General features: G+C 61.9%; 108 protein-coding genes and 1 pseudogene (2 of these 109 only partly in view). 58 read left to right on the forward strand and 51 right to left on the reverse strand.

What is annotated here, in order from left to right:
• The 5 genes from ACP7E3_RS06750 to ACP7E3_RS06770 form a co-directional block, all read left to right on the forward strand.
• A protein-coding gene (locus ACP7E3_RS06750) for a 3-methyl-2-oxobutanoate dehydrogenase (2-methylpropanoyl-transferring) subunit alpha (RefSeq protein WP_169866024.1) crosses the window boundary here: on the forward strand, positions 1–121 show its 3' portion. Its footprint begins 1,115 nt before the window's first position; the window shows 121 of its 1,236 coding nt (coding positions 1,116–1,236); its start codon lies off the left edge, out of view; its stop codon occupies positions 119–121.
• Between the two features lies 1 nt (position 122).
• Entirely contained in the window at positions 123–1,181 is a 1,059-nt protein-coding gene (locus tag ACP7E3_RS06755) for an alpha-ketoacid dehydrogenase subunit beta (protein WP_017847500.1), read from the forward strand.
• Positions 1,182–2,450: a dihydrolipoamide acetyltransferase family protein gene (locus ACP7E3_RS06760; RefSeq protein WP_426122638.1), complete on the forward strand. Its 1,269-nt coding sequence runs from the start codon at positions 1,182–1,184 to the stop codon at positions 2,448–2,450. It abuts the gene before it with no gap.
• Positions 2,451–2,454: 4 nt separating this feature from the next.
• Positions 2,455–3,849 carry a dihydrolipoyl dehydrogenase gene (gene lpdA, locus ACP7E3_RS06765; RefSeq protein WP_426122640.1) on the forward strand — a complete coding sequence of 465 codons (1,395 nt, stop codon included), beginning with the start codon at positions 2,455–2,457 and terminating at the stop codon, positions 3,847–3,849.
• A 66-nt stretch (positions 3,850–3,915) separates the two neighbouring features.
• Complete coding sequence (locus ACP7E3_RS06770; protein WP_017847503.1) at positions 3,916–4,935, forward strand: branched-chain amino acid aminotransferase; 1,020 nt, start codon at positions 3,916–3,918, stop codon at positions 4,933–4,935.
• Positions 4,936–5,064: 129 nt separating this feature from the next.
• Here the strand turns inward: ACP7E3_RS06770 and ACP7E3_RS06775 are convergent, their stop codons facing one another.
• Positions 5,065–5,958 carry a GNAT family acetyltransferase gene (locus ACP7E3_RS06775; RefSeq protein WP_017847504.1) on the reverse strand — a complete coding sequence of 298 codons (894 nt, stop codon included), beginning with the start codon at positions 5,956–5,958 and terminating at the stop codon, positions 5,065–5,067.
• Between the two features lie 250 nt (positions 5,959–6,208).
• Here ACP7E3_RS06775 and ctlX point away from each other — a divergent pair, with 250 nt between their 5' ends.
• The 7 genes from ctlX to ACP7E3_RS06810 all read left to right on the forward strand — a co-directional run bounded on the left by ctlX (position 6,209) and on the right by ACP7E3_RS06810 (position 12,096).
• The gene (ctlX, locus tag ACP7E3_RS06780; RefSeq protein WP_426122643.1) at positions 6,209–7,135 is read left to right on the forward strand and encodes a citrulline utilization hydrolase CtlX; all 927 of its coding nucleotides are present in this window, start codon (positions 6,209–6,211) and stop codon (positions 7,133–7,135) included.
• Between the two features lie 16 nt (positions 7,136–7,151).
• Positions 7,152–8,198, forward strand: coding sequence for an ornithine cyclodeaminase (locus ACP7E3_RS06785; RefSeq protein ID WP_426122645.1), 1,047 nt, complete (start codon positions 7,152–7,154; stop codon positions 8,196–8,198).
• Between the two features lie 254 nt (positions 8,199–8,452).
• On the forward strand, positions 8,453–9,232 hold the full coding sequence (locus ACP7E3_RS06790; RefSeq protein ID WP_046382800.1) for an ABC transporter substrate-binding protein: 780 nt from the start codon (positions 8,453–8,455) through the stop codon (positions 9,230–9,232).
• Between the two features lie 106 nt (positions 9,233–9,338).
• Positions 9,339–10,040 (forward strand): ABC transporter permease, encoded by a 702-nt coding sequence (locus ACP7E3_RS06795; RefSeq protein WP_057005601.1) that lies wholly within the window; start codon positions 9,339–9,341, stop codon positions 10,038–10,040.
• Positions 10,037–10,750 carry an ABC transporter permease gene (locus ACP7E3_RS06800; protein ID WP_046382798.1) on the forward strand — a complete coding sequence of 238 codons (714 nt, stop codon included), beginning with the start codon at positions 10,037–10,039 and terminating at the stop codon, positions 10,748–10,750. Before ACP7E3_RS06795 ends, ACP7E3_RS06800 begins: the two co-directional genes overlap by 4 nt.
• A 3-nt stretch (positions 10,751–10,753) precedes the next feature.
• A complete protein-coding gene (locus ACP7E3_RS06805) occupies positions 10,754–11,593 on the forward strand; it encodes an ABC transporter ATP-binding protein (protein WP_426122648.1) in 840 nt (279 codons plus the stop codon).
• 5 nt (positions 11,594–11,598) lie between these two features.
• Positions 11,599–12,096, forward strand: a complete 498-nt coding sequence (locus ACP7E3_RS06810; RefSeq protein WP_029296543.1) for an Lrp/AsnC family transcriptional regulator — start codon at positions 11,599–11,601, stop codon at positions 12,094–12,096.
• Between the two features lie 999 nt (positions 12,097–13,095).
• Here the strand turns inward: ACP7E3_RS06810 and ACP7E3_RS06815 are convergent.
• On the reverse strand, positions 13,096–14,433 hold the full coding sequence (locus ACP7E3_RS06815; protein WP_017847508.1) for a lysine N(6)-hydroxylase/L-ornithine N(5)-oxygenase family protein: 1,338 nt from the start codon (positions 14,431–14,433) through the stop codon (positions 13,096–13,098).
• 119 nt (positions 14,434–14,552) lie between these two features.
• Entirely contained in the window at positions 14,553–15,035 is a 483-nt protein-coding gene (locus tag ACP7E3_RS06820) for a sigma-70 family RNA polymerase sigma factor (RefSeq protein ID WP_017847509.1), read from the reverse strand.
• Between the two features lie 255 nt (positions 15,036–15,290).
• Here ACP7E3_RS06820 and ACP7E3_RS06825 point away from each other — a divergent pair, with 255 nt between their 5' ends.
• The 13 genes from ACP7E3_RS06825 (at position 15,291) to ACP7E3_RS06885 (ending at position 30,998) form a co-directional block, all read left to right on the forward strand.
• Positions 15,291–16,466, forward strand: coding sequence for an efflux RND transporter periplasmic adaptor subunit (locus tag ACP7E3_RS06825; protein ID WP_057005604.1), 1,176 nt, complete (start codon positions 15,291–15,293; stop codon positions 16,464–16,466).
• Positions 16,463–18,442 (forward strand): MacB family efflux pump subunit, encoded by a 1,980-nt coding sequence (locus ACP7E3_RS06830; protein WP_057005605.1) that lies wholly within the window; start codon positions 16,463–16,465, stop codon positions 18,440–18,442. Before ACP7E3_RS06825 ends, ACP7E3_RS06830 begins: the two co-directional genes overlap by 4 nt.
• On the forward strand, positions 18,435–19,850 hold the full coding sequence (locus ACP7E3_RS06835) for an efflux transporter outer membrane subunit (RefSeq protein WP_426122652.1): 1,416 nt from the start codon (positions 18,435–18,437) through the stop codon (positions 19,848–19,850). Before ACP7E3_RS06830 ends, ACP7E3_RS06835 begins: the two co-directional genes overlap by 8 nt.
• A gap of 136 nt (positions 19,851–19,986) precedes the next feature.
• Positions 19,987–21,606: an alpha/beta fold hydrolase gene (locus tag ACP7E3_RS06840; RefSeq protein ID WP_108525015.1), complete on the forward strand. Its 1,620-nt coding sequence runs from the start codon at positions 19,987–19,989 to the stop codon at positions 21,604–21,606.
• 107 nt (positions 21,607–21,713) lie between these two features.
• Positions 21,714–22,481, forward strand: coding sequence for a FadR/GntR family transcriptional regulator (locus tag ACP7E3_RS06845; RefSeq protein WP_046382795.1), 768 nt, complete (start codon positions 21,714–21,716; stop codon positions 22,479–22,481).
• Positions 22,482–22,722: 241 nt separating this feature from the next.
• On the forward strand, positions 22,723–23,925 hold the full coding sequence (locus tag ACP7E3_RS06850) for an ABC transporter substrate-binding protein (protein WP_046382794.1): 1,203 nt from the start codon (positions 22,723–22,725) through the stop codon (positions 23,923–23,925).
• A 58-nt stretch (positions 23,926–23,983) separates the two neighbouring features.
• Positions 23,984–24,844, forward strand: coding sequence for a branched-chain amino acid ABC transporter permease (locus ACP7E3_RS06855; protein WP_046382793.1), 861 nt, complete (start codon positions 23,984–23,986; stop codon positions 24,842–24,844).
• Position 24,845: 1 nt separating this feature from the next.
• Entirely contained in the window at positions 24,846–25,856 is a 1,011-nt protein-coding gene (locus tag ACP7E3_RS06860) for a branched-chain amino acid ABC transporter permease (RefSeq protein ID WP_046382792.1), read from the forward strand.
• Positions 25,853–26,602 (forward strand): ABC transporter ATP-binding protein, encoded by a 750-nt coding sequence (locus ACP7E3_RS06865; protein WP_017847518.1) that lies wholly within the window; start codon positions 25,853–25,855, stop codon positions 26,600–26,602. Before ACP7E3_RS06860 ends, ACP7E3_RS06865 begins: the two co-directional genes overlap by 4 nt.
• Positions 26,602–27,297: an ABC transporter ATP-binding protein gene (locus ACP7E3_RS06870; RefSeq protein WP_017847519.1), complete on the forward strand. Its 696-nt coding sequence runs from the start codon at positions 26,602–26,604 to the stop codon at positions 27,295–27,297. Before ACP7E3_RS06865 ends, ACP7E3_RS06870 begins: the two co-directional genes overlap by 1 nt.
• A 13-nt stretch (positions 27,298–27,310) precedes the next feature.
• A complete protein-coding gene (locus ACP7E3_RS06875) occupies positions 27,311–28,579 on the forward strand; it encodes a Zn-dependent hydrolase (RefSeq protein ID WP_426122657.1) in 1,269 nt (422 codons plus the stop codon).
• Positions 28,576–29,982, forward strand: coding sequence for an amidase (locus ACP7E3_RS06880; RefSeq protein ID WP_288082027.1), 1,407 nt, complete (start codon positions 28,576–28,578; stop codon positions 29,980–29,982). Before ACP7E3_RS06875 ends, ACP7E3_RS06880 begins: the two co-directional genes overlap by 4 nt.
• Positions 29,983–30,134: 152 nt before the next feature.
• On the forward strand, positions 30,135–30,998 hold the full coding sequence (locus ACP7E3_RS06885) for a LysR family transcriptional regulator (protein WP_017847522.1): 864 nt from the start codon (positions 30,135–30,137) through the stop codon (positions 30,996–30,998).
• 176 nt (positions 30,999–31,174) lie between these two features.
• On the opposite strand, the gene ACP7E3_RS06890 is transcribed toward ACP7E3_RS06885, so the two are convergent.
• From ACP7E3_RS06890 to ACP7E3_RS06935, 10 genes are all read right to left on the reverse strand, one after another.
• Positions 31,175–32,686, reverse strand: coding sequence for a hypothetical protein (locus tag ACP7E3_RS06890; protein WP_426122660.1), 1,512 nt, complete (start codon positions 32,684–32,686; stop codon positions 31,175–31,177).
• 116 nt (positions 32,687–32,802) lie between these two features.
• Entirely contained in the window at positions 32,803–33,180 is a 378-nt protein-coding gene (locus tag ACP7E3_RS06895) for a hypothetical protein (RefSeq protein ID WP_108525011.1), read from the reverse strand.
• A gap of 247 nt (positions 33,181–33,427) precedes the next feature.
• Positions 33,428–33,790: a hypothetical protein gene (locus tag ACP7E3_RS06900; RefSeq protein ID WP_108525009.1), complete on the reverse strand. Its 363-nt coding sequence runs from the start codon at positions 33,788–33,790 to the stop codon at positions 33,428–33,430.
• A gap of 2 nt (positions 33,791–33,792) precedes the next feature.
• Positions 33,793–34,026, reverse strand: a complete 234-nt coding sequence (locus ACP7E3_RS06905; RefSeq protein ID WP_108525007.1) for a hypothetical protein — start codon at positions 34,024–34,026, stop codon at positions 33,793–33,795.
• A 32-nt stretch (positions 34,027–34,058) separates the two neighbouring features.
• Complete coding sequence (locus ACP7E3_RS06910; protein ID WP_108525005.1) at positions 34,059–34,415, reverse strand: hypothetical protein; 357 nt, start codon at positions 34,413–34,415, stop codon at positions 34,059–34,061.
• Positions 34,416–34,435: 20 nt separating this feature from the next.
• Positions 34,436–34,813 carry a hypothetical protein gene (locus ACP7E3_RS06915; RefSeq protein ID WP_104902814.1) on the reverse strand — a complete coding sequence of 126 codons (378 nt, stop codon included), beginning with the start codon at positions 34,811–34,813 and terminating at the stop codon, positions 34,436–34,438.
• Positions 34,814–34,815: 2 nt separating this feature from the next.
• Positions 34,816–35,811, reverse strand: a complete 996-nt coding sequence (locus ACP7E3_RS06920) for a hypothetical protein (protein ID WP_108525003.1) — start codon at positions 35,809–35,811, stop codon at positions 34,816–34,818.
• Between the two features lie 136 nt (positions 35,812–35,947).
• The gene (locus ACP7E3_RS06925) at positions 35,948–37,012 is read right to left on the reverse strand and encodes a lipocalin-like domain-containing protein (RefSeq protein ID WP_108525001.1); all 1,065 of its coding nucleotides are present in this window, start codon (positions 37,010–37,012) and stop codon (positions 35,948–35,950) included.
• On the reverse strand, positions 37,002–39,464 hold the full coding sequence (locus ACP7E3_RS06930) for an FtsX-like permease family protein (protein ID WP_426122665.1): 2,463 nt from the start codon (positions 39,462–39,464) through the stop codon (positions 37,002–37,004). Before ACP7E3_RS06930 ends, ACP7E3_RS06925 begins: the two co-directional genes overlap by 11 nt.
• A gap of 1 nt (position 39,465) precedes the next feature.
• Positions 39,466–40,134 (reverse strand): ABC transporter ATP-binding protein, encoded by a 669-nt coding sequence (locus tag ACP7E3_RS06935; protein ID WP_057005614.1) that lies wholly within the window; start codon positions 40,132–40,134, stop codon positions 39,466–39,468.
• 278 nt (positions 40,135–40,412) lie between these two features.
• Here ACP7E3_RS06935 and ACP7E3_RS06940 point away from each other — a divergent pair, with 278 nt between their 5' ends.
• The 3 genes from ACP7E3_RS06940 (at position 40,413) to ACP7E3_RS06950 (ending at position 44,462) form a co-directional block, all read left to right on the forward strand.
• Positions 40,413–41,093, forward strand: a complete 681-nt coding sequence (locus ACP7E3_RS06940; protein WP_057005615.1) for an Ais protein — start codon at positions 40,413–40,415, stop codon at positions 41,091–41,093.
• Positions 41,094–41,279: 186 nt separating this feature from the next.
• Complete coding sequence (arnT, locus tag ACP7E3_RS06945; protein ID WP_108524997.1) at positions 41,280–42,935, forward strand: lipid IV(A) 4-amino-4-deoxy-L-arabinosyltransferase; 1,656 nt, start codon at positions 41,280–41,282, stop codon at positions 42,933–42,935.
• A 9-nt stretch (positions 42,936–42,944) separates the two neighbouring features.
• Positions 42,945–44,462 (forward strand): ArnT family glycosyltransferase, encoded by a 1,518-nt coding sequence (locus ACP7E3_RS06950; protein ID WP_426122668.1) that lies wholly within the window; start codon positions 42,945–42,947, stop codon positions 44,460–44,462.
• A 92-nt stretch (positions 44,463–44,554) separates the two neighbouring features.
• On the opposite strand, the gene ACP7E3_RS06955 is transcribed toward ACP7E3_RS06950, so the two are convergent.
• The 9 genes from ACP7E3_RS06955 to ACP7E3_RS06995 all read right to left on the reverse strand — a co-directional run bounded on the left by ACP7E3_RS06955 (position 44,555) and on the right by ACP7E3_RS06995 (position 51,465).
• On the reverse strand, positions 44,555–45,061 hold the full coding sequence (locus ACP7E3_RS06955) for a hypothetical protein (RefSeq protein WP_079444284.1): 507 nt from the start codon (positions 45,059–45,061) through the stop codon (positions 44,555–44,557).
• Positions 45,058–45,576, reverse strand: coding sequence for a hypothetical protein (locus ACP7E3_RS06960; RefSeq protein WP_104902808.1), 519 nt, complete (start codon positions 45,574–45,576; stop codon positions 45,058–45,060). The genes ACP7E3_RS06955 and ACP7E3_RS06960 overlap by 4 nt, the downstream gene beginning before the upstream one ends.
• Positions 45,573–46,199: a hypothetical protein gene (locus ACP7E3_RS06965; RefSeq protein WP_227778682.1), complete on the reverse strand. Its 627-nt coding sequence runs from the start codon at positions 46,197–46,199 to the stop codon at positions 45,573–45,575. Before ACP7E3_RS06965 ends, ACP7E3_RS06960 begins: the two co-directional genes overlap by 4 nt.
• 200 nt (positions 46,200–46,399) lie before the next feature.
• Positions 46,400–47,332, reverse strand: a complete 933-nt coding sequence (locus tag ACP7E3_RS06970) for a pyridoxamine 5'-phosphate oxidase family protein (protein WP_426122672.1) — start codon at positions 47,330–47,332, stop codon at positions 46,400–46,402.
• 79 nt (positions 47,333–47,411) lie between these two features.
• Complete coding sequence (locus tag ACP7E3_RS06975; protein ID WP_017847546.1) at positions 47,412–48,296, reverse strand: LysR substrate-binding domain-containing protein; 885 nt, start codon at positions 48,294–48,296, stop codon at positions 47,412–47,414.
• Entirely contained in the window at positions 48,296–49,216 is a 921-nt protein-coding gene (locus ACP7E3_RS06980; protein ID WP_017847547.1) for a LysR family transcriptional regulator, read from the reverse strand. The genes ACP7E3_RS06975 and ACP7E3_RS06980 overlap by 1 nt, the downstream gene beginning before the upstream one ends.
• A gap of 18 nt (positions 49,217–49,234) precedes the next feature.
• Positions 49,235–49,867, reverse strand: coding sequence for a glutathione S-transferase family protein (locus tag ACP7E3_RS06985; RefSeq protein WP_046382771.1), 633 nt, complete (start codon positions 49,865–49,867; stop codon positions 49,235–49,237).
• Positions 49,868–49,999: 132 nt separating this feature from the next.
• Entirely contained in the window at positions 50,000–50,791 is a 792-nt protein-coding gene (locus ACP7E3_RS06990; protein WP_017847549.1) for an ABC transporter permease, read from the reverse strand.
• On the reverse strand, positions 50,788–51,465 hold the full coding sequence (locus tag ACP7E3_RS06995) for an ABC transporter ATP-binding protein (protein WP_256823474.1): 678 nt from the start codon (positions 51,463–51,465) through the stop codon (positions 50,788–50,790). Before ACP7E3_RS06995 ends, ACP7E3_RS06990 begins: the two co-directional genes overlap by 4 nt.
• Before the next feature lie 256 nt (positions 51,466–51,721).
• Here ACP7E3_RS06995 and ACP7E3_RS07000 point away from each other — a divergent pair, with 256 nt between their 5' ends.
• Positions 51,722–52,831 carry a DUF1835 domain-containing protein gene (locus tag ACP7E3_RS07000; protein ID WP_426122676.1) on the forward strand — a complete coding sequence of 370 codons (1,110 nt, stop codon included), beginning with the start codon at positions 51,722–51,724 and terminating at the stop codon, positions 52,829–52,831.
• Here ACP7E3_RS07000 and ACP7E3_RS07005 read toward each other — a convergent pair.
• A pseudogene (locus ACP7E3_RS07005) lies at positions 52,821–53,105 on the reverse strand (Hcp family type VI secretion system effector); the annotation flags it as partial. The gene ACP7E3_RS07000 and the pseudogene ACP7E3_RS07005 overlap by 11 nt on opposite strands.
• A 110-nt stretch (positions 53,106–53,215) precedes the next feature.
• On the opposite strand from ACP7E3_RS07005, the gene ACP7E3_RS07010 reads away from it, so the two are divergent.
• The 3 genes from ACP7E3_RS07010 to ACP7E3_RS07020 all read left to right on the forward strand — a co-directional run bounded on the left by ACP7E3_RS07010 (position 53,216) and on the right by ACP7E3_RS07020 (position 55,779).
• The gene (locus ACP7E3_RS07010; protein ID WP_227778686.1) at positions 53,216–53,575 is read left to right on the forward strand and encodes a hypothetical protein; all 360 of its coding nucleotides are present in this window, start codon (positions 53,216–53,218) and stop codon (positions 53,573–53,575) included.
• 147 nt (positions 53,576–53,722) lie between these two features.
• Positions 53,723–55,168 carry a PAAR domain-containing protein gene (locus ACP7E3_RS07015; protein ID WP_426122678.1) on the forward strand — a complete coding sequence of 482 codons (1,446 nt, stop codon included), beginning with the start codon at positions 53,723–53,725 and terminating at the stop codon, positions 55,166–55,168.
• Positions 55,165–55,779: a hypothetical protein gene (locus tag ACP7E3_RS07020; RefSeq protein WP_046486556.1), complete on the forward strand. Its 615-nt coding sequence runs from the start codon at positions 55,165–55,167 to the stop codon at positions 55,777–55,779. Before ACP7E3_RS07015 ends, ACP7E3_RS07020 begins: the two co-directional genes overlap by 4 nt.
• Positions 55,780–56,018: 239 nt before the next feature.
• Here the strand turns inward: ACP7E3_RS07020 and gspD are convergent, their stop codons facing one another.
• From gspD to ACP7E3_RS07110, 18 genes are all read right to left on the reverse strand, one after another.
• On the reverse strand, positions 56,019–58,142 hold the full coding sequence (gene gspD / locus ACP7E3_RS07025) for a type II secretion system secretin GspD (protein WP_426122724.1): 2,124 nt from the start codon (positions 58,140–58,142) through the stop codon (positions 56,019–56,021).
• A gap of 5 nt (positions 58,143–58,147) precedes the next feature.
• A complete protein-coding gene (locus ACP7E3_RS07030; RefSeq protein WP_261754820.1) occupies positions 58,148–58,666 on the reverse strand; it encodes a general secretion pathway protein GspN in 519 nt (172 codons plus the stop codon).
• The gene (gene gspM / locus ACP7E3_RS07035) at positions 58,663–59,262 is read right to left on the reverse strand and encodes a type II secretion system protein GspM (protein WP_017847564.1); all 600 of its coding nucleotides are present in this window, start codon (positions 59,260–59,262) and stop codon (positions 58,663–58,665) included. The genes ACP7E3_RS07030 and gspM overlap by 4 nt, the downstream gene beginning before the upstream one ends.
• Positions 59,237–60,235: a type II secretion system protein GspL gene (locus ACP7E3_RS07040; RefSeq protein WP_177029764.1), complete on the reverse strand. Its 999-nt coding sequence runs from the start codon at positions 60,233–60,235 to the stop codon at positions 59,237–59,239. Before ACP7E3_RS07040 ends, gspM begins: the two co-directional genes overlap by 26 nt.
• Positions 60,232–60,933, reverse strand: coding sequence for a hypothetical protein (locus ACP7E3_RS07045; RefSeq protein WP_057005695.1), 702 nt, complete (start codon positions 60,931–60,933; stop codon positions 60,232–60,234). The genes ACP7E3_RS07040 and ACP7E3_RS07045 overlap by 4 nt, the downstream gene beginning before the upstream one ends.
• Entirely contained in the window at positions 60,930–61,538 is a 609-nt protein-coding gene (locus ACP7E3_RS07050) for a prepilin-type N-terminal cleavage/methylation domain-containing protein (protein WP_079444300.1), read from the reverse strand. Before ACP7E3_RS07050 ends, ACP7E3_RS07045 begins: the two co-directional genes overlap by 4 nt.
• A complete protein-coding gene (locus ACP7E3_RS07055; RefSeq protein ID WP_288077786.1) occupies positions 61,535–61,867 on the reverse strand; it encodes a type II secretion system protein in 333 nt (110 codons plus the stop codon). Before ACP7E3_RS07055 ends, ACP7E3_RS07050 begins: the two co-directional genes overlap by 4 nt.
• The gene (locus tag ACP7E3_RS07060) at positions 61,864–62,289 is read right to left on the reverse strand and encodes a type II secretion system protein (RefSeq protein WP_372813214.1); all 426 of its coding nucleotides are present in this window, start codon (positions 62,287–62,289) and stop codon (positions 61,864–61,866) included. The genes ACP7E3_RS07055 and ACP7E3_RS07060 overlap by 4 nt, the downstream gene beginning before the upstream one ends.
• 7 nt (positions 62,290–62,296) lie before the next feature.
• Positions 62,297–62,707 carry a type II secretion system major pseudopilin GspG gene (gene gspG / locus ACP7E3_RS07065; protein WP_156422917.1) on the reverse strand — a complete coding sequence of 137 codons (411 nt, stop codon included), beginning with the start codon at positions 62,705–62,707 and terminating at the stop codon, positions 62,297–62,299.
• Positions 62,708–62,727: 20 nt separating this feature from the next.
• Positions 62,728–63,930: a type II secretion system inner membrane protein GspF gene (gspF, locus tag ACP7E3_RS07070; protein ID WP_108526249.1), complete on the reverse strand. Its 1,203-nt coding sequence runs from the start codon at positions 63,928–63,930 to the stop codon at positions 62,728–62,730.
• Positions 63,927–65,636 carry a type II secretion system ATPase GspE gene (gene gspE / locus ACP7E3_RS07075; RefSeq protein ID WP_169864966.1) on the reverse strand — a complete coding sequence of 570 codons (1,710 nt, stop codon included), beginning with the start codon at positions 65,634–65,636 and terminating at the stop codon, positions 63,927–63,929. The genes gspF and gspE overlap by 4 nt, the downstream gene beginning before the upstream one ends.
• A 387-nt stretch (positions 65,637–66,023) precedes the next feature.
• On the reverse strand, positions 66,024–68,414 hold the full coding sequence (locus ACP7E3_RS07080) for a TonB-dependent receptor (protein WP_108526251.1): 2,391 nt from the start codon (positions 68,412–68,414) through the stop codon (positions 66,024–66,026).
• Positions 68,415–68,590: 176 nt separating this feature from the next.
• A complete protein-coding gene (locus tag ACP7E3_RS07085) occupies positions 68,591–68,878 on the reverse strand; it encodes a cyd operon YbgE family protein (RefSeq protein WP_017847574.1) in 288 nt (95 codons plus the stop codon).
• Positions 68,875–68,997 carry a cytochrome bd-I oxidase subunit CydX gene (gene cydX, locus ACP7E3_RS07090; protein ID WP_017847575.1) on the reverse strand — a complete coding sequence of 41 codons (123 nt, stop codon included), beginning with the start codon at positions 68,995–68,997 and terminating at the stop codon, positions 68,875–68,877. The genes ACP7E3_RS07085 and cydX overlap by 4 nt, the downstream gene beginning before the upstream one ends.
• 22 nt (positions 68,998–69,019) lie before the next feature.
• Complete coding sequence (gene cydB / locus ACP7E3_RS07095) at positions 69,020–70,156, reverse strand: cytochrome d ubiquinol oxidase subunit II (protein WP_057005702.1); 1,137 nt, start codon at positions 70,154–70,156, stop codon at positions 69,020–69,022.
• Positions 70,149–71,720, reverse strand: coding sequence for a cytochrome ubiquinol oxidase subunit I (locus tag ACP7E3_RS07100; RefSeq protein WP_426122685.1), 1,572 nt, complete (start codon positions 71,718–71,720; stop codon positions 70,149–70,151). The genes cydB and ACP7E3_RS07100 overlap by 8 nt, the downstream gene beginning before the upstream one ends.
• Positions 71,717–71,893 carry a cytochrome oxidase putative small subunit CydP gene (gene cydP, locus ACP7E3_RS07105; protein WP_017847578.1) on the reverse strand — a complete coding sequence of 59 codons (177 nt, stop codon included), beginning with the start codon at positions 71,891–71,893 and terminating at the stop codon, positions 71,717–71,719. The genes ACP7E3_RS07100 and cydP overlap by 4 nt, the downstream gene beginning before the upstream one ends.
• 159 nt (positions 71,894–72,052) lie before the next feature.
• Positions 72,053–73,384 carry a sigma-54 interaction domain-containing protein gene (locus ACP7E3_RS07110; RefSeq protein WP_057005704.1) on the reverse strand — a complete coding sequence of 444 codons (1,332 nt, stop codon included), beginning with the start codon at positions 73,382–73,384 and terminating at the stop codon, positions 72,053–72,055.
• Between the two features lie 243 nt (positions 73,385–73,627).
• Between ACP7E3_RS07110 and ACP7E3_RS07115 the strand changes: the two genes are divergently transcribed.
• The 5 genes from ACP7E3_RS07115 to ACP7E3_RS07135 all read left to right on the forward strand — a co-directional run bounded on the left by ACP7E3_RS07115 (position 73,628) and on the right by ACP7E3_RS07135 (position 79,607).
• Positions 73,628–74,506, forward strand: a complete 879-nt coding sequence (locus ACP7E3_RS07115; protein WP_017847580.1) for an MBL fold metallo-hydrolase — start codon at positions 73,628–73,630, stop codon at positions 74,504–74,506.
• A gap of 55 nt (positions 74,507–74,561) precedes the next feature.
• Entirely contained in the window at positions 74,562–76,232 is a 1,671-nt protein-coding gene (locus tag ACP7E3_RS07120; RefSeq protein ID WP_017847581.1) for a bifunctional protein tyrosine phosphatase family protein/NAD(P)/FAD-dependent oxidoreductase, read from the forward strand.
• A gap of 28 nt (positions 76,233–76,260) precedes the next feature.
• Positions 76,261–77,067 carry a sulfite exporter TauE/SafE family protein gene (locus ACP7E3_RS07125; RefSeq protein WP_017847582.1) on the forward strand — a complete coding sequence of 269 codons (807 nt, stop codon included), beginning with the start codon at positions 76,261–76,263 and terminating at the stop codon, positions 77,065–77,067.
• Positions 77,068–77,515: 448 nt separating this feature from the next.
• On the forward strand, positions 77,516–77,698 hold the full coding sequence (locus ACP7E3_RS07130; RefSeq protein ID WP_017847583.1) for a hypothetical protein: 183 nt from the start codon (positions 77,516–77,518) through the stop codon (positions 77,696–77,698).
• 352 nt (positions 77,699–78,050) lie between these two features.
• Positions 78,051–79,607 (forward strand): methyl-accepting chemotaxis protein, encoded by a 1,557-nt coding sequence (locus ACP7E3_RS07135; RefSeq protein WP_057005708.1) that lies wholly within the window; start codon positions 78,051–78,053, stop codon positions 79,605–79,607.
• Positions 79,608–79,633: 26 nt separating this feature from the next.
• Here ACP7E3_RS07135 and ACP7E3_RS07140 read toward each other — a convergent pair whose 3' ends face one another.
• The 4 genes from ACP7E3_RS07140 to ACP7E3_RS07155 form a co-directional block, all read right to left on the reverse strand.
• Positions 79,634–81,007: an MFS transporter gene (locus ACP7E3_RS07140; RefSeq protein ID WP_057005709.1), complete on the reverse strand. Its 1,374-nt coding sequence runs from the start codon at positions 81,005–81,007 to the stop codon at positions 79,634–79,636.
• Between the two features lie 83 nt (positions 81,008–81,090).
• A complete protein-coding gene (locus ACP7E3_RS07145) occupies positions 81,091–81,423 on the reverse strand; it encodes an NIPSNAP family protein (RefSeq protein ID WP_128192415.1) in 333 nt (110 codons plus the stop codon).
• Positions 81,423–83,171, reverse strand: a complete 1,749-nt coding sequence (locus tag ACP7E3_RS07150; protein WP_079444310.1) for an FAD-dependent oxidoreductase — start codon at positions 83,169–83,171, stop codon at positions 81,423–81,425. The genes ACP7E3_RS07145 and ACP7E3_RS07150 overlap by 1 nt, the downstream gene beginning before the upstream one ends.
• A gap of 115 nt (positions 83,172–83,286) precedes the next feature.
• Positions 83,287–84,126, reverse strand: a complete 840-nt coding sequence (locus ACP7E3_RS07155) for an SDR family NAD(P)-dependent oxidoreductase (RefSeq protein WP_169864956.1) — start codon at positions 84,124–84,126, stop codon at positions 83,287–83,289.
• Between the two features lie 204 nt (positions 84,127–84,330).
• On the opposite strand from ACP7E3_RS07155, the gene ACP7E3_RS07160 reads away from it, so the two are divergent.
• The 16 genes from ACP7E3_RS07160 (at position 84,331) to ACP7E3_RS07235 (ending at position 101,781) form a co-directional block, all read left to right on the forward strand.
• The gene (locus ACP7E3_RS07160) at positions 84,331–85,224 is read left to right on the forward strand and encodes a helix-turn-helix domain-containing protein (protein WP_108526259.1); all 894 of its coding nucleotides are present in this window, start codon (positions 84,331–84,333) and stop codon (positions 85,222–85,224) included.
• Between the two features lie 114 nt (positions 85,225–85,338).
• On the forward strand, positions 85,339–86,331 hold the full coding sequence (locus ACP7E3_RS07165; protein WP_057005713.1) for a SphA family protein: 993 nt from the start codon (positions 85,339–85,341) through the stop codon (positions 86,329–86,331).
• Between the two features lie 15 nt (positions 86,332–86,346).
• Positions 86,347–87,528 carry an MFS transporter gene (locus ACP7E3_RS07170; RefSeq protein WP_057005714.1) on the forward strand — a complete coding sequence of 394 codons (1,182 nt, stop codon included), beginning with the start codon at positions 86,347–86,349 and terminating at the stop codon, positions 87,526–87,528.
• Positions 87,529–87,573: 45 nt separating this feature from the next.
• Positions 87,574–89,019: a carotenoid oxygenase family protein gene (locus tag ACP7E3_RS07175; protein ID WP_057005715.1), complete on the forward strand. Its 1,446-nt coding sequence runs from the start codon at positions 87,574–87,576 to the stop codon at positions 89,017–89,019.
• A 232-nt stretch (positions 89,020–89,251) separates the two neighbouring features.
• Complete coding sequence (locus ACP7E3_RS07180; protein ID WP_057005716.1) at positions 89,252–90,103, forward strand: fumarylacetoacetate hydrolase family protein; 852 nt, start codon at positions 89,252–89,254, stop codon at positions 90,101–90,103.
• Between the two features lie 3 nt (positions 90,104–90,106).
• Positions 90,107–90,919 carry an IclR family transcriptional regulator gene (locus ACP7E3_RS07185; RefSeq protein ID WP_057005717.1) on the forward strand — a complete coding sequence of 271 codons (813 nt, stop codon included), beginning with the start codon at positions 90,107–90,109 and terminating at the stop codon, positions 90,917–90,919.
• 30 nt (positions 90,920–90,949) lie between these two features.
• The gene (locus tag ACP7E3_RS07190) at positions 90,950–92,596 is read left to right on the forward strand and encodes a bifunctional 3-(3-hydroxy-phenyl)propionate/3-hydroxycinnamic acid hydroxylase (protein ID WP_057005718.1); all 1,647 of its coding nucleotides are present in this window, start codon (positions 90,950–90,952) and stop codon (positions 92,594–92,596) included.
• Positions 92,597–92,618: 22 nt separating this feature from the next.
• Positions 92,619–93,467 carry a VOC family protein gene (locus tag ACP7E3_RS07195; protein WP_057005719.1) on the forward strand — a complete coding sequence of 283 codons (849 nt, stop codon included), beginning with the start codon at positions 92,619–92,621 and terminating at the stop codon, positions 93,465–93,467.
• A 71-nt stretch (positions 93,468–93,538) separates the two neighbouring features.
• A complete protein-coding gene (locus tag ACP7E3_RS07200; protein WP_057005720.1) occupies positions 93,539–95,017 on the forward strand; it encodes an aldehyde dehydrogenase family protein in 1,479 nt (492 codons plus the stop codon).
• Positions 95,018–95,088: 71 nt separating this feature from the next.
• Positions 95,089–96,087, forward strand: a complete 999-nt coding sequence (locus ACP7E3_RS07205; protein ID WP_057005721.1) for a helix-turn-helix domain-containing protein — start codon at positions 95,089–95,091, stop codon at positions 96,085–96,087.
• 453 nt (positions 96,088–96,540) lie between these two features.
• Complete coding sequence (pstS, locus tag ACP7E3_RS07210; protein ID WP_057005722.1) at positions 96,541–97,572, forward strand: phosphate ABC transporter substrate-binding protein PstS; 1,032 nt, start codon at positions 96,541–96,543, stop codon at positions 97,570–97,572.
• Positions 97,573–97,646: 74 nt separating this feature from the next.
• Positions 97,647–98,612: a phosphate ABC transporter permease subunit PstC gene (gene pstC / locus ACP7E3_RS07215; protein WP_126588888.1), complete on the forward strand. Its 966-nt coding sequence runs from the start codon at positions 97,647–97,649 to the stop codon at positions 98,610–98,612.
• A complete protein-coding gene (pstA, locus tag ACP7E3_RS07220) occupies positions 98,612–99,505 on the forward strand; it encodes a phosphate ABC transporter permease PstA (RefSeq protein ID WP_026140105.1) in 894 nt (297 codons plus the stop codon). The genes pstC and pstA overlap by 1 nt, the downstream gene beginning before the upstream one ends.
• Positions 99,506–99,581: 76 nt before the next feature.
• Positions 99,582–100,343 carry a phosphate ABC transporter ATP-binding protein PstB gene (pstB, locus tag ACP7E3_RS07225; RefSeq protein ID WP_017847588.1) on the forward strand — a complete coding sequence of 254 codons (762 nt, stop codon included), beginning with the start codon at positions 99,582–99,584 and terminating at the stop codon, positions 100,341–100,343.
• Between the two features lie 104 nt (positions 100,344–100,447).
• Positions 100,448–101,149, forward strand: coding sequence for a hypothetical protein (locus tag ACP7E3_RS07230; protein WP_169881619.1), 702 nt, complete (start codon positions 100,448–100,450; stop codon positions 101,147–101,149).
• Positions 101,146–101,781 carry a hypothetical protein gene (locus ACP7E3_RS07235; protein WP_169881620.1) on the forward strand — a complete coding sequence of 212 codons (636 nt, stop codon included), beginning with the start codon at positions 101,146–101,148 and terminating at the stop codon, positions 101,779–101,781. Before ACP7E3_RS07230 ends, ACP7E3_RS07235 begins: the two co-directional genes overlap by 4 nt.
• 232 nt (positions 101,782–102,013) lie before the next feature.
• Here the strand turns inward: ACP7E3_RS07235 and ACP7E3_RS07240 are convergent, their stop codons facing one another.
• On the reverse strand, positions 102,014–102,913 hold the full coding sequence (locus tag ACP7E3_RS07240; RefSeq protein ID WP_046382743.1) for a LysR family transcriptional regulator: 900 nt from the start codon (positions 102,911–102,913) through the stop codon (positions 102,014–102,016).
• Between the two features lie 277 nt (positions 102,914–103,190).
• On the opposite strand from ACP7E3_RS07240, the gene ACP7E3_RS07245 reads away from it, so the two are divergent.
• Together ACP7E3_RS07245 and ACP7E3_RS07250 are read left to right on the forward strand one after the other, a co-directional pair.
• A complete protein-coding gene (locus ACP7E3_RS07245; protein WP_046382742.1) occupies positions 103,191–104,312 on the forward strand; it encodes an amidohydrolase family protein in 1,122 nt (373 codons plus the stop codon).
• Between the two features lie 406 nt (positions 104,313–104,718).
• The gene (locus ACP7E3_RS07250; RefSeq protein ID WP_017847593.1) at positions 104,719–104,988 is read left to right on the forward strand and encodes a DUF2790 domain-containing protein; all 270 of its coding nucleotides are present in this window, start codon (positions 104,719–104,721) and stop codon (positions 104,986–104,988) included.
• A 167-nt stretch (positions 104,989–105,155) separates the two neighbouring features.
• Here ACP7E3_RS07250 and ACP7E3_RS07255 read toward each other — a convergent pair whose 3' ends face one another.
• The 4 genes from ACP7E3_RS07255 to ACP7E3_RS07270 form a co-directional block, all read right to left on the reverse strand.
• Positions 105,156–106,298: an FAD binding domain-containing protein gene (locus tag ACP7E3_RS07255; protein WP_046382740.1), complete on the reverse strand. Its 1,143-nt coding sequence runs from the start codon at positions 106,296–106,298 to the stop codon at positions 105,156–105,158.
• Positions 106,299–106,350: 52 nt separating this feature from the next.
• Positions 106,351–107,463 carry an alkene reductase gene (locus ACP7E3_RS07260; RefSeq protein ID WP_426122697.1) on the reverse strand — a complete coding sequence of 371 codons (1,113 nt, stop codon included), beginning with the start codon at positions 107,461–107,463 and terminating at the stop codon, positions 106,351–106,353.
• A 37-nt stretch (positions 107,464–107,500) separates the two neighbouring features.
• Positions 107,501–108,145 (reverse strand): DsbA family oxidoreductase, encoded by a 645-nt coding sequence (locus ACP7E3_RS07265; RefSeq protein WP_057005726.1) that lies wholly within the window; start codon positions 108,143–108,145, stop codon positions 107,501–107,503.
• A 111-nt stretch (positions 108,146–108,256) separates the two neighbouring features.
• Entirely contained in the window at positions 108,257–109,174 is a 918-nt protein-coding gene (locus ACP7E3_RS07270; protein ID WP_426122699.1) for a LysR family transcriptional regulator, read from the reverse strand.
• 235 nt (positions 109,175–109,409) lie between these two features.
• Between ACP7E3_RS07270 and ACP7E3_RS07275 the strand changes: the two genes are divergently transcribed.
• From ACP7E3_RS07275 to ACP7E3_RS07285, 3 genes are read left to right on the forward strand one after another with little or no spacing between them, the layout of a single operon-like run.
• On the forward strand, positions 109,410–110,684 hold the full coding sequence (locus tag ACP7E3_RS07275; RefSeq protein ID WP_426122700.1) for a c-type cytochrome: 1,275 nt from the start codon (positions 109,410–109,412) through the stop codon (positions 110,682–110,684).
• The gene (locus ACP7E3_RS07280) at positions 110,681–111,145 is read left to right on the forward strand and encodes a (2Fe-2S)-binding protein (RefSeq protein WP_426122702.1); all 465 of its coding nucleotides are present in this window, start codon (positions 110,681–110,683) and stop codon (positions 111,143–111,145) included. Before ACP7E3_RS07275 ends, ACP7E3_RS07280 begins: the two co-directional genes overlap by 4 nt.
• A complete protein-coding gene (locus ACP7E3_RS07285) occupies positions 111,142–113,397 on the forward strand; it encodes a molybdopterin cofactor-binding domain-containing protein (protein WP_426122704.1) in 2,256 nt (751 codons plus the stop codon). Before ACP7E3_RS07280 ends, ACP7E3_RS07285 begins: the two co-directional genes overlap by 4 nt.
• Positions 113,398–113,545: 148 nt before the next feature.
• Here the strand turns inward: ACP7E3_RS07285 and ACP7E3_RS07290 are convergent, their stop codons facing one another.
• Positions 113,546–113,786: the 3' end of a cation acetate symporter gene (locus ACP7E3_RS07290; RefSeq protein ID WP_426122706.1), read on the reverse strand. The gene runs 1,415 nt beyond the window's last position; 241 of the gene's 1,656 nt are visible here — the last part of the coding sequence; its start codon lies off the right edge, out of view; it ends in the stop codon at positions 113,546–113,548.

Raw genomic sequence — 113,786 nt, forward strand, 5'->3', positions numbered from 1 at the left:
AGCCGAACAGTACGGCACCCTCGCCGGCGGCCAGATTCCAAGCGCCGCGACCATGTTCGAAGACGTCTACAAAGAGATGCCGGAGCACTTGAAGCGCCAGCGTCAAGAGTTGGGGGTCTGACATGAACGATCACAACAACAGCATCGAATTGGAAACCGCCATGACCACCACCACCATGACCATGATCCAGGCCCTGCGCTCGGCCATGGACGTGATGCTTGAGCGTGACGACAACGTGGTGGTGTTCGGCCAGGACGTCGGCTATTTCGGCGGCGTATTCCGTTGCACCGAAGGCTTGCAGAACAAGTACGGCAGTTCGCGGGTGTTTGACGCGCCGATCTCCGAAAGCGGCATCGTCGGCGTGGCGGTGGGCATGGGCGCCTACGGCCTGCGCCCGGTGGCGGAAATCCAGTTCGCCGACTACGTCTACCCAGCCAGCGACCAGATCATCTCCGAAGCGGCACGCCTGCGTTATCGCTCGGCCGGCCAGTTCACCGCGCCGTTGACCCTGCGCATGCCCTGCGGCGGCGGCATCTACGGCGGCCAGACCCACAGCCAGAGTATCGAAGCGGTGTTCACCCAGGTCTGCGGCCTGCGCACGGTGATGCCGTCCAACCCCTATGACGCCAAGGGCCTGTTGATCGCCTCGATCGAAAACGACGACCCGGTGATCTTCCTCGAACCCAAGCGCCTGTACAACGGCCCGTTCGACGGCCACCACGACCGCCCGGTAACGCCGTGGTCGAAACACCCGCAGGCGCAAGTGCCGGACGGTTACTACAGCGTGCCGCTGGACGTGGCCGCGATCGTGCGTCCGGGTTCGGCCGTCACCGTGCTGACCTACGGCACCACCGTGTACGTGTCGCAAGTCGCCGCCGAAGAAACCGGTATCGACGCCGAAGTTATCGACCTGCGCAGCCTGTGGCCGCTGGACCTGGAAACCATCGTCAACTCGGTGAAAAAGACCGGCCGTTGCGTGGTGGTGCATGAAGCCACCCGCACCTGCGGCTTTGGCGCCGAGCTGGTGGCGCTGGTGCAGGAACATTGCTTCCACCACCTGGAAGCGCCGATCGAACGCGTCACCGGTTGGGACACCCCCTACCCGCACGCGCAGGAATGGGCGTATTTCCCAGGGCCGTCCCGTGTGGGCGCGGCGTTGAAACGGGTCATGGAGGTCTGAATGGGCACGCACGTTATCAAGATGCCGGACATTGGCGAAGGCATCGCAGAAGTTGAACTCTCGGCCTGGCATGTGAAGGTCGGCGACCTGGTCGTCGAAGACCAGGTGCTGGCGGATGTGATGACCGACAAGGCGATGGTGGACATTCCCTCGCCGGTCCACGGCAAGGTACTTGCCCTCGGCGGCGAGCCGGGTGAAGTCATGGCCGTGGGCAGTGTGCTGATCAGCATCGAAGTGGAAGGCGCGGGCAATACCAAAGACGTGCCGATGACGGCCGAACCGGCCAAGGCGGCGCCTGCGCCGGTGGCGCAAAACAAGCCGGCCCCAGCGGTAGAAAACACACTGGCGCTCAAACCGTCCGTCGCGCCCCAGGCCCCCGTGGCCCGCGATGCCAACGAGCGTCCGCTGGCCTCCCCCGCCGTGCGCAAGCATGCGCTGGATGCAGGCATTCCCCTGCGCCTGGTGCAGGGGTCCGGTCCGGCGGGCCGGATTCTGCACGAAGATTTGGACGCTTACTTGCTCCAGAGTCCGGCGAAAAAAACTACGACTGCCAACCCCTACGCCGAACGCAACGACGAAGAACAGATCCCGGTGATCGGCATGCGCCGCAAAATCGCCCAGCGCATGCAGGACGCCACCCGGCGCGCCGCGCATTTCAGCTATGTGGAAGAGATCGACGTCACCGCCCTCGACGAACTGCGCGTACACCTCAATGAAAAACACGGTGCGACACGCGGCAAGCTGACGCTGCTGCCGTTCATCGTGCGCGCCATGGTCGTGGCGTTACGCGATTTCCCACAGATCAACGCACGTTACGACGACGAAGCCCAGGTCATCACCCGCCTCGGCGCGGTGCATGTGGGCGTCGCCACCCAGAGCGATGTGGGCCTGATGGTGCCGGTGGTGCGCCACGCCGAAGCACGCAGCCTGTGGGGCAATGCCGAGGAAATCGCGCGTTTGGCCAACGCCGCGCGTAATGGCAAGGCCAGCCGCGACGAACTGTCGGGGTCGACCATCACCCTGACCAGCCTCGGCGCCTTGGGCGGCATCGTCAGCACGCCGGTGCTGAACCTGCCGGAAGTGGCCATCGTCGGCGTCAACCGCATCGTCGAGCGGCCGATGGTGATCAAGGGCCAGATCGTGATCCGCAAGATGATGAACCTCTCCAGCTCGTTCGATCACCGCGTGGTCGACGGTATGGACGCGGCGCAATTCATCCAGGCCATTCGCGGCCTGCTCGAACAACCCGCCAGCCTGTTCCTGGAGTAAGGGCATGACTCAGACATTGCACACCACCCTGCTGATCATCGGCGGCGGCCCTGGCGGTTATGTGGCGGCGATCCGCGCCGGCCAGCTGGGCATCCCGACCATCCTCGTGGAAGGCCAGGCGCTGGGCGGCACCTGCCTGAATATCGGCTGCATCCCGTCCAAGGCCTTGATCCATGTGGCCGAACAGTTCCAGCAGACCGTACACCACAGCCAGGGCTCCCAACTGGGCATCGAAGTGGATGTGCCGACCCTGGACATCCGCAAAAGCGTGGCTTGGAAAGACGCCATCGTCGACCGCCTGACCAGCGGGGTTGCCGCGCTGCTGAAGAAACACAAGGTGCAGGTCATCCACGGGTGGGCCAAGGTGGTGGACGGCAAGACCGTCGACGTCGACGGCCAGCGTATCCAGTGCGAACACCTGCTGCTGGCCACCGGCTCGAAAAGCGTCAACCTGCCGATGCTGCCGATCGGCGGGCCGATCATCTCGTCCACCGAAGCCCTGGCGCCGACCCGCGTGCCCAAGCGCCTGATTGTGGTGGGTGGCGGTTATATCGGCCTGGAACTGGGGATTGCCTACCGCAAGCTGGGCGCCGAAGTCAGCGTGGTCGAAGCGCAGGAGCGTATCCTGCCGGCCTACGACGCCGAGCTGACCCAGCCGGTGGCCGACTCCCTCAAGCAATTGGGTGTGAAGCTGTACCTCAAGCACAGCGTCACCGGCTTTGAGCACAACCGCCTGCAAGTGCGCGACCCGAAGGGCGACACCGTGTCGCTGGAGACCGATCAGGTGCTGGTCGCCGTCGGTCGCACCCCCAACACCCGGGGCTGGAACCTCGAAGCGCTGGACCTGGAGATGCACGGCGCGGCGGTCAGGATCGACCACCGCTGCCAGACCAGCATGCGCAATGTGTGGGCCATCGGCGACCTCAGCGGCGAGCCGATGCTCGCGCACCGGGCCATGGCCCAGGGCGAAATGGTCGCCGAACTGATCAGCGGTCAACACCGCGAATTCAACCCGGCGGCGATCCCGGCCGTGTGCTTTACCGACCCGGAGTTGGTGGTGGTCGGCAAGTCGCCCGACGAGGCCAAGGCGGCGGGGCTGGACTGCATCGTGTCGAGCTTCCCGTTCGCGGCCAATGGCCGGGCCATGACCCTGGAGTCGAAAAGCGGCTTCGTGCGGGTGGTGGCGCGGCGTGACAATCATCTGATTGTCGGCTGGCAGGCGGTTGGCGTCGGCGTGTCCGAGCTGTCCACCGCCTTTGGGCTGAGCCTGGAAATGGGCGCGCGCCTGGAAGACGTGGCCGGCACCATCCACGCCCACCCGACCCTAGGCGAAGCCGTCCAGGAAGCCGCCCTACGAGCGCTGGGCCACCCCCTCCCACAAAAGCCCGCTCCCACATGAAGCAAGAATGCAGTATTGTTGCGCTCATTCAGAAAAAAACCGACTTGACCAGAGATAGAGGGTGTCATGGGTAACGAAAGCATCAATTGGGACAAGCTGGGTTTTGACTACATCAAGACCGACAAGCGGTTTATCCAGACCTGGAAAAACGGCGAGTGGCAAGCGGGCACCCTGACCGAAGACAACGTGCTGCACATCAGCGAGGGCTCCACCGCCCTGCACTACGGCCAACAGTGCTTTGAAGGCCTCAAGGCCTATCGCTGCAAGGACGGCTCGATCAACCTGTTCCGCCCGGACCAGAACGCCGCGCGCATGCAGCGCAGTTGCGGTCGCCTGTTGATGCCGCAAGTGCCGACCGAAGCCTTCATCGACGCCTGCAAGCAAGTGGTTCGTGCCAACGAGCGGTTCATCCCGCCGTATGGCAGCGGCGGCGCGCTGTACCTGCGCCCGTTCGTGATCGGCACCGGTGACAACATCGGCGTGCGTACCGCGCCGGAGTTCATCTTCTCGGTGTTCGCGATCCCGGTCGGCGCCTACTTCAAGGGCGGCCTGGTGCCGCACAACTTCCAGATCTCCGGCTACGACCGCGCCGCGCCACACGGTACCGGCGCCGCCAAGGTCGGTGGCAACTACGCCGCCAGCCTGCTGCCAGGTTCCGAAGCGAAAAAAGCCGGCTTCGCCGACAGCATCTACCTGGACCCAGCCACGCACTCGAAGATCGAGGAAGTCGGTTCGGCCAACTTCTTTGGGATCACCCGAGACAACAAGTTCATCACGCCGAAGTCGCCTTCGGTACTGCCAGGCATCACCCGCATGTCGCTGATCGAACTGGCCAAGACCCGCCTGGGCCTGGAAGTGGTCGAAGGCGAAGTGTTCATCGACCAACTGGATATCTTCCAGGAAGCCGGTGCCTGCGGGACGGCTGCCGTGATCTCGCCGATCGGCGGCATCGAGTACCAGGGCAAACTGCACGTGTTCTACAGCGAGACCGAAGTCGGCCCGATCACCCAGAAGCTCTATAAAGAGCTGACCGGCGTGCAATCCGGCGACGTCGAAGCGCCAGAAGGCTGGATCGTCAAGGTCTAACCCCGCCACACCGCAAAACCCTGTAGGAGGGGGCTTGCCCCCGATAGCGGAGTGTCAGTCACTGGAGGTATCGACTGACCCACCGTCATCGGGGGCAAGCCCCCTCCCACATTTGATCTGCGATCATTCTCAGGATTGAGTCGGAATATTTTCCACCATCTTCTTGCCCATGCTGATCCTCGGCTCCACCCCGTACCCCAACGCCTCGTAGAACCCCACCACCGTGTCATTGCCGCCGGTGATCTGCAGGTTGATCTTCATACACCCCAAGGCGCTCAAGGCCTGCTCCGCATGCCGCACCAGCGACGCACCCAGCCCTTGCCGGCGATAGTCGGCGCGCACCGCCACCGAATACAACCAACCACGATGCCCGTCGTACCCCGCCAGAACAGTACCGATCACGACGTTCTTATCCGTCGCCACAAAGAACAGCCCGTCATTGACCGCCAGCTTCTTATCGATCGCCAGGGTCGGCAGGTTGTGCGCGGTGTCATAACCAAAAGCGTCCTGCCACAACGTAACCACCTGCGCCCGGTGCAGACGGTCGCGGTAGACGCCGATAGGGTGACGCGACGACAGCGCTTTCTCCATCACCAACGTGCGCTCGTTGCCATGGTAGACGTCGCGCACGGTGTGAAAGCCCAGTTTGGTATAGAACGACTCGGCGCTCAGCGAAGACGGCACGTTCAACACCGTCACCCCGGCCTCACGGGCGCGCAATTCGATTTCGATCATCAGCAGCCGACCGATGCCCTGCCCTTGCAGCGCCGGGTTGACGAACACCGAGCGCACCACATTACCGTCAAGGGAAGCGGTGGCGACGATCACTTCGTCCTGAACCGCCACCAGCACCGACCGACGCCGGAGCAGTTCGAGCACCGCATCGGGTGTGAAGTTGCCCGCCACCCGGGCGATCACATCCGCCGGGTAATCCCGCGCATTACTGCTGTGCAAGGCGGCGAGGATGACCCGGCTGATCCCATCTGCATCGGCGGCCTGGGCAATACGAACGGCGATAGACATGCACTCTCCTTCCTGACTCGGATACCACAACCACCCCCATACTAATGTGGGAGCTGGCTTGCCTGCGATAGCGCTCCGTCAGCCAACCTATCCGCCACCGTTTGATCGCATTCCAGCCCGCACAGCCGATTCGGCTGCCACACCCCACTTTTCAGCTTTCCCGGCTGAGCGCCGCCTCGGTTTCAGCCGGGATTCCTCCGTCAACCCGCACAAAATAGCTCCACTGCTCAACCCATGGATTCGTGCCCCCATGCAAACCACCAACACCGTCTTGATGATTCGCCCGGCGCGCTTTGCCTTCAACCCGGACACCGCGATCAACAACCGTTTCCAACGCCAGCCCCTCGACCCGCTCGACGCACAGCACAAAGCGCTGGAAGAGTTCGACGGCTATGTCGACACCCTGCGCCGGCATGGCGTCGAAGTCCTGGTCGTGCAGGACACCCCGGCACCGCACACCCCCGACTCGATCTTCCCCAACAACTGGTGGAGCAGCCATGCCGACGGCAGCCTGGTGCTCTACCCGATGGAAGGCCAGAACCGCCGATTGGAGCGCAACAAGGGCGTGCTGCACGTCCTCGAACAGCGTTTTGCAATCAAGGACACCATTGACCTCAGCCATCTCGAAGAACAGAACATCTTCCTCGAAGGTACCGGCAGCATGGTGCTCGACCGCCAGCACCGGATCAGCTACGCCTGCCACTCCGGGCGCACCCACCACGACGCCCTGCGCCAGTTCGCCGAACGCCTCGACTACCAGCTCTGCGTGTTCCACGCCGTCGACCGCCACCACGCGCCGATCTACCACAGCAACGTGATGATGAGCGTTGGCCGCAACCTCTCGGTGGTGTGCCTGCAAGCCCTGCCGGACGCCGAAGAGCGCCAGGCCCTGGAGCATTCCCTGCGCGACACCGGCAAGGACATCCTCGCCCTCGATTTCGACCAGTTGGAAGCCTTCGCCGGCAACATGCTCGAAGTCCACGACCGCGACGGCCAGCCGCTGCTGGTGATGTCCGCCAGCGCCTGGAACGCCCTGCAACCCGCGCAGCGCCGGCATGTGGAACGCCACACGCGGCCGGTGGTGGTGAACATCGACAACATCGAACGCATCGGCGGCGGCAGTGCCCGCTGCATGCTCGCGGAGGTGCATCTGCCCGCCCGCGCCACCTTCCAATAACTACAGGAGCCACTCCATGACCCGCTATATCGACGTCAACGACCTCAGCTACCTGGTCTCGCAAAAAGGCCTGCAAACCTGCATCACCGAGATGGCCGAGTACATCCGCGCCGACTACCTGCGCTGGCAGGATTTCGAGAAGTGCGCGCGCCTGGCCAACCACTCGCCGGAGGGCGTGATCGAACTGATGCCGGTGTCCGACGCGTCGCTGTATGCCTTCAAATACGTCAACGGCCACCCGAAAAACACCCAGGCCGGCATGCTCACCGTGATGGCCTTCGGCGCCTTGGGTGACGTGGGCACCGGCCGGCCGCTGTTGCTGGCGGAAATGACCCTGACCACCGCGATTCGCACCGCCGCCACCTCGGCCCTGGTCGCACGCTACCTGGCCCGGGACAACAGCCGCAGCATGGCGCTGATCGGCAACGGTTCGCAAAGCGAATTCCAGGCCCTGGCCTTCCACACCCTGCTGGGCATCAATGAAATCCGCCTGTTCGACATCGACGCCAGGGCCACCGCCAAGCTGGCGGCCAACCTCAAGGCGTTCCCGGCAATCAAGGTGATCCTGGCCGCCAGCGTGGCCGAAGCGGTGAAAGGCGCGGACATCGTCACCACCGTCACCGCCGACAAGGCCTACGCGACCATCCTCACCGACGAGATGATCGAACCCGGCATGCACCTCAACGCCGTGGGCGGCGATTGCCCGGGCAAGACCGAACTCGATCGACGCATCGTCGAGCGTGCGCGGGTGATCGTCGAATACGAACCGCAGAGCCGCATCGAAGGTGAAATCCAGCACATGCCGGCCGATTCGCCGGTCACCGAACTGTGGCAAGTGATCAACGGCCAGGCGCCCGGCCGCGAGAATGCGCGCCAGGTCACCCTGTTCGACTCGGTGGGTTTTGCCATCGAAGACTATTCGGCGCTGCGCTACGTGCTGGACATGGCCAAGGCGCTGGACGTCGGCAGCGAACTGGAACTGGTGCCCGACCTGGCCGACCCGAAAGACCTGTTCGCACGCCTGGCCCAACCTCCGCGCGTACAGCACAAAAAGCGCGCCTGAAACCGCTCTGGCCTGCCGCTTTGCGCCGAGGGCAGGCCAGAACCGCGACGATCAAAAGCCGATTCAGCGGGTGCCGCAGCCGATTCCGCTGCATTGCCTGTTTTAACAGCGCAATTCGCGCTTTGAGCACGGGGTAAACGACACAAAAAACGCACCACCTTGAAGCATTCTGAGCGCGACCGAAGAGTCAGCAAATGAATGCGCGCTGCTCCTTTGACTGCCCTGACATCAATTACAAAATATAGGGACTCCACATGACGCCACTCCGCTCATTGTTCGCTGCGTTGCTATTGCCGCTGTGCGCCAGCGCCGCCCACGCCCAAGACTGGAAAGAAATCCGCTTCGGCGTATTCCCCGAATACCCACCCTTCGAGTCCGTCGCCGCCGATGGCAGCCTGCAAGGCTTCGATATCGAGCTGGGCAACGCGATCTGCGCCAAGCTCGAAGTCAAATGCACCTGGGTGCATAACGAATTCGACGGCATGATCCCCGCCCTGCGCGCGCGCAAGTTCGACGCGATCATGTCCTCCATGGCCGTGACCCCGGCGCGGGAAAAACAGATCGACTTCACCGACCGCCTGTTCCTCAGCCCCACCTCGGTGATCACCCGCAAGAACGCCGACTTCGGCGACACGCCGGAATCCCTCAAGGGTAAACAGGTCGGCGTGCTGCAGGGCTCGTTGCAGGAAGCCTACGCCCGCGCGCACCTGGCCAAGCTCGGCGCCCAGATCAAGGCGTACCAGTCCCAGGACCAGAACTACGCCGACCTGCAAAACGGCCGCCTCGACGCCACCCTGACCGACAAACTCGAAGCCCAGCTCAACTTCCTGTCCAAGCCCGAAGGCGCCGACTTCAAGACCGGCCCGGCCTTCAAGGACCCGACGCTGCCCCTGGACATCGCCATGGGCCTGCGCAAGAACGACCAGGAACTGCGCGCGCTGATCAACAAGGGCATCGCCGCCGTCCAGGCCGATGGCACCTACGCCCAGATCCAGAAGAAATACTTCGGCGATCAAGACATCTACAACGAGTAAGCCAACACCGCCCCTGTGAGAGAAGACTTGTGTGGGAGGGGGCAATCCCCCTCCCCCAAAAGCCCGCTCCCCCAGGGGTCTGTCTGCGCCCTTTAGAGATCTCCCCATGAACGAATTCCTCAACCTGCAGGGCTACGGCCCGATGCTCGCCCAGGGCGCCTGGATGACGGTCAAGCTGGCGTTCCTCGCACTGGCCCTGAGCCTTGGCCTGGGCCTGATCGCCGCTGGCGCCAAACTCTCCAGCGTCAAACTGCTGCGGGTGCCGGCCACGCTCTACACCACGCTGATTCGCAGCGTGCCGGACCTGGTGCTGATCCTGCTGATTTTCTACAGCCTGCAACTGTGGCTGAACGACCTGACCGAAGCCTTCGGCTGGAACTACTTTGAAATCGACCCGTTTACCGCCGGGGTGGTCACCCTGGGGTTTATCTACGGCGCCTATTTCACCGAAAACTTTCGCGGCGCGATCCTCAGCGTGCCGGCCGGTCAACTGGAAGCCGCGACCGCCTATGGCCTGAGCCGCTGGCAGCGCTTTCGCCTGGTGCTGTTCCCGCAGTTGATGCGCTTCGCCCTGCCGGGGCTGGGCAATAACTGGCTGGTGTTGCTCAAGTCCACGGCGCTGGTGTCGATCATCGGCCTGTCCGACCTGGTCAAAGCCGCACAGAACGCCGGCAAGACCACCAACGAGCCGCTGTACTTCCTGATCCTCGCGGGCCTGGTGTACCTGGTGATCACCACCCTCTCCAACCGCATCTTCAAGCGCCTCGAACGGCGCTACAACCTCGGCATCAAGGGGATGGCGCGATGATCGAACTGTTCCAGCAATACGGCCTGGCCTACCTGTACAGCGACGGCGCGGGTGTGTCCGGGGTGGCGATGACCCTGTGGTTGTTCATCATCTCGGTGCTGTTCGGGTTTTTCCTGTCGATCCCCCTGGCGATCGCCCGCGTCTCGGAACACGCCTGGCTGCGCTGGCCGGTGGAGGTGTACACCTACCTGTTTCGCGGCACGCCGCTGTATATCCAACTGTTGATTTGCTACACCGGGCTGTACAGCCTGGAGGTGGTGCAGGACAACGCCCTGCTCAACCAGTTCTTTCGCAACGCGTTGAACTGCACGCTGCTGGCGTTCGTCCTCAACACCTGTGCCTACACCGTGGAAATCTTCGCCGGGGCGATCCGCAACATTCCCCATGGCGAAATCGAAGCGGCACGCGCCTATGGCCTGCACGGCTGGCGACTGAATCTGTTTGTGGTGGTGCCCGCCGCGCTGCGCCGTGCGTTGCCGGCCTACAGCAATGAAATGATCCTGATGCTGCACGCCACGTCGCTGGCGTTTACCGCCACCGTCGCCGACATCCTCAAGGTGGCCCGCGATGCGAATGCCGAGACGTTCCTGACGTTCCAGGCCTTCGGTATCGCCGCGCTGCTCTACATGCTGCTGTCCTTTGCACTGGTGGGCCTGTTTCGACTGGCCGAACGTCGCTGGATGCGTTTTCTTGTTCCTACCCGAGGCTAACCCATGAATCAGTCCGCGCAGGCCCTGGCCACTTATCCCGTCGATACACCCGCAGCCCCTATCGCCAAGGCGGCGACGGCGGCGGTCAAACTGCAAGTCGAAGGCATCCACAAACGCTACGGCGAACATGAAGTGCTCAAGGGCGTTTCCCTCAACGCACGCAACGGCGATGTGATCAGCCTGATCGGCGCCAGCGGCTCGGGCAAAAGCACGATGCTGCGCTGCATCAACTTTCTCGAACAGCCGGACGCCGGGGTCATCACCCTGGACGGCATCAGCATCGAAATGCGCCAGGGCCGCGCCGGCACCCGCGCACCGCACCAGGCGCAACTGCAGAACCTGCGCACACGCCTGGCCATGGTGTTCCAGCATTTCAACCTGTGGAGCCACATGACCGTACTGGAAAACATCACCATGGCCCCGCGCCGGGTGTTGGGCGTGAGTGCGGCCGAGGCGGAACGACGTGCGCGGCTGTACCTGGACAAGGTCGGCTTGCCGGGCCGGGTGGCGGATCAATACCCGGCGTTTCTGTCCGGCGGCCAGCAGCAGCGCGTCGCCATCGCCCGCGCCTTGGCGATGGAACCGGAAATCATTCTGTTCGACGAACCGACCTCCGCCTTGGACCCTGAGCTTGTAGGAGAAGTCCTCAAAGTCATACAGACGTTGGCTGAGGAAGGTCGTACCATGTTGATGGTCACCCACGAAATGGGCTTTGCCCGCAAGGTGTCCAGCCAAGTGCTGTTTTTGCACCAGGGCCGCGTCGAAGAACAAGGCGGTGCCGAAATTCTCGACCATCCCAACAGCGAACGCTTGCAGCAATTTCTTTCCAACCGCTTGAAGTGAAACCCATGGATACCAAGGCCAACGGACCCCATTCCTCCCCTGCGCTGGATCGCATCGATGAGGCGATCATCGACGTGCTGCGGCATCAGGGGCGTATCACCTACGAGAAGCTCTCGTCGCTGGTGCATCTGACCCCCAGGCCCTGCCTGGAACGGGTGCGCAAGCTCGAACGGCGCGGGGTGATCCGCGGGTACGGGGCGATCATCGACGTGCAGATGGTCTCACCGGGGCTGTCGCTGCTGGTGCTGGTGGCCTTGTCCAACCAGAGCGGGCGCTCGGCGCAAAAGGCCTTCGAAGCCTGCGTCAAAGCCTGCCCGCAGGTGTTCGAATGCCAGTTGATCAGCGGGCCGTTCGACTACAGCCTGCGCATGCGTTGCCGGGATATGGAACATTACCGAGTGCTGACGGAGACCTGGTTGAACAACGATGAATTGCACATCGACAAATTGGTGGCCCACCCCGAACTCGCGGTAGTCAAAAACACCGCCACCGAACTGGCCTGATCCCCAGACACCGAAGATCAAATGTGGGAGGGGGCTTGCCCCCGATGGCAATTTGTCAGCTACAAATTAGTTGACTGATACACCGCCATCGGGGGCAAGCCCCTCCCACATTTGGATCTCCGTGGATCAGATAGGGCTCATTCTGCTCTTGGGTTCGGCCTTATAGCCGACCACATCCGGGAAGCCGAACGCGGTCGAGATTGTGGGAGGAGGCTTGCCCCCTCCCACATTTGGATCTCCGTGGATCAGATAAAGCTCATTCTGCTCTTGGCCGCGGCCTTATAGCCGACCACATCCTGGAAGCCGAACGCGGTCAAGAGTGTGGGAGGGGGCTTGCCCCCGATTGCAATCTGTCAGCTACAAATTAGTTGACTGACACACCGCCATCGGGGGCAAGCCCCCTCCCACATTTGGATCTCCGTGGATCAGGTAGGGCTCATTCTGCTCTTGGGCGCGGCCTTATAGCCGACCACATCCTGGAAGCCGAACGCGGTCAAAAGTGTGGGAGGGGGCTTGCCCCCGATTGCAATCTGTCAGCTACAAATTAGTTGACTGATACACCGCCATCGCGGGCAAGCCCCCTCCCACATTTGGATCTCCGTGGATCAGATAGGGCTCATTCTGCTCTTGGCCGCGGCCTTATAGCCGACCACATCCTGGAAGCCGAATGCGGTCAAGAGTGTGGGAGGGGGCTTGCCCCCGATTGCAATCTGTCAGCTACAAATTAGTTGACTGATACACCGCCATCGGGGGCAAGCCCCCTCCCACATTTGGATCTCCGTGGATCAGATAGGGCTCATTCTGCTCTTGGCCGCGGCCTTATAGCCGACCACATCCTGGAAGCCGAACGCGGTCAAAAGTGTGGGAGGGGGCTTGCCCCCGATTGCAATCTGCCAGCTACCAATTAGTTGACTGATACACCGCCATCGGGGGCAAGCACCCTCCCACATTTTCTACCCCGGTACGGCAGATGCCTCCAAAAGTCGCTACAAGCGTTCATCAGCTCGCCGTAGCAAGCAGCAAATCCTGCACCGAACGCCCCTGCCCACGGTGGCGATCATGCGCGTACAACGATGCGGCAATCTCATCCGCCCGGATCGGCAGCACCGACAGCAAGGTATCGCTCAACCCATGGCTGGCCTGGCTGAAACCCTGGATGTAGATGCCGGCCTTGCACCGCTCATCCGTCACGATGCGGTAATCACGGCTGACTTCGAAATCGCTCATATAGGCCTGCAGCGGCGCCAGCAACTCGCGGTGCATCTGGCGCTCGTAGCCGGTGGCCAGGATCACCGCGTCGTAATGGCTGACGCTGGTTTCGCCACTGGCGTTATTGCGCAGGGTCAACTCGATGCCCAACGGACCGGCGCTGACGTTCTCGACCACGGTCATGGTGCGGAAGGCCTGGCGCGCGGTGCCGGAGACTTTCTGGCGATAGAAGATGCCATAGATGCGCTCGATCAACTCCAGGTCGACCACCGAATAGTTGGTGTTCTGGTACTCGGCGATCAGCCGCTCACGCTCGGCGCCGACCTGCTGGAACACCAGGTCGGTAAAGGCCGGCGAAAACACTTCGTTGACGAACGGGCTGTCATCCGCCGGTTTCAGCGCCGAGCCGCGGAGGATCATATCGACTTGTACCGCCGGGAAGCCGTCGTTCAAATCGATGAACGCTTCGGCCGCGCTCTGGCCGCCGCCGATCACCGCGATACGCATCGCCTTGCCCTGCACGCAAGGTTGCTGGGCCATGCGCGCCAGGTACTGGGAATGGTGGAACACGCGGGGGTCATCCCTGAACGCCTTGAACACGTCGGGCACGCGCGGCGTGCCGCCGGCGCTGACCACCACCGAACGGGTGGTGCGGACATGCTGTTCACCCAACGCATCGCGGGAAATCACGCGCAGTGCTTCAACCTGCTGCTGATGCAGGATCGGTTCGATGGCCAGCACTTCCTCGCCGTAGCGGCTCTGGGCCTGGAACTGCCCGGCGACCCAGCGCAGGTAGTCGTTGAACTCCATGCGGCACGGATAGAACGTGCCGAGGTTGATGAAATCGACCAGACGGTTGTGGGCTTTCAGGTAGTTGACGAAGGAATACGGGCTGGTGGGGTTGCGCAGGGTCACCAAGTCCTTGAGGAACGAAATCTGCAGTTCGCTCTGGGTCACCAGGGTATTGCCGTGCCAACGGTAGTCGGCCTGCTTGTCGAGAAACAGCACGTCGAGTTTGCCCTGGGCCTTTTCGCGCTCCTGCAGGGCGATGGCCAGCGCCAGGTTCGAAGGGCCGAAACCGATACCGATCAAGTCGTGAACCGCGGGCGAAGCAATTGCCTGTGTCATTCCAGTGTCCTCTGGATAAGCCCCTTGGCGGTGGGGCGGGAATACCTTCACGACCTGCACAACAGGTCATGTGTTGATAGGAAACGAGGACAATGAATTAAAATTTAACCACTTGACGCTCAGGGTGCGTCCCACTCGCGCATCCGCACCCGGCAGTGCTTCATCGCATTGACAATGTGTTTTTCCACCAGGCTGCGGGAAATCCCCAGGCGCTCGGCAATCTGCGCGTGGGACAGGCCGTCGAGCTTGCGCAGCAGGAAGCTGTCGCGGCAGACCGCCGGCAACTCGGCCAAGGCGCGTTCGAGCATCTGCAGGCGCTGAGTGTGATCGTGGGTGGCGTGGGGCGAAGCGTTGGCGAAGCGCTCTTCGGCGTCCAGCACCTCCAGCGGCTCGACCTGACGCAAGGCGTTGCGTCGATGGCCGTCGATCACCAGGTTCAGCGCGGTACGGTACAAAAAGGCGCGGGGCTGGTCGATGGGGGTGTCACTGGCGCGTTCCAGCACCCGCACATAAGCGTCATGCACCACATCTTCGGCCACCTGGCGGTTGCCCAGCTTGGCGTTGAGGAAACACACCAGCTCGCGATAGTAGTTTTCCAACATGACTCCCGACCACCTGACGGCGGTATTAGGTCCTTGAATGCTTAAAAAGACAGCCCATGAGTGATGGCAGTTTGGGTAAGTGCAATTTATAGTAATTCTCATCTACTTTTAAAGAAGACTTGCTTCAGCGGGCAATTTTTTTACTCGCCAGCACTGTAACTACTTGTGAAACAGCCTAAATCTTCGGGCCATGCTCTCGTTTAACTGTCAGCCCCCCGCAACTGCGGTCCGAACTTTCCTGGCTGGAACCAACCCATGAAACGCCCTCGACCTGCCCGACACGCCCTGCTGGTTGTGGCGTGCCTGATCCCTGTTATCGGCATCGCCGCCTGGCAATTGCAGCCGCCGGGGCGCGACAGCCTGGTCACCGTTACCGTGACCCGCGGCAACATTGAAAACAGCGTCACCGCCCTGGGCACCCTGCAACCGCGACGCTATGTGGATGTGGGCGCCCAGGCGTCCGGGCAGATCCGCAAGATCCATGTCGAAGCCGGCGATCAGGTGCAGGAAGGCCAGTTGCTGGTAGAGATCGACCCCTCGACGCAAAAAGCCAAGCTCGACGCCAGCCGCTACGCCATCGAAAACCTCAAGGCCCAATTGCAGGAGCAGAAAGCCCAGCACGCACTGGCGCGCCAGAAGTACCAGCGCCAGCAGCGCCTGGCCGCCGGCAACGCGACCCGCGAAGAGGACGTGCAAACCGCCAAGTCCGAACTGAGCGCCACCCAGGCGCGGGTCGACATGTTCCAGGCGCAGATTCTCCAGGCCCAGGCCAGCCTGCGCAGGGACGAGGCGGAATTGGGCTATACGCGCATCTATGCGCCGATGACCGGCACCGTGGTGGCGGTGGACGCACGGGTCGGCCAGACCCTCAATGCCCAGCAGCAAACGCCGCTGATCCTGCGCATCGCCAAGTTGTCACCGATGACCGTGTGGGCCGAGGTCTCGGAAGCCGATATCGGCCACGTCAAACCCGGTATGACCGCCTATTTCACCACCCTCAGCGGCGGCAACCGCCGCTGGACCAGCAGCGTGCGGCAGATCCTGCCGATCCCGCCCAAGCCGCTGAACGAAACCCAGGGCAGCGGCAGCCCCAGCAGTTCGAACAAGAGCGGCAGCGGCCGCGTGGTGCTGTACACCGTGCTGCTGGACGTGGACAACAGCGACAACGCCTTGATGGCCGAAATGACCACCCAAGTGTTTTTCGTCGCCGGCCAGGTCAAGGATGCGCTCACCGCGCCGGTCGCCGCCCTGCAAGACAGCACCAGCGCCGACCGGCAGACCGCCCGCGTGGTCGCGGAAAACGGCCGCATCGAAGAGCGCGTCGTGCGTCTGGGCATCAGCGACCGCCTGCGCGTCGAAGTGTTGGAAGGCCTCAGCGAAGGCGATCACCTGCTGATCGGGCCGGGCGACGGCAGCGGGGGGTTGAATTGAGCACGCCCCTGATCGAACTCAAGCACATCCGCAAATCCTACGGCGGCGGCGACAGCCCGCAGGTCGACGTATTGCGCGGCGTCGACCTGTCGATCCATGCCGGGGAATTCGTCGCCATCGTCGGCGCCTCGGGTTCCGGCAAATCCACACTGATGAACATCCTCGGCTGCCTCGACCGCCCCACCGCCGGCGACTACCTGTTCGCCGGCGAAAACGTCGCGCACCTGGACAGCGACGCACTGGCTTGGCTGCGCCGCGAAGCCTTCGGCTTTGTGTTCCAGGGCTACCACTTGATCCCGTCGGCGTCGGCCCAGGAAAACGTCGAAATGCCGGCGATCTACGCCGGCATCAGCGCCGCCGAACGCCACGCCCGCGCCAGGGCCCTGCTCACGCGCCTGGGCCTGGCCGACCGCACCGGCAACCGTCCGCATCAACTGTCCGGCGGCCAGCAGCAACGGGTCTCCATCGCCCGCGCGCTGATGAACGGCGGGCATATCATCCTCGCCGACGAGCCCACCGGCGCCCTCGACAGCCACAGCGGCGCCGAGGTAATGCGCCTGCTCGACGAACTGGCCAGCCAGGGCCACGTGGTGATCCTGATCACCCACGACCGCGACGTGGCGGCGCGGGCCAACCGCATCATCGAAATTCGCGACGGCCTGATCATCAGCGACTCGGCCGACAGCACCCGCCACCGCCCGGCCAGCGCCGACAGCGCCGACAGCGCGGCGCTGCAAGCCGTCGACCTGCGCCAGCGCCTGGCCGAAGGCGCCGAGCACAACGGCGCGTGGAAGGCCGAACTGCTCGACGCCGTGCAGGCCGCCTGGCGCGTGATGTGGATCAACCGCTTCCGCACCGCCCTGACCCTGCTCGGGATCATCATCGGCGTGGCCTCGGTGGTGGTGATGCTGGCGGTGGGCGAAGGCAGCAAGCGCCAGGTCATGGCACAGATGGGCGCATTCGGCTCCAACATCCTCTACCTCAGTGGCTCCTCGCCCAACCCGCGCACGCCGCTGGGCATCGTGACCCTCAACGATGTCGCGGCATTGGCGACGCTGCCGCAGATCAAGCGGATCATGCCGGTCAACGGCAGCGACGCCGGCATCCGCTACGGCAACCTGGATTACCTGGCCTATGTGGGCGGCAACGACGTCAACTTTCCGCAGATCTTCAACTGGCCGGTGGTCGAGGGCAGTTACTTCACCGAAGCCGACGAGCGCGCCGGTGCCACGGTCGCGGTGATCGGCCACCGCATCCGCGAGAAACTGTTCAAGCAGGTCAGCCCGATCGGCCAATACATCCTCATCGAAAACGTGCCTTTCCAGGTGATCGGCGTGCTCGCGGAAAAGGGCTCCAGCTCCGGCAATAAAGACAGCGACGACCGCGTGGCCATTCCCTACTCCGCCGCCAGCGTGCGCCTGTTCGGCACGTACAACCCCGAATACGTGGTGATTGCCGCCGCCGATGCGCGCAAGGTACGGGAAGCCGAACAAGCCATCGACCAACTGATGCTGCGCCTGCATAACGGCAAGCGTGACTACCAACTGACCAACAACGCGGCAATGATCCAGGCCGAGGCGCACACGCAAAACACGCTGTCGCTGATGCTCGGTTCGATCGCCGCGATTTCGCTGCTGGTGGGCGGCATCGGGGTGATGAACATCATGTTGATGACCGTGCGCGAACGCACCCGCGAAATCGGTATCCGCATGGCCACCGGCGCGCGCCAGCGCGACATCCTGCGCCAGTTCCTGACCGAGGCGCTGATGCTCTCGGTGGTTGGCGGCCTGTGCGGTATCGGCCTGGCGCTGCTGGTCGGCGGCGTGCTGATGCTGGCCAAGGTCGCAGTGCAGTTTTCCCTGGTGGCGGTGCTCGGCGCGTTTGGCTGCGCACTGGTCACCGGTGTCGTATTCGGCTTTATGCCGGCCCGTAAAGCTGCCCGGCTCGATCCGGTTAAGGCGTTGACCAGTGAATAAACGATCCCCCGCCCCCCCTGTGTGCGTACTCGGCCTGTGCCTGCTGCTCAATGCCTGCGCCGCCAGCCTGCCCGCCGTCGACAGCGGCGTGGCAGCACCGACCGCCTGGCAGTACGCCGAGCGTGACGCCGCCCAACTCAACAACCAGCGCTGGTGGACGCAATTCGGCAGCCCGCAACTGAACCGCCTGATCGAACAGGCGCGCCGTGACAGTTTTGACGTGGCGGCCGCCGTCGCACGGGTGCGCCAGGCCCAAGCCACGGCAGTGATCGCCGGCGCACCGCTGTTGCCGGAAGTGAAGTTCAACCTGTCCACCAGCCATCAGAAGTTACTGCGCGGCCAGGGCGGGCCGGACCTGGACGCGACGCAAAGCAATGACACGGTCAACAGCTTCGGCGCCAACCTCAGCGCCAGTTATGAAGTGGATTTCTGGGGCGGCCGCACGGCCGCGCGAGACAGCGCCCTGCATAGCCTGCGGGCCAGCGCGTCGGACCAGGCTACCGTGGAACTGACCCTGCTCAGCAACGTCGCCGACCGCTACGCGCAAACCCTCGCCGCACGCCAGCGCGAGCAGATCGCCGAGTTGAACCTGGCGAATGCACGCAATGTGCTGGAACTGGTGCAGACCCGCTACGACGCCGGTTCCGCCACGGCCCTGGAACTGGCCCAGCAGCAAAGCCTGGTCGCCAGCCAGCAACGGCAATTGCCGCTGATTCAACAACTGGCGCAAGAGTCGCGGATCACCCTCGCCGCCCTCCTCGGCCAGCCGGTCCAGGCGTTGGACCTGGGCACCGAGCCCTTCCAGGCCCTCACCTGGCCGCGCATCGGCCCGGGCGTGCCCAGCCAACTGCTGAGCCGGCGCCCCGACCTGGCCAAGGCCGAGGCCGAACTGGCGGCGGCGCAAGCGGATGTTCGCGTCGCCCGCGCGGCCATGCTGCCTGCGGTGACGCTCGGCGCGACCTTCGGCTCCGACGCCGGCAAAGCCGTGGAGATCCTGCGCAGCCCGTATTACACGCTGACGGGCGGCCTGGTCGCACCGATCTTCAACAACGGCCGTTTAACCGCCGAACGGGACAAGGCCCGCGCGCGCCAGGACGAGCTGCTGCAGACCTATCGCGGGGCGATCATCAACGGTTTCGCCGATGTGGAAAAAGCCCTCAGCAACATCACGCGCCTGGACCAGCAGCGCCAATGGCAAACGCAAGAGCTGCAGGCGGCGCAGAACGCCTTGCGCATCGCCGAAAGCCGCTACCAGGCGGGCGCCGAAGACTGGCTGAGCGTGCTGGACAGCCAGCGCACCCTGTACACGGCCCAGGACCTGAATGTGCAACTGCGCTTGTCGCGCCTGCAAGCCAGTATCGCCTTGTACAAAGCTTTGGGCGGCGGCTGGGAATCCGACATCCGATAAACGAAAGTCGCATTTCGTACACTCGCCGTTTTGTCCTCCTACATTTTTCCCCCCACGGTCCTTGGTAAAAAAGTCGTCCCGAATGAGCAGCCACAACAGTGGCTTCTTTTTCTCACACGACAGGCCAGGATCGCTGATGAAACCCCTTCCAGCTGCAAGCGCAATCACCTACCGTTGCCTGGTGCTGGTCGCAGCCCTGGCGCCCACCGGCGCTTACGCTGAAACGCCGCGCTCGCCGTTCGGCATCGAATGGTTCCTGGACTGCCCGCAGCCGGCGCTCGAACGCCTGGACCCGGAAGTCATCGAACGCACCCAATGCGGCATCGTCACCGCGCCCCTGGACCATGGGGCGCCAGAGCGTGGTCGCATCAGCTTCGACATCACCCGCGTCGGCGCCAAACTGCCGCTGTCACGCCAGGGCGCGATATTCGCCAACCCGGGGGGCCCCGGGCTCGACGCCGGCGGCGCCTTCGCCGTACACCTGGCCACCGTCTGGAAGCACTACGCCCGGCAACCCGACTGGGGCGACACTTACCGCCAGTTGGCCGATACCTATGATGTGATCGAAGTCACCCCGCGGGGCCTGGGCCGGCTGCCGGGCTCACGCCTGGAATGCCGCTCCGACGCGCGGATCGTGCCGCAAGCGGACGTCAGCGAAGACCGCAGCGCGGCCAACCTCGCCGCCGCGCGCCAGAATGCGCGGTTGATCGCCCAAGCCTGCGCCAGCCATCCGCTGACGCCTTACATCACCACCGAGCAAACCGCCCGCGACCTGGAATTTGTGCGCAAGCAATTGGGCGAGTTGCAGTTCAACTACCTGGGCAACGCCTACGGCACCTGGCTCGGCGCCTGGTACGGCGGCCTGTTTCCGGCGAACGTGGGGCGCATGGTGCTCGACTCGAACATCAACTGGACCTCAACGTTCGAGCACGCCAGCGTGATCGTCGCCAGCGAAAAGGAGAAGATTTTCGAGCGCTTCGTGGCCCAGGCCGCCGCCCTCGACCCTGGCGTGTATCAGCTGGGCGACACGCCGGCCGCCGTGCGCCGTGTGTTCATGGAACTGCTGCCCAGCGTGCGTACCGCGCTGCGTTCCAGCAACCGTTTCTACAGCGACCCCGCCGGCCTGATGGGCGCCCACGTGCTCAGTCGCTGGCTGCGGGACACTCCCGACGGCGACGACCTGGCGCTGGAAACGCGTGCCCGCGCGCACCGCTTCAGCCCCGACCCGGTGATCGAAGAGCGCGCCAAGTCGATGTTCAGCCTGCTGCTGCAGCGCGTGCGCGAACCCTTGCAGGCCAACGTGCCCAAGCCCGGGCCGTTGCGCATGTCGGCCGCCGACTCGGTCAAAACCGCGATCCTGTGCAATGACTCGACCTACTCCAACGAAGACCTCTGGCAGCAGAAAGAAACCGAATCACTCGCCAAGTACCCGGTCGCCGGCAGCGCCCTCGAGGCGCGTCAATGCACCACCTGGCCGCAACAACACAGCCGGGGCTTGCCGTACAAGGAACTCGCCCGGCTCGACAGTCTGCTGATGGTCCAGGCCGAATTCGACGACCAAACCCCGTCCACCGGCGCCGCCTGGGCCTTCGAGCGCACCTTCCCGGCGAGCCGCGTACAACTGAAGAACGCCTATGCCCACGGGGTTTCGTTCAGCGGCGTGAGTGCCTGTGTGAACCAGTGGGTGGGCGATTATCTGATGCATGGGAACAAACCGCCGCGCTCGACGGTGTGTACGGATGCCACTGTGCAATGAGTCTCCGTTTGCGACCTTTCCACACCAGAAACGACACCCTGCGTTGACGCTACGGCCCAATCGTTATTAAGTGCTATTTATCCGCATTAATACGATAAATAGACCCCATGCTCACTCGCCCGCTACGACGCAAACGCCAGAAGCTGTCCGACGTGATTGTCGAGTCGGTCAAGCGCTCCATCGTCACCGACGCTTTGAAGCCCGGCGACCGCCTGCCCACCGAGCGCGAGCTGATGGAAAGCTTCCAGTGCTCCAAGGGCTCGGCCCGCGAAGCGCTCAAGGCCCTGGAAGTCGAAGGCCTGGTCAGCACGCGCACCGGCCCGAGTGGCGGAGCCTACCTGAACCAGGCCGGCACCGAACCGGCCAGCCGCGCACTGCGCAACTACCTGCACTTCCAGCACCTGGATGGCGAGCAGGTGTACCAGTTGCGCAAGGTCATCGAAGTGGAACTGGCGGTGTCGGTGCTCGGGCGCCTGAGCGAAGACGACTACCAGGCCCTGCAGGCCAACGTGGATTTTTGCAGCGCGCCGGAAGACAGCGAGGCCGGCCAGCGCGAACAACGCCTGGCGGAACTGGAGTTCCACAACCTGCTCGCCAAGGCCTGCCCCAACCCGCTGCTGAGCTTTACGGCGCAATTTCTCAACGACCTGCTGCGCGACCTGGTGGTGCTGAAAAAAGCCTACAAGCCCAAGCGCAAGCAGTTCGACGCGGCCAACCTCGACTATCACAAGCAACTGTTGAGCGCCTTTCGCGCCGGCGATGAAAGCGCGGTGCGCAGCCTGATGCATGAACACATGTGCGACGCCGAACACCATATGACCGCGCTCGAAGGCCAGGTCAGCCCGCATTTTCTACTGGAGTTCGATCACTCTTAAGAACACCCCAGATCCAATGTGGGAGGGAGCTTGCTCCCGATGAGGCCGGCACAGTCACCGTTATATCGACTGACACACCGCTATCGGGAGCAAGTCAAATCGTCGCACCGCCCCTCCCACAGTTGACTGCATTCCAACCCGCACACTGCGTTACCCCAATAAAAAAATGCCTGCCCACAGGCCCTGCTCCACCGTATCGCCCTTGCCGCTCCTGCCAATAACTAAACCAGGGAGTCACCCCATGCAGCGTCGTACGTTATTGAAAGCCAGCCTCACCCTCGCTTCCGCCCTGAGCCTGCCGCTGAGCGTGCGCTCGGCATTCGCCGCCGAGCCTTTTACCTTTTACGGCCTCAAGTCCATGTCTGGCGCCTTTGCCAGTTATGGCAAGTTCGCCGACATGGGTTCGCGCCTGGCGGTGGCGCAGCACCCCGAGATTCTTGGGCGCCCGCTGAACTACAAGGTCATCGACACCGAAGGCAACGCGGGCAAGGCGGTGCGCAAGGTACAGGAAGCGATTGCGCAGGACGGCGCGCGGTTCTTCCAGGGCTGCACCCTGTCGTCGTCGGCGCTGGCGGTGGCCAAGGAAGTCGACAAGGCCGGCGGCGTGTTCATGACCCCGGTGGGTGCCGATGAGGTCACCGGCAAAGACTGCAACCACGCGACCTTCCGCTGGTCGGTGCCGACCTACGGCGCGATCCGCGAAACCCTGGTGCCGCTGATCAAGCTGCTGCCGGACGCCAAGCGCTGGTACACCATCACCCCGCAATACGTGTTCGGCGAAGCCTTGCTCGAAGGCGCCAAAAACGTGCTCAAGGAACATGGCCTGGAACACGTCGGCAACAGCTACCACTCGCTGCAGGAGCAGGAATTCTCCGGCTACCTGACCAACGCCATCGCCACCAAGCCCGACGTGCTGGTGCTGCTCAACTTCGGCAGCCAGTCGTCCAACACCCTGCGCCAGGCGGTCAACTTCGGCATCAAGGAGCGCATGAAAGTGCTGCTGGTGTGGTCTGCCGGCCTCGACCAGTTCCAGGAACTGGGCAGCGATGTGCTCGAAGGCGTGTACCTCGGCGCGCAGTACTGGCACCAGGTCGACAGCCCGCTCAACCGCGAACTGGTCAAGCTGACCCAGGCCAAGTACGGCATCAACCCCACTTACCCGCTGGCCGCCGACTACATCAGCACCAAGGTCATGCTGGACACCATCATCGCCACCGGCAGCTTCGACGGGCCGACCGTGGCCAAGGCCATGCAGGGCCTGAGTTTCGAGGGCCCCACCGGCAAGGAGTCGATCCGTGCCGGCGACCACCAGGTAATCAAGGATTACTACCTGCTGATCGGCAAGGCCGCCGCCGACATGGCCGACAAGGACGACCTGGCCAAGGTGCTCAGCGCCGGCCAGTCATTCCCGCCGGTCGAGGCCACGGGCTGCACGCTCGGCTGACCCCCTGACTATTTGCACCGCAGGGCCGCGCGAGCGGCTTCCTGCCGAGGGTTCCTGCATGCTCAATCTTTACCTGTTCCAGATACTCAATGGCCTTGGCCTGGGGATGATCTACTTCCTGATCGCGGTCGGGCTGACGATCATTTTCGGCCTGCTCAACTTCGTCAACTTCGCCCACGGTGCGTTCTTCCTGCTGGGCGCCTACATCTGCTACACCGCCGTGAGCCTCACCGGCAGCTTCTGGCTGGCGCTGCTGCTGGCACCGCTGGTGGTGGCCGCGCTGGCGTGGGTGATCGAGCGCTTGCTGATCCAGCGGATTTATCACTTGCCGCACATGTTCCAGATCCTGGTGACGCTGGGGATCGCGCTGATCATCCAGGAAGCCAGCGTGATGATCTGGGGCCCGGTGGGCAAAAGCGTCGCCGTGCCGGAACTGCTGCGCGGGGTGCTGGTGCTGGGCGATTTCGTCTATCCCTATTACCGCCTGTTCCTCATCGTATTTTCCGGGCTGGTGGGCCTGGGCCTGTGGCTGCTGCTGGAACGCACGCGCTTCGGCGCACTGGTGCGCGCCGGCAGCGAGAGCACCGAAACCGTGTCGCTGCTGGGCACGAATATCTTCCGCCTGTTCTCCATGACCTTTGCCCTCGGCGTCGGCCTGGCCGGCATGGCCGGCGTACTGTTCGCGCCGTTGCGCGGTGCCCAGCCCTTTGTCGGACCGGAAATTCTCGGGATCGCCTTTGTGGTTGTCGTCATCGGCGGCATGGGCTCGTTCAGCGGTGCGCTGGTCGGCGGTTTGCTGGTGGGCGTGGTGCAAAGCCTGATGACCACACTCTGGCCCCAGGGTGCGAGCCTGATGATCTACGGCGCAATGGCCGTGGTGATTCTGGTCCGCCCCTACGGCCTGTTCGGGAGAGCCTGACATGAGCGAGAAAAATCCCCTGCCGTTCGCCAAGACCCAATCCAAAGCGATGTTGCTGTGGGTGCTGGCAGTGCTGATCGGCCTGCCGCTGGTCCTGCCCTCGGCGACCCTGGCCAGCGAGATCCTGATCTTTGCCATGGCCGCCCTGGCCTGCAACCTGTTGCTCGGCTACACCGGGCTGTTGTCGTTCGGCCAAGGCATCTTCTTTGGGGCCGGTGCGTACTGCGCGGCGCTGCTGATGATCCACCTGCAACTGGGTCTGTTCAGCGCACTGCTCGGCGCTGCCGTGGCCGGCGGCTTTCTGGCGCTGCTGGTGGGTGCCCTGGCGATCCGCCGCACCGGCATCTACTTCGTCATGCTGACGCTCGCGTTCAGCCAGATGGCGTATTTCGTCGCCTACACCCTGAGCGACTGGACCGGCGGCGACAACGGCCTGCTCAGCGTGCCGCGCCCGGAGATCCGCATCGGCGACAGCGTGTTGCTGTCGTTGGCCGACGCCCGCGCGTTCTACGGTTTTGTCGCGGTGCTGTTCCTGCTGATCTTTATCGGCGCACGCCGCGTCATCGCCTCGCCATTCGGCAGCACGCTGATGGCGATCCGCGAAAACGAAACCCGTGCCTCGGCCATCGGCTATGACACGCGCCACTTCAAGATCCTGGTGTTCGTGCTGTCCGGCGCGGTCACCGGGATTGCCGGGGCGCTGTACGCCATGTTGCTGCACTTTGTGCCGCTGTCGAATATCGACCTGGCGATGTCCGAGAACATCCTGATCATGACCATCGTCGGCGGCACCGGCTCGCTGTTCGGTTCGTTGCTGGGCGCCGGTTCCATCGTGCTGCTGGGGGATTTCCTCTCCGACCTGTGGCCGCGCTGGCTGATGCTGCTGGGGGTGATCCTGATCCTGGTGGTGATCTTCATGCGCGGTGGTTTGTGGGGCGGCCTGGCGTCGCTGTTCGAGAAAGTGCGCGGCCGCCGCAAGGCCGTCGTCGTCGCCAAGGAGCAAGGGCTATGAGCATCCTGTTGGAAACCAAGAACCTGGAGCTGGCCTATGGCGCGTTCCATGCGGTCAACGGCGTCAACCTGAAGGTCGCGGCCGGCACCATCCACACCATCATCGGCCCCAACGGCGCGGGCAAGACCAGCCTGTTCCACTGCCTGACCGGCGAACGCCAGGCCACCGCCGGGGCGATCCATTTCGACGGCCAGCCACTGATGCGCAAACCGGCCCACGCCCGCGTCGGCCTCGGTATGGCGCGTTCGTTCCAGCTCACCAGCCTGTTCCAGAACCTCAGCGTGCGCGAAAACCTGCGCCTGGCCGCCCAAGGTCGCGACGGTGCGCGCGCCTTGAATTTCTGGCGTCGGGTCGAGAGCAAGCGCGAACACCTGGAGATGGCCGACCAGGTGCTCGAACGCCTGCAACTCACGGCCCGCGCCGCGACCCTGGCCGGCGAGTTGTCCCATGGCCAGCAACGGGTGCTGGAGGTGGGCATGTCGATCTGTTCCAAGCCGAAACTGTTGATGCTCGACGAGCCCACCTCGGGCATGGGCATCGATGACATCCCGATCATGACTCAACTGATCAGCGACCTGGGCCGCGACCACACGGTGCTGCTGATCGAACACAACATGAGCATCGTCATGTCCATCAGCCAGCGCATCACGGTGATGAGCCACGGCCAGATCCTGGTGGAAGGCACGCCGGAGTTCGTGCGCGCCGATGAACGTGTGCGAACGGCTTATCTTGGGGAGGCTGCCTGATGCTGATCGTCGAGAATATCCATTCCTACTACGACAAGAGCCACGTGCTCGAAGGCGTGTCGCTGACCGTCAACCCCGGCGAACTGGTGACCCTGCTCGGCCGCAACGGCGCCGGCAAGACCACCACGCTGCGCAGCATCCTCGGCATCATCTGCCCGCGCCAGGGCCAGATCCACTTCAACGGCCAGGCGCTGGTGGGCCAGAAGATCTTTGAAATCGCACGCCAGGGGTTGGCGTTGGTGCCGGAGAACCGCGGGATCTTCCGCCTGCTCACCGTCGAGGAAAACCTGCGCATCGCCGCGCGCAAGAGCAGCCGCTGGCAACTCGAAGACGTCTACGGCATGTTCCCGCGCCTCAAGGAGCGACGCAAAAACGCCGGCCACGCGCTCTCCGGCGGCGAGCAACAGATGCTCGCCATCGCCCGCGCCCTGCTCAACGATCCCAAGCTGCTGATCCTCGACGAACCCACCGAAGGCCTGGCCCCGGTGATCGTCGACGAGTTGGTGAAGATCCTGCGCAAGGTCAAGGACGACGGCCTGCCGGTGCTGCTGGTGGAACAGAACCTGATGGTCTGCGACAAGCTCGCCGACCGCCATTACGTGCTCGAACAGGGCCGCGTGGTGTACGAGGGCAGCGCGCAAGCCTTCCGCGCCGACCCGACGATCAAGAACCGCTACCTGGCCCTGAGTGCCTGACCGGAGTTCGAAGATGAATAGCTTTGCACAACCGCTCCAGAGCAACGCCCCGCTGATCAACCGCGACCGCCTGTGGCAATCGCTGATGGACCTGGCCCGACTCGGCGCCACCGTCAAAGGCGGCGTGTGCCGCCTGGCCCTCACCGACCTCGACCGCCAGGCCCGCGACCTGTTCGTGCAGTGGTGCGAGGCGGCCGGGTGCAGTGTCAGCGTCGACGCCATCGGCAATATTTTTGCCCGGCGCCCAGGGCGCAATCCCGCCCTGCCGCCGGTGATGACCGGCAGCCACATCGACACCCAGCCCACCGGCGGCAAGTTCGACGGTTGCTTCGGGGTGATGGCCGGCCTGGAAGTGATCCGCACCCTCAGTGATTTGAAGATCGAAACCGAAGCGCCGATCGAGGTGGTGGTATGGACCAATGAAGAAGGCTCGCGCTTCCCGCCGTGCATGATGGGGTCCGGGGTGTTCGCCGGGAAGTTCGACTTGCAGGACACCTTGGACAAGCAGGACGACCAGGGCCTGTCGGTGGGCGCCGAATTGCGGCGCATCGGTTATGCCGGTTCGCGTGCGGTGCTCGGCCATCCGGTCGGTGCGTATTTCGAGGCGCATATCGAACAAGGCCCGGTGCTGGAAGACCGCGCCACCACCATCGGCGTGGTGATGGGCTGCCTGGGCCAGAAGTGGTTCGACCTGACCCTCACCGGCGTCGAAGCCCACGCCGGCCCGACGCCGATGCACCTGCGCAAGGACGCCCTGGTCGGCGCCGCCGAGGTGGTCAGCGCGGTCAACCGCATCGCACATCAACAGCAACCCCACGCCTGCGGCACGGTCGGCTGCCTGAGCCTGCGCCCCGGCTCGCGCAATGTGATTCCGGGCCAGGTCCAGATGACCATCGACCTGCGCCATCTGCATGCCGACAAGCTGCAGGCCATGGTCGATGAAGTGCGCAGCGTGATCGAAGCCAGCGCCGCACGCCACGGCCTGACGTTCGAGTTGACCGCTACCGCCGACTTCCCGCCGCTGGACTTCCACCCGGCCTGCGTCAACGCCGTGCGCGACGCCGCCGACGCCTTGGGCCTGAGTCATATGGACATCGTCAGCGGCGCCGGGCACGACGCGATTTTCGTCGCCGAACTGGGCCCGGCCGGGATGATTTTTGTGCCATGCGAAGGCGGCATCAGCCACAACGAAATCGAGAACGCCGCACCGGATGATCTGGCGGCAGGTTGCGCGGTGTTGCTGCGCGCCATGGTCAATGCGGCACAGGGGGATCAGGCATGAGTGAGATCGGCCAACTGACGGCGGTGCAACTGCTGCAGCATTTTCGTGACAAGAGCTTGTCGCCGGTGGAAGTCACCGAAGACGCGCTGTTGCGCATCGAGCGCTATAACCCGCTGGTCAATGCCTATTGCCATGTCGATGCCGAGGGCGCACTCAACGCCGCACGCGCCTCGCAAGCGCGCTGGTTGAAAGGCGCACCCTGCGGTGCGCTGGATGGCGTACCGGCGTCGATCAAGGACCTCACGCTGACCCTCGGCATGCCCACGCGCAAGGGCTCGCGCACCACCTCGGCCGAGGGCCCGTGGGACGTGGACGCGCCCTTCCCGGCGTTTATGCGCAAGGCCGGTGCGGTGCTGCTGGGCAAGACCACCACCCCGGAATTCGGCTGGAAAGGCGTCACCGACAACCCGCTGTACGGCATCACCCGCAACCCGTGGGACACGCGCATGACCACCGGCGGTTCCTCCGGCGGCGCGGGCGCGGCGGCTGCGCTGAACCTGGGGGTGTTGCACCAAGGCAGCGATGCCGGCGGCTCGATCCGCATTCCCTGTGCGTTTACCGGCACCTTCGGGATCAAGCCGACCTTCGGCTATGTGCCGCAGTGGCCGGCCAGTTCGATGACGATCCTGTCGCACCTGGGGCCGATGACCCGCACCGTGGAAGACAGCGTCTTGATGCTGCAAACCGTCGCACAACCGGATGCGCGAGACGGCTTGATCGGCGCGCCAAGGACCACGCCCTGGTTGTCGGAGACCGTGGACTTGAAGGGTCTGCGCATTGCCTACAGCCCCACCTTCGGCTACGTCGATGTCGACCCGCAGGTGGCCAAAGTGGTCGCCCGGGCTGTGGCGGGCCTGGTGCAGTTGGGCGCCCATGTCGAACAGATCGACCCGGGTTTCAGCGACCCGCAGGAGGTGTTCAACACCTTATGGGCGGCCGGCGCGGCCCGCCTGACCGGCCCGATGAGCGAGGCGCAAAAACAGCTGCTCGACCCCGGTCTGCTGCGTATCGCGCAACGCGGTGAGGGCCTGAGCCTGGACGATTTCAGCGCGGCCCTGGAAGCACGGGCAGCCCTGGTGGCGCGGATGGCGGCGTTCCATGAGCACTACGATGTGCTGGTGTCGCCGATGATGCCGATCACCGCGTTCGAGGCCGGGCACAACGTGCCGCCAGGCTCCGGGATGCAGGAATGGATGGAGTGGACACCGTTCACCTACCCCTTCAACCTGACCCAGCAACCGGCAGCGTCGGTGCCGTGCGGGTTGGCGGCGAATGGCTTGCCGGTGGGGTTGCACGTGGTGGCGGCGCGGTTTGCCGATGAGACGGTGTTGCGGGTTTGCCAGGCATATGCAAAGGCATTCCCTACCGCCCCCCTGCCAGCCCCGATCACCGGAACAGCGTAGATCCAACCCAACGGTGCGGGGGGCTTGCTCCCGATTGCAGTGTGTCAGTTGACTGATCGGGTTCTGGCACACCCCCATCGGGAGCAAGCCCCCTCCCACAGTTCTTGAGCGCATTCCACTACAATAGGCCCCCAATCATCCCCGGGGGCTTCATGGACATCGAACTGGCACGCACTTTCCTCGAAATCACCCGCTGCGGCAGCCTGGCCGCGGCGGCCGAGAAACTGCACGTCACCCAGACCGCCATCACCGCACGCGTGAAGAACCTCGAAAGCCAGCTGGACAGCACGCTGTTTGTGCGCAACCGCGCCGGTGCGCGACTGACCGCCGACGGCGAGGCCTTTGTGGTGTACGCCAACCAGCTGCTGCAAACCTGGGAAGCCGCGCGCCGCGACCTGCCATTGCCCGAGGGCTATCGCAATGTGCTGCATATCGGCGGTGAGGTCAGCCTGTGCAACCCGTTGATGCTCGGCTGGGCCCAGGCCTTGCGCGAACATATCCCAGGCTATGCGCTGCGCACGGAAATCCGTGAGGGCGAATACCTGCTGCGCCAATTGGAACTGGGTGTGCTCGACGCCGCGCTGGTGTTCCAGCCGCAGTACTGGCCAGGTTTGCAGGTGGAGCAGGTGCTGGAAGAAAAGCTGATCCTGGTGCAACTGGTGAGCAAGCCGGGCCCGTATGTGTACATCGACTGGGGCCCGGGGTTTCGCCAGCAGCATGACGCCGCGCTGCCCGACAAGGCCCGCGCCGCGCTGAGTTTCAACCTCGGGCCCTTGGCGCTGCAGTACATTCTGGAGAACGGCGGTGCCGGATATTTCCGTACCCGAGTGGTGCAAAGCTACCTCGACAGCGGCGTGATGCAACGCGCGCCCAAGGCGCCGGAGTTCAGCTTCCCGACGTTCCTGGTGTACTCACGGGCGCGGGATTCGGCCGTGTTGCAGCAGGCGCTGGAGTTGCTGCGCGGTGTGGTCAAGGCGGAAAGCGACTGGTCGCAACGCTGGGACCCGCTGATTTGAATGTTCACGCCTGAGCCCGTCCTATTACGGGCTCGCCTATTGGAGCAAAAACTCGCACATTCGCCACCGCCCGAGAGCATGGCACGCGTGCCGTTGAAACTGGCGCTGACGCCATAATGCAAAAAGGGCATACAGGCGCTCGGCCTGTATGCCCTGGGTACTACCGGTTTACTGCATCAGCTCTTGGTGCTGCTGAGCAGCGTCTGTTTGCACAAGTGGCCGAAGCTGACGTACTCGACATTGTCACCACCGACACCGATGCCCGGATACTCCAGTACTTCCATGCGCCACACGCCGTAGTTAAAGTCGCTGCGCCAGGTGTTTTTGTAGCCCTGGGCATAATCGACAAAGGTGGTCTGGAAATCACCGGAGCACGTGCCCACGTTGATCGTGCCGCCGGCTTGACCCGAGCTGTCGGTGGCTGCCGAGTAGGCCTTGTAGACGATATTGCCGGTGTCCGGGTTGATATGCTGATCGAGATACACAATCGGATGCAGCCCTACCAGCGGCGCACCGGTGCTGTCCGACAGGCCCATGGTCCAAGTCAGATCGCGATAGGCTTGGGTGGTCATGTAGCCATAGCCCACATTGGAAGCGGAGGACGGGATGCGCAACACATTCGCCTCGCCTTTCACATCAGGGCTGTTCACCCGCGGGCTGGAACCCAGCGACAGGTTGTATTTGCCCGTCGCGCTCCACGGTTCGTTCGGGTGCTGGTTCGGACGCACGCGCACTTTGACCACCCCTCCGACGCCAGGGCTCGGGATCGAGGTCGATAGCACATTCGCGCCCACGGTGACCCACTGCGCGCCATCGAAACGCTCCAGTATCCATTTGCCCCGCGCGCTGCCGCTGGCGGCGTCGGCAGTCAATGCGATCCCCACGCTCTGGCCACGTACTGCGGTGAAGTCGAAGTAATCAACGTCATCGAGACTGTCGGCATTGCCACTGATGTAGTTCAGCGTGTCAGGCAGTTTGAAGGCGGTGTCCGGCGTGTCATTGGGTTCGAAGGCGTCGAGGTTGGTATCGACCGCCACACCGAACTGAAAGCCCGCCCCCTGGACCGCCGCGTTGGCTTCCATGAACCAGTAGTAATCACCGGCCGGCACCACGCCGCCAAGGCTCTCATCAGCGGTGCCCGGGTTATTGGAGGTGCCCAAGGGCAGCGGATTGCCCTGGCCGTCGTCCTGGAACAAGGTCAACGACATGTCGGTGCCCGCCGTCTGGCTGACCAGCAGAGCGTTGATCCGGGCCTTCTTCGGCAGGTTGAAGTGGTAGCACAGCAAATCGCCGGTTTGCACGCCGGTGATCGTATAGAGCGCGTTGACATCCAGCGTGGTTTCACAGCCCTGAACCAGCGCCGCCTGCACTGCAGCAGCCTGTTTGGCAGTGGCTTTCTGTACTTGGGTGACGGGGGCCGGCGCGGTGTTGTCTTCCACCACCGAATCGGCCTCGGCCTTCGCGACGAATACCGCTTTCTTCGACTGAGCGTCTGCCCGCAGTTGCTGTTTCAGCGCCGTGGGAGCCTTGTTGGCGGCGATTTTTGCACCGGATTTCAACGCCTGTTTGACGTTGGGTTGAAGCGCTTGCGCAGCCAGGTGAGGGTATTGCTCGGCCAGGGCGAAGGCCGAAACGAAGCAGGAGGCCGCCATGGCTGCACCCAGCATAAGGTTTTTTTTCGATTTCATTTTTTATCCATCCATAGTTAAAAACTGAAGGTCAGGTGACATCCGGTCACCTGGGATGGACTGTAGGATATTACTGTATATATGTACAGTATTTTTTGAAAGGAATGCAGTGCCTTTCAGATGATGACGTTGCACCACCTGCGCCAAACCGACCAAACCACCGTTGCGATGGCCCAAATGAACGCAAGGTAATAGGGCCACAACACCCAACGTTTGAGCGCTAAAGGAATAGACGCCAGTTCGGCTTCGGTCACAAGACCGGCTTTCACATGGCGTTTAGAGTCTGCAAGGTATTCAAAAATCAGCATCATGCGATATTGTCTGTCGATCCACTGGTTTCGTCGCCAAAAGCGCTTGTTGTTGCGAACTTCTTCGTTTTCACTGAAGTAACTTTCCAACTCGTCGAGTTTTGTATATTCGGCAAATAGCATAAGTCCCAAGATGACAAACATTCCAAAAAACCAAACAATGGTATAGGCGAGAAAAAAATCCATGGTTAAGCCCCCTCTGGCTGGAATATCAAATCACCAATGAAGTTGGCGTCGAAATATAGGCAATCGAATACTGTCCGGACACAAGCCCTAGGGGGCTCAATCACATTTAGGAAGTTGCCTACACAGAAGAAGATCAGTGCCTACAGAAAGTGCTAATACCTGGTCATCTCCAGAGCCCCTTAAACCTCACCGACCCTTCCAGTACGGAATAATCAGGTTCACCCAGGTGGCGGTGAAGACAGGTGAGCTACCATCGGTACCAAATGCCCCAAACGACTGATGCGATCAGCCAAATAAAAGAAAGACGATACGGCCAAAGTGCCCAACGCTTGAGGGATATCGGGATTGAAGCCAGCTCTGCCTCAGTCACATCGCCCCTCTTTACATGCAGTTTGGGCATTCCTAACAATTGATTGATCAGGAGCATGCGCTGAAACCTGTCGATCCGCATATTTCTTCCCCAAAAACGTTTGTTATCGCAAACCAGCTTGTTTTCACTGAAGTAGCTTTCCAACACTTCGAGCTTTTTGCACTCTGCGTATAACATAAGTCCCACGCCAACCAGAGCGCCTATAAACAGTAAAATACTAAAGACGAGAAAAAGATCCATAGTCAGGCCCCCTCTGGTTGAAAGATAAAAACACCATCGTTCTCTATGATCTTTCCGCCGAGAAACCCCACCTTCAAACTGCACCGGCCCTTGCCAGTACGGAATATCCAGGCCTTCGAGTTGACAGCTTCAGTTATGGACAGCGGCGTTGTGCAGGGTTTGGGTTGACCTTCGCGGTCGTTCCAGGTGCCGGTGAAGTAACCCGTACTGTCCTTTTTCCTTACGCGAAACAGCATCAACTGCTCAGGTGTAGGAAAACGAGCGACCACTAGAGCCAAGTGCACCAATAGCCCCAGCTAATAGCCAAAATCATCGCAAGGCGATATGGCCACACGGCCCAACGCTTAAGTGATAACGGAACGCAGGCCAACTCTTCCTCAGTCACAAGACCTTCTTTCACGTAGCGTTTTGGCATTAGCAGGATATCAATCATCAGGCCCATGCGATGAAATCCGCCGAACCGTGGGCTTGGCCCCCAGAGTTGCTTACGTTTACGAACCTCTGCGTTTTCACTGAAGTAACTTTCCAGCTCGTCGAGTTTTGTACGTTTGGCAAAAAGCATCAGTCCCAGGACGACGAACGTCCCAATGGACATTACAAGGGTGTAAGCAGGAAAAAACGACATCGTTAAACTCCCTCCCTCGTTCAAATTGGAATGTTGCACCACCTGCGCCAAACCGACCAAACGACCGTTGCGATAGCCCAAATGAACGCAAGGTAATAGGGCCACAACACCCAACGTTTGAGCGCTAAAGGAATAGACGCGAGTTCGGCTTCGGTCACAAGACCGGCTTTCACATGGCGTTTAGAGTCTGCAAGGTATTCAAAAATCAGCATCATGCGATATTGTCTGTCGATCCACTGGTTTCGTCGCCAAAAACGCTTATTGTTGCGAACTTCTTCGTTTTCACTGAAGTAACTTTCCAACTCATCTAGTTTTGTATATTCGGCAAATAGCAACAGTCCCAAGACGACAGACATCCCAACAAACAACACAATGGAATAGACGAGAAAAAAATCCATGGTTAAGCCCCCTCCGGCTGGAATATCAAATCACCATCGATCTCTAGGATCTTTCCACCCAGAAACGCACCCTCATCGCCAAATTCACTACTTCCGACATACCCTCCAGCAGCGCCTCCAATAATTTCGCACGCCAATGCACCGCGTCCTTTCAAAGCAATACCCAGAAACATGTTGCATGTACGACGAGCTGCTTTCGCCCCGACTGTTCCAAGAACAGCTCCCCCCTTAACCCCACCCGCCAACCTCCCCATCTCCACATACTTCGCCCGCCGACACTGCGCCTCCCGCCCCACCATACACGCCTCCTTGATCTCCAAACCCGCTGCGCCCACATCCAGCGCCAGCCCAACATAAGTGCCCTTGCCCAACCACTTCGACGTCTGCGAAATCGCCTTCAAGCGCTGTGCATACCCGGCGATCTCGCCCTTATTCAGATAGCTTTTGGTTGAAATCCCCAGCACCTTCTTCAGCGATTGATTGCCGCGCAACCCCGTGCCAAATCGGGCGGCACCGCGCAGTTGCGTACCCAGCAGCGCCAGCAGCACTTGGCGCTGGCGGATAAACGCCTGGCGATCCAACCCGCCGGCTTTCAGGCGTTGATGCAGACGCTCGATTTCCTCCAACGTGTTCACGACTTCATCCAGGTGCCGCGACCACGCCGATGTCGCACTGCCGATACCTATCGAGCCATACGTCAGAAGGCTCTGCAGCAGGTCGTAGTTATCGATCATCGTCTGTGCAGCCGCAGCGTCCAGCTCCAGGTTGCGATCAATTTCCTCGGCATAACGCACCCACCAGGATTCATTCCAGGAGCAACTGACGCTCTCTGTGTCTGGAACAATCACCATCCGCCCCGGAATCACCCACCCGCGGCGCAGGTGATGATTCAACACATCAAAATGGTCAGAGTGCTGGCGGCTCATGCCGTGGCCCATCAGCCAGGTTTTCAAACTGCTGTAGCTGATTGGCTTGTCGTTGATGTATCCCCGCGCCATGCCTTACATCCTTGATGCGATGAAGTTGGCGTCGAAATATAAGCAAGCAAACACCGCCCCGGCACAAGTCCGAGGGGGCTAAATCACATTTGGGAAGTTGCCTACGCAGAAGAGGATCAGCACCTACAGAAAAGTGCTAATACCCGGTCATCTCCAGATACCCAACCCCGCCTTCAAACTGCACCGGTCCTTCCCAGTACGGAATATTCAGGTTCATCCAGGCCTTCGGGTTGACGGCATCGGTGGTGATATCCAGCTGCTTGCCGGGAATTTTCAGCGACCAGCGTGTGGGGATACGTCGCCCGTCGATGTCAGTGCTGGCCAGTGGCGTAAGTTGGATATCGGCGTTGTGCAGGGTTTGGGTATGGCCCTCGCGGTCGATCCAGGTGCCGGTGAGATAACCCGTGCCGTCCTTTTGCCTTACGCGAAACAGCATCAACTGCTCGCCACGGTCCAGGTGCAGGGAAAACCAGTCCCAGCCGGTCTGGCCGGCGGCCAGGGGTTGGCTGCTCCACTCGCGGTCGAGCCAGGCCGGGCCCGTGACCTGGTAGACCTTGCCGTCGAGGCTGACGCTGCCGTTGGCGGTGAAAAACGGCTGGCTGTAGTAGTACGAGGCCTGGCCTTGGTCGGACTTGCGGCTGTAGCCGTTGTCACCTTGCAGCACCAACGGGCGACTGGACGTCAGTTGCAAGTCGTAGGCGAATTGCGGGCCGCTGGCCTTGAGCTGCATGTCCGCCAAAGGGCCGGCGGCGCCTGGGCGGGTGGCGAAGCTCCAGTCATCGATCCACGCGCTGAACGGCGCGGCCTGGGCCCCGGCCTGGCCGACGCCGCCACGGGCGTAGCGCTCGGCGGCGTAGTGCCGGGTGGCCGAGGTGACGGCGGCGTGGCCGAGCCAGATCGTTGAGTCGTGCCAGCCCGGTTGCGTCGGCCCGGCCTTGAGGGCATTGCGAAACAAGGTCCATTGCACGCCGAACACATGGCCCTGGGCGTCTTGCAGGTTGGCGGTGACGTACCACCACTCGATGCGAAAACCGGCGTGAGGGCCGTGGTCCTCGGGAAAAGCGAAGACCTTGCCGGGCACCACCTGGGCAAAATCCGCCGCATCACTGCCCAGGCCGGCGAAACTTTCCTCGGGCGCAGGGGCTTTGTCACAGCCGCTCACCAGCACCAGAGCGAGGCACAGCAGCGCCTTAATCTTCATGGGCAAACGTCCTCAACAAATCCGCCGGGCGACTGCGGTACAACTGCCACAGCGGCCACGCCGACGCCAGCAACGTGGCCAGCAACGCCAGCCCCAGTAGTTGCGCCAGCTGCCAGGGAAAAATATGCAACGGCAGGCGCCAGCCAAATGCCTGCACATTGATCACCGCATCCAGGCACCACGCCAACAGCAACCCCAAGGGCAACGCCAGCAGCAGCGTCAGCACCGCGAGCAGCCAGGTCTGTCCCAGGTTGAGCAGCATCAATTGCCGGCGCGTCACGCCCAATGCCCACAGCGGGGCGAGTTGGCCGAGGCGGCTTTGGCTCTGGGTCAGCAGGCTGATGAACAGCGCCACGCCCGCCACGCCCAGCGTCAGGCTGTTCAAGGCGGCGGTGGCGGCAAAGGTGCGTTCGAACACTTGGCTCGACCAGCCCTTGAGGGTCTGTTGGTCAACGATACGGCTGTCGTCCAGGGTGAACTCGCGCTGCACCTCATGCACCAGCGGCACCACGTTTTGCGGCAGTACGCGCAGGTTGAAGCGCGCCGGCGACAGCGTCGGCCAATGCGCCAACAGGTGCTGCGCATTGACCAGCACGTGGCCCTTGGGGTTGCCATAGTCGGCGTAGATCCCCACCACCTGGGGCGACCACACACCCTCGGGCGTGGGGATGTTGACGGCGTCGCCCACTTGCACATTCAAGCGCCGCGCCAGTTGCTCGCTGAGCATCAGCGTGTCACTGCGCAGCAACTGGTCCCACGGCGCGCTCACGGCTTCGAGCAACGGCCAATGCTGGCGATAGGTCGGCGCGTCGACCACGCCAAACACATCCGCCGGCCAGCCCTGTAATTGCACGGCGACCTGCCAGGTAGGCAGCACCGCCTGCACCAGCGGTTGTTGCGTGAGCCAGGTATTCAACCGGTCGGCCTGGGCCGGGGTGCTTGGGTTGAGGTACAGCTCGGCGGTGAGGCGTTGTTCCAGCCAATTGCTGAAGGTCAGGCGAAAACCCGAGGTCATGGAACCCGCGCCGATGTTGGCCGCCAGCGCCAACAGCAACGCCATCAGCGCCAGGCTCAAGGCCGGCAACTGTTGGCGGCAGTCGGCGAGAAACCACTGCCCGAGCACCGAGCGGCTGCGTCCCAGCAGCGCTTTCAACAGCGCATTGAGCAGCACCGGCAGCCCCAACGCGGCACCGAGCAGCAAGGCCGCCATCAGCACAAATCCGGCAGCCAGGCTGTTACCCCACCATAGCGCCAACAGCGCGATCAGCAGCGCCGCACTCGCCACCCGGCCCTGACGCCGCAACCAGCGCCCATGGGCCTCATGCCAGGCCTGGGGGTTGGCCAGCGCCAGCAACGGCAAGCGCGCCGCGCGCCACACACTGCCGGCCCCGGCGAGCAACGCCCCGAGCAGGCTCAGGCCCAACCCGGCGAGCCACCACCACGGGCTGAGGCTCAACTGCCCCGGCACTTCAGCGCCGTACAGGCCGCGCAGGCTGGCGGCCACATCCGGCAGCAAGACACTGGCGAGCACATAGCCGCTGGCGACACCGAGCACACCGCCAAGCAGGGCCAGGGCGCCCAGTTCCATGCCCAGGCCGAGGAGCAACATCCGCCCGCTGACCCCGCAAGCACGCAAGGTGCGCAGCAGCCCGCGCCGCTGTTCCAGGGCCAGGCCGATGGCGGCATGGACGATAAACAGCCCGACCACAAAGGATAAAAAACCCAGCGCATCCAGGTTCAGGTGAAAGCTTTCGGTGAGGCGCGCGAGGTTATTGTCCTGCGCCTGTTTGAGTTGCAGTCCGGCCGGCGGCGTGGGATGGGTGGCGGCGAACGATGTGTCGAGCAACAACCGCGACAGGCGCCCCGGCATGTCCAGCAACGGTTGGGCAAAACCGATGTCGGTCAGCAACAGGCCGGGGGCCATGTCCGCTTGAACCTGCAACGGCGGCAAGGCTTGCCCGCTGGCCGTCAGCGGCCGTTCACCGGCCTGCAACCCCAGCGCCTGCAAGGTGTGTGGGGCGATCCAGGTGCGCCCCGGCGGGTCGAAGAACGCGACCATTTGCGCCTGGCTCAAGCGCTGCCCCGCCACCGCGCCGCTGCCGGGCAGCGACACCGGATCGATGCCCATCAATTGCAGGCGCCGGTCCTCATGCCCCTTGAGCTGCACCCGCCCTTGCACCACCGGCGACACCGGCCAGCCGGCGCGGCGCAACTGGGCAAACAGCGCCTGGGGGAAGCTGGCACCGTCGGGCATGCTGAGGCTGGCCTGGGGTTCGCCGCCGATCAACTGGCTGGCTCGGGCGTAGCTGTCCCGCGCCTGGCTGTTGAGCGCTTGCACCCCGGTCAGCAGCGCGGTGGCCAGCCACAGCCCGGTCAGCACACTGAAAAACTGCACGGGGTGGCGCCGCCAGTGGCTGAGCAACGCGCGTAAAGTCCAATAGAGCACCGCCATCTCAGCCGACGTCCGCAGGCAGGACGTGGCCGCGGTGCAACACCACCTGCCGGTCGAGCCGTGCGGCAATGCGCGGGCTGTGAGTGACCATCAACAAGCTGGTGGGGGTGTCGCGCAACAGGTCCAGCAGCAGTTGCAGCACTTCATCGCTGGTGGCCTCATCCAGATTGCCCGTCGGTTCGTCCGCCAGCAGCAAGCCGGGTCGAGACGCCAGCGCCCGCCCCACCGCCACCCGTTGCTGCTGGCCGCCGGAGAGTTGTTCCGGGTAGCGCTTGAGCAGATCCCCCAGGCCCAGACGCTCGACCAACTGCGCTTGCCAGTGCGGATCAAAGCGCCCCGCCAGGCGCGCCTGGAACGCCAGGTTGTCGTCGACGCGCAAGCTGCCGATCAGGTTGAACTGCTGGAACACCAGGCCGATCTCAGTGCGCCGCCAATCGGCCAACTGCCGCTCGCTCATCTGATCCAGACGCTGCTCACCCACGCGGATACTGCCGCCGTCGACACGATCCAAGCCGGCCACCAGGTGCAGCAGCGTGCTTTTCCCGCTGCCGGACTCGCCCATCAGCGCCAGGCTGCCACCCTCCGCCAAGTGCAGATCAACCCCGGCCAATACCGTCAGCGGGCCCTGCGCAGTGACGTAGCATTTATGGACACCTTGCACCTGCAACATGGGAACGCTCGCTCGCCAATGGACTGCAATCGAGGATAACGGCTGACCGCCCTCGCCACGCAAATTTTTCACATACATTTCACCGGTTACCTACCGACCACCGAATAAAGTGCCGAACAAGCGCCAATAACGCTCAACTTATTAGTTGTCGGCACACATAACTTTTAACGCTCCAGTTTTCAGCAAAAAGACAGCAACCGTATGACAGGCTCTTGCTCCACTACGGGCACAGTCAAACGGTTGTGCCTGACTAATAAAAAGCTGCCTGACATCCCACGGTGAATAGTGTGGTTAACCTGACCCTGACCAAACCGCGTTCGTATCAAGCTCGGGCAAAACGCCTGAAAAAACTCTGGCTGGGCACGGCAGCGCTCGCCCTGTGCGGCACATTGCTGGCAGGTTTGCTGGCCTGGCCTGTATCGCCACCGGACCTGAGTACGGCCAATCGCCTGCTGACGTCAGGCCTGCTGGCCAATTGGCGCGACGGCAATCTGGTGGTGCTGGTCCGCCATGAAGAACGCTGCGACCGTTCCTCCAATCCTTGCTTCGGCCCCGCCGATGGCCTGACGATCAAAGGCACCCAACAGGCCGTCGAAATCGGCAAAGCCTTCAAAATACTGGGCATGGAGGGTACAGACGTGTTCAGCAGCCCGACCACCCGCACTGCCCAGACCTCGCTGTTCATGTTTGGCAAGACCGAACTGTCGCCAAGCCAGCTATCGATCTGCGGCGATGCCATGGGTGAGGAAATCCTCAGCCACAAGCAACCCGGGCACAACTTTATGCTGATTACCCACAGCGCCTGCATCAGCGACATCGAACGGGACCTCGGCTATCCTCACGCCAAATCCACCGAATACGGCAGCGCGTTATTCGTCAAGGTGCTGGGCAACGGCAAGCTCAAGGCCGTGGGCATTATAAACAGCGAAGACTGGCCAGAGGCGCTCAAGCAACTTTAGACACTTTTACCTACACAAGAGGCAGATGTTCAGCCAAACGACAGCCAACTTCTGGCATGTTTAACTGCGCCTGTTAGTTAAGGACGTCATGAATACTTTCAGCCCATTAGTGAACACTGTGACATTTTATCGCACTATTTCCTTACATCCTTTTCCTACACTTAAACGTCAAGGAGCGACGTTCGCATGACCCGATTCAAACCCCTTCCCTTACTGCTACTGGCCTTCGTCGCGTTTTATCTCCTGCCCCTGGGCCTGCACGGTCTATGGATACCCGATGAAACCCGCTACGCCCAGATCAGCCAGGAAATGCTCATGAGCGGCAATTGGACCGCACCGCATTTCATGGGCGTGCGTTATTTTGAAAAACCCGCCGCCGGCTACTGGCTGATCGCCCTCGGTCAGGCGGTGTTCGGCCAGAACCTGTTCGGTGTGCGGATCGCCTCGGCGTTGACCAGCGGCCTGAGCGTGCTGCTGGCCTACCTGATCGCCCGCCGCCTGTGGAACGACCCGCGCAAAAGCTTCGCCTGCGCCCTGCTCTACTTGAGCTTCGGCCTGGTGGCGGGGCAAGCCGGCTACTCCAATCTTGATCCGCAGTTCACCTTCTGGGTCAACCTCAGCCTGGTGGCGCTGTGGTTTGCCCTCGACAGCCGTACCCCGCGAGCCCGACTCGGCGCTTGGGCCTTGCTGGGGCTGGCCTGCGCGATGGGCTTCATGACCAAGGGCTTCCTCGCGTGGCTGCTGCCGGTGCTGATCGCGGTGCCTTATATGCTCTGGCAGCGGCGCCTGGGTGAGTTGCTGCGGTACGGCCCGCTGGCGATCGTCGTGGCAGTCCTGGTGTGCCTGCCGTGGGTGTGGGCGATCCATGTGCAGGAGCCTGACTACTGGAATTTCTTCTTCTGGCACGAGCACATCCGCCGTTTTGCTTCGGGCACTGCACAACATGCGCGGCCGTGGTGGTTCTTCCTGCCGATCATGGTCGTCGCGTGCCTGCCCTGGGCGGGGTTGCTACCAACCACACTGCACAAGACCTGGAAAGAAAAGCGCCAACCGGCGACGGCCTTTCTCGCCCTGTGGATGCTGCTGCCGCTGGGCTTCTTCAGCCTGAGCAGCGGCAAGCTGCCGACCTACATCATGCCGTGCCTGTTACCGCTGGCGTTGTTGATGGGGCATGCCTTGATCGATGTGATGCAGCAGGGCAAAACCCGCGCGATCTGCATCAACGGCCTGCTCAACTTCGTGCTCGGCATGGCCGCGATGGTGACGTTGATCTATCTGCAGATCGGCGACCCGCTGTACGGCAACAGCCACGCGGAGATGTTCAGCCTGTCGTTGACCTTCATTGTGCTGCTGGGCTGGGTGCTGACCAACCTGCTGCAAGCCTTTCGCCCGCTGACACTCTGGGCGACGCCGGTCCTGGGCATCGGCTTGCTGGTACTACTCCTGCCAGCGGGTATGCCGGCGCGGATATCGAATAACGAAATGCCCGATCAGTTCGTGCTTGAACACCTGGATGAACTGCAGCAAACCCAAGCACTGCTGAGCAACGAGTTAGGCTCGGCATCGGCGCTGGCGTGGCGCCTGAACCGGTCGGATGTCGCGTTTTATGACACCGAAGGCGAGCTGCAATATGGCCTGCAATACCCAGATACCGTACAGCGCAAGGTCGGGCTGGATGACGTCCAGTCGTGGCTGGCCGAAGCCCGCCGCCAAGGCGCGGTCGGGGTGCTGATGCGCGTCAGGAGCACCAGCGAACACCTTGAGGAAGGGCAACTGCCACCCGGCGGCAAGCGCTATCGCAAGGGCGACCTGGTGCTCACTATTTATCCAAAACTCCCCTAGGAACCGTCCATGAGTGTCTGGAAAACCGAACGTGGCGCCCTGCTGCTATTGCTGGGCGTGTCGGCCCTGCTCCTGCTGCTGGGCCTGGGCAGTCGCGACCTGTGGGGGCCCGAAACCCGTTGGGCGAACATCGTCGTGCAGATGCTGCAAAGCGGTGACTACTTCGATCCCTACCTCAAAGGCACGCCGTATTACGATAAGCCTTTGCCCTCCTACTGGCTGATCAGCGGGTTCGCCAACCTGATGGGCGGCCTGGGGCCGTGGTCGCTGCGCCTGTCGTCGGTGATTGCCGCATGGTTGAGCATCTGGCTGGTGTACCTGATCGGCGAGCGCCTGTTTCGCAAAGGCACCGGGCTGATTGCCGGGTGGATGCTCGCCACCACCTTCTACTTCCTGTTCTGGGCGCGCGTGGCCACGGCGGATGTGCTCACGGTGTGCGGTGTGCTGGCGGCGGTGTGGTGGTACTGGCGCGGGCCGGATGACACACGGCTGTGGCGCTACACGGTGTTTTTCCTGCTGTTGGCCGCGACCTCGCTGTTCAAGGGCTTGATCGGTTTTGTGCTGCCGGGCCTGGTGCTGCTGCCGCACCTGCTCAGCGAGCATCGCTACAAACGTCACCTCAACCCGCGCCTGGTGCTGGCCCTGCTGATTGCCGCCGGGTTCTATGCCATCCCCTTCGTGCTGTCGCACTTCTACGGAGCGCCGACCTACGGCGAAAGCGGCCTGGCCCTGGTATTCCGCGAAAACGTCGTGCGTTTCTTCGACCCCTTCGACCATATGGGGCCGATCTACACCTATCTGATCTACCTGCCCGCCTACACCCTGCCCTGGGCACCGTGCTGGTTGCTCGGCCTGTGGCTGGCCGTGCGGCATTGGCGCCAGACCCCGCCCAACGTGCGCTGGCTGGTATGGGGCCTGGGCCTGCTGTTCGTGTTCTTCACCGCCAGCGGCAGCCGCCGCAGTTACTACGTGCTGCCACTGGTGCCATTCGCCCAGTTGCTGGGAGCCTGGTGGCTGAGCGAACGGCTGGCGAAAAAAACCGCCAGCTGGCCGCGCTGGCAGAAAGGCTTTGGCATTGCCGCCGCACTGATGCTGCTGGTGCTCGGCGTGGTGTACCCGTGGACCAACGGCAACGGCGGCGTGACGCGTTTCGTCGAGGACGTGCAAGCTCAAGCCGAGAAGACCGCGCCATGGAACCAATGGCAAATGGTGCTGGTGGAAGTCGACAACAAACTGCCGATGTACCTGCAAAACGGCGGTCAGCCGTTCTACTACGTCGCCGAAACCCAGGACTTCCCCCGCCAGGGCGACAGCGCTGCGTTCATGACCTGGCTGGAACACACCAGCGGCCGCCGCTTCGATCCGCAACACACGATTATCATCGCGCAGTACTCCAAGGACGATCCCACGCCCCTGGCCTACCTGGGCGCGGATCATCAGGTGATCACCACCCAGCCTGACAATGGCGAGCGGCTGTTTCACCAGCGTGCGGGGGGGAGCGTGGCGTTTATCCCGATGTCGCGCTGACCTGCCCGCCCCTGGCGCTCGACGACAGCCAAAGCCACACGCTGTTGGCGCCGCAGGGGTTGCCGCTGCGGCGCCGAACATCCCTCACCGGCTCACTGATAGGGAATCAAGCGATCGCGGTCCAGGTCTCGCATCAGGTCGCCGAGCATTTCACTCTCGCTGCGCGGTTCGGTCATGGGGATGTACCAAGTCGTGGCCGTCCAGCCGCCACGCTTGTAGGCATAGGTTTTCAGCAGTTGACCGTCCTTGAACACCGAGCCATGCAATTGCCGCTCGTAGGTGTAGGGCACTGGCACGGTCAGCAGCGTCAGAGCGCCGAGTACTGCGGGGAGCACTCCGGCCCCTTTACCGCCACTCTGGTCGACCAACAGGCTGTAGCCGGTCTTGCTGAAACCACCGTCGAGAAAACTGAAGGCGCCTGTATCACGCAGCAACTGGATGACTTCGCGCTGCTTTTGCTGATCGAACCGGGATTCGGGCGGCGGCATGGTGACGCTCATCGGCACATAGGCGCGCTGGGCTTTGTAGTCCAGGGGTTTGAGGGCGGTGCCGCAGCCGCCGAGCAACAGCACGGCAGCCATTAAGGTGATCCTGATCATTGCGTGTGCTCCACAGGCAGTAGGCCATCACGTTGTACATCCTGGGCAAAGGCGCGGGTGATACGGTTTACGTTCTCTTGCTGCATCCCGCCGCTGCCATCGAGCAGCCAAGTGTATTTGTGGGTCACGTTGCGATAGCTGTATTGCTTCAACAGCTTTCCATTCTGTTGCAGGGAAAACTCGGTGGTGGTGTCGATACTCTGGGACAAGGGCAGCAGAAACAGCGTCGCCGTACTCAGCAGAATTACCGGGAAAGGTGGCAACTCGCGCTGGCTATTGAAGCGGATCAACACCGAATAATCCCCTTCCTTGCCTTGGCCGGTTTCGACACTGCGAAACACTCCGGTTTCGCGTAACTGGTTACGGATTTGCGCGGCATTCAGCGGGTCGTCGACCATGACATGGATCGGCTTGAGGTAGTCCTGACCGTCGGGCAACGCGCGCTCGGGCAGGGTATTGGTGGCCGCACAGCCAGTCAGCAGCGCCAGGACGCCCAGGGTAATAACGCGGTTCATGGACGCATCTCTTGAGGGGTGTTCTGGCCCGCAGCGGTAGACGGCGGCGCGATGATATGCGGGGCGGCGCTGCGATAATCCAGCGGTATCAACTCCAGCGCCGGCAAGCGCGGAACCGATTGTCGCGCGATCGGTTCATCGCGACCTTGCTGGTCGCGCCAACGGAAGGCGCACAGGGATGCCCCCAGGCACAGCGAGCGAAATTCACCGAGGTAATAGGCCTTGCCGGCTTGCAGGCGCATCGGCAGGTTGAACTTCTCCCGAGCCTGGACCGAGGTGTAAGTGGTGCCCAGGGTGGGTGAATAGGTGCTGGAGAAGAACTGGAAATCATAAAACTCATAATCTCCCGGTTTGAGCGGCAGCACGAACACACTGGCGACGCCGGTCTGGTCCTTCACATCCTGAGGCGTTTCCCGCCCGACACCGACCCATATACCCGCGGCCCCGAAGGCGGAGCCACGCTTGCGAAACAACAGGCGCTGGTTGGGTGCGGGAGACGCCTTGAGGTTCTGCGGGCCGATGGAGCCCACAAGATAAGCCACCGGTTCTTCGGGGCCGGGTTGCAGCGGCTGACTGACCAGCGACGCGGGCTGGGTACCGCAGCCCGCCAAGGCTGCAGCCATTAAGAGCAAGGCCAAAGGCCTGGAAAAGCAAAACATGTCGAATCCTGAACGCGGGCAAAAAGGGAGCTGCAGACGCCACAGGAAAGACATGCAATGAGCCATCCTGGCGCTGCGCCTCGCGTCACTGCGAGGGGGGCGAATGGTACGGGACGGATGAGGGTTTGACCACCCGCTCACCCCCCAGGCTTTCCAGCGCAGCCCTACCAACGCCCCGTCGCCAAGCTGTACGGCGAAAACTCCGCAAACCGCCACCTCAACGCCAACGCCGCCGGGCGGCGGACCACCTGTTCCACCGTGACCGTCCACAACCGCTGCGCGCCCTCGAACCGCGCCACCTCGGGGCCGTTGAGGATCAACGAAGTGTGCCCGGCCAGGTGCATCACGTCGCCCGATGCAAAGTCGATGAACAACAACCCCGCCACCGGGTTGGCGTGCAGGTTGCCCAGGGTGTTGAAGAACAGGTTGCCGGCAAAGTCGGGGATGGTCAGCACGTCGCCCTCCACGCGCACGAAGCCGCGGTTGCCGCCGCGATGGGAGACGTCCACCGAGCGTTCGCCGTCGATGTCCACATAGCTGGCGACGAAGAACGTGTCGGCGTTGCGGATCATTACGCGCGCGGCGTCATCCAGGCGGCTGCTGCGCTCGGCCACGCCCCCGGGTTGGCGGGCGATCCCATCGACAGGGCGCAGTTGGATGTATTTGGGGCAATTGCCGAAGGTCTGGACCACATCGACCGCAAACCCCTCGGCATCCAGCGCGCCGACCCGGCCATTCAGGCGATTGCGGCGGCGCGTGTCGAGGTCGATGCCGAGCAAGCCGACGGCGGCCCCTGGCTGCAGGGCGGAGCGCGCCGGGTCGCCGCTGCCGGGCAGGCTGTCGATCTGTAAGGTGTGCGGGTCGGGTGAATGGGCAAACCCCGGCGCGCCTTCGATCATCGTCGCCCAGGGCATGCCATCCGCGTCCACCACGCCGAGCATCAGGTACGGCAACAGCGGATAGAACCCTCGGTGTTGCTCGGGCAGATGATCGCGGATCACCTTGGCGCCAATCATGTCCATACGCTCGGAGGCGCCGGCGCTGGCTTGCATCTGCCGTTCGCCGGCGTGCCAGGGGGAGTGTTCGATCAGGTTCATGGCGATCACCTCGTGTCAGATAGCCAGATGCTGCGCCCCGCCACGCGGCGAGAGAATACCCACGTTCGGCAATCGAGCATTACGCCAACTGAAATGCCGGATGCTCGCGCAACGCCGCCACGCAGTGATCGACAAAACTGCGCACGCGCATCGGCGCCTGGCGGCCTTCGCGGTAGACCACGTTGACCGGCAACGGTGCCAGCTCGTGGGCGGGCAGGACGCGGCGCAATTGCGCGCTGACCAGGTGCTCGTGAACCGGGTAGCTCAGGCACCGGATGATCCCCGCGCCATGCACGGCCGCATTGATCGCACCTTGCACCGTGGTGCAGCGCAGGCGTGTACGCGCCTTGAGGTGGGTATGGGGGAAATCCCAGTGAACCTGATCGGCGCTGGCGATCAGGCGATGCTGCTTGAGGTCGTGCGGGTGCGCGGGTTCGCCGTGGGCCGCAAGGTAATCGGGGCTGGCGCAGAGGACCTGCCGCACCTGGCCGACTGGCCGCGCGATCAGCGACGAGTTGGGCAGCGCACCGACCAGGATCGCCACGTCCAGCCCCTCTTCGTGCAGGTTCGGGTAATAGTCGTGGTAGCGGGCTGTCAGGTAAACATCGGGATGGCGATCCATATAACCGGCCAGGATCGGCGCCATCACATACCGGCTGAACAGAAACGGCAGGAACACCCGCAGATTGCCCTGGGCCTGCACATGCGAGCCGTTGGCCGAGGCTTCAGCGGCGTCCACGGCCGCCAGCAGGCGGACACAGTCGGCGAGGTAGGCTCGACCGGCTTCGGTGAGGCGGACACCCCGCGTACTGCGTTGCAGCAACGCCACCTGCAGACGCGCTTCCAAGCGCGCCAACGCGCGCACCAGCGTCGCGCCGGACACCCGGGCGCTGCGCGCCGCCGCCGCCAGGCTCGGTTGCCCGGCCAGCGCCGCAAACAGCTGCATATCGCGATAGCGCTCCATCAGTTCGGCCGCTGCGACGCTGGGTTCAGGCCACGGTCCTGCGCGAAATGCTGGGTGAGGAAGTCGACGAAGGTCTGCACCTTCGCCGGTACGCGGGCGCCCTTCTGGAACACCACCTGGATCGGCAGCGGCGCGGGCTCGAACGCGTCGAGGACAATCTCCAGTTCACCGGCCGCCACCGCCGCCGCCACTTGATAGGACAGCACCCGGGTCATGCCCCAGCCGATGCGCGCCAGGTTGATCGCGGCGTTGTTCGCCGTGACCACCAGGCGCGGTTCGATGGGCACCGTCAGTTCCTGCTCGCCGTCGACGAATTGCCATGCGCTGATCAATTGGCTGGCCGACGACGTAGCGATTTTGGCCTCACGCAACTGCGTGGGATGTTGCGGCCGCCCGTGCCGGTCGAGATAGCCGGGCGACGCACACACCACCCGCCGCACTTCACCGACCTGGATCGCCTGTTGCCCCGGCTCCTGCAGATGGCCGATACGCACGGCCACGTCGACACCTTCGTCCGTCATGTTCACCACGCGATCGACCAGCAAAGCGTTGATGTTCACCAGAGGAAAACGATCGAGGTACGCCCCCAGCAACGGCGCCACATACAGCTCGCCAAACAGCACCGGGGCGGTCACGGTCAGTTGGCCGCAGGGGATGGAATAACTGCCCGCCGCCGCTTCCTCGGCTTCATTCAGCTCGGCGAGGATGCGTCGACAATCTTCCAGGTAGCGCTGGCCGGCTTCGGTCAGGTGCAGGCTGCGAGTGGTGCGCGCCAGCAGTTGGGTGCCGATGCGCTGTTCCATCGCGGCAATCGCCCGGGTCACGCTGGGCGGCGAGGTTTTCAGGCGGCGTGCGGCGGCGGCGAAGCTCTCCTCCTCGGCCACCGCGAGGAACACCTGCATTTCATGAAAGCGGTCCATCGGTGTCCCTCTTGAAGGTTACTGTGATTGCAGGCCCACCGCCGTGCGTGGCATGCCGACAAACCCCGGCAAGGCTTCGATACTGGCCAGCCAGGCGCGTACTTGAGGGTAGTCGGCCAGCGACACATTGCCTTCCGGCGCGTGAGCCACGTAGGTGTAGAAAGCGATATCGGCAATGCTCGGCTGCTCACCGACCAGGAAGCGGCTTCGGCCCAACTGCTGCTCTACCAATTGCAACAAGGCGTGGGAGCGGCTGATGGCGGCGACGGTATCGACATCCGCGCCAAACACCACCGCCAGCCGCGCGGTCGCCGGCCCGGCGTGGAGCTGACCGGCGGCGGCCGACAGCCAGCGCTGCACACGCGCCTGCCCCAGCGGGTCGCTCGGCAGCCATTGGCCGTTGCCGTACTTGCTCGCCAGGTACAGCAGAATCGCGTTGGAATCGGCGAGTACGGTGCCGTTGTCATCGATCGCCGGCACCTGGCCGAACGGGTTGATCGTGTCGACGAATTCAGCGGTTTTGTGCGCGCCTTGCTTGAGGTCGACCAGGATGAATTCGCTGGGCAGACTCAACAGCGACAGCATCAGCTCGACCCGATGGGAATGGCCGGACAGGGGGAAACCATAGAGTTTGATCGCAGGCTGGGACATGAAAGGCTCCAAAGAAGTGGGGGTCTTGACGCCAGGCATGTTCCGCCGTGGCGCCTATCGATGGAATCACCAGGATTTACAATCGAGCATTTCACGCGGTGAAACAATCACCGACAGTCCATCGCCTGGCCGTCAGCGCTCTTGCAGCCGATCGCGCAAAAACCGATGGCTCCTGGAAAACAGGCGCCGGTAGGTGAGCAACACCGCGCCGACCGTGCCCAACGCCGACGAAGCGGCGATCAGAAACATGATCACGATCTGGTAGCGCACCGCATCCACCGGGCTCTCGCCCGCCAGCACCTGGCCGGTCATCATGCCCGGCAGGCTGACGATGCCGACCACGGCCATCTGGTTCAGCGTCGGGATCATCCCGGCGCGCACCGCCTGGCGGATCGCTTCCTGCGCCGCTTCCCAGCGTGAGCCGCCGAGGGCGAGGATCATCTCGATGGTGTTGCGGCCCGAGGTCAGTTCCTGGGTCATGCGCTCGATGCCCAGGGACACGCCGGTCAGGGTATTGCCGAGGATCATGCCGAGGATCGGGATCGCGTACTGCGGCTCGTACCATGGGTGGATGCGAATCACCGCAAACAAGCCCACCGCCGTGACCAGCCACGAACTACCCCACACCGAGACGATGCTGTCGATCCGTTGCCCACGGTAAGTGCGCCGCCCGCGCCCCGCCGCCGACAGGCCGGCAATCAGGGTCATCGCGCACATCAGCGGCAGCACCACGTACCAATAGGCGAACGCGAACACCCAGCCCAACAGATAACCGATCGCCAGCAGTTGCACCACGGTACGCACGGCGGCCCACAGCAACTGGCGCTCCAGGCCCAGGCGCAACGCCAGCGACAGCGCGCCGTTGATCAGGATCAGCGCGGCGGCGATGGCCATGTCCAGCGCGGTCAGGTTCTGGTAGTTCATGCTTGGGTGGCTCCGCTCAGCACACCGGCGCTCATGTGCAGGTGGATGTCACTCATGCGTTGGGCCTGTTCCAGGTCGTGGGACACCCAGACATACGCGCGGGTGGGGTCATCGGCGAACCAGGCATCGATCAGCGCTTCGACATCACGCGAGGACGCGGGGTCGAGGGCGGCGGTGGGTTCATCCAGCAACAGCACCTCGGGCTTGAGCTGCAGGGTGCGGATCAACGCCACCACCTGGGACTCGCCGCCCGACAGGTCACTGGCATTTTTTGCCAGGAAGTCCGGCGACTTGCCGGCATGCTGCAGCAGCGCGGTGACGGTCGCCAGCTCGAAATGACGTTTACGCAGGCTCTTGAGGCTGAACGGGAAACGCAGGTTGTCCAGCACGGTGCCGTCGATCAGCGCCGGGCGTTGGGACAGGTAGCAGATGCGGCTGCGGTACTCGGGAATGTCTGCGTTAGCGATCGGCCGATGATTCCACAGGACCTGCCCCGATGTGGGCGCGTCCAGCAACGCCAGTGCGCGCAGGAACACGCTCTTGCCGGAACCGGACGCGCCGGTGATCGACACGCGGTCGGCGCGGTGCAGGGCGAAGTCAGTGGGCTGGAGCAAGACCGCCTGGCGACGCTCATCCCGGCGCGCCAGGGCGCGGGTTTCGATCAGTGCGCTCATGGACGCGAGGCTCCTCATGTTTCGGTCAGGCGCAATGGTGAAGCAGGCGGGCAGGCTTTTCATAGCAAAAGTTCAAGTGATGGCGACCGGTCCCGTGGCGGGCGCCTTGCAATCACCCCCTGCCCTGCCTATATTTGCCGCCTGGCGCTCTCTACGCCACCTTCCGCGGAAAGGGCTGCGCCCAAGACAGTGAAGCACTCAATCATTTCTACGACTCCCAACCTTAAAGCGGAAAAGGTGTGTGCAAGGAGCTCGTATGTCGCAACGCCGCGTATCCTCGACCACTGATGGCCGTCTCAACCTTGAGCAGCAGCGCAAGCGCGCCAAGGAACTGTTGCCGCGCCTGAAAAGCGAAAACCCCGACGCCACCTTGTCCCAGGCGCAATGGCAGATCGCCAAGCAGCTGGGTTTCAGCAGTTGGCCGCAGCTCAAGGCCCATGTCGACGCCATCGACTTCGCCGCCCGCCATCCCGATTTCGCCGCCAGCGATGAAGCCCGCACCAGCCATTGGCGCTGTGGCAACGACATTGCCCACAGCCTGCAACTGGCGGGGTTCAAGGGGCACTTCCAGATGCTCACCGACCCGCTGTGCATGGGCCCGGTTCGCGACCTGCCCAGCGAAGCATTCCGCGCCATGCGCAGCGCGTTCATCAGTCACGCCTTTGCCCTGGGCGAAGCGGATGTGGCGCGCCGTGTCGCCGACGAATACAACCAACTGGAAACCTTGGCCAGCGCCGAACACAGCGTGCTGTGGTGCGAGGCGGATGCGTATGACCAACTGTTCCTGATCCGCGCCCTGGCCGCTCTTGACCAGGCACCGCGCAAGCTGGAGCTGATCGAGGTGGACCGCATCCCGGGGGTAGAACGGTTTATCGGCATTGGCCAATTGGCCCCCGACGTACTGGCGTGGTTATGGCCGCAGCGGCGCCTGATCGACGACGAGGCGGTGCAGTTGGCCAAACAGGCGTGGTCGGCGTATTGCGCCAGTTCCCCGGTGCAGTGGGCGGAACTGGCCCACGGGACGCACACGGCGCTGCCCTTTCTTGCACGCGCTTTACTGCGCCAGTTGCAGGAGTTGCCCGGCAGTCAGGATGGCTTGTCACTGACCGAACGCCTGTCCCTGGCCTACATCGCCGAAGCGGGGCCGGTAGCGTTCGGGCGCGTGTATGCCGAGTTGATGGCCAAGCGCGAACCGCTGCCGTTCCTCGGCGACATGATGTTCCATGCACTGCTGCGGCCGTTGATCGACGGCGAGCATCCTTTGTTGACGAAAACCGAGGCTCATCTTGAATGGCCTCGGCGGGTGCTGGCGCCCGGATGCGCAAAGACCCGCTATCCGGGCACAAGGTGCGGCTTCAGGCTTTAACGTTCTGCCGGATATTCCAGCCGAACTTCACTGGCCCACCGTCCTTGGCGCCGTCGGCCTTCTGCGGCTGGTAGCTGACGTCGACGCTGGCGAAGTTCAAGGCGATGCTGTCGTAGAGCGCCTCATCCTTACTTTCAGCAGCGGTGCCGTAGGACACCACCATGACTTCCTTGAGGGTGATCACCAGATACTCCACTGGGCTGGAACCGCCCGCCTTGCGCACTACCAGTCTTGCTTCGGGATAATGCTTGCCGGTCGCGCAGGCCATCATCAGCAGGCATCTTTATTGAAAACCATTGGGAATTCATCACGCGGTACATGCCAGTAATCGGAGCAGACATTCTTGTCGCATGCACCTCAATAGGATTGACGGCGATCCTGACAATGCTCACCTATCTCTCGACGTACCCCATTGGTTTTGCTACCAAGACATCATTTTTCGGCGCTACGGGGCTTGGTGCAGTATTTGCCCTTGCCAAATACGAAGTGTTATACGGACGCATCCACTGGGTCTGGCTGAACATGGCGATATACCTCATCTGCCTGCTGGTATCACTTCCCGCAATCGCCTACCGCCCCAACGCTTATCTCTACTCCATGGCCCTCCTCAGCCCCCTGATCGGCCTACTGATCCTCAACAGCAAGCGCTGCCGCGAACTGCGCCACACGATGCTAGAAATCCGCCACAAGCGCGAAGCCATCATCGCCACCCTGAAAAAACAAGGCCGCTGGAAATGGTGGTAACACGAGCGGTTGCTGACACCCCCGACTTTCGGCCTCACCAACCCGATAACCGAAGCAACCTACATCCGGCTCGGAAGCATCTGACTTCTCGCCCTCGCCTGCCGTGCCTAGCCTGCTGGTCCCTGCTAACAAAAGGACACGGCTGGCATGCGGCGCTATTTCATTACCCGAGGAGCCAAGACCACCGCTGGCGGGACCGTCGTCGGCGGTTTGACGGGCTTTTGCATCACCCAAGTGGACATCGCCCTTGAAGGTCATGAGGTGCTTTGCCCGGTATGCAAAACCACCGGAGTCATAGTCTGTGTTGGCCCGCGCCTGGAGCAGTGGGCACTAGGGCGACGGGTGGCGCTCTCGGATGATCTCTGCCGCTGTAAATGCGACCCGCCCCCTCGCCTGCTGGCCGACCAGTTCGAGCGGTTTCAGACCCTTACCGCCGAAGACTCCGCGGCACACCGCCGAAGCGCGACCGCATCGGAAGCGCCAGCGTCAACACCCGCGAGAAATCCTACCCTGAGCTCAGCACCTTCCGCTTTCAGCGAAATACTCGAGTCAGCCTGCGAGCGCAATTGGCGCTTCTACCAGAAGCAGGCAGAAGACGTGATCGCCCCCGGCGGCAAGCTGATCGCCGACCCCAGATTGCGCAACCGGCTCATCAACTCGGCGTATGCCCAGCTCTGGCGCCTCGATAACCGTTTTCAGTGGGCTGGCCTTGCGGCGTTTGCCTCCAAGCAAGTGGGGTGCGGTTTGCTGCACGCGGCAGAATCCATCGAGAAAATTCAGGCGGAATTTGAAGCGGCGGAGCAATTGCGAAAGAGTGCCCGGAAAGGGGTTTGGGGGTTGTTCAGCGCCGAGGAGCGTGAGCGGCAGGCAAAGCTGCGGGAGTACGAGCGGCGCCTGCGGGAACATGAACAGGCCAGCCGTAATAACCCGGTGCCTGATGTTGATTGGCGGCGCGAGGGTGAACCGCTATCGAGCGTGCAGCAGCTTTATCAACATGTGTACGAGATGATGGCGATGGGCAATACCACGCTGTTTTTGGATGTGTTTCCGTTGCATGCGTTTTATAAGGAGCGGGGGTTGGGGTTGCTTGAGACCTGTCTTCGGTCGCGCAAGAACATTTATGAAAAGGCTCAGCCACCCGTGCTATGGCCCATCGGAAACGAGACACTAGAGTTTGGTACGAATCACAGTGAAATCCTGAAAGCTTTCGAGGCAATTGAAGCTGGCAATATCGCCAAAAGTGTTGAGTATCTCGCTGACCACGAACAAAGAAACATCCTTCAGCCAGCGATGTATACCGACCAAAAGCTGGTAGCCCTGCTGCGTAGTAACCATCTTTCCTATGTCACAGGCATACCGTCCGGGGCCGCGCAAGCCATTGAGCTAACGCTGGCAAATCAATGCCGCCCCGTCGAAGATGATCGAACCATTGAATTCAGCAACAGCCCTATCGCTAACCTGGCCGATATCGATCAACGCATGGCCTTCGTGCTCAAGGCTGCGGCGAAATTTGATGCACTGCTGCGTAGCAATGAGCGGCAGCGAATCGAACAGGCGCTAGAAGACATCGCTGAAGACCGGGGTGTCCGATGAGCCGGATCACGCAGATCGGTTGGCGACGTGTTGGGCTAGGACTGATCGCTGTCGTACTTTTCTTAGGGTTAGCGATACGTCTCGGCACCGATGAACCGGAGATTGCATTGACGCCTGGCGAACCCTGGGAAGATATGCGCCAGCGCTCCAGCGCAAAGATTGGCCCAGCCATTCCGGGGCATCACTGGTTCAGGGCGCCCAAATCCGATGCCCGACTGCGGCTCGTAGACCCTCAATATGGATTCATAACTCCTTTGGCCCGTTTCTTCACGATAGGCTTCGATGATGAGCAAATCGATGGCATCCGCATGTCCCCTCAAATCGAACCGCTATTGCTCGATGACACGCTTGAAATCGTGCTGGACTTACAGGAACAGTGGCGCAAAGGTGGCTGGACCCCCATCCATATAAAAGACGACCCACCCTTCGCCGACACCCCTCAATGGCGTGCCCGCTTGCGGAACGTGAACCTGGGCGGTACGTCCTATTGGCAAGCGGCGGACAAATACCAAGTGATGATGGTGGTCAATCGCTTCAAGGACGTTCGACATCCCACTGAAGAACGCTATCTCATCAAGCTGCACCTGGCCGCGCCGTGGATACCGCAATGATCAGATACCCACTTTGGCGCCGGCGAACCGAGGATTGCTTAGACGCCCGGCTGCGGCTCGTAAAGCCTGAATATGGATTCGTGCCCCCAGGCTCGCTTCTTCACAGTGAGCTTCGAGAGTAATGGAAGGGTCAGCAGTGTCCGCATTTCCCCTCAGGTCGAACCGCTTTTGCTCGATGACACGCTTGAAGTCGTACTGGATTTACAAGAGCCATGAAGCGGCATTTTGACCGCGCGCCTTCAGTTCGCTGGCCGCAGCAGCTGCATCTGCTGGCGATAGTCATCCGTCACCTGCCGCGCCTGGCTGCTGCTGGTGATCACCTTCGGCGTAATCAGCACAATCAGCTCAGTGCGGTCCTTGGATTTGCTGGTGTTGCCGAACAACCAGCGCAGGCCGGGGATTTTCCCCAGGTACGGCACGGCACTGACGCTCTCGCTGTTGTCCTGTTTGATCAACCCGCCGAGCAATACGGTCTGCCCGCTCTGCACGGCGACTTGCGTCGAGACTGAACGCGTGGAGATACGCGGATTCACCGGCGTGTCGCTGCTGCCGGTCTGGTTCTCGGCATCGCTGACCTGCTGTTGGATATCCATGTACACCAGGCCGCCCGGATTGATGCGCGGCACCACGTCCAGAATCACCCCGGTCTGCACGTACTCGACGCTGCTCAGGGTGGTGTCGGCATCGCCGGTGTTCACCGTGGTCTGGCTGATAGGAATGTTGTCGCCCACCTGGATCTGCGCCGGCTGGTTGTTCATCACCACCAGCGACGGCGCCGACAGCACCTGGGTGCGGCCGTTGGTTTCCAGGGCATGCAAGGCCACTTGCAGGTTGGAACTGACGAAGGAATAGAACAACGAATCCGACGCCCCCAACCCTGCCCCGCCACCGCCCAACGCGCCCTGGCTGCCGGAGGCGTTGGCGACTGTGGTGCTGGTGGAATTGCCGGCCAGGCGACCGAGGTACCACTGCACGCCAAGGTCCAGTTCACCGGTGAGTTTGACTTCGAGGATGCGCGTCTCGATCTGCACTTGCAGCGGCGGATTGTCGAGGCGTTTGATCGCGGTTTCGATCTCTTTCCATTGCGCCGGGCGGGTACGCACCAGCAGTTGGTTACTGCTTTTTTGCGCGGTGATGCGGGTGCCGGCTTCGAGGCTTTTATCCGGTGCCGGTTCGGACGCTTCGGCGACGGGCTCGGGCTCGTCGGCAGGCGGCGGCGTGTTCTGCAGGCCACCGGTATTGTTGTTGAGCGATGACAACGTGGTGGTGCGCAACCCCGGCGCGACCTTGGCCGGCGTATCGTCCTTGATCGCGCCGTTGCCGTAGATCTGCCGCAGGTACTTGGCCAGGTCCGAAGCCTTCATGTTGCGCACGTCGTACACGTACATCTGCGGTTCGTTGCCGCCGCCTTCGTCGATGGTGCGAATCCAGTCGCCCACCTCGCTGAGGTACTGCGGCTGGGAAGAAATCGCCACCACCGAGTTGGTCCGCTCGATCGGCAGAAAGCGCAGCATGCCCGCCAGCGGCATGCCGCTGTCCGGGCCGAACATGGCTTGCAGCTCGGGCATCAGCTCGGCCACCGACGCGCGTTGCAAGCCGAATACGCCCACCGACATGCCCTTGAGCCAGTCCACATCGAAGGTGTCGATGGTGGCCTGGTAGTTGGCCAGTTCTTCCGGGGTGCCGGCCAGACTCAGCACATTGCGCGCCGGGTCCACCAGCAGAAAAGCGTTTTCGCGGGCGAACGGCTTGAGCAGTTTCTGCATCTCGGTGGCGGAGATATAGCGCAACGGAAACAGCCGCGCCGACAGGCCGTTGGACGGTGGCGCCAGGTTCATCTGCGGCACCAGCTTGCCCGCCACCGCCTGGTTGGCCGGCAGGATCACGTAGCGGTTGCCCTGTTTGATCATGGCGTTGTCGGTCCAGGACAACAGGGTTTCCAGGATCGACAGCGCCTGCTGTTTGTCCACCGGCTTGGAGGTGGAAAAGCTGACATTGCCTTTCACGCCTTGGGCGATGCTGTAGTTCTCGTGCAACAGGTCGCCCATCACGCTGTTGATCACCGCTTCGATCGGCTGGTCGGCGAAGTTGAACACGATATCGCCGCCCTGCTCTTTCGCCGGCAGGCTGGCGCTGGGTGGGCGCACGAATTGCTGACTGCCCCGCCTCATCTGGCGTTGGGGCGCTACCTTCGCCGCGGGCTGCGGGCTTTGCGCGGCGGGCACCTCACTCGGCGGGCGTTGCGCGCCGGTGCCTTGCATGGCTTCGTGGAGTAACGCGTCGTCCGCGTCGAGGCGGTCGGGCAGTGAGCCACAGCCGCCCAGGGAGACGGCGGTAGTCAGGCAAAACAACGAGGTGCGCAGATCGATCAAGGGAAGGGCTCGCGAGGCAGAGAAATCGGTGGCCGGGTCGACGGCGGCGGCAAACGCTTGGCGTACAGGTTCAAGGTTTGCGTGCGGCCGTCCAGGGTGAAACGGGCGGATTGCGGCGTGAGGTGGTCCAGGCGCCAGCCGTTGGGCAGCACCTGGCCCAGGTGTACCGTCAGCGGGCGGCCGTCGGCCTGCTTGAGCATCGCCATTTGCAGATTGCCGGTGATCAGGATGCCGCTCAGGGTCAGGTTGGCCAGGCTGCTGGCCTGGGTGTTGCCGACGGCGCGATCGGGGCTGCGGTCCGCGCTGAACAACGGGGTTTGCCAGGTGCCGGCGAGGCTGTCCAACGTCACGCTGGGGGCGACTTGCACCCGCGCAGAGGAATGCCCGCGCACCGCCGGTTCGGGCAGCCACTGCGGCTCGTCGCCGATGCTGCTCAGGATGAACGCCATCAACAGGCCCAATGCCCCGACCAGGCCGAGCAAGCCCCATTCCAAGGGGCGCAAGACACCGATCATCGGGCCACCTGCGGTTGCAGGTAACCGCGCACCAGCACCTGCACCACCAACTGCCCCGCCCCGCCGCTGGCCGGCGCCTGTTTGCCACGGCGGATGCGCAGCTCATCGACGAACAGAAACGGCGGCTGGTATTCCAGCTCATGCAGGATCGCGGTCAGCGGTTCGATGGCGCAATCGAGGGTCAGGCTGACCTGCACCTGTCGATACGGTTCGCCGTCGTCCTGCTCCGGGGTGATGGGTTTGCGCTGGGTCAGGCTGCAGCCGCCGCCGAGGTTGGCGTGGCGGCTGATCAGATCGGCGAGGCGTTGCATCAGGTCGGCGGCGACCCCATCCGGGTCATCCCCCGGCAGCAGGCTGGTTTGGCTGGCCGGGTCCTGGCGAGCCTGCTCCAGTTGCTCGCGCAGCGCATCACCCTGGCGCAACACGCCGGCATAGCGTTGCTGCTGTTCGCGCAGTTGTTCGGCCTGTTCGCCCATGGCACGCAAGGGCCCGGCGAACCAGCTGTCGATCAGCAGCCAGTACGCCGCGCCGAGCACCACGGCCAGGATCAGCAACGCCGTGCCACGGCGTTCACGGGGTGTGAGGGGTCGGCGCATCGGCGGCCTCCGGGCGAAGGTGGGCACGCAAGGCAAACTGATCCTTGCCGCTGCGCGCATCGGGTTGAATCACGCCTTCGAACTGCGCATTGTCCAGGCGGTGACAGCCTTTGATCCGGGTAATCAGGGCGCTGGCCTTGGCGCTTTGGCCGGAGAAGGCAATCTCGCTGCCCTTGATGTCCAACTGGTCGAGCCAGGTGTCGGCGGGCAGGCATCGGGTGAGGTCGTCGAGCAGCGCCACCAGCGGCGGCTGGGCCACCTTGCGCCGGGTCAGGTACTGCACCGCGCCACGGGTGGCGAGCAGTTGCTGACGCAGCGCATGCACCTCGGCGACCTGGGCCTTTTGCTGCTGGACGCTGTCGTACATGGTGTCGAGCACGCGCTGGCGGTCGTTGAGCCACAGCAACATCGCCGCAATCAGCAACGCGCCGCACAGCCACGGCAAGCTGCGTTGCAAACCCTTGCCCGGCGGACGCGGACGCGGGCGCAAAGGCGCGGGCAGCAAGTCGATGCCCAGGTCGCCGACATCCACGCGATGCGGCTGCAGGCCGAGGGCGGCGCAGTCGCTGAGGATCTGATCGAGGCGCTCGCGCAGGATCGCCACCAGCGTCACCTGCAGTTGGGTCGGCGTGCGCCGTTCCTGGCGCGCGACGAAGTACAGCCGATCGGCCTCGAACGGCGTGTAGCGATCCAGTTCATAGCCGACCACGGCGCTGAGGTTGCGCGCAGCGGCTACGGGCAAGTGGATGGTTTGCAGCAGCACCGCGTCGGCCGCGAGCACCAACACATGCCGCGCATTGCCCGGCGCCGACGCGACCGGCTCGCTCAACGGCCAGTGCCAGCGCTGCTCGGGCGGCTCGCGCAACGCCAGCCACGTCGGTACACACACGCGCAGCTCCGCGAGCCACAGGCGCCAACCTTGTTGCAGCAGGCTGCCACGCCAATAACGGGCGATGGGTTCCAGTCGATTCATTCTTGCCAACGCAACACCCGGTAGGGTTGTGCGCCGTCCTCCGTTGGGCTCAATAAAACCGTGACTTGCAGGCGTGCTTCATAGCCGCCGGGGCGTTGTGCGCGGCTGTCGACCACCAGCACCTCGCCAGGGTCGGCGCCCTGTGCGCTCTGCTGCGGCAGGTTGAGGGCCTGGCGCATCAGCGCGCTGGCGAACGCCGGAGCGGGCCGATCCAGGTCGCTCCACAAGGTGAGCTCGGGCAGCAATTGGCGGTACAGCGCCTGGCTCATGCCGGGCAATTGGCGCACTTCTTCGAGCACGCGAAACGGCGCCAGCCCCTGCTTGCGCCGTGCGTCCAAGGCCTTGGCCACCTGCGCGGCCTGGGCCGGGCTGGCGCCGCAGGCCAGGGCCAGGCGCGTGAGGTCGTGCGCCTCGGCGTTGACCAGGTACAGCTTGCCGCGCTCGCTGCGCAGGCTGACGTGCAACTGCGCGTCATCGAAGGTCAGGAGCCTTTCACGGCCGTCGGCGATCCAGTGCCGATCGGCCATCGCCAGGGCGACGCCGGCTTGCGCTGCGAGCTCCGTCTGGGTGTGCTGGCGATGCCACAGCGCCTGGCGACTTTCCAGCTGCACCCAACCGGCCAAACCGCCCAGCAACACACTGAGCAAGGCCAGCACCCACAGCACCAGCAGCAGCGCCGCCCCGCGTTGCCGCCTCATTCGCCCGACGCTCCGCTGGCCAGGTTCAAGCGCAAGGCAATCACCTGAGTGACCCACGGCACCGGCCCGTCGACATGCGCGGCGATCCGCACCGCAGCGGGCAAGCGCCGGGGCCACGGCCACTGGTCGATCCATCCGGTGGGTTGGCCCAGGGGCGATACGCCGCGATAACTGAAGCGCAGCGCCGCAAGGTTCGTCAGCAGCACTTGCGGCGCATCGCGGGAAGCATCGGCCTGCCGTTCCAACCGCGAGAACCCCACCTGCAAATCCTCGGCGACCCGTTGCAGGGTGAAGCGCTGAATCCCGCCGCCGAGCACACCGGGCAAGGTCGCGACAAACTGCAGACGCTCGGGCTCCCCTAAGAAAAACCCGGCGCTCTGGCGGTCGTCTTCGCTGACATCCAGCGGCAACGCCTCACTGATCGCGGTGCGCAGGAACTGCTGGGCGGCGCGCATTTCGTCCAGGCTCACGGTGTACTGCTGGGCCTTGGCCACCGCGCGATTGGCGCCGAGCAACGCACCGCTGAGCAGCACCAGCAGCACCGCGAGCAAGCTCAGCACCACGAGGATTTCCAGCAGGGTGAAGCCCTGCTCGCGGCGCCTCACTGGCGCACCTTCAGGGTGCTGAACCGGGCCTGGCGCGGCCCCTCGCTGACGATCAGGTCGAGACGATACAGATGGGCTTGCTGACGCACGCAGGTCAGTTGCCAGTGGATGCCGTCCAGCGCGCCCTGGCTGACACCTTCGACCAGGCGCCCCGCTGCTTCCTGGTCCAGCACACTCAGGGCGGCATGGGTCAGGCGGTCGCTGTGAGCCGCTTGCGCCAACGAGCGCGCGCTCTGGCCGAAGGCGACCAACAGCACCGCGCTGCACACCGCCATCAACGTCAGGGCGGCGAGCATTTCCAGTAACGTGAAACCGGCCTGGCGCTTCATGGCAGCGCCTTGGACTGCACGCTGCCGGTCAGCCAGCCAATGTCGATGCGCCAACGCCGGCTACCGTTGGCCAGCAGCAGATGGCCGCCGGTGGAACTGCCGTCGGGATAGAACTCCACGGCGGCGCCGACCCGTTCGGCGGTATGCACGGTGACCTGCAGCTGCGGCGGCCAGGCGTGCGGGGCGCGGCCCGGGGCCTGGAAGGTCAGGCGCTGCAGATCGAATTCGGTCCTGGCCACACGCGCCTCGACTATCGCCGCGGCCCGCGTGGCGCGCAGGGCGTCGACCATCTGCCCGACCACGCGGCGCTCGTTCGCCGCCTGCACGGCCTGGCGCACACCGAGCCCCAACAAGCCGACAGCGAGGCTGATCAACAGGATGACCACCAGCATCTCCAGCAAGGTAAAGCCGCGTTGGGGCATCGGCGGGTTACTCCCAGTTGCCCAGGTCGGCGCTGTAGCCGTCGCCACCCGGTTGGCCGTCCTGGCCGTAGAAGATCAGGTCGAAGGCGCCGTGTTCGCCCGGGAAGCGATAGCCGAATGCATGGCCGAACGGGTCTTTCAGCTCCGACAGCTTGGCATACGGCCCGGCCCAACTGCTGGCGTTGCCGGGCTTGTCCACCAATTGCTGCAGGCTGTTGGGCGGTGAGCCGACATCCAGGGCGTAGCTGTCGATTTTCATGCTCAGGCTGGCCAGTTGCGCCTTGCCCGCGCCGTACTTGCCCTTGTCCACATTGCCACCGACCTGGCGCACCACGATGGTCGCGACAATGCCCAGCAGCACGATTACCGCGAGCATTTCCAGCAGGGTGAAACCGCTTTGACGGCGTTGAGTTCTCATCGATCGGGTTCCTTGAAGGTTCATATATGGCTGGTCAGGCTCATCAGCGGCAGCATGATCGCCAGCATGATCACGGCCACCAGCAGCGCCATGACCACGGTGAGGGACGGCACCAGCGCGGCGAGCAGGCGCTCGATGCCGCGCCTGGCTTCGATGTCGAAGATGTCGGCGACCTTGAGCAGCATGCTGTCCAGCTCACCGGCCTGTTCGCCGACGTCAATCATTTGCAGGGCCAGGTCGGGCAGCAGCGGTTGCGCACCGAACGCACTGGCCAGGGTGCCGCCGCCTTTCACCGACTCGGCGGCCTCGGCCACTTGGGCCTGCAACGCGCGGTTGGTGCAGACCTGTCGGGCGATGACCAACGCAGGCAGCAAGGCCACGCCGTTGCTCAGCAAGGTGCCCAGGGTGCGTGTCAGACGCGCCGCTTCGACCCGCTGCAACAGCGGGCCGAGCACACGCAGGCCGAGCAGGCGGCGGTCGTAGCGTTCGCGGCGCCGGGGGTCGCGCAGGCGTGCCGCCAGGGTGCCCAGCGCGACGCTCGACCCGGCCAACAGCAGCAGGCCGTAGGCGCCGAGGAATTGGCCGAGGGCCAGAATCACTTCGGTGATCAGCGGAATCGGCACGTCCAGGTCCTGGAAGATCGGCACGAACTGCGGCACCACATACGCCAGCAACAACGCCAGGGAGCCGAGCACGCCGACCACCAGGAACGCCGGGTAGATCAGCGCATTGATCACCTCGCCGCGCAGCCGCTGGCTGCGTTCGAGGTAGTCGCTGAGTTGGCGCAGGGTGCTTTCCAGCGCGCCGCCGGCTTCACCGGCACGCACCATGCTCAGGTACAGCGGGGAAAAGGTGCTGCCCTCTTCTTCCAGCGCGGCGGATAACGGTTTACCCGCCTTGACGTGGTCACGGATACGCTCGATCAGTACACGCACTTGAGGCTGGCCGGGCTGCTTGAGCAGCAAGCCCAGGGAACGTTCCAGCGGCTGACCGGCGCCGAGCAACGTCGCCAACTGCTGGGTGAAACTCACCAACGCCGCGCCCGTCAACGGCCCCCGCCGCAAGGCATGGCGCAGGCCCTGGCGGCCGGCGGCGTCGATCTGCAACAGCAGCCAGCCGCGCTTGTGCAGGATCGCAATGGCGGCGCTCTGATCCTTGGCTTGCAGCGTGCCGCGCTGGGTCACGCCCTGGCTGTCGAGGGCACGGAAGGTGAACAGACTCACGCGCCCTCACCACGGGTGACGCGCAGCACTTCTTCCAGCGAGGTGACGCCCGCCACCGCCTGGCGCAGGCCTTCTTCATGCAAGGTGCGCAGGCCCGCACGTCGGGCGGCCTGCTCCAGCGTCGCGGCATCGGCGTGGCGCATCAGCAGGCCGCGCAGTTCGTCGTTCATCACCAGCAATTCGGTGATCGCGCTGCGGCCGTGGTAGCCGCCTTCGGCGCCGGGGCGGTAGAGCAGGATCGGGCGCTCATCGGTGAAACGCTGCAGGCCATGTTCCTCGATCAACTCCGGCGGCGCTTCGAAGGCGACGCGGGTCGCCGGGTCCAGGCGCCGCACCAGGCGCTGCGCGAGGATGCCGCTGACGGTCGAGGCGATCAGGTAACTTTCCACGCCCATGTCCAGCAGGCGCGTGATGCTCGCGGCGGCGCTGTTGGTGTGCAGGGTGGAGAGCACGAGATGGCCGGTGAGCGACGACTGGATCGCGATGCGGCAGGTTTCCAGGTCGCGGATCTCGCCGATCATGATCACGTCCGGGTCCTGGCGCACGATGGAGCGCAGCGCGCCAGCGAAGTCCAGGCCGATGGCCGGCTTGACCTGGATCTGGTTGATGCCTTCGAGCTGGTATTCCACCGGGTCTTCGACGGTGATGATCTTGCGCTCGGCGCTGTTGAGCCGCGCCAGTGCGGTGTAGAGCGTGGTGGTCTTGCCGGAGCCGGTGGGCCCGGTGACCAGCAGGATGCCGTGGGGCCGTTCGAGCACGTCGAGGAAGGCGGCCAGGCGCTCGCCGTCGAAGCCCAGGCTGGGGAAGTCGAACTGCACGGTTTGCCGGTCGAGCAGGCGCATGACCACCGACTCGCCGAAGCTGGTCGGCACCGTGGACACCCGCAAGTCCAGCGCCTTGCCCTGGATGCGCAGCATGATCCGCCCGTCCTGGGGCAAGCGCCGCTCGGCGATGTCCAGGCGCGCCATAATCTTCACCCGCGAGATCACCGCCGCCGACGAACTGGCGGGCGGCGCTTCGGCGTCGTGCAGCACGCCGTCGATGCGGTAGCGCACCTTGAGTTGGTTTTCGAAGGGTTCGATATGGATGTCCGACGCACGCTGCTCCACCGCCCGCTGCAGGATCAGGTTGACCAGGCGGATCACCGGCGCTTCGGAAGCCATGTCCTTGAGGTGTTCGATATCTTCCAGCGCGCCGCCCTGCTCATCGAGGTTCTCGATCAGGGTGCCCATGGCGGAACGGCCCTGGCCGTAATAGCGCTCGATCAGCGTCTCGACTTCAGTGCGCGGGCCGATGGCCAGCCACACCGGCACATCACAGGCGTAGGCCAGGGCCTGGAAGGGATAATGCTGCGTCGGGTTGGCCGCAAGCACGCGCAGCCCGCCGTGGGCCCAGCCCATGGGCACCACTTGGTAATGGCGCATGAAGCGCTCGGTGAGCGCGGGCAACGGGTCGAGCAACGGCGGCGCGGCATCGGCGAGTAACAGCGGCGCGCCGAGCAACTCGGCCCAGGCGCGCGCCAGTTCGACTTCGGACACCAGCCCCAGGCGCGTGAGCAGGCCGAGCAGGTCGCTGCCGTCCAGGGACAAGCGTCGGGCGCGCTCCAGGTCGACGGTTTTCAGCCCGGCGTGCTGCATCAGCCACACGCACACGCGGTCGGTGTGCGGTATCTGCGTATGGCAGGCATCGATGGGCATTGACGACATAGTGGGGTGTCTAGTTGCGAGAAAGTATGGCTATTTGGAACTACTGGATATAAAAATAAAATGCCATTAGTTCGCCACGCCGCAGTCGGAGTTAACTGGGTTAATCGACTGGAAGTTCCAGCGCTAGTTCCTGAAGCGGGGAAACAAACTGAAAAGAATAGCCTGCAACCGCCTTGAAACAGCCGCGAAAGCCTTGATTTAAAGCCTCCAAGCCGACACCCAAGGATTCAGCTAATTGCAATTAGCCACTTCGCTAATCAGAGCCAGGCGCCGAAGTTTTTCCTCGACGCGCATCAAGCTCAAACTTTCAAACAACCTTGTTATTGATCTTCATTGCCGCTGAGCGCTGGGTTTGCCGCGTGGTAGCAAACACAGACGATCTGCCCGTCAGAAGTCGACCGTCGCCGACAACAGGTAGGTCCGCGGTGTCGACAAAGTCAGCCCCGGTTCGCTGTCGTCCGACGCACCCGCCGAGCTCCAGTAGCGTTTATCGGCGACGTTTTCCACATTCGCGCGCAGGGTGATGTGTTTGTCATCGACCTTGAACGCATACCGCGCGCCCACGTCGATGCGGTTCCAGGCGTCGATTTCCTTGACGTTGGCCTGGTCCAGGTATTGCGAGCTGGAGTAGATCCCGCGCGTGGTCAGGGTCAGGCCTTCGAGGCGCGGCACGTCCCATTCCGCGCCGAGGTTGACGTTGTACTTGGGCGTGGCCGGGGCGCGGTTGCCGTCGAACGTGCCGTTGGTGGTGTGGGTCAATTCGCTGTCGATGTACATCACGCCGCCCAGCAGGCGCAGGCCCTTGAGCGGTTCGCCGAACAGGCTGAGTTCCACGCCGTCGTTCTGGCGCTTGCCGTTGGGGCCGAACACCCGCGAGGTCGCGTTGGTTTCATAGGCCGGTTGCTTGATGCGGAACACCGCGGCGGTCACGGCGAACGCACCGGCGTCGTATTTGGCGCCGACTTCCACCTGGCGGCTGATGAACGGCGGGAAGATTTCATCTTCGTTGACCGAGGTGGAAGGCGCGACCTTGCCCTGGCTCAGGCCTTCCAGGTAGTTGGCGTACAGCGACAGCGCGTCGGTGGCCTTGAACAGGATGCCGCCGGACGGCGAGATTTTTTCTTCGTCGTAGGCGGTGTCGCCTTTGACGTTGTTGGTCCAGTCATCCACCTTCACCCGCTGCCAGCGTGCGCCGAGGGTCAGCAGCAGACGATCGTCGAAAAAGCCCAGGGTGTCGGACAACGCCACGCCGCTGAATTTATTCTCGGTGTATACCTGCGCATCCTGGCGGATGGCGGTGGACGGCGTCGGTGTTTGCACCGGGTTGTAAAGATTGCTCGGCGCCGCCGCATAGCGTGCGCCGCCGTTGGTGAAGTCCATGTAGAAGTAGCTGGCCGCCAGGTTGACCTCGTGGCTCACCGGCCCGGTATGGAACCCGCTGCGCACGCCTGCCGTGGCGGTACGCACATTTTCATCGCGGCTGAAGTCGCGCGGCTGCACGCTGAAATCCCCTGCACTGTTGCTGACGGAAACGGCGTGACGCAGGAAGTCGTGGTTGCTTTTGCGCGCGCCGACACCGCCGTAGAGCATCAGGTTATCGCTGAGGTCGAACTCGGCATTGAGCGTGCCGAACGTGTCGTTGGTGCTGGCCTTGCTCCACGACTGCGCGTAGTTGCGGCGTACATCGTTGGCGCTTGGCACCGGGGCCGCGGCGGCCACCTGCACGCGCTCCTGCGGGGCGTTGGTGTCGCGCTCGGTGTGGCCGATATCGCTGGAAAGGCGCAGGCGCTCACCGCGAAAGTCCAGGCCCAGCACGGCCATTTCACGGTCGACACGCTGATGGTCCCACTCGGTGTCGCCGGCCTGTTTCACGCCGTTGAAGCGCAGGCCGAACTTGTTGTCCTCGCCGAAGCGCCGGCCCACGTCCACCGCGCCGCCAGCCTGGCTGTCGGAGGCCCAGGTGCCGGTGAACGAGTTGATGTCCTTGTCGGTGGCGCGCTTGGGCACCACGTTGATCCCGCCGCCCACACTGCCGCGCGGCGAGATGCCGTTGATCAATTGGCTGGGGCCTTTGACGATGTCGACGCGGTCGGCCATTTCCATGTCGATGGTGTAGGTCGGCAACACGCCGTACAGGCCGTTGTAGGCCACATCACTGTTGAACAGGCTGAACCCGCGAATGGTGAACTGTTCATAGCGCCCACCGGCCGGGTTGGTGGCGCGCACCGACGGGTCGCTGGCGATCAGGTCGCCGAGGGTCCGCGCCTGCTGGTTCTTCACCGCCTCCTGGGTGTAGGTGGTCATGCTGAAGGGCGTGTCCATGAAGTCCCGCGAGCCCAGCAGGCCCTGCGAACCGCGTCGCGCCACTTGCCCACCGGCGTAGATATCGCCGTCGGCTTCGCTGCGGGTCCCGAGGATGGCGGTCGGAGACAGTTGCAGGCTGCTGCCCTGCGGCACCGGCACCAGCATGTAGGCCTGCTCCCCCATCGGCTGCAGTTGCAGGCCGGAACCTTGCAGCAGGCGGGCAAAACCTTCTTCCACCGCGTACTCGCCGGATAAACCACTGCTACCGCGGCCACTGACCAGCGCCGGGTCCACCGCCAGGTTGACCCCCGACAACCCGGCGAAACGGGTCAACGCGGCACCCAGGCTACCGGCCGGCACTTGGTAGCTGCGGCGGGTGGCGGTGTCTTCGGCATAGCTGATCGGGGTAAACAGTGGGCTGGCGCTGAGGCTCAGCATCAGGCTCAGTTTGAGCAAGGGGCGGACGGCGGGCATGGGCGGAAGCTCTCGATTTTGTTCACTTACCTGGAATGACAGGCGAGGTGAAAAAAAGGGACAGGCTTCCGCGCTTTTTCTAGCAAATAACCACTAAGGCTCAATCAACCGACAGGTTGACTCGACGATCCCGGCGCCGCGCAGTACCGCCACGGTGGCGTCGGGATCGTCCGTTTTCAGTGCAGGAACTTCAACCAGCCAGCCAGCGCCAGCGCGGCAAAGCAGGTCCAGCCCGAGAACAGCCAGCGCCACACGCGCGCACGCGGCACGAACCCCACGCCCCGCACAAAGGCCACACTCATCGCCGCGAACAAGGCCATTGCCAGCCCATGATCAGCTTTGCCGTCCGGGGTGGCCATCAGGGGCGGATAGAGCGTACACACCAGCATGATCGCGATCGCGATAAGCAAGCTCAGCGGGTGAATGCGTGAGGGCGCCGGAGCCTCGGCGACACGCGGCATCATGGCCGCGGCTCCTCACGGTCGCTCAGGGCGCGCCCCGCTTCGTTCTCGCCCCACATCGCATTCAATATGGCCAGCAACAAGGCGAAACCGACTCCCAGCATCCAAGCGAAATACCACATAGTCTTTGCTCCTCTGATGGCGTTAGTAGGCCGAATGTTCGTTGGCTTTGATCTGTGCCACGGTGACCTTGCCGCGCATGACGCGATAGGCCCACGAGGTGTAGATCACGATCAGCGGCATGAAGATCAACGTGGCCCAGAACATGATGGACAGGCTCAGATGACTGGACACGCTGTCCCACACAGTCAGGCTGGCCGCAGGCACGGTCGACGACGGCATGACGAAGGGGAACATGGACACGCCGGCCGTGCTGATCACCCCGATCACCGCGAGCGACGAGGCGACAAACGCTGCCAGTGTGCGGCGCATCATCATCAACAACGCAGCACCAGCGGCGCCCGCCAGGCCCAGCGCAGGCAGCAGCCACAGCAGAGGGTAATGGCCATAGTTGGCCATCCAGGCGCCCGCTTCGCGTACCACGGTTTTGTTGAGAATGTCCGGCAGCCCGGCGGTATCCACCACCGAGGTGATGCGATAGCCGTCGATCGATTGCAACCACACACCGGCAATGACGAATGTACACAGCAGCACCAGCGCCGCGCCCACCCCGCCCTTGATGGCACGGGCCTGGATCACGCCTTCAGTGCGGTGCGCCAGATAGGTACCGCCTTGCAGGGTGATCATTGCACTGCTCACCACACCGGTCAGCAGCGCAAAGGGGTTCAGCAGTTGCCAGAAACTCCCGGTGTAAGTCGATACCAGCATGTTGTTGAAGTGGAACGGTACGCCTTGCAACAGGTTGCCGAACGCGATGCCGAACACCAGCGGCGGCACGGCCCCACCGACAAACAGCCCCCAGTCCCAGGTGCTGCGCCATTTGGCGTTGTGAATCTTGCTGCGATAGTCAAACCCCACCGGGCGGAAGAACAGCGCCCACAGGACCAGAATCATCGCCCAATAAAACCCGCTGAACGCGGTGGCATACACCACCGGCCACGCGGCGAACAGCGCGCCGCCCGCGGTGATGAACCATACTTGGTTGCCGTCCCAGTGCGGCCCTACGGTGTTGATCGCGACGCGGCGTTCCACGTCCGAGCGGCCCACGAAGGGCAGCAAGGTGCCGACGCCCATGTCGTGGCCGTCCATGATGGCGAAGCCGATCAGCAGTATGCCGACCAGTGCCCACCAGATAATTTTCAGAGTGAAGTAATCAAGCATGGTGGAGTTCCTTCATGTTGGCATCGTGGGCATAACGGCCGGTTCCGAGGCTGCCCGGCCCTTGGCGGGCGAACTTGACCATCAGGAACATTTCAACCACCAGCAGCACGGTGTAGAAAGCGACGAAGCCTGCCAGCGAGCCATAGAGGTTATTGACGCTAAGGGTGGAGACACTCATGTGAGTGGGCAGCACGCCGTAGATGGTCCAGGGTTGACGGCCGTATTCAGCGACGAACCAGCCCAGCTCGCAGGCCAGCCAAGGCGCCGGCAGCATGCAGAGCGCCCAACGCAACAGCCAGCGGCGGCGTGTGCAGACCGACTTCAAGGTGCTCCAGAAGGCCAGCCCGAACAGCAACAGCATGGCGAAACCCAGCGCGACCATGACCCGGAACGCCCAGAACATCGGGGTCACGTGCGGTACGGTGTCGTTCATCGCCTTGTCGATGATCTCCGGCGTGGCCTGGTTGACGTCTTCAACGTACTTTTTCAGCAGCAGGCCAAAGCCGAGGTCCGCTTTGTACTCTTCGAAGGTATCGAACGCCGCCTTATCGGTGCGATCGGCCCGCAGGGCTTCAAGCGCATTGACGGCGGTAATACCACGCAGGATGCGCGCGCGGTTTTTCGCTTTGATGTCATGAATGCCTGGGATCTGCTTGCTGACCGAGCGCGTGCCGATCAAGCCCATCACCCACGGCACATCGACTTCCCAATTATTCTTGGACTCGGCTTCGTTGATGCTGGCCAGCAAGGTCAGGCCGGCCGGCGCGGGTTTGGTTTCCCACATGGCTTCCATGGCCGCCAGCTTGGTTTGCTGCGCCTCACCCACGGTGTAACCCGACTCATCCCCCAGCACGATGACGCTCAGCACCGAGGCCAGGCCGAACGCCGCCGCCACCCGGAAACTGCGCTTGGCGAACTCGACATCGCGATTTCTGAGCAGGTACCAGCTGGAAATCGACAACACAAACATCGAACCGGTGACATAACCGGCAGACACCGTGTGTACAAACTTGGCCTGAGCCACCGGGTTGAATACCACGGCCCAGAAATCAACCATCTCCATACGCATGGTGATGTAGCTGAATTCCGAGCCGACCGGGTTCTGCATCCAGCCATTGGCGATCAGAATCCACAGCGCCGACAGGTTGGTACCGATGGCCATCAGCAACGTGACCAGCAAGTGGTGCTCTTTCTTCAGGCGATCCCAGCCAAAAAAGAACAGACCGATCATGGTCGATTCGAGAAAGAACGCCATCAAGCCCTCGATGGCCAGCGGGGCACCGAAGATGTCGCCCACGTAGTGCGAGTAGTACGCCCAGTTGGTGCCGAACTGAAATTCCAGGGTGATGCCGGTTGTCACCCCCAGGGCGAAGTTGATACCGAATAACTTGCCCCAAAAGCGCGTCATGTCCTTCCAGATGACGTTCCCGGTCATCACATAGACGCTTTCCATGATGACCAGTAGCCACACCATGCCAACCGTCAGCGGTACGAATAGAAAGTGGTAAAGCGCAGTGGCTGCGAACTGCAGCCGTGACAAATCCACCAGTTGTTCTGAGATCACTTGCTTGCCCCTTGAGTCGAGGTGGGTACACCGAAACGGTTGCCGACGATGTTCGGGTCGACACTGACGTGCGAATCCCGGATGAACAGCCACCACAGCACGCTCAGCAGCACGAGCTTGATCAGCACCGCGGTGAGTAGATGGCGTAGTAGGCGTTTGTCGGAAATAGTCATGTCTATGCACTAAGCACAGGGCATGCCAAAGCCAGATCTTCTATTTTTATCGTTATAAAACAATTGGTTATGAGTTTTTTAGCGGTAGCCCTGGCGCACCGCTGCTGGTCAATGCGCTGCCAGTCTGGCAGCTTGGCAGTCACTGGCAGTCGTAGAGGGTTAGGCCAGGCCTTGTTCCTTCAGGCGCCGGTACAAGGTCCGGTCGCTGATCCCCAGGTGCTTGGCCAGTTCGCTGCGGGTGCCTTTGAATGTGGCCAGGGCCTGCGCCAGCGTGCTGCCGTCGAACGGCGTCGAAGCCGCAGGCGCAGCCTGAGGTGGCGGCGCCACGGAGGCTTGGGGTAAATGGATGGCGCGGATGACCCCATCGTCAGCGAACAAGCTTGCTCTTTCCAGGACGTTGCGTAACTCACGCACATTGCCTGGCCATGAGTACTGCTGCAGGGCTGCCAGGGCTTCGGCATCGATGGTCAGTCGACGTTTGCCGGCACCACGCCGTTGCAGGAATGAATTCACCAGCAAGGCGATGTCTTCTACCCGGTTGCGCAAGGGCGGCAAATGAATGGGGAAGGCGCTGATGCGGTAGTACAGGTCCTGCCTGAACTCGCCTTTTTCCATCATTTTTTCCAGCGGCTTGTGGGTGGCGGCAATCAACCTGAAATTGGCGTGGAAGGTCTCGACACTGCCGACCCGGCGATAGGTGCCCGATTCGATCAGGCGCAACAGTTTGACCTGCATGGCCAACGGCACATCGCCGATCTCATCCAGGAACAATGTGCCGCCCTGGGCGGTTTCGACCAAGCCGGGCTTGCGGGTGATGGCGCCGGTGAAGGCGCCTTTTTCATGGCCGAACAGCTCGCTCTCAAAGAGTGTTTCGGTCAAGCCCGAGCAATCCACCACGACAAACGGCCCGCTGGCCCGTTCGCTGGTTTCATGGACGGCGCGCGCGAACAGCTCCTTGCCGGTACCCGACTCGCCCAGGAGCAGCACCGGCAGCATGGACGGCGCCACCCGCTGCAGTTCCGACAGGGCAAGGTTGAAGGCCGGTGAACAACCGACCAGCCCTTCGTTGCTCGGCCGCGCCGAGGCGCTGCGCACCAGCGTCAGGCGCTCAACATAAGCGGTGATCACCCCATGTTCGTCGAGGATCGGCCGTAATTCGACGTCGACATGCTCAGGCCCCCGAGGCGTGTGGTGGATGTGCAAGACACGATCCGGCCCGCGCTTTTCCTGGGCCTTCTTCATCGGGCAATTCTCACCCGCCTGGTCACAAGGGACGTCGTAATGGTGTGAGATCTGATAACACTTATGGCCGATAAAGGGTTTGTCAGCGCTGCCGAACTGGCGCTGATAGGCCGTGTTGGCTGCCAGGATGTTGTAGTCCGGATCGAGCACGATCATCGGATTGGGTTCGTGTTCCAGAAACGAAACAAGCGACTGCACTTGATCCGGGTGTGGAACGGCGTTGGCTGGGGTAGGCAGAAAAGTCTTCATCATGGCTCCTGGAATCCATTTTTCCATCCTGTTGTGGCACTGCCACCTCTGTCAAGGCACTGCCAATGGCAGAAGAATCCCCCAGATACAGGCCTGAATACCCCTATACAGAAACACAAAGCCCAATAAAATCAATTGGATATTAGGCTATTTCGGCAAAACCATGGCCTGGCAAACTTATTGCTATGTCAGTCCTTAGTCTAAGCGGCTCGAAAAAAAAGCCCCCCCCTAAGGAGACAGTTCATGCGCGTCAAACTTCACGTCGAAGGCTTCTTCGACTCTGCCACCAACACCGTCAGCTATCTGGTACTGGACGAGACCACCCTCCACTGCGCGATCATCGACAGCGTATTGGATTACGACCCTAAATCCGGCCACACCGCCACCACGTCCGCCGACCGCCTGATCGCGCGGGTGAGCGAGCTGAATGCGCAGGTCGAGTGGATTCTCGAGACCCACGTCCACGCCGACCACCTGACCGCCGCGCCCTACCTGAAAGAAAAGCTCGGCGGGAAGATCGGCATCGGCAGCCAGATTTCGACGGTACAAAAGGTCTTCGGCACGCTGTTCAATGCCGGTAGCGATATGCCCCGCGACGGCAGTCAGTTCGATCACCTGTTCGTCAACGACGAGTCGTTCAGCATTGGCACGCTGCACTGCACCGCACTGCATACACCCGGCCATACGCCGGCCTGCATGACTTATGTCGTCAGCGATGGCAGCGAAACGGCGGCCTTCGTCGGCGACACGCTGTTCATGCCCGACTACGGCACCGCCCGCTGTGACTTCCCCGGCGGCAATGCGCGCACGCTGTTCCAGTCAATCAACAAAGTGTTGAGCCTGCCGGCGGATACATTGCTGTATATGTGCCACGACTACCAGCCGGGCGGCCGCGAGGTGCAATTCGTCAGCACCGTTGCCGAACAGCGCGAGCAGAACGTGCATGTGCGTAATGGCATCAGTGAGGAGGAGTTCGTGGCGATGCGTACCAAGCGGGATGCCTCGATGGACATGCCGACCCTGATCCTGCCCTCGGTCCAGGTCAACATGCGAGCCGGGCATTTGCCCGAGCCTGAATCGAACGGGATTCGCTACCTGAAAATCCCACTCAACGTCGCCTGACATTCCCCCCACCCTAAAAAAAATCATAAGAAAAATACCCATAACGGAGACACTTATGGATATCCGCCGCCTTGCGCCTGCTTTATCAGTATCAGAACAGATTTTCCCCAGCCAATTGGCCGAACTGAAAGCCGCCGGCTTTCGTGCCGTCATCTGCAACCGCCCCGATGGCGAAGGCAGTGACCAACCGTTGTTTGCCGAAATCAAACGCGCCGCCGACGCGGTCGGCATCGAAGCGCACTACCTTCCCGCCGAGTCGGGCAAAGTCACCGACGAGCAGGGGATTGCCTTCGGCGAGTTGCTGGAAACGCTGCCCAAACCGGTGTTGGCTTATTGCCGGTCCGGGATGCGCTCGACAACGATGTGGGCGCTGTCGCAAGCAGGTCAGCACGACCTGCCGCACATCGTCGAAAGCGCCAAAAAAGCCGGCTTCGATATGAAAGGCGTGATCCGGCGGATCGCGAACCAGGGCCGCACGCCGGTCGAAGTGGCCGAAGCACAACATACCGTGGTCATCATCGGTGCCGGCGCGGCGGGTATCGCCACCGCCTCCAGCCTGCTGGCCCGCGCGCCGGGGCTCGACATTGCGATCGTCGACCCGGCCGATGTGCATTACTACCAACCCGGCTGGACGCTGGTCGGTGGCGGTGTGTTCGATGCGCGCCAAACGGCGCACACCATGGGCACCACCCTGCCCCGCGGCGTGCATTGGATCAAGGCGGCGGTGGCGGCTTTCGAACCCGAGCGAAATGCGGTGATTCTGGATGGCTGCCGGGTCGTCAAATACGAGCAACTGATTGTGTGCCCCGGCCTGAAGCTCGATTGGCATGCCATCGAGGGGTTGTCGGAGACCCTCGGCCGCAACGGCGTGACCTCCAATTACCTGTATCACCTGGCACCTTATACCTGGGAAAAGGTCCAGCAACTGCGGGGTGGCCGGGCGATTTTCACGCAGCCGCCGATGCCGATCAAATGCGCCGGGGCGCCGCAAAAAGCCATGTACTTATCGGCCGACCACTGGAAACGCAGCGGTGTGCTAGATGCCGTCGAGATCGAGTTCTACAGCGCCGGCGCGGTGCTGTTCGGGGTTCCCGACTATGTGCCCGCGCTGATGGAATACGTCACCGCTTACGGCATCGACCTGAATTTCGGCAACACCCTCACCCGCGTCGATGGCCCGGCGCGGACGGCCACGTTCAGCGGCGTGAACCCGGATGGCAGCCCTCGTGTGCTGACCCGTGAGTTTGATTTGCTGCATGTGGTGCCACCGCAGGTCGCGCCGGACTTCATTCGGGTCAGCCCGTTGGCTGACGCGGCCGGCTGGATCGATGTCGACCCCGCCACGCTGCGTCACAAAACCTTTGCCAATATCCATGCGCTGGGCGACGCGGCCAACACGAGCAACGCCAAGACCGCGGCCGCTGCGCGCAAGCAGGCGCCGGTGGTGGCGCATAACGTGCTGGCGGCCATGGGCAAGGCCAACGGTTGCGCGCAGTACGACGGTTACGGCTCCTGCCCGCTGACGGTGGAGCGCGGCAAGATCGTCCTGGCGGAGTTCACCTATGGCGGCAAGGTCGCCCCCAGCTTCCCGTCATGGCTGATCGACGGCACCCGCCCTTCCCGGCTGGCGTGGCTGCTCAAAGAGCGGATTCTTCCGCCGCTGTATTGGAAGGGTATGCTCAAGGGCCGCGAATGGCTGGCGAAACCCGAGTTGACCGACCAATGAAATCAGCGCTGAACGCAAGGAGACTGAGATGATCATCGTCTTACTGCTCGGGCTGACAGTCGGCGTGATTCTGGCCCTGACCGGCGCCGGCGGCGGCATACTCGCGGTGCCGTTGCTGGTGTTTGGGGCGGGCTTGAGCATGGCCGAGGCCGGGCCCATCGGGTTGTTGGCGGTGGGCCTGGCCGCGACGCTGGGCGCGGTGATGGGCCTGAAAAACGGCACCGTCCGCTACAAGGCGGCGCTGTTGATCGCCACCGCCGGGATCATCTGCTCGCCGCTGGGCCTGTGGTTGGCGCAGCGCACGCCGAATCGTCCGTTGACGATCCTGTTTGCCTGCGTGCTGATGTACGTGGCGTTCCGGGTATTCAAACGGTCGTTGCCGCCGTCCCCGGCGTCGAAGGCCGCCGTCGCGACCAAACCGCCGCCCTGCGTATTGGACGCCCAACGCGGCAAGCTGAACTGGACGGCGCCGTGCGCCTGGGCGCTCACGGTGTCGGGCGTGATCGCGGGCGGGCTTTCGGGCTTGCTCGGCGTGGGTGGCGGCTTTGTGATGGTGCCGGCGCTGCAGCGCTACACCAATTTGACCGCGCAGTCGGTGCTGGCGACGTCGCTGGCGGTGATTGCGCTGGTGTCGATGGCCGGCGTGGCCGCCAGCTCGGCGGCCGGGCATTTGCAGTGGGCCGTGGCCCTGCCGTTCTCCGTGGGCGCCTTGTTTGGAATGGCCGGCGGGCGCCTGATCGCGGCGCGGCTGGCAGGCCCGCACTTGCAACGCGGATTTGCCGCCGTGTCGATGCTGGTGGCGGTGGCCCTGCTGGTCAAAGCGCTTGGATCATGAGCGCGGATTCCCGACTTTCCAGGCGTGCGTGAAACACGCCTGTCAGGGTTCAACGTCACGCTTCGGTCGTGCCTGGCAGGCGTGGGCATTGGCGCGCCATCGTGGCAGCCGTTGATCACCCGGGCCGCCAAGATACAAGTACCCGCGCGATACGTTATTAGATAAAGGCTAAATAAATATCCAACTTATCGGCTGAATCGAATCACTGGCTTAATCCGAGAAAATACTATAAGTGCGCGCGCAACATTATAAATCGCATGAATATGCACCCCAAAGGAATTGAACTTTACCGCCTCACCCCGTTAGCCATTAGTCGAATACTGCCTTTCGCGGACAGCGTTTTATAGTGTGTAATAGAAAAATCACCCACTATTAAAATCGACTCCCGGTACTTTGAATGTCGCCCATCCCCTCTTCACCGAATACCCTTCCGATAAATGAGGAACTGTTGCAATTACTCCAAGCGACGGCTAACGCCCAAACCGCCTGGATGACAACCGTCAATCATTTGGAAGCGGCCTGTGATGAGGTATGGCTGGCTCGCATGTGGGAAGTGGAACACCTTGAAAATCAATACAGGGCCTGCCAGGACCAGCTGTTTTCCTATCTGAAAAAAGCGATCAAGATCTAGACTTATCAGTACGGCCCTGCACTCTTTTCGGTCGTTCGCGCGCCGAAAACAGCGCCCGCCAGAACTCGGGCCGGCTGAATATTCGACTAAAGTACAAAGCCGCACTACGCGTGTCGAAAAAGCCACCTTAGTTGAATAACCGACAACTCCGCCAACGCCCGACAGACGTGGAGCTGTATCCTTTCAGTCGCACCGCCAATCAATCTCCCTCGCATCCTGATATTTTTCATACATGGCCCGATTTGCCATCTGGATCAGCCTGACCGTCACACTAGTGCTAAAGCATTAAGAGGGATGGTCGACATTCAGGTGATAAAGGATCAATCAACCTGAGTTACTCACTGGAGTCCATATGTTCGGCTGGATCAGCAATATCCGAGTCAGTGCTAAATTAAGTTGGGGATTCGGCCTGGTACTGGGGCTTGCGTTGTTGCTGGCCGCGACCGGCTGGTACGCCGTGGTGGCATTGACCGACCGCGGGCTCAAGGTTGAGGAAATTGCGCAGGTCAGCGATTACACCAAAGACTTGCGGATCATTCGCTTGCGCATCGGTACGAACACCCAACCGGATGCCTATCAACCGCTGCAGCAAACCCTGGATCGCCTCGCAACCCACTTGGACAGCATCAGGGAAAAATTCATCGACCCGCAGGATCAAGACCTGATTCAACAGCAGGAAAATGCAGTCAAAGGGTACGGGCAACTGCTGCATGACCTGGCCACGCCCAATATTGACCAGGCGGCCTTGTTTAAACGGATGGGTCAGTTGGGCGACGTGTTGCTCGACACCACGCAAAAGCTGATTGAGTCGCAAAACACCAAACGCGATTCGGATGCCGCGTCCGCCAAGGCCTCGCTGGGCCTCGTTGCGGCCCTGGCGCTGCTGCTGGGCGCGCTCGCCGCATGGGTGATCACACGGCAAATCGTCAATCCACTGCAGCACACGCTCCAGGCGGTGAACCGCATTGCCCGGGGTGATTTGACCGAGCATGTGGCGGTGACCCGGCGCGATGAGCTGGGCCAACTGCAGTCGGGCCTTCAGCAGATGATGCTCAACCTTCATGAGCTGATCGATGGCATTCGATCCGGCGTTATTCAGGTTGCCAGCGCGGCCGAACAACTGTCGGCGGTGACCGAGCAAACGAATTCGGGGATCAGCACCCAGAAAGCCGAAACAGATCATGTCGCCACCGCAATGAACGAGATGACCGCCACCGTCCACAACGTCGCGCGCAACGCCGAGGAAGCTTCCGTCGCTGCGTCGGCCGCCGATCAGCAAGCCAGCGAGGGCGAGCAGATCGTGGGTGAAGCCATCGAGCAGATCCAGCGCCTGGCGACAGAACTCAACCAGTCGGCAGACGCTGTGCGCCACCTCCAGGAACAGAGCGATAAAATCGGCGGTGTCCTGGACGTGATCAAAGCCGTCGCCCAGCAAACCAACCTGCTGGCGCTGAACGCCGCGATTGAAGCCGCCCGCGCCGGAGAGGCCGGCCGTGGTTTTGCGGTGGTGGCCGACGAAGTGCGCAACCTCGCCCTGCGCACCCAGCGCTCCACCGAAGAAATCGAGAGCCTGGTCGCCGGTGTGCAAAGCGGCACCCAAGCCGTGGCCTCGGGCATGGAAAGCAGCCTGCTGCTGAGCGAAAGCAGCGTGGAATGCACCCACCGTGCCGTCAGCGCGCTGGAGAACATCACCAGCAAGGTCTCGATCATTCAGGCCATGAATCAGCAGATTGCAACGGCGGCGGAACAGCAAAGCGCCGTCACCGAGGAGATCAATCGCAGCGTGATCAACGTTCGCGACATCTCCGACCAGACGGCCAACACCTGCGAGGAAACCGCCGCGTCGAGTAACGAACTGGCGCGGCTGGGACATGAGCTGGAACGGCTGGTGGAGCGTTTCAAGGTCTAGGTGCGGCGGATCGCCAATATCGGTGCTTACAGATTCGTCCGGCGCGGTGGCACAGACACCACCGGTCGATCGGTAAACACCCTGTTGGCGCTGCGGCCCAGCCCATAAATCGCCAGGGCCGCCAGACCGGAAGGCACCACAAGCGCGGCAAACACTTGCGCGAAGGTCCAGCCCCAACTCAGCATCTGCGCGCCGGCAAAGGCGCTGAGGATCGCGCCAACACGACCGATACCGCTCATCCAACTGGCGCCGGTTGCTCGCGCCTGCGTGGGGTAGAACGTGGCGGCCAGCGCATTCATGCCGACGCTCGCGCCATTGAGGCAAAACCCCACCATCCAGGCAATCGAGCACAGCAGCACAAAGTGCCCCGTGGCCTGGCCGATCGCATAGATCACCGCACCGCTCAACATGAACACCGCCATCAGCACCCGGTATTTGTTCCAGCGATCCATTACCCAACCGACGCACAGCGCGCCTGCGGGTCCGCCGATCTGGAACATCGCGGTCACGATGGCCGCGTCCGCGACGCTATAACCGCCGCCTTCTTTCACCAGGGTCGGTAACCAGCCGCTGAACAGGTAGACCAGAAACAACGCAAGGACATAACCGCTCCACAACATCAACGTGCCGAAGCGATAGGACGGGGACAATACGATCTGCATCGCCGAAGCGCGCATCAGCGGATGAGCCGGCAGGCAGAAGGTCGATTTCGCGTCGCTGACGCCCGGTGCGAGTTTTTCCACAATGGCGCGGATAGACGCGTTCGGCGCCTGCCTGGCGACCAGGAAGGCCACCGATTCAGGCAGTTTGAAATACAGTAGCGGCGCCACCAGCAGGGGCAAGACACCGCCCAGGATCAGCATGCTTTTCCAGCCGAAGGCCGGAATCATCCAGGCTGACAGAAAGCCGCCTGCCGCGGCGCCCAAGGAAAACCCGCAAAACGCCACCGTGATCAGGAACGAACGACTGCGCTGCGGCGCGTACTCCGACACCAGGGTGCTGGCATTCGGCATGGCCGCGCCGAGCCCCAAGCCCGTCATGAAGCGCAGTACGACCATGGTATTGATGTCCGGGGAAAACGTCGTCGCCAGCGTCCACAGACCAAACATGAACACACTGCTCACCAGCACGATCTTGCGTCCGTAACGGTCGGCCAGCGGCCCCGCGACCAGCGCACCGACAGCCAGGCCAATCAGCGCCGCACTCAACACCGGGCCCAACTGCTGGTGGCTCAAGCCCCAGTCCATTTTCAATTGCGGTGCGATAAAGCCCATGATTGCCACATCGAAGCCATCCAGGCCGATGATCAGGAAACCGAGAAATACGACCCACTTCTGAAAGCCGCCAATGGCGCGACTGTTGATCAGCGCCTGGATGTCGATGGGTTGAGTTGTCAGCATGAAAGTCACCTCTGTGTTGTGGGGGCGCCCAACCACTGCGCCCGCTTTTTTATTGGGGTGAAACGAGGATCGCGACCGGCGGCTCAAGCGCTGCCGAGACTGTTGAACCGTACCGGACGGATAATCCGGGTTTCCTGAGCCAGGATCAGATGCGCCGATGCTTGCAGGTAGGCCGGGAAGCGGGGGTCGCCATCCCGCGCCTGGCTGCGGCGCTCGAAGTCATCGAGACTGTCGTAGCCCCAGAGGTGAACGACTTGGTTCAATGGGCCGATGCTGCTGGTATAAAAACCCAGCGGCGCGCCCAGATGCTCCAGCAAAGTCGGCATTGCCAGACGATCGAATACCTCGATGAACTCGCTCATGCCGCGTGGACGGATGGTGTAGATGCGGTGATCGATGACCGGTTTGTGAATCATCAGGCCACCTCCTGCTGGGGGGTGCCCGAAGCTTTTTCTGCAGCCACGCGAGCCAGGTGCAGGCCGGTGAGATAAGCGAAGGTCATGATCGGCCCGAGCGTGATCCCGGCAGCGGGATAGTTGCCGCCCATGATGCTCGCCCGGTCGTTGCCCACCGCGTAAAGCCCATCGATCGCCTGGCCTTGTTGGTTGAGCACTTCGCCGCGCACGCTGGTGTTGATGCCATCGAAGGTGCCGAGGTCGCCCATGATCACTTTGAGGGCGTAGTAAGGGCCTTCGCCAATCGGCGCCACGCACGGATTCGGCAGGTTCTGCGGGTCGGCGAGGTAGCGGTTGAAGGTGGTGCTGCCACGGCCGAACTGCTGATCCACGCCCTGCCCCGCCGTGCGATTGTAGTCACGCACGGTCTGTTCCAAGCCGGCCGCGTCGAGCCCGGCGTTGCGCGCCAATTCAGCCAGGGTGCTGCCGCTGTGCAAGTAACCGTTGCGCAGCAATGGCGCGAGGGGCATCGGTGCCGGCTTGGCATAACCCAGCCCGTACTTGGCCATGGTCCGGCGGTCGCAGATCAACCACATGGCGGTTTCAGCCTGGTGGGCGCAGGCGTCAATCATTGCCGCGCCCACGTCGTGATACGAGTTGGACTCGTTGGTGAACCGTTGGCCATTGCGGGTCACGCCGATCACTCCGGGCTTGTAGCGATCGAGCAGATGCGGGAAGGCGGTGAACCTGCCGTTACCCATCGGCACTTTCGAGACGGGCATCCAGGCAGCAGGCGCCTTGAGCCGTATATCGACGGTGCCACCCAAGGCCTCGGCCATGCGTGCGCCATCTCCGGTGTTGGTCTGCGGCACCGGGGAGAAATGCTCGCCACCGCGGCGCACATGGGGATAGGCCTGCTTCAACCGTTGCAGATCATGGGAAAACCCACCGCTGGCCAGCACCACACCGTAGCGGGCTTCAAACCGCACTTCACCGCCCGCGGTCTGAGCGACCACGCCATTGACCCGGTCTGCGCTTTTCAACAATTGCTGCGCGCTGGTTTGCGTCAGAATCGGAATCCCCAGGTCCAGTGCCGATTTCGCCAGCCGCGCGGCCAAGGCATTGCCGCTGGTCACCTGAATGCCGCGCCGGTAAAGCAGCAACTCCTTGGCATGCGTCATCAAGCGCTTTGCGACATAGAGGAATGAGGTCAGGGATTTGGTGGCATTGAAGAAATGCTTGAGGTCGGCATTCGACGAATTGAACATCATCCCAATGAACGTGATGGTTTTGAGCGGCGGCCGCAGGCGTGCCATGTCGGCCCCAAGCTTGCGGATGTCGAAAGGCGCGGCGAGGATCGAACGGCCAATATCGACGCCACCGGCCACGTCCGGGTGATAGTCCGGATAGAGGGTGGGGACGAACTGGACCTCGGTCTCTCGCTGGAAAAAATCGATCATCCGCGGCGCGTTATCGAGAAATGCATCGACGGCCTCGGCATCGTAGAAATCGCCCGTTTCGTGCTTCATATAGGTCAGCGCGGCCTCGCGGCTGTCCGGGATGCCGTTGGCCTGGGACAAGGCATTGCCGGGAATCCACAGCACCCCACCCGAGAAGGCGGTGGTGCCGCCGAAGAACGCATCCTTTTCAATCACAATGACTTCCAGCCCCTGCTTGCGCGCCGTAATGGCGGTCGCCAGGCCACCGGCACCGGCGCCGATCACCAGTACGTCGCACCGGCGGATCGCCGCGGTTGTTGTCGTCGTCATAGTCAGTCTCACTCGGTAAAAGCCAGCCGAACGGCAGCCGTCGTCGCCATCGACAGCACGACAGGCGAGGGTTCGCTGGGGGATTCGGAGTCGACCGTCATCGGCCGAACGGAGGTCAGGCCTGGCGGCTGATCGTGGGTGATTCGTAGCCGGGGCGAGGGATCAACGCCATCAACATACTTTCCAGGCCTCCATCGACGGTCAACTCGGCAGCGTTGACATAACCTGCCCGCGGGCTCGCAAGGAACAGGACGGCATCGGCTATGTCCTGCGGCTCGCCGATCCGCTGGTTGGCGGTCATCGCCTTGCGCTCTTGCTCGACCTTGGGATCGGCGTAGAACGCTGCCGACAGCGGCGTGCGGATCAGGCCCGGGCAGATGGCATTGCTGCGGATGCCCCGCGGCCCCCACTCCGCCGCTATCTGCCGAGAAAGCATGGCGACCCCGGCCTTGGCTGTACTGTAGGCACCGCTGAAGGTTTGCGGGTAATGCGCGGCGATCGACGCGATATGCACGATGCTGCCGCTTTGTCGGGCCAGCATCAGGCGCCCGAACGCCTGGGCACACAGCAGATAGCCCGTCAGGTTGACCGACAGCACCTGGTTCCATTCGTCCAGGGTCAGCGTTTCAAGCGCCCCGGCCTGCAGCACGCTGGCGTTGTTGATCAGCACATCGCAACGCCCATGGAGCGCCTGCACTTGCTCCGCGGCCTGTTGCACGCTAAAGGGATCGGCAATATCGCAGTGCAACACCGAGACATCCGCTTCACTGTTTTTCGCCAGCTCGACGGCCAGTTCACGGCATTTCCGTTCGTCGCGATCGAGCAGCACCACATGGGCATTCTGGCTAACCAGCGCGGCGGCGATCGCAGCGCCGATACCGCCAGCCGCGCCAGTGAGGACACAGACTTTGGCCTCGAGGTTCAGCCAGTTTTTCGGCAGGTCGTTATTATTCATTGTTATCTCCAACACGCATTTCAAGACAGTTCGCCCACTGCATGGCAAGCAGCAGGCGAGGCTCAGCATAGAAGCGTGGGACGACTCACAAGAATGGACAAAACCTTCAACCGTAGAGACTTTTACGACAAATCAGCGGCAAATTGCCCTACGCGCGGATTCTTCGCTAAGGTAGAAAACACGTGCCTGTAGACCATAAGAATAATGAACAAGATTCCCAGCTATGCCCTGTACGGCGAGGCGGCGGCGCCGATATGGCACGACTCCCTGCATGTCGAGTCAATCTCCCTGCGCTCCGGCGCCTATAACTGGGAGATCGCCGCTCATCGCCACGATGGGTTGTTGCAGATGCTGTACCTGCAAAGCGGCGAAGGCGAGGTGCTGCTGGACAACCAGCGGGTCGAGGTCAAGGCCCCGTGCCTGCTGTTCATCCCTGAGCAGATCGTGCATGGCTTCGCCTGGCACGGCCGGGTCGAAGGGCATGTGATCACCGCCGTCCAACACCCGCTGGAAAGCATCGTCCAAGTGCTCTCCCCTGGCCTGTTACCGCAGATCCAGAAACCCTGCGTAGTCGCCCTGCCGCACTGGGCGCCGGCCGATGATCCGCTGGAGCCTCTGTATCGGGCGTTGTACGGCGAATACCACGGACGCGGTCGGGAACACATCGCGTGCAGCATGTCGTTATTGTTGGCGCTGGTGATCCAGATGCTGCGCCTGAGCGAGTACAGCCACGACCTGCATGCACACCGTCATGATCGACGCAGCCAGCAGGTCGTTGCCTTTCGCGAGCTGGTGAACAGGCACTTTCGCGAGCATCTTTCGCTGCATGACTATGCCGGTTTCCTGGGGGTCACCGTCGTCACATTGGGCCGGCTGTGCCACGAACAACTCGGCATGACCCCCATGACCCTGATCAACGCCCGGCTGATCCTCGAAGCCAAACGCGAGCTGGCCCATTCGGCCCAAAGCGTGAAGCAGATTGCCCATGGCATGGGCTTTTCCGATGTCGGTTACTTCAGCCGCTTTTTTCGCAAGCACGCCCAGTGCAGCCCGAGTGAATTCCGCCTTCAAACCCAAGCCACACGTCACGCAACGTGACGCTCTCAGTCAACTCTGACCGTTGTGTTCAAGCAACCCGAAAGCTCGAGAATTAAAGTTGAAGCGCCAGGGGAAGCTACCCCAGCTCACAACTCCAATAATAGAGCGACGTCAATGAGACTGACACAATCCTTGCCAGCGTGCCTGACACTCAGCTTCGTATCACTTGCCGTCTTTGCGGCAGAGGGCCCTCCTCCCCCCTCCGTGAGCCAACCCAGCGGTATCAACCTGGGCGGTACCAGCTTTTATGATGGGTTCGCAGGCCCCCCCGGGCTAACGCATCAGACCTATCTGAAGTTCAGTACATCCAGCAGCGTTCGTGATAATGGCGGCAAGGACAACCGCAACTTCGATAACCCGAAGATCAACGTCATTACCCTGATCAACCAATTCAGCTATTACTCGCCCGACACCATCGGCGGCGGCGCGCATTTGGGCTGGAGCCTTTTGGTGCCCGTGGTCTCCCTGGACGGCGACTTTGGCGACAACGGCGTAAAGCTCAAGGACAACGGCGTCGGCCTGGGCGACGTCACTGTCGGCCCGCAGATCCAGTTCGATCCGATCGTCAACGCCGAAGGCCGGCCGGTGTTTGTGCAGCGCGTGGCCTTCGATACGATCCTGCCCACCGGCAAGTACGACAAACACAAGGACTTGAATCCCGGCTCCAATTACTTCTCCTTCAACCCCTACTGGGCCGCGACCCTGATGCCGGCGCCGCGCTGGGAAGTGAGTTGGCGCTTGAATTACTTGTACAACTTCAAGAACAACGACCCGGCAAGCAGTTCGGCGCAGTTCTTTGAAGGGCGGCCGGTGCACGACACCCAATCGGGTCAATCGGCGTGGGCCAACTTTACGGCTTCGTATGAGGTGTTCCCGAAGGTTTCAGTCGGGATCAACGGCTATTACTTCAGGCAGATTTCCGATGACCAGGTCAACGGCGACCGCCTGAGCAATTCTCGGGAAAAAGTACTGGGCATTGGCCCCGGCCTCTTCTGGAAAATGACCGAAGACCAGGCCTTTTGGCTCAATACCTATAAAGAGACCGGCGTGGAAAACCGCAGCAAGACGGATTACGCCGTGCAGGTCCGCTACGTTCACAAGTTCTGACTGAGGTGATATGCGATGAATGCGCTCGACTCCATCGACAGCAAGAAATCACTGGGCGCTATTTGCCTGATGATGGTCATTTCCCTGGGAACGCTGCAGATCCAGCCGATCCTGGGCGGCGCGTTGATTGATCAACTGGGGCTGCCGCTCAATGCCATCGGCGCGATCTTCGCCGCCGAGTTGATCGCGATGGCCATCGCCTGCGGCGTCTGTGCTCTGTTCATGGCACGGGTCGACCGCCGCCGCTTTGCGCTGGTTGCCTTGCTGATCCTGGCCGCCGGCAACCTGGCGAGCACACAACTGCACAGCCAGGCCTGGCTGATGGTGTTCAGGATCATCTGCGGCGCCAGCGGTGGCGCGGTCATGGCGGTGGTGTATGCGACTGCGGCGCTGCGCAGGTCGAAAGACGCGACATTCGCCGTGATCAATATCGGCAACCTGCTCTGGGGCATGCTGCTGGTGACGTCCATGCCCATGCTCTTGCAGGCGTTTGGCGTGCAGGGCGCGTTTTCCTTGCTGGCCATCACCAGCCTGTTCGCGGCGCTGGGTTGCTGGAAAATCCCCAGGCACTACCCTGACGCCCATCGCATCGCCCAGGGTGCGGCTCAGCCGTTCGGGCTGACTGCCGTACTGCTGATCCTGTTGTTTGCACTGTTGTTTTTCGGGCACTCCGCGCTGTGGGTGTATCAGGAACGAATTGGCAAAAGTATTGGCCTGGAACCCCAGCAGATCGGCGCCATCCTCGGCGGCAGCATCCTTGCCGGCGCCCTGGGCGCCGGGCTCTCCGGGCTGTTGGGGCGCCGCCTGGGTTTGCTGTTTCCGCAACTGCTGAGCTTTGGCACCGCGTTGCTGGCGACCCTGGTGATGGTCTATGGCGACAGCACCGTCGCGTTCGCCGCCACGGCGTGCCTGATCCATATGGTGTGGTTTTTCAGCCTGCCCTACCTGCTGTCGATGGCGGCCGAACTGGACCCTTCCGGTCGATTGGCCGGCCTGGGCAACGCGGCGATTTTTGTCGGCCAAGGGCTGGGCCCGTTCGGTGCCGCGCTGGTGGTCGGCGAAGGGCATTTCCGGGCCGTGGGGTGGCTGGCAGCCTCGGCGTATGGAGTGGCCTTGATCATTTCGTGCCTGGTGGTGGCGCGCTTTCGTCGAGGCCTCAAACCGCGCGCGCCGGCCCTGTCGCCACAATCTGCCTGAATACCCTGCCCTGACGTGAACCCACTGGATCAATGAGATGACGCGATGAATATTCCATTTCCCAAAACCCCCGAGTTTTCCGGCGCGCTGTATACCCCCAGCCGCGTAGAAGCCGACGTATTCGACCTGGAGATCGAAGGCGCTGTGCCTGAGGCGATCCGCGGGACCTTTTATCAAGTCTCGCCGGACCCGCAATACCCGCCCATGCTGGGCACGGATATCTTCTTCAACGGCGACGCCATGGTCAGCGGCTTCTATTTTGCCGATGGCAAGGTCTCGTTGCGTCGGCGCTATGTGCTCACCGATCGCCTGGTCGCCCAGCGCCGTGAAGGGCGTTCGCTCAACGGCGTCTATCGCAATGCCTACACCAACGACGCGCTCGCGGCAAAAAACAACACCACGGCCAACACCTCGGTGATCCCGCATAACAACGTCCTGCTGGCACTCAAGGAAGATGCCATGCCGTGGGCACTGGACCCGCAGACGCTGGAGACCCTCGGCGAGTGGAATTTCGACGGGCAGATCGACTCAGCCACCTTCACCGCCCATCCCAAGCTCGACCCGGTGACCGGAAACCTGCTGGCCTTCAGCTACGAAGCCAAAGGCGACGGCACACCCGACATGGCGTATTTCGAAATTTCGCCGCAGGGCAAACTGCTGCACCAGATCTGGTTCCAGGCGCCCTACGCCGCCATGGTCCACGACTTCGCGGTCACCGAGCATTATGTGGTGTTCCCGCTGATCCCCCTGACGGTGGACGTCGAGCGCATGAAACAAGGCGGCCAGCATTTCCAGTGGCAGCCCGAACTGCCCCAGCTGTTTGCCGTGGTGCCGCGCCACGGGGACGCGCGCGAGGTGCGTTGGTTCAAAGGGCCCAAGGACGGCTTCCAGGGCCATACCCTGAACGCGTTCGACGAAGACGGTAAAGTCTATGTGGACATGCCGGTCACCGGCGGCAACGTCTTTTACTTCTTTCCCCAGGCGGACGGTTTCGTACCGCCGCCGGAAACCCTGGCGGCCAGCCTGATGCGCTGGGTCTTTGACCTGAGCAGCGCACAGGACGAACTGCAACCGCAGGCGCTGACGGACTATCCCTGTGAATTTCCCCGCTGCGATGACCGTTACATAGGCCGCAAATATGAACACGGATTCCTGCTCGCCTTTGATCCGCAGCGGCCGTATAACTCGGCGAATGGCCCGATGCCGTTTCAGTTCTTCAACCTGCTGGCTCACATCAACCTGACAACCGGTGTCACCGACGCATGGTTTCCCGGTGACAGCGGGTGCTTTCAGGAACCCATTTTCATTCCACGCTCCGCCGCGGCAGCGGAAGGCGATGGCTACGTGGTCTGCCTGCTCAACCTGATTGTCGAAGGGCGCAGTGAACTGGTGGTGCTGGACTCCACTGACATGGCGGCCGGCCCCATCGCCCGCATCAAAGTCCCATTCCGTATGCGGATGTCGCTGCACGGCTGCTGGGCACCGCGCTAAATCGGCATAGCGTTCCCCTCCCCTCCAATAGCCACGCCCGTAGCCATCCACATACTGGAATGGCACGGGCTGCTTGGCGTTTCAGGCAGCAATCCGATCACCGAACAGAAAAATAACATTTATTCCGAAATGCAGGATTTATACAAAAATCCCACTTTACAGGATTAGTTCGCAAGACTAGATTGAGCCCATTGCAGCCCATCTCACGCTCCCCTTTCCGAGAGGACACTTCATGAAATTCGCGAGCTTTATCGTTCAAGGCCGTACCACCTACGGGGTGGTCGAGGGCGCTCAGGTGATTGACCTGGAATCGGTCAAATCCACCTTTGGCACCGACCTCAAGCAAGCCATCGCCATCAATCGCCTGGGTGAACTGACGCCGACCATCCTGGCCGCGCTGCCACGCGTAGCGTTGGCGGACGTGACGTTCCTGCCGGTGATCGCAAACCCGGGCAAAGTGCTGTGCATTGGCATCAACTACGCCACCCATGTGCGTGAAACCGGTCGGGAGATGCCGACCTACCCAATGATTTTCACGCGTTTCGCCGACAGCCAGGTTGCACACCTGCAACCGATCATTCGCCCAAAGGTTTCGCATAAGCTGGATTTCGAAGGCGAACTTGCAGTGGTCATCGGCAAAACCGCGCGCCACGTCAAGGCTTCGCAGGCGCTGGAGTATGTGGCCGGTTATGCCTGCTACAACGATGGCAGCGTCCGCGACTGGCAGAAGCACACCATCCAGTTCGTGCCGGGCAAGAATTTCCCGGACACCGGCGGCTTCGGTCCCTGGCTGGTGACTTGCGATGAGATCGGCGACCCGCAGGACCTGGAATTGACCACGCGCCTGAACGGCCAAGTGATGCAACACACCCGCACCAGCGACATGATTTTCGACGTGCGCCACCTGATCGAATACTGCTCCACCTTCACCGAACTGGCGCCCGGCGATGTGATTGTCAGCGGCACCACCGGTGGCGTCGGCGCATTCCGTGAACCGCCGGTATGGATGAAGCCCGGCGATACCGTCGAGGTCGAGATATCGGGCATCGGCATCCTGCGCAACAGCATCGCCGATGAACAATAAGCCATGAAGCCATTACCTGAATCAGAACACCTGCCGGAGCAGGACGCCGACAGCAAAGGCTCAAGCCTGGAGCGCATGCTGCGGGTGCTGGATCTGTTTACCGAGGCCAGCCCGATCTGGGCGGTCGACGAGATGGGCGCTGCGCTGGGTTACACGCGGTCGACCATCTACCGCTACGTGCGCGAACTGGCCGAGGCGAACCTGTTGTTTCAGGTCGAAGCCGGCCGCTACGCGTTGGGCGCACGGATTATCACCTGGGACCGCCAACTGCGCCTGAGCGACCCGCTGGTACGCGCAGCGCAAGCCCTGGAACAAGACCTGCCGCGTTGGAGCGAGCAACAGGTGTGGCTGATCTGCCGGCTGTTCAAGAACCAGGTGGTGTGTATCCACCAGCATGGCGACTTGTTCAGCGAGGTCAGCTACTCCCGCGGCTCACCCAGGCCGCTGTTCCTCGGCGCGACCTCGAAGGCGATCCTCGCCAACATGACGTCGCGCCAACACAGTCAGCTGTTTCTGGAAAACCCCGATGAAGTGCGCGCCAGCCATCTGGGACAGACCTGGGAACAATTCCGCCGCTCACTGCAGCAACTGCGCCGCCAGGGCTATGTCGCCAGCGCGGCTGAAATTGACCCCGGCGTCTACGGCCTGGCGGCACCGATCTTCGACAACGACAGCAAGGTGGTCGGCAGCATCAGTTGCCTGCGTCCGATTCAGGAGCGCGACAACGCCCAGGAAGCGCAACAAGGGGCACAAATGCAGGCCCTCGCACAGGCGTTGTCGCAGCGCATGGCGACGCTCACCCACCGCCCCGCGTAGCCAGACTGAAAACTTTGGAAGGGAATAACAATGACAACCCTCAACAGCTTCAGCACCCAAGTCTTGATCATCGGGGCAGGCCCTACCGGACTGACCCTGGCCAACCTCCTCGGCCAGGCCAACGTGGACAGCCTGATCATCGACCGCAAACCCGGCACCGTGACCGAACCGCGTGCCGTCTCGATCGACGATGAATCCTTGCGCACCATGCAAGCCATCGGGCTGGATGACGCCGTGTTGCGCGATGTGGTGCCCGGTTATGGCGTGCATTACTTCACCCGCGCGGGCGGGCGTTGCTTCGGCAAGGTCGAGCCGACCGGCAGGTTATATGGGTTTCCCAAGCGTAACGCCTTCCGCCAGCCGCTGTTCGAAAGCACGCTGAAGACCGGCCTTGAGCGTTTTGCGAACCTGACCGCGCGCTTCAATCACGAGCTGCTCGAGTTCACCCAAGACCAGCATGGCGTGCACGCGTTGATCAAGGATGCCGATGGCCAGTTGCTCAACGTCAAGGCCAGCTACCTGATCGCCTGCGACGGCGGCCGCAGCCCGGTGCGCAAGCAACTGGGGATCGAGATGGTGGGGTCGAGCTTCTCCTCACGCTGGCTGGTGGTCGATACCGACCAGGATGACGACCCCTTCTGGCAGACCCGCGTGTACTGCGATGCCCGCCGCCCCGTGGTGGAAGTGCCCGGCCCACACCGCACGCGGCGCTTTGAATTCCTGCTCAAGCCGGACGAAACCGATGCGCAGGTGCTCAGCCCCGAATGCCTGCACACCCTGCTTCATCCGTTCAAAGGCGATGCCCCGGTGTCCATCGTGCGCAAGACGGTGTACACCTTTCATGCCCGCATCGCCGAACGTTGGCAGGTCGGCCGCGTATTTCTCGCCGGCGATGCCGCGCATTTGACCCCGCCCTACGCGGGGCAAGGGATGAACAGCGGCGTTCGCGATGCCCACAATCTGGGCTGGAAGCTGGTCGCCGTGCTCAAGGGCCAAATGGCGGCGAACGCCCTGCTGTCCTACGAAAGCGAGCGGCGCGACCATGCCTGGGCCTTGATCAAGCTGGCCCTGAACCTTGGTGTGGTCATGGCGCCAGCCACCGTGCTGCGGGCTCGCCTGATCAGCGCGGCATTCGCGGTCATCGGCCTGGTGCCGCCGCTGCGCGATTATTTCCTGCAAATGCGCTTCAAGCCCAAACCGCGCTTTACCAAAGGCCTGGTATTGCCCGAAGGCAAGGCCGGGAAACTGGCCTGCGGGCAAATGTTTCCTCAGCCATTGCTGACCGATGCCCAAGGCCGCGCTCACCTGCTGGACACGACCATCGGTGCCGGCTTCGCCCTGATCCAATATGGCGACCTGCCCCATCCACGTCTCGATGAACTGCGACACGGTCTGTGGGACCACCTGGAAGCCAAACGCATCCTGATCCTGCCCGCACACGTTCAGACGCTACCGTCGATCCCCGGCTGCACCGTGCTGCAAGACCGCGAGAATGCGCTCAAGGACCTGCTCGGCGACAGCCAGAAGTTTCTGCTGCTGCGTCCGGATCGCTATGTCGCCGCCATCTTCGAGATGGCCACGCAAGACCCGGTCGCCGACGCATTGCAATCGCTGTTCGGCATCACCCTGACGAACAACTGCGCGGATCAGCCGGGCATGGCGCCCGTCTACCCCTGAACCTTCAGCCCCAGAGGTGTTTATGCAAACCTTGCAGACTTCCACCCCCGCCCGCCTGTGTTACCTGCACCTGGCAAGCAAAGCTCCACAGCAGCAGGTCGACTTCTATCGGCGCCTGCTGGACATGGACGGCCTGGCGCAGGCTGACGGCAGCTGGCTGCTCCAGGGGCCCCAACGGGCCATGCTGATTTCACCCGCCGACCATAGCGGCCTGCTCGCGGCGGCGTATGACCTGGGCAGCCAAGCGCACTTGAGTGAACTGCGCGCGCGCCTGCTCGGCAACGGTTGTCAGGTCGAAGCGCTCGACTCGCCGCTGCTGGAAGCGGGCGCCTTTCAAATCCGTGACCCCCAGGGTCGGCAAACCCTATTTGGCGTGTCTCGCGGCGCGTCCACCATCGACCGCAAGGGCATGCCGGGGCGCCTGCAGCACGTGGTGTTCCAGACCACGGAGCTGGAAGCGATGATCGACTTCTACGTCAACACAGTGGGGTTCACCGTCTCGGACAATGTCGTCGACGAGCAAAGCGGCCAGCTCACCACCTGCTTCCTGCGTTCGGACGATGAACACCATTCGCTGGCGTTCTTCCGCGGGTCGAAAAACGAGTGGGATCACCACTGTTACGAAACCAACGAATGGAATGACATCCGCGACTGGGGCGACCGCTTCGCCAAGGAGCGGATCACCTTGTTCTTCGGCCCGGGACGACATGGCCCAGGCAACAACCTGTTCTTCATGGTGGTCGATGCCGATCGCAACCGCCTGGAATTCTCGGCCGAGCTGGAGATCACCGAAGCCTCCCGCCCGCCTGGCGTCTGGCCGCAGGAGGAATACACCCTCAACGCCTGGGGACGCGCCTGGATCCGAAGCTGAATACGCTCAACCTAAAGGGTCTGCCCTCACCACCCTCAATCGACGCGGCTACCTGCCTCTAAGGTAAGACTATGACAACTCCAATACTCGCGGCCTACGCCATCAACGGCGACCAATACATCAACGGCACCTGGCGTGCGGGTCGTTCTGCACGACGCCTGGACGACCGCAACCCCTTCAACGGCGAACCCTTGCTGGAAATGCCCCTGGCCTCGGTGGCCGACCTGGATGACGCCTACCAGGCCGCCCAGCGCGCGCAAACCGACTGGGCAGCGCTGCACCCGACCCAGCGCAGTGCGCAACTGGAAAAACTCGCCCAGGTCATCCAGAACCGCAGCGAAGAAATCATCGACTGGCTGATCCGCGAGTCCGGCAGTACCCGTATCAAAGCTGGCATGGAATGGCAGTTCACCCTCAACCTGGTTCGCGAATGCGCAACACTGCCGATGCAGGTTGAAGGCCGGATCCTGACCAGCTACAAGCCTGGCGAACAGAGTTTCGTGTTTCGCGAGCCGCTGGGGGTGGTCGGTGTGATCAGCCCGTGGAACTTCCCGCTGTACCTGAGCATGCGCTCGGTGGTGCCGGCCCTTGCGCTGGGCAATACCGTGGTGCTCAAGCCTGCCAGCGATACGGCGGTTACCGGCGGCCTGTTGATTGCCCATCTGTTCGAAGAGGCCGGGTTCCCGGCGGGCTCGCTGAACGTGGTGGTCGGCGCGGGTGCGGAGATCGGCGATGCGTTCGTCGAACACCCGATACCGAGCCTGATCTCCTTCACCGGCTCCACCGACGTGGGACGCAACGTCGGACGCATCGCCACTGGCGGCAAGCACATCAAGCGCGTGGCCCTGGAACTGGGCGGTAACGCACCGCTGGTGGTGCTGGAGGATGCGGACATCGAGATAGCGGCGCATGCCGCCGTGGTCGGGCGCTTCCTGCATCAGGGCCAGATCTGCATGAGCGTCAACCGGGTCATTGTTGATCGTGCGCTGTATGCCGACTTCGCGGCGCTGGTGGTCGAGCGCGTGCGCAATCTCAAGACCGGTGACCCGGCCAAGGCCGATACGGTAATCGGGCCGGTGGTCAACCAGAGTCAGCTTGATGGCCTGCTTGGGAAGATCGACGCCGCCGAGCGTGCCGGTCTCAAGCAACTGTGTGGCGGCCAGGCGCGCGGGCTGGTGCTACCGGCCCACGTCTTCGGTGAAGTGGGCCCCGAGCAGGCCTTGGCCCGCGATGAAACGTTCGGCCCGTTGCTGCCGCTGATGATTGCGCAGAATCAGGCCCATGCCCTGGAGTTGGCCAATGCAAGCGAGTACGGTCTGTCCAGCGCGGTGTTTACCCGTGACATGGCACGCGGCCTGAGCTTTGCCCGGGGCATCGTAGCGGGCATGACCCATATCAACGACATCACCGTCGATGACCAGCCCAATGCGCCGTTCGGCGGCGAAAAGAATTCCGGTCTTGGACGCTTCAACGGCCACTATGCCTTGGATGAGTTTACCCGAGCCCATTGGGTCACCTGGCAAGCCGGGGGCCATCACTACCCGTTCTGATCGTCTGTCAGGAGCGGGCAAGGCTCACACCTTGCCCGCCAGCCCAAAACAAAAAAACAAAAGGCGAAACAATGAATAACCTAGCCTGCGTATCCACCGATCAAGTCGTTCGCTCTGATCGGCTGATGAAATGGAAAGAGTTCATGAGCGATCACCTGGGCCGCACGCCGGAGTATATAAAGCGCCTGGAGTCCACCAACATCGACCCGTTGCACAACGGCAACTTCCAGGGCCGCCTGGAATACGGCGACTTGGGCCAGTTGCGTTTCTGCCGCATGACCGCCAGTGCCCATCGCTATTCACGCCACCTGAGCAAGGCGCTTGATGTCGTCGACACACCGCGCATGTTGATACTGCAGGTCGCTGGTGTCAGTCATTTCGAGCAAGGCCAGCAAAACAGCACCGTCGCGCCGGACGAAATGCTCCTGGTCGACTGCGGCAAACCCTTCAGCGTCACCAGCACCCAGGGCTGCGAGCACTTTATCCTGCTATTCCAGGGCCCCGCCGGGCAACTGACGCAGACCGGCGACATGCACTTGAATGGCCGCAACGGGCTGGGGCGCATGCTGATGCACTTGATCAGCGACGCTTATCACCAATATCCCCTGCTCAACAGCCAATCGGCCGGGCTGATCGGCGACAGCATCACCGGGTTGCTGAACAATGCGCTGAAGAACAAACAAGATGAAAAGCAACTCGACCATGACTTCCGCTTTTTCAAACAGAATCGCCTCAAGGCGTATATCGAGCGTCACCTGGCCGACCGCGACCTCAGCATCGAGCGCATCGCCAACGCCGAGCAATGCTCAGTGCGCAGCTTGCATCGGGCATTTCAGGACGAACTGGGGTGCAGTGTCAGCGAGTACATCTGGCAGCGTCGGCTGTCCCGTTGCGCCGAGGACCTGCGCAACCATGAACAGGCCCATCGCTCCCTCACCGAGATCGCCTATGCCTGGGGCTATGGCAGCAGCTCGCATTTCAGCCGGCACTTCAAAGCGACATTCGGCATGTCGCCCCGGTTGTTTCGTGACACCGCCAGCGACACCCGTGCCAACGCCACTGCGGCGTAACCCCAGGCGCCGTCCGCCAGCGCCAAGGCGTTGATGGACGGCCCCTGCGATCAATGCGCCTCACCGCCCGGCAAGGGCTGGTAACGCACCGATCAACCGTCATCCTGTACGTCGCCCCAGCGAAACCGTCAAAGGCACCCAGGGACAAGAAACCGGCCCCCCTGTTTTTCTCTCCCGCGTTGCCTTGCATGTCTTTCAGGAACTCAAGACCCGCACCGGAGAGTCTCAGTGCGCTGACTGATGCCTCGAACGGCTGCAGGGTTCTGGTGGTACTGGTTTTACCTTCACGGTAATGACCTGACCTCGACGTTTCGCAAAGGCTGGACGACCTAATGCACAACGGCCAGCCCCTAGCGCCTGGCGCGGTTGGCGCGACCCGCCATTCAACTTTCATAAAAGCTTAACGAAAGTGCTGCAAAGTTCGGGAGCCCGTTATCACAATGAGTTCCTTCGATGAAAAATTTGATGAAGTCTGCTGCACTCGCCGTTGCGGTTTCTCTTTGTGCAAGTTCCATGGCTTTTGCTGAGGAAAGCGTTCGTCTGAGCGGCTCAGGCGCTAGTTTCCCGGCACCGATCTACCTGACCTGGTTCAAGGATTTCAGTAAGAAAACCGCAGGCGTCACTGTGGATTATCAATCCAAGGGCAGTGGCGCCGGTGTGCAGGACTTCCTGAACAAAACCGTCGATTTCGCCGCCAGTGACTCGGCAATGAAAGACGAAGATATCGCCAAGGTTGCCGAAGGCGTGCAGTTGCTGCCGATGACGGCAGGTGAAATCGTGTTGGCTTTTAACCTGCCGGGCAATCCTAAAGAACTCAAATTGCCACGCGACGTTTACTCCAACATCTTCTTGGGCAAGATCACCAAGTGGAACGACCCGCAAATCGTTGCAGCCAACCCGGGCCTGAAACTGCCTGATATGCCGATCACCGTGGTCGTGCGTGCAGACTCCAGCGGTACCACTGCGGTATTCACAAAGCATCTGGCGACGATCAACCCACAGTTCCAGAAAGATTTGGGTGAAGGCAACACCGTCAACTGGCCTGCCAGCGACAAATTCATCAAATCGCCGAAGAACGATGGTGTGACAGCGACCGTGCGCCAGACTCCGGGCGCTATCGGCTACATCGAATACGGTTTCGCCAAGCTGGCCAAGGTTGACTTTGCCCAACTGCAGAACAAGGCCGGCAAGTACGTTGTCCCTAACGCAGAAAGCGGTGCCGAGGCCCTCGCGGCTGTGAAAATGCCGGAAAGCCTGGTGGCCTGGCTGCCGGATCCGGACGGCGCCAAGTCCTACCCGATCACGTCCTACACCTGGATGATCTTCCGCAAGCACAACGAGAACCCGGCCAAGGCCAAGGCGATGCGCGAAATGGTCGAATACAGCCTGACCGAAGGGCAGAAAATCGCCGACTCGATGGGTTACATCCCGCTGCCGAAATCGGTTGTCGATGAGGTTCGCAAAGCGTCCGCCAACATCCAGTAACGCACGTGAGGCCTCTCTCGGTATGCGCGCTCAGCCATACCGGGAGCGTTTCCCCCTTGTTCCGGAGTTAGCCTATGAGCACACCTTTTGTCGTACCGGTTAACCAGGATTCTGCCTGCCAGCCACCCTCTGCAAAGGATTTCCTGGTTGATCGCACCTTCCGTGCGCTCGCACGAATAGGGGTGGTTCTGATTCTGGCGTTGGTCTTCGCCTTGGTATTCGAGGTGGGACGCAAGGCCCTTCCAGGCATGGAAAAGCACGGTTTTGATGTGCTTCTCGGCAGCGTCTGGGACGTTAACCAAGGCAAGTACGGCATTTTGCCGGCCATTTGGGGCACGCTCTACAGCGCCCTGATCGCACTGCTGATCGCAGGCTTTTTCGGCGTCAGCATGGCGATTTTCCTGACCCAGGATTTCCTGCCGGCGAAGCTGGCAGCCGTGTTTCGAACCATCGTCGAATTACTCGCGGCCATCCCCAGCGTCGTTTATGGCCTGTGGGGGATTTACGTGGTGATCCCGACGATTCGCCCGCTTACGGCGTGGCTGAACAGCGAACTGGGCTGGATACCTTTTTTTGGCACAACCTTGAGCGGGCCGGGGCTGCTTCCTGCGGCGTTGGTACTGGCCATCATGATTCTGCCGACCATTGCGGCCGTGTCGCAGGACGCCCTCACCGGTGTCCCGATGAAAACCAAACAGGCCGCCTACGGCATGGGGACCACCCATTGGGAAGCGATTCTGAAAGTGATGGTGCCATCCGCCGCCACCGGTATTTTCGGTTCCCTGGTCCTCGGCCTGGGTCGCGCGCTAGGGGAAACCATGGCGCTGGCCATGCTGGTGGGCAACGCGAACAACATCTCGCTTTCTCTGTTTGCCCCGGCCAATACGCTAGCGGCCTTGTTGGCGCTGAACTTCCCTGAAGCCGGGCCGAACGAAATCGAAGTATTGATGTACGCCGCACTGGTACTGATGTTTATCACGCTCCTGGTGAACGTCATCGGTTCCATGATCATGGTCTATGCCCAACGTGGTACTAAATGATGACTGACATCACTTCCTCTACAGCCGCTTTACCAAGCCTGCAGCGCAAGTTTGAAGGCCGCGCCCTGCGCAGCCTGGTGTTGACCACACTGGTCTGGGGTGGTGCTCTACTGGCCAGCGTGCCGCTGATTTCCGTGCTCTACATGCTGATCACGCGCGGAGGGGCACGCCTGAGCCTGGAGGTATTCACCGAACTGCCGCCAACCGGTTTCGAGACCGGCGGTGGCTTCGGCAACGCGATGGCAGGCACCTTCGTCATGGTCGGTATCGCGGCGGCAATCGCGGTGCCGGTCGGCATCATGGCGGCCATCTTTCTGGCGGAACTGGGGCCAGACAGCAAGCTGGCAAACGCCGCGCGCTTTGCCGCCAAGATGCTCACGGGCCTGCCATCCATTCTGGCCGGGGTGTTTGCCTACGCGCTGGTGGTGATGACCACCGGTACCTATTCAGCACCGGCGGGTGGCGTGGCACTGGCGGTACTGATGTTGCCCATCGTCGTGCTGACGGCTGAAGAGTCGATGAGGATGGTGCCTAAAATCATGAAGGATGCGGCCTACGGCATGGGCTGTACCCGCTCGCAGGTCATCTGGAAAATCGTCTTGCCTACCGGCATGCCGGCAATCCTGACGGGCGTCATGCTCGCCGTGGCCCGCGCCGCGGGCGAAACCGCGCCGTTGTTGTTTACCGCGCTGTTCAGCAACTACTGGATTTTTCACGACGGCAGCCTGGCGGTCATGAATCCGACTGCATCGCTTGCCGTGCTGATTTACAACTTCTCCGGCATGCCCTTCGACAACCAACTCGAGCTCGCATGGGCAGCCTCACTGGTGCTGGTGATGATCGTACTGGTCGTGAATATTGTCAGCCGCATTTTCGGCAAGCCCAAGTATTGAGAACGGGAGCATCTGAATTTTGAACGTATCAACTGCGCAAATAGCCGCTCCGTTTGTCACCCAGGCGCCTGTGGTCATGGACTGCAAGCTGGACAAAATTTTCTACGGCAACTTCATGGCGGTACGTGACAGCCATGTGCCGATCGAAAAAAACAAGATCACCGGTTTCATCGGCCCTTCTGGCTGCGGCAAAAGTACCGTGCTGCGTAGCCTCAATCGGATGAACGATCTGGTGAAAGGCTTTCGGTTTGAAGGGCACGTGCATTTCCTTGGGCAAGACGTCTATGGCAAGGGCGTTGACCCGGTGGTCGTGCGGCGTTACATCGGCATGGTTTTTCAGCAGCCGAACCCATTTTCGATGAGCATTTTCGACAACGTTGCGTTTGGCCTGCGCCTCAATCGCTACAAAGGCGACCTGGGAGACCGTGTAAAGCACGCCCTGCAAGGCGCGGCGCTGTGGGATGAGGTCAAGGACAAGCTCAAGGTCAGCGGCCTGTCACTCTCCGGCGGCCAGCAACAACGGCTTTGTATCGCTCGCGCCATCGCGACCGAACCTGAAGTGCTGTTGCTGGATGAGCCCTGTTCGGCACTCGACCCGATCGCGACGCGCCGGGTCGAGGAGTTGATGGTTGAGCTGAAGAAGGATTACACCATCGCCCTGGTCACCCACAATATGCAGCAAGCCATCCGTGTTGCGGACACGACGGCGTTTTTCTCGGTTGATATTTCTCAGGGCACGCGCACCGGTTATTTGGTTGAGATGGGCCCAACGGCGCAGATTTTCGATAACCCGCGCGAACAAATGACCGGGGATTACATCAGCGGCAAGTTCAGCTAAACAGCAAACGTCCAGTCAAGACCGCATACCGCTATAGTGCCAAAGGTGCTTTAGCGGGCATCCGGTCGTTTTACCTGCTTATCTACCGTTTCCCAGGATTGCCAATGCCTGCACCCCGTCGTCTTGATTTACCTGCAATCGAACGCGCGCTACGCGAGGTGCAGAGCCGCTTTTCCGAGCTCAGCAGGCACTTTACCGAGCCGCGCGACCCCTTGACTGACGAAGTGCTGCACAATGTACTTGAAGGTTATGCGTTGATTGACAGCTATGTCGCAAGCGGCGTAGACCTGTTCGACCTTCAGCAACTGAACCTGATGCTGGAGATCAACGCCACCGTGCTCTGTGGCCGGGACCCGGTACGCCGACGAGAATACGCTCAACATCTGGCGGCGACCGAGGAACACTTCTTCAACAACGTCGAGGGGGGGATAAAAGACTTGTTCAATTGGTACTGTGCGTATCGCAGCGAATCCGTCTGGAAACGTGCAGCCGGTGTCTACGTGCGAATCCTCAGCAAGCCGCAGTTGTTTATTGAAGGCAATAACCGCAGTGGGTCGCTCATCGTCAGCTATTTGCTCATGCGCGCAGGTTTGCCTCCGTTCGTGCTGACGCTGAAAAACGCCGAGGGCTACTTCAACCCGTCATCGGTCATACGCAACTCCGCCAAGCATGGCGTCAAGGCGTTGTATGAATTGCCCAAGATCAAGAAAAAGTATGCAGCCTTCCTGGAAGAACAGGCATCTGATTCAATGAAATTTCTTCTCAACGACAAGGCCTCGCCCCTCTACCAGGAGGGTCATCGATGAGCCGGTATCCCACGCTCGCTAAATGCCGAGCTTCCGGCAGCCGGGTATGGCACGCCATGCGGCGCGCCGTCCCGATGCACGGATTCAGGCGTCAGCGCATACGCATTTCGTTCGATATCGATGACACCCTGGCCTGCCAACTCCACCACTGCGCGGTCGAGCCAAGCCGGCTGCCGGCCTGTGTGCATCGTTGGCTGGGTGAACCACTGCGTATCGGCACACGCTCCCTGACCCAAGAGTTACGTCGCCAGGGCTGCAGTATCTGGGTATACACCTCGTCCGGTCGCACTCCGTCCTACATCAGGCGTTGGCTATTGCTGTACGGCATCCGCGTCGACGGGGTGGTCAACAGCATGCTGCATAACCGCGCCCTGACGGTGCATGGCCTGTCGAACGCGCCCTCGAAATTTCCGCCGGCATTCGATATCGACTTACATGTCGACGATTCCGAAGGCGTGCGGACTGAAGGGCGTGATCACGGTTTTCGCGTTGTTGTCGTGCATCCGGAGGATGAGCGCTGGGCACAGAAAGTCCTCGATGCCGTGGCGGAAGTCCAAACACAGCTCGCTTGGCAACAACCGTTCAGGAACAAGAAGCCAGCACAACAATGCTCGGAAATTGTGCCCTCGTGAGTTTTAGTAACCCTGGCTTCTCACCGCGGCCCATGGCTGCAAAAAAATCTTCACGGTCTGGACATTCTCTTGTGTGTTCATCGAAATCGCTCCATTGCCTTTACCCTAACCGGACACGTTGTGGGCCTGCGGGTGAGGAAGAGGGTATTCGCACGCCGCGCGGGTATTGGCTGGCAGTCAATTCGATCAAAAGCGACGCGCAACGCGATCTTGCCTGATGCGCAGGACGTGCTTAGGGCGCGAGTATTTCCTGAAGAAACGCGATGAATACACTGATGCGGCTGGAACCACGGTGGTTGGGCAGATACAGCGCATTGATGCAGGTGCTTGCACTGCCTGGGTTGACTTCATATTGCTCCAGCACCCGCGTCAGCCGACCTGCACTGACGTCCTCACGTACCAGCCAATCGGCCAATAGCGTCACCCCGCCACCGGCCAAGGCAGCCTCGCGCAGAATGTCGGCATTGTTGCTTTGCAGCCGTCCCTGCACATTCACGCGGATGACGTCCTCATCGCCCAGGAATGTCCAGTCGTGGTGGCCGGTGTGGTAATCGAAACGCAAGCACGGGTGCTCGAGCAAGTCGCGAGGGTGTCGCGGCAGTCCGGTTCGTGTCAGGTATTCGGGACTCGCCACCACCCAACGCTGGAAATAGCCCAGCCGCTTGCTGACGATGTCATCACTGACAACCGATGAACCAAGACGTACTGACACATCGATTTGTTCGCTGAGCAGGTCACTGACCTCGTCGCTCAGCGAGAGACTGATTTCCAGACCGGGATGGCGTTCAAGCAACCGCCCCAAGTGCGGGGCGATGATTCGCCGGCCGAATTCCACCGGGACACTGACCCGCAAACGCCCCTGAGCTTCGCTGCCACGGTCGGCAACGACGGCATCCGCGCCATCGATGGCCTCAAGGATCGCCACGACTTTATCGAAATAGTGCTGCCCCGCCACCGTGACGCTCGTATTGCGCGTGGTGCGGTTGAGCAGGCTGGCGCCCAACTCACTTTCCAGCCCCGCGACCTGCCGTGTCACAGACGATGTGGAGATGCCGAGCTTACGCGCCGCAGATGAGTAACCCCCACAGCGCACCGTTTCGACAAACATTTTCAGCGCCAGCAACTTGTCCATGCACGGATTCCGAGATCGAAAGGTAAAGGTAGCGACTGTGCATGACCAGGCAATGGGAGTCTTGCATGGCTGTGCTCAATGGCTTGATTGGTTAAGGAGGCTTGCGATCTCCCTATTGATCGGATGATAATCAAAATTGATCAAATGATCGACCGATTAATAGAGCGACGTCTCGGAGCGGGTACATGCCACGGCGGGAACCGGTCGCTCTGAACCCGTGCAAGCACAAAGGCGCGCACTTGAACCCGTCAAGACAACAATAAAAAGGAGATCGACGATGCAATGCCCCTGCTGTCTTTCAAAGACCCGTCGCCAACTGCTGGGCATCATGGCAGCTACCGCCGGTGGTCTGCTGGTTACCCGTTTATCACCCGCCTCGGCGGCACCGATCAAGAAAGGTGCCGATGTCCCGGTGCGATCGGTGGACATCCATGCACATTACTACCCTGAAGAGTTCTTACACCTCCTGGGAAGTGAGGGCAAAACGTTCGGTGCAAGCTATACCCGCCAGGAAACTACTTTCAGCTTCTCCACCCCGGCCGGAGGATTGGGGCCATTGCCGTTGAAATTCATCGACGTGCAGGCGCGTTTGCTCGATATGGACCGTTCCGGCGTCGACGTACAGGCGCTGTCCCTTAGCGTGCCAATGGTGTACTGGGCAGATCGACAACTCAATGCCCGCCTGGCACGTGCCTGGAACGATGCTGCGTCGATGGTCCATCGCCAACACCCACAACGTTTTGTGGTGCTGGCCACGTTGCCGATGCTAGAGGCTGACGATGCCATCGCCGAGCTGGAACGCGCCGCCGAATTGCCTGGGGTTCGTGGGGTGTACATGGGCACAAACATCAACGGCCTGGACCTGGACAATCCGCGCTTCGCGCCCGTCTTTGCCCGTATAGAACAGCTCGGACTCCCAGTATTCCTGCACCCGCAACAAACGGTCGGCGGCAACCGTCTGAGCAACTACTACTTGAGCAACTTGCTGGGCAACCCGTTCGATACCGCTATCGCGGCGTCACACCTGATCCTCGGCGGAGTATTGGATCAATACCCTCAACTGCATGTGTCATTGCCTCACGCCGGTGGGGCTTTGCCAATACTCGTGGGACGTCTCGATGCCGGGTGGACCTCACGCCCTGAGACACGACGCCTGGCCCAGAAGCCGAGCAGCTACTTGACGCGATTCAGCTACGACACCGTGTCGCACTCCGGGCCGGTGCTGGACTATTTGATCGCCAACGTCGGTATCGACCATCTGGTCCTGGGCAGCGACTACTGCTTCGACATGGGCTATGAACAGCCGGTGCGTTTTGTCGAAAGCGTAGGCTTGGGCCCGCGCGAGAAAGCGGCAGTACTCGGCGCCAACGCAGCCAGAATCCTGAAACTCCCCGTATAGCGTTGGTGAAACTCTCGATTTCCCTTTGGCCGGTTTGACCGGCCTTTTTTTTGCGAACCGTTCAAGACTTCACCAGATCGTCTCTGCCGTTCGCTCGGGACCCCAGCCAAGATGATCGAACCGAATAAACAAATACTGATCAATCATAACCATGGGCCCATGCAGCTTTAAATAAATCAGTCAAAAGACTATAAAAAACCAACCGACCCGCATTGCCGACAGCAAGCACTACACCCATTAGATTATATTGGCCCATCTGTAGACAAACATGGATAAACATCATTTTCGGTAATAATCAGTATCCCGCCTGAGCATTTCTACAAACAACCTGGCGACAGCATAATCAGCTCCAGAAGCAAACAAAGAGATCTTGTCCCCTCTCTCATTCTTACTGGAAGACACCCTGATGAAATATGCAATGCTCGCCTCACTGATGATGTTTAGCGTATACGCTTCAGCCCATGATGGCGCCAACAACAATGCCTCTGCCCCTGAACCTGAGCGGTACAATTATTCCGAACACCTGGATATCGCCAAGGTCATCGACATCACTACAGCAGAGGACACAAACAACGCTTGTGGCCCAGTGGACGCGCACATGGTGTATGTGGATCACAAGGGTATAACGCACGACCTGCAATACAAAATACTCGGTGGCGCTTGCCAGAATGGTTAAAACTTCAAAGTTTACAGGTGCTAAAAAAGAGGAGACCGCTTCGATCTGAAGCTAATCTCCTCTTTTTATATTCAGTCTAGAAAGACTGCAACAGCCCAACGATCACAGCCCACTTTCATCCCGCCAACGCAAGGCTCTCGCCAATAAGTCCGATGTGAGCCGCTCCATCAGGCTTGGGCGATCCCCATAATCCGATTGCCCATACTCACCCCCCAATCCGCCATACGCATGCCTTCTGCAAGTTGTTGGTGCTGCCAGGCAAGCAGGGCTTTATCGAGGTCGCCGATGTCGTCGATTGCTTGCGCCAGGGCCAGTGCATTGCGGGCTGCCTTGGCCGTGCTTCCGGCGGTATGAGGACGCGGCACAAAAGCGGCGTCGCCAGTCAACAGCACACGGCCAAACACCATCTGAGGAACTTTGAGATCAAGGATCGCTTGCACAAAAATATCTTGGGTCTGGCGAATCAGTTCCCGAAAAGCCGGGTTCGCCTGCCGCTCCCCCATTCCCCGTATGTAAGCATCCTGCCCAGCGGCCAAGGCTCCGGGTGGAATGGAGTGACTACGCCGACGGCCATCGCAGTCAGTGAGCACAGCGTCCAGTTCCGCCCCTTGTGCAGCTTTCAAATACCACAGCCAATTGAACCGACGCTCGCCCGGATTAACGGAGCCATTCACGCTCGGCACCATGTATTCCAACATCAGCGATTCAGGGTCTTGTTGAAAAACAAAGTCCTCGTAAAGCTGCATTTTGGCGAAGTCTGGAAGTTGCTCTTCATCGACCAGCCCGCGCCACACCACATACCCCGAATAGCTGGGTACTGTTCCAGGCAACACCACGCTTCGCACGGTTGAACCCGAGCCATCAGCGCCAATCAGCAGGTCTGCCTCGGCAGTGCTGCCGTCGGCAAAAATCGCAGTCACCCGGTGTTCATTCTGAGTCAGATCCACCAACGTCTTGCCACGGTGATAATGCTCAGCAGCAAATGCAGAAAATAATGAGCTGTACAGTGTGTTCCAGGACGTCTGGGTTTGCGGCATCGGCTCTTTATGCACGACGCTACCCTCTCGATCCAGATAGAGACGATCATGGGACCGGACGCCGAGCGCTCCTGCCGGATGAATGCCCGCATAACGAAAATGGTGCAGGACGTCCGCTTGCAGAACGATGCCCCCGCCACGACTATCCATCGCCGCAGGGGATCGCTCGTAAATATCGACCTGCCAACCAATCGCGCGTAACGCCGTGGCGGCGAACAGCCCGCCTAGGGATCCACCAATGACCAAGGCCTTTGGAACGCCTGAACTCTTCATTACCTTTCTCCTCGTTGCAGGGTGATTCCCGCAGCTGCGGTTTACCGTTGCGTTATGCCAACACCGGATAGTCGATGTACCCCTTGGCGTCGCCGCCAAAAAAGCTGTTGCCGTCAGCCACGTTGAGTTCGTTGCGACCACGCAAGCGAGCCGGTAAGTCGGGGTTGGCAATGAACGGGCGACCAAACGCAATGAGGTCTGCACGGCCCTGCGCAATGGCCTGTTCGGCCGTTTCGCCGGAGTAGCCACCCGCCAACATCAGAACGCCGTGGAAGTCAGTACGCAGTTGCTTGATGATCGCGTCCCAGCGTGGATCGTTACTTTCATCGAGCACTGTGCCGACCATCATCGGTTCTACCAGGTGCAGATAAGCGAGATGCCAGTGATTGAGCCGGGATGCGATGTAGCCAAAGGTTTGTTCCGGGGTGTCATCGCCCATTCCCATGAAACGTCCCATCGGTGTCAGGCGGACAGCAACACGTTCGGCACCTACTTCCGCGGTCACGGCTTCCACGACTTCAAGCAGCAACCGCGCACGGTTTTCGATACTTCCCCCGTAGCGATCACTTCGCTGATTGCTGGCGCTGTTGATGAATTGGTCGAGCAGGTAGCCGTTGCCCGCGTGAATTTCCACACCATCCATACCGGCCAGAATCGCGTTGCGAGCGGCCCTGCGGAAGTCACCAACGATCGCTTCGATCCCAGGAATGTCCAGCGCCTGAGGGACAGGTACATCACCCCATACGCCCTCGCCCTCTTCATTCAGGATGAAGGTCTTGCCGGGCACTGGCTGCGCGGTCGGTGCCACCGGCAAGCCGCCGTTAGGCTGGAACACCGGGTGCGACACCCGCCCCACATGCCAGAGCTGCAGGAAAATGCGCCCGCCTTCTGCGTGCACGGCTTCGCTGACAGCCTTCCAGCCCTGAATCTGCTCGTCGCTATGGATGCCGGGCGTCCAGGCGTAACCCTGGCCCTGCTGCGAAATCTGTGTAGCCTCGGTAATGATCAATGCAGCACTGGCACGCTGACGGTAGTACTCGACGTTCATCGATGTCGGTACGTTGCCAGGTTGCCCCGCTCGCGAGCGAGTCAGAGGCGCCATGACGACGCGGTGATCGAGGGTGAATTGGCCGAGTTTGATAGGGCTGAACAAGTGATGAGTCATGATGATGTCCTGAATGGATTGGGATTGAAAAACCGCCTCAGGCGGCTTGGCTTCGCTTCAGTATCTGGATCATTATTTCGATGGGCTGCGCGCCACTGATCACGTCATCTGCGATCTGAATACTCGGCACCGAGCGCACACCGGACGCCTTGGTTTGGGCTTCGAGCTTCAAGACTTCAGCGGTGCCTTCATCGGCCTTGAGAAAGTCGACAATGACCTCTCGGTCCAGCCCGGTTTCGGCAGCGATGTCGGCCAGCACAGTGAGGTCGCCGATATCCCGCCCTTCGCTGAAGTACGCCTTGAAAATGGCCTTGACCAGCAAGGAAGCATCTCGACCCGCCTGTTGCTCGCGCCATACCAACCGATGCGCGGCCAGGGTGTTGGGGGTTTTTTCGACGCGCTCGTAATCGAACTCAAGACCGACGGCCTTACCGGCGTGAGTGACCTGTGCGTCCATCGCCTGGCTACGCGCCCAGCTGCCGAACTTGCCAGAGCGATAGGCTTTGCGATCCATGCCTCGAACCGGCATGTCCGGGTTCAACTGATAAGGCAGGAAACTGATTGGGCGGTCCGTTGAAAAACCCGAAGCGGCCAGCGCGCGTTCAAGATTTTCCTCACCGATCCAGCACCATGGGCAGATGAAGTCGTAAGTCACCTGAATTTTGGATGAATGCAAACTCATGACGGTCTCCGTGGTTGAATGTTTCACCCCCCCAAGGTAGGTGCCGGAGCGCCGACAGAGAATCCACCTGCTGCACAACGTTGCTTTTCGCAAAACGCAACGATGCACCGATCACGTCGTCGGCTGTGTTTGCGACTTGAGCAATTCGGTGAGGAAATCAATGAACGCATTGATACGTTTCGAGCCGCGATGATTGGGCAGGTACAAAGCCGAGATCGCTGAACTGGCGCTGTTCGGATTGACGACAAAAGCGTCGAACAAGGCAGTGAGTCGACCACTGTCGACGTCATCATTGACCAACCAATCGGGTAACAGCGCCACCCCGCACCCGGCCAGCACCACTTCGCGCAGGACCTCGGCATTGTTGCTCTTGAATTGCCCTTCGACGGGCACGCGCAGCTCTTGGCCCTGCTCTGTAAATGTCCAGAACTGCTGTGGCGCGCCATAGTTGAAGCGCATGCACTCGTGCTGCATGAGGTCCATGGGTCGGTCGGGAAATCCTCGAGCGTTCAGGTACTCGGCGCTGGCGACTACGCGGCGGCGAAAGTTGCCGATGCAGCGGCTGACCAGCGTTTCCATCGCCGCTGGCGACCCCAGCCGGATCGATAGATCGATGCGTTCGCCGAGCAAATCGACGATGTCGTCCGATAGCGTCATATCCAGTACGAGCAGGGGATAGCGCGCTAAAAGCGCGCCGATATGAGGGGCAATAAGACGCTGTCCAAACGCCACGGGCACGGAGATACGCAACTGTCCCGCGGGCACTTCACCGCGGTCCGAAACTGACTCGTCGGCGTCAGCCATGGCGCTCAGAATATCCCGGCTTTTCAGGTAGTACACACTACCGGCATCGGTCAACGTGACTTGCCGGGTAGAGCGATTCAGCAGCACGGCACCCAGGTCATCCTCAAGCCTGTCGATCATTCTGGTGACTGAAGAGGTCGCCAGATTGAGTTGCCTGGCGGCAGACGAAAAGCCTTTGGAATCTACTGACTGGATGAATATTTTCAGTGCGAGCAGCTTGTCCATGAAACCCCTTCCGTCATTACGCTCCTTGAGCGCCTATCTTTGGACATCGGCGCACCCTGCGCGAGTTAACGGTTGTTAATTCTGCCGCCGTTGCGCCTGGCGCAATGTAGCGTTGCGCCTTGATGGGGTACTCCATCACAAGCGCCCTCTCTAAGCTCACGACATGGAAAATCGCCGCCCATCGCACGCGGCGGATTGAAAAATCTGTCGTTAATTCAGCTCGAGAGGTAAGGCGATGAAGCGCAAGACGATCATCGGTGCCGTTCTGGCAATCGGCGTCGCGGGGTTAGGCTTTGCGTTCTGGATGATGTGGAGGCCGGAAATTGCCACTGTCAGCCAACACCTGAATGCTGATCGCGAGACGCTGGACAGAGGCCGCCGCGTGGTCGAAGCGGGCGACTGTGCGGTCTGTCACACACGGCCAGGGGGCGCCTACATGGCCGGCGGTTTGCCGCTGGTAACGCCCTTCGGAACCCTCTTCACCACCAACATCACCCCGGACCCGCAGTCCGGTATCGGTCAGTGGTCGCTGGACGCCTTTGAACGGGCCATGCGTGAAGGCATCGCGCGTGACGGCCACTTTCTCTATCCGGCCTTCCCCTACGTGCATTACCGGAAGCTGAGCGATGCCGATATTGCCGACGCCTATGCTTTCCTGATGAGCGTGGACCCGATCAAATACACCGCACCGGAAAATCATATGGTCTTCCCCATGAACTTCCGTCCGCTGGTGTCTTTCTGGAACTTACTGTTCCTGCATGGGGATCCGCTGGAACCACTTCCCAACCGATCAGCACAATGGAACCGCGGACGTTATCTGGTCGAGGGCGCGGGGCACTGTTCGTCGTGCCATTCGCCCCTGAATCTGATTGGTGGGGAGAGAGGCAGCGAACTGTTCAACGGTGGCGTCGTCGACGGCTGGACAGCTCCTGCCCTGCGCGGAATGACCGAGGCACAACACCCCTGGAATGAGGCCCAGTTGGTCGCCTATCTGACGGGCGAGGTCGCCGAAGGACATGGCGCAGCGGCGGGCCCGATGTTGCCGGTCAGCCTGAGCATCGCGCAATTGCCGGCGGAAGACGCGCATGCCATCGCGCAGTACATTCTTGACCTCAAGAAAACTTCATCGGATGCCCCATCGCCGCCCTGCACCTCTGGGGTCAAGCCCAGCGCCACGGCGCTGCGGGGCGCCGCGTTGTTCGAGGGGGCCTGCGCGAGTTGCCATGGCCGCGCGGCGCCGATGCGCGTCATTGAATCGCGGCCGGCACTGGCGAACACCTCGGCGGTGAGGGCGGACTCGCCACGCAATTTGATCCAGACCATCCTGCAGGGCATTCCGATGTCCAGCGCCGCTTCCAGCCACTACATGCCTGCCTTCGCCCACAACCTGGACGACACCCATGTGGCCGCACTTGCCGAGTACTTGCGCAATGAAAGCTGTGCAAACCGACCCTGGACGGATCTCGACAAGACAATCAAAAGTATTCGGGCTCAGGAGCAGCAACCGTGATCACACTTGACATCAACGGCAAGACTCACGAACTGGACATCGCGGACGACATGCCCCTGCTATATGCCTTGCGCAACCAGGTGGGGCTCAATGGCGCCAAATACGGCTGCGGCCTGGGTCAGTGCGGCGCGTGCACCGTGTTAGTGAACGACAAGCCGGTGTTTTCCTGCCTGACGCCGTGCGGCGCACTGGCGGGCAAATCGGTACGCACCGTCGAGAGCCTGGGCAGCGTCGACCAACCGGGGCCGTTGCAGAAAGCCTTTATCGATGAACAGGCCGCCCAGTGTGGTTATTGCATCGCGGGAATGATCGTGAGGGCGCAGGTGCTGCTGGAGGCCAACCCTCATCCGGACGATGAAACGATCCGCCGCCACATGGCACCGAATTTATGCCGCTGCGGCACCCACGTGCGGATCTTCGCCGCGATCAAGTCGGTTGTCGCGCAGGGAGGCAAGGTATGAAAACCCCCACGCAAAACGTCAATCTGAGCCGCCGCGCCTTCGTGATAAACGGGGCTTTGGTGATGGGGTTCGCGATGCTTCCAGGTATTCCCCGGGCCTTCGCTGACACCGAGGTGGACACCTTGGGTACGACAATCCTGGCGCCTGATCTGCCCGGCAGCCTGCGGGCCACGCCCTATCTGGACGCCTGGATCCGCATTGATGCGAAAGATGGCATCACCGTCTACACCGGCAAAGTGGAGCTGGGCACGGGTGTTAAAACTGCGCTCCTGCAGATCGCCGCCGAACGCCTTGAAGTGTCACCTGGGCTCATCCGTTTTCTCACTGCCGACACCGCACTGACACCCAATGAGGGTTACACCGCCGGCAGCCATACGATCGTCGACAGCGGCACTGCACTGTTCAACGCCGCGGCCCAGGTGCGGCAGTTGTTACTCGAGTCCGCAGCACGGCAATGGCAGCGCAGCATCGACAGCCTGACCACGCGGGATGCGGTGATCTACGATACACAAGGCCGCAGCATGACCTACGCACAGGCAGTGGTGGGGGTTCAACTGCATCGCTTTGCGTCGGCCAACTCGCCCTTCAAGCCCGCTGGCACTTTCACCCTGATCGGCAAATCGTTGCCTCGGCTGGACATCCCGGCCAAAGTCAGCGGCGGTGCGGCCTATGTGCAGGACATGCGGCTGCCCGATATGCTGCACGCCCGGGTGATACGCCCGCCCCGGCGCGGCAGTCAGCTTCTGGAGATCGACGAGGCCGCCCTCAGGCAACTTCCCGGCGAGGTGAAACTGGTCCGCAATGGCAGCTACCTCGCCGTGGTCGCCACCGACGAATGGCTGGCGGTCAAAGCGATGCGCGAAGGCTACGCCAAGGCCCGCTGGACAGAAGGTAACCCGCTGCCTGACTCGACACACATCCATCAACTCCTCACCGAATTACCGGCGCGGCGCTATCCGGTGAGCGCCAAGGGTGACCTCCCGCAACCGCTGCCGCGTGCTTACAAGGCCCGGGTGACCAAGCAATACCTGATGCACGGCTCCATCGGGCCCTCCTGCGCAGTGGCCTGGTTCAAGGATGGAACATTGACCGTCTGGACCCATACCCAAGGTGTCTACCCTCTGCGCGCGGGTATCGCCGAGATGGTCGGCCTGCCAGTGGCTCAGGTGCGTTGCATCCACGCTGAAGGTTCCGGTTGCTATGGCCACAATGGCGCCGATGACGCCGCCGCCGATGCCGCGCTGATTGCCATGGCCATTCCCGGCAAGCCGATTCGGGTGCAATGGATGCGCGAACAGGAAAACCTCTGGGAGCCGTACAGCTCGGCCATGCTTGCCGAGGTGGAAGCGGGGCTGGACGACAGTGGGCGTCTTCGCGACTGGAAATACGAGCTCTGGAGCACCCCGCACAACGAACGTATCGTCAATGCCGGGCGCCTGTTGCCGGCGTGGCTGTTGGCCAATCCCTTCACCCCGGCACCTTCGGTGCCGATTGCTCAGCCCGAAGGTGACGGCGACCGTAATGCCGTTCCGTTGTATGAGATACCCAACCTGAAGGTCGACATGAACTTTGTGCTGACCATGCCATTCAGGACCTCGGCCATGCGTTCGCTCGGTGCCCATATCAACGTGTTCGCCATCGAGAGCACCGTCGATGAACTGGCGGCTAGGGCCACCATCGACCCGGTGCAATTTCGCCTGAATCACTTGAGCGATCCGCGAGCACGGGCGGTGGTGGAGCGCGTGGCCGGTGAGTTCCGCTGGCCGCACAAAGCAACGGGACCCGGCAGCGGAATCGGCTTCGCCTTTGCCCGCTACAAAAACATCATGGGTTACTGCGCGATCGCCGTGCAGTTGCATGTGCAGCGCCAGACCGGGCAAGTGATGATCGATCGCGTAGTCGCCGCCGTCGACGTGGGGCAAATTGTCAGCCCCGACGGGCTGCTCAATCAGATCCAGGGGGGCATCGTGCAGTCCGCGAGTTGGACGCTCTATGAACGAATCCTCTATGACGCCAGCGGCATGCACAGCTTCGACTGGAGCGGCTATCCGATCATGCGTTTTCCGGATTTACCGCAACAGGTCGAGGTCCACATGATTGATCAGCCGGATCAGCCATTTCTGGGTGCCGCGGAAATCGTCCAGGGCCCCATGGCCGCAGCACTGGGCAATGCCATCAACGATGCCACCGGCAAGCGTTTGCTCGATCTGCCCCTGGCACGACGTGGCTGGCAGGATGCCCTGGGGTCATGACCGATCCGGGCGGTGTCGACGTTATGCCCTTCAGCCAAAAGTAAGCCACCCGATTCCGGCGAAACGTCTGAATCGGTAGCCAGGCGCACGCTCGTGAGCGCCTGGAGTTCATGCAGCAACTAGTTAACGCGAACACTAATAACCCGAATCAATCAGCCTTCAGCAGCGCTCTCCATGTTGCCGGCGTACCCAGTTCAGAATCGACCAACTGATTTTCGAATCGATTGCGCTCACCTATGGCACTGACCGAGCGATCGGTAATAGAGAACCAAAAGATACCGACAAATGCTACGGCCATGGAAAACAAGGCCGGATATTCGTATGGGAACCAGGCTTGCGGATTATGGAGGATCTTGACCCACACAGTCGGGCTAAGAACGCATAGGGTA

The sequence above is a fragment of the Pseudomonas sp. PSPC2-3 genome, assembly GCF_049898265.1.
Classification (GTDB): Bacteria; Pseudomonadota; Gammaproteobacteria; order Pseudomonadales; family Pseudomonadaceae; genus Aquipseudomonas; species Aquipseudomonas veronii.

Excerpts from the sequence above, each read along its gene's own strand:
- ctlX (WP_426122643.1), top strand. The coding sequence starts at position 6,209 with ATGCAAACCACCAACACCGTCTTGATGATTCGCCCGGCGCGCTTTGCC.
- gspG (WP_156422917.1), bottom strand. The coding sequence starts at position 62,707 with ATGAGAACTCAACGCCGTCAAAGCGGTTTCACCCTGCTGGAAATGCTC.
- ACP7E3_RS07235 (WP_169881620.1), top strand. The coding sequence starts at position 101,146 with ATGAGCCGGTATCCCACGCTCGCTAAATGCCGAGCTTCCGGCAGCCGG.
- ACP7E3_RS06955 (WP_079444284.1), bottom strand. The coding sequence starts at position 45,061 with ATGATCAGGATCACCTTAATGGCTGCCGTGCTGTTGCTCGGCGGCTGC.
- ACP7E3_RS06860 (WP_046382792.1), top strand. The coding sequence starts at position 24,846 with ATGAGCGAGAAAAATCCCCTGCCGTTCGCCAAGACCCAATCCAAAGCG.
- ACP7E3_RS07110 (WP_057005704.1), bottom strand. The coding sequence starts at position 73,384 with ATGAAGACTTTTCTGCCTACCCCAGCCAACGCCGTTCCACACCCGGAT.
- ACP7E3_RS06930 (WP_426122665.1), bottom strand. The coding sequence starts at position 39,464 with ATGGCGGTGCTCTATTGGACTTTACGCGCGTTGCTCAGCCACTGGCGG.
- ACP7E3_RS07265 (WP_057005726.1), bottom strand. The coding sequence starts at position 108,145 with ATGAGTTTGCATTCATCCAAAATTCAGGTGACTTACGACTTCATCTGC.
- ACP7E3_RS07245 (WP_046382742.1), top strand. The coding sequence starts at position 103,191 with ATGCAATGCCCCTGCTGTCTTTCAAAGACCCGTCGCCAACTGCTGGGC.
- ACP7E3_RS07200 (WP_057005720.1), top strand. The coding sequence starts at position 93,539 with ATGACAACTCCAATACTCGCGGCCTACGCCATCAACGGCGACCAATAC.
- pstS (WP_057005722.1), top strand. The coding sequence starts at position 96,541 with ATGAAAAATTTGATGAAGTCTGCTGCACTCGCCGTTGCGGTTTCTCTT.
- ACP7E3_RS06895 (WP_108525011.1), bottom strand. The coding sequence starts at position 33,180 with ATGGATTTTTTTCTCGCCTATACCATTGTTTGGTTTTTTGGAATGTTT.
- ACP7E3_RS07140 (WP_057005709.1), bottom strand. The coding sequence starts at position 81,007 with ATGCTGACAACTCAACCCATCGACATCCAGGCGCTGATCAACAGTCGC.
- ACP7E3_RS07115 (WP_017847580.1), top strand. The coding sequence starts at position 73,628 with ATGCGCGTCAAACTTCACGTCGAAGGCTTCTTCGACTCTGCCACCAAC.
- pstA (WP_026140105.1), top strand. The coding sequence starts at position 98,612 with ATGACTGACATCACTTCCTCTACAGCCGCTTTACCAAGCCTGCAGCGC.
- ACP7E3_RS06800 (WP_046382798.1), top strand. The coding sequence starts at position 10,037 with ATGATCGAACTGTTCCAGCAATACGGCCTGGCCTACCTGTACAGCGAC.
- ACP7E3_RS07275 (WP_426122700.1), top strand. The coding sequence starts at position 109,410 with ATGAAGCGCAAGACGATCATCGGTGCCGTTCTGGCAATCGGCGTCGCG.
- gspM (WP_017847564.1), bottom strand. The coding sequence starts at position 59,262 with ATGCGCCGACCCCTCACACCCCGTGAACGCCGTGGCACGGCGTTGCTG.
- ACP7E3_RS07285 (WP_426122704.1), top strand. The coding sequence starts at position 111,142 with ATGAAAACCCCCACGCAAAACGTCAATCTGAGCCGCCGCGCCTTCGTG.
- ACP7E3_RS06795 (WP_057005601.1), top strand. The coding sequence starts at position 9,339 with ATGAACGAATTCCTCAACCTGCAGGGCTACGGCCCGATGCTCGCCCAG.
- ACP7E3_RS06870 (WP_017847519.1), top strand. The coding sequence starts at position 26,602 with ATGCTGATCGTCGAGAATATCCATTCCTACTACGACAAGAGCCACGTG.
- ACP7E3_RS07060 (WP_372813214.1), bottom strand. The coding sequence starts at position 62,289 with ATGCCCCAACGCGGCTTTACCTTGCTGGAGATGCTGGTGGTCATCCTG.
- ACP7E3_RS07120 (WP_017847581.1), top strand. The coding sequence starts at position 74,562 with ATGGATATCCGCCGCCTTGCGCCTGCTTTATCAGTATCAGAACAGATT.
- pstC (WP_126588888.1), top strand. The coding sequence starts at position 97,647 with ATGAGCACACCTTTTGTCGTACCGGTTAACCAGGATTCTGCCTGCCAG.
- ACP7E3_RS07145 (WP_128192415.1), bottom strand. The coding sequence starts at position 81,423 with ATGATTCACAAACCGGTCATCGATCACCGCATCTACACCATCCGTCCA.
- cydB (WP_057005702.1), bottom strand. The coding sequence starts at position 70,156 with ATGCTTGATTACTTCACTCTGAAAATTATCTGGTGGGCACTGGTCGGC.
- ACP7E3_RS06825 (WP_057005604.1), top strand. The coding sequence starts at position 15,291 with ATGAAACGCCCTCGACCTGCCCGACACGCCCTGCTGGTTGTGGCGTGC.
- ACP7E3_RS06915 (WP_104902814.1), bottom strand. The coding sequence starts at position 34,813 with ATGGATTTTTTTCTCGTCTATTCCATTGTGTTGTTTGTTGGGATGTCT.
- ACP7E3_RS06840 (WP_108525015.1), top strand. The coding sequence starts at position 19,987 with ATGAAACCCCTTCCAGCTGCAAGCGCAATCACCTACCGTTGCCTGGTG.
- ACP7E3_RS07230 (WP_169881619.1), top strand. The coding sequence starts at position 100,448 with ATGCCTGCACCCCGTCGTCTTGATTTACCTGCAATCGAACGCGCGCTA.
- ACP7E3_RS07040 (WP_177029764.1), bottom strand. The coding sequence starts at position 60,235 with ATGAATCGACTGGAACCCATCGCCCGTTATTGGCGTGGCAGCCTGCTG.
- ACP7E3_RS07155 (WP_169864956.1), bottom strand. The coding sequence starts at position 84,126 with ATGAATAATAACGACCTGCCGAAAAACTGGCTGAACCTCGAGGCCAAA.
- ACP7E3_RS07180 (WP_057005716.1), top strand. The coding sequence starts at position 89,252 with ATGAAATTCGCGAGCTTTATCGTTCAAGGCCGTACCACCTACGGGGTG.
- ACP7E3_RS07010 (WP_227778686.1), top strand. The coding sequence starts at position 53,216 with ATGCTCACCTATCTCTCGACGTACCCCATTGGTTTTGCTACCAAGACA.
- lpdA (WP_426122640.1), top strand. The coding sequence starts at position 2,455 with ATGACTCAGACATTGCACACCACCCTGCTGATCATCGGCGGCGGCCCT.
- ACP7E3_RS07255 (WP_046382740.1), bottom strand. The coding sequence starts at position 106,298 with ATGAAGAGTTCAGGCGTTCCAAAGGCCTTGGTCATTGGTGGATCCCTA.
- ACP7E3_RS06790 (WP_046382800.1), top strand. The coding sequence starts at position 8,453 with ATGACGCCACTCCGCTCATTGTTCGCTGCGTTGCTATTGCCGCTGTGC.
- ACP7E3_RS07205 (WP_057005721.1), top strand. The coding sequence starts at position 95,089 with ATGAATAACCTAGCCTGCGTATCCACCGATCAAGTCGTTCGCTCTGAT.
- ACP7E3_RS06890 (WP_426122660.1), bottom strand. The coding sequence starts at position 32,686 with ATGAAATCGAAAAAAAACCTTATGCTGGGTGCAGCCATGGCGGCCTCC.
- ACP7E3_RS06755 (WP_017847500.1), top strand. The coding sequence starts at position 123 with ATGAACGATCACAACAACAGCATCGAATTGGAAACCGCCATGACCACC.
- ACP7E3_RS06970 (WP_426122672.1), bottom strand. The coding sequence starts at position 47,332 with ATGAACCTGATCGAACACTCCCCCTGGCACGCCGGCGAACGGCAGATG.
- ACP7E3_RS06770 (WP_017847503.1), top strand. The coding sequence starts at position 3,916 with ATGGGTAACGAAAGCATCAATTGGGACAAGCTGGGTTTTGACTACATC.
- ACP7E3_RS07080 (WP_108526251.1), bottom strand. The coding sequence starts at position 68,414 with ATGCCCGCCGTCCGCCCCTTGCTCAAACTGAGCCTGATGCTGAGCCTC.
- ACP7E3_RS06920 (WP_108525003.1), bottom strand. The coding sequence starts at position 35,811 with ATGGCGCGGGGATACATCAACGACAAGCCAATCAGCTACAGCAGTTTG.
- ACP7E3_RS06810 (WP_029296543.1), top strand. The coding sequence starts at position 11,599 with ATGGATACCAAGGCCAACGGACCCCATTCCTCCCCTGCGCTGGATCGC.
- gspE (WP_169864966.1), bottom strand. The coding sequence starts at position 65,636 with ATGTCGTCAATGCCCATCGATGCCTGCCATACGCAGATACCGCACACC.
- ACP7E3_RS06850 (WP_046382794.1), top strand. The coding sequence starts at position 22,723 with ATGCAGCGTCGTACGTTATTGAAAGCCAGCCTCACCCTCGCTTCCGCC.
- ACP7E3_RS06910 (WP_108525005.1), bottom strand. The coding sequence starts at position 34,415 with ATGTCGTTTTTTCCTGCTTACACCCTTGTAATGTCCATTGGGACGTTC.
- ACP7E3_RS06925 (WP_108525001.1), bottom strand. The coding sequence starts at position 37,012 with ATGAAGATTAAGGCGCTGCTGTGCCTCGCTCTGGTGCTGGTGAGCGGC.
- arnT (WP_108524997.1), top strand. The coding sequence starts at position 41,280 with ATGACCCGATTCAAACCCCTTCCCTTACTGCTACTGGCCTTCGTCGCG.
- ACP7E3_RS06985 (WP_046382771.1), bottom strand. The coding sequence starts at position 49,867 with ATGTCCCAGCCTGCGATCAAACTCTATGGTTTCCCCCTGTCCGGCCAT.
- ACP7E3_RS07270 (WP_426122699.1), bottom strand. The coding sequence starts at position 109,174 with ATGGACAAGCTGCTCGCACTGAAAATATTCATCCAGTCAGTAGATTCC.
- ACP7E3_RS06855 (WP_046382793.1), top strand. The coding sequence starts at position 23,984 with ATGCTCAATCTTTACCTGTTCCAGATACTCAATGGCCTTGGCCTGGGG.
- ACP7E3_RS06875 (WP_426122657.1), top strand. The coding sequence starts at position 27,311 with ATGAATAGCTTTGCACAACCGCTCCAGAGCAACGCCCCGCTGATCAAC.
- ACP7E3_RS07045 (WP_057005695.1), bottom strand. The coding sequence starts at position 60,933 with ATGAGGCGGCAACGCGGGGCGGCGCTGCTGCTGGTGCTGTGGGTGCTG.
- ACP7E3_RS06760 (WP_426122638.1), top strand. The coding sequence starts at position 1,182 with ATGGGCACGCACGTTATCAAGATGCCGGACATTGGCGAAGGCATCGCA.
- ACP7E3_RS07000 (WP_426122676.1), top strand. The coding sequence starts at position 51,722 with ATGTCGCAACGCCGCGTATCCTCGACCACTGATGGCCGTCTCAACCTT.
- ACP7E3_RS07160 (WP_108526259.1), top strand. The coding sequence starts at position 84,331 with ATGAACAAGATTCCCAGCTATGCCCTGTACGGCGAGGCGGCGGCGCCG.
- ACP7E3_RS06815 (WP_017847508.1), bottom strand. The coding sequence starts at position 14,433 with ATGACACAGGCAATTGCTTCGCCCGCGGTTCACGACTTGATCGGTATC.
- ACP7E3_RS07135 (WP_057005708.1), top strand. The coding sequence starts at position 78,051 with ATGTTCGGCTGGATCAGCAATATCCGAGTCAGTGCTAAATTAAGTTGG.
- ACP7E3_RS07055 (WP_288077786.1), bottom strand. The coding sequence starts at position 61,867 with ATGAAGCGCCAGGCCGGTTTCACGTTACTGGAAATGCTCGCCGCCCTG.
- ACP7E3_RS07195 (WP_057005719.1), top strand. The coding sequence starts at position 92,619 with ATGCAAACCTTGCAGACTTCCACCCCCGCCCGCCTGTGTTACCTGCAC.
- ACP7E3_RS06980 (WP_017847547.1), bottom strand. The coding sequence starts at position 49,216 with ATGGACCGCTTTCATGAAATGCAGGTGTTCCTCGCGGTGGCCGAGGAG.
- ACP7E3_RS07020 (WP_046486556.1), top strand. The coding sequence starts at position 55,165 with ATGAGCCGGATCACGCAGATCGGTTGGCGACGTGTTGGGCTAGGACTG.
- ACP7E3_RS07190 (WP_057005718.1), top strand. The coding sequence starts at position 90,950 with ATGACAACCCTCAACAGCTTCAGCACCCAAGTCTTGATCATCGGGGCA.
- ACP7E3_RS07030 (WP_261754820.1), bottom strand. The coding sequence starts at position 58,666 with ATGATCGGTGTCTTGCGCCCCTTGGAATGGGGCTTGCTCGGCCTGGTC.
- ACP7E3_RS06820 (WP_017847509.1), bottom strand. The coding sequence starts at position 15,035 with ATGTTGGAAAACTACTATCGCGAGCTGGTGTGTTTCCTCAACGCCAAG.
- ACP7E3_RS07165 (WP_057005713.1), top strand. The coding sequence starts at position 85,339 with ATGAGACTGACACAATCCTTGCCAGCGTGCCTGACACTCAGCTTCGTA.
- ACP7E3_RS07170 (WP_057005714.1), top strand. The coding sequence starts at position 86,347 with ATGAATGCGCTCGACTCCATCGACAGCAAGAAATCACTGGGCGCTATT.
- ACP7E3_RS07185 (WP_057005717.1), top strand. The coding sequence starts at position 90,107 with ATGAAGCCATTACCTGAATCAGAACACCTGCCGGAGCAGGACGCCGAC.
- ACP7E3_RS06785 (WP_426122645.1), top strand. The coding sequence starts at position 7,152 with ATGACCCGCTATATCGACGTCAACGACCTCAGCTACCTGGTCTCGCAA.
- ACP7E3_RS06880 (WP_288082027.1), top strand. The coding sequence starts at position 28,576 with ATGAGTGAGATCGGCCAACTGACGGCGGTGCAACTGCTGCAGCATTTT.
- ACP7E3_RS06950 (WP_426122668.1), top strand. The coding sequence starts at position 42,945 with ATGAGTGTCTGGAAAACCGAACGTGGCGCCCTGCTGCTATTGCTGGGC.
- ACP7E3_RS06960 (WP_104902808.1), bottom strand. The coding sequence starts at position 45,576 with ATGAACCGCGTTATTACCCTGGGCGTCCTGGCGCTGCTGACTGGCTGT.
- ACP7E3_RS06805 (WP_426122648.1), top strand. The coding sequence starts at position 10,754 with ATGAATCAGTCCGCGCAGGCCCTGGCCACTTATCCCGTCGATACACCC.
- ACP7E3_RS06885 (WP_017847522.1), top strand. The coding sequence starts at position 30,135 with ATGGACATCGAACTGGCACGCACTTTCCTCGAAATCACCCGCTGCGGC.
- ACP7E3_RS06965 (WP_227778682.1), bottom strand. The coding sequence starts at position 46,199 with ATGGCTGCAGCCTTGGCGGGCTGCGGTACCCAGCCCGCGTCGCTGGTC.
- ACP7E3_RS07250 (WP_017847593.1), top strand. The coding sequence starts at position 104,719 with ATGAAATATGCAATGCTCGCCTCACTGATGATGTTTAGCGTATACGCT.
- cydX (WP_017847575.1), bottom strand. The coding sequence starts at position 68,997 with ATGTGGTATTTCGCTTGGATGCTGGGAGTCGGTTTCGCCTTGTTGCTG.
- ACP7E3_RS06975 (WP_017847546.1), bottom strand. The coding sequence starts at position 48,296 with ATGGAGCGCTATCGCGATATGCAGCTGTTTGCGGCGCTGGCCGGGCAA.
- cydP (WP_017847578.1), bottom strand. The coding sequence starts at position 71,893 with ATGACTATTTCCGACAAACGCCTACTACGCCATCTACTCACCGCGGTG.
- ACP7E3_RS06995 (WP_256823474.1), bottom strand. The coding sequence starts at position 51,465 with ATGAGCGCACTGATCGAAACCCGCGCCCTGGCGCGCCGGGATGAGCGT.
- ACP7E3_RS06775 (WP_017847504.1), bottom strand. The coding sequence starts at position 5,958 with ATGTCTATCGCCGTTCGTATTGCCCAGGCCGCCGATGCAGATGGGATC.
- ACP7E3_RS07260 (WP_426122697.1), bottom strand. The coding sequence starts at position 107,463 with ATGACTCATCACTTGTTCAGCCCTATCAAACTCGGCCAATTCACCCTC.
- ACP7E3_RS07175 (WP_057005715.1), top strand. The coding sequence starts at position 87,574 with ATGAATATTCCATTTCCCAAAACCCCCGAGTTTTCCGGCGCGCTGTAT.
- ACP7E3_RS06990 (WP_017847549.1), bottom strand. The coding sequence starts at position 50,791 with ATGAACTACCAGAACCTGACCGCGCTGGACATGGCCATCGCCGCCGCG.
- ACP7E3_RS07085 (WP_017847574.1), bottom strand. The coding sequence starts at position 68,878 with ATGATGCCGCGTGTCGCCGAGGCTCCGGCGCCCTCACGCATTCACCCG.
- ACP7E3_RS06865 (WP_017847518.1), top strand. The coding sequence starts at position 25,853 with ATGAGCATCCTGTTGGAAACCAAGAACCTGGAGCTGGCCTATGGCGCG.
- ACP7E3_RS07015 (WP_426122678.1), top strand. The coding sequence starts at position 53,723 with ATGCGGCGCTATTTCATTACCCGAGGAGCCAAGACCACCGCTGGCGGG.
- ACP7E3_RS07150 (WP_079444310.1), bottom strand. The coding sequence starts at position 83,171 with ATGACGACGACAACAACCGCGGCGATCCGCCGGTGCGACGTACTGGTG.
- ACP7E3_RS07240 (WP_046382743.1), bottom strand. The coding sequence starts at position 102,913 with ATGGACAAGTTGCTGGCGCTGAAAATGTTTGTCGAAACGGTGCGCTGT.
- ACP7E3_RS06905 (WP_108525007.1), bottom strand. The coding sequence starts at position 34,026 with ATGCTGTTTCGCGTAAGGAAAAAGGACAGTACGGGTTACTTCACCGGC.
- ACP7E3_RS07125 (WP_017847582.1), top strand. The coding sequence starts at position 76,261 with ATGATCATCGTCTTACTGCTCGGGCTGACAGTCGGCGTGATTCTGGCC.
- ACP7E3_RS06935 (WP_057005614.1), bottom strand. The coding sequence starts at position 40,134 with ATGTTGCAGGTGCAAGGTGTCCATAAATGCTACGTCACTGCGCAGGGC.
- ACP7E3_RS06900 (WP_108525009.1), bottom strand. The coding sequence starts at position 33,790 with ATGGATCTTTTTCTCGTCTTTAGTATTTTACTGTTTATAGGCGCTCTG.
- pstB (WP_017847588.1), top strand. The coding sequence starts at position 99,582 with ATGGACTGCAAGCTGGACAAAATTTTCTACGGCAACTTCATGGCGGTA.
- ACP7E3_RS06845 (WP_046382795.1), top strand. The coding sequence starts at position 21,714 with ATGCTCACTCGCCCGCTACGACGCAAACGCCAGAAGCTGTCCGACGTG.